This window comes from Chryseobacterium cheonjiense, from assembly GCF_012927265.1.
GTDB lineage: Bacteria > Bacteroidota > Bacteroidia > Flavobacteriales > Weeksellaceae > Chryseobacterium > Chryseobacterium cheonjiense.
Genome location: NZ_JABBGF010000002.1, coordinates 57,672 through 173,014 on the forward strand (window position 1 = coordinate 57,672; position 115,343 = coordinate 173,014).

Annotated in this window: 107 protein-coding genes and 1 riboswitch (2 of these 108 cut by a window edge); of the genes, 39 read left to right on the top strand and 68 right to left on the bottom strand. The window is 36.9% G+C overall.

All coding sequences use genetic code 11. From position 1 onward, the window contains the following. The 8 genes from HHL20_RS10745 to HHL20_RS10780 form a co-directional block, all read right to left on the bottom strand. Nucleotides 1-571, bottom strand: partial view of an enoyl-CoA hydratase/isomerase family protein gene (locus tag HHL20_RS10745; RefSeq protein WP_169231218.1) — the 5' portion only. It extends 230 nt beyond the left edge of the window; only the first 571 of its 801 coding nucleotides appear in the window; the start codon lies at nucleotides 569-571; its stop codon lies off the left edge, out of view. 94 nt (nucleotides 572-665) lie between these two features. Next, nucleotides 666-1,130 (bottom strand): 1,2-phenylacetyl-CoA epoxidase subunit PaaD, encoded by a 465-nt coding sequence (paaD, locus tag HHL20_RS10750; protein ID WP_169231219.1) that lies wholly within the window; start codon nucleotides 1,128-1,130, stop codon nucleotides 666-668. Between the two features lie 81 nt (nucleotides 1,131-1,211). Next, a complete protein-coding gene (gene paaC, locus HHL20_RS10755; protein ID WP_169231220.1) occupies nucleotides 1,212-1,961 on the bottom strand; it encodes a 1,2-phenylacetyl-CoA epoxidase subunit PaaC in 750 nt (249 codons plus the stop codon). A 69-nt stretch (nucleotides 1,962-2,030) separates the two neighbouring features. Then, nucleotides 2,031-2,312, bottom strand: coding sequence for a 1,2-phenylacetyl-CoA epoxidase subunit PaaB (gene paaB / locus HHL20_RS10760; protein WP_169231221.1), 282 nt, complete (start codon nucleotides 2,310-2,312; stop codon nucleotides 2,031-2,033). A gap of 22 nt (nucleotides 2,313-2,334) precedes the next feature. Beyond that, nucleotides 2,335-2,736: a hypothetical protein gene (locus tag HHL20_RS10765; RefSeq protein WP_169231222.1), complete on the bottom strand. Its 402-nt coding sequence runs from the start codon at nucleotides 2,734-2,736 to the stop codon at nucleotides 2,335-2,337. Nucleotides 2,737-2,740: 4 nt separating this feature from the next. Next, nucleotides 2,741-3,679, bottom strand: a complete 939-nt coding sequence (gene paaA, locus HHL20_RS10770) for a 1,2-phenylacetyl-CoA epoxidase subunit PaaA (protein WP_169231957.1) — start codon at nucleotides 3,677-3,679, stop codon at nucleotides 2,741-2,743. Between the two features lie 172 nt (nucleotides 3,680-3,851). Continuing rightward, nucleotides 3,852-4,937: a 2Fe-2S iron-sulfur cluster-binding protein gene (locus HHL20_RS10775; protein WP_169231223.1), complete on the bottom strand. Its 1,086-nt coding sequence runs from the start codon at nucleotides 4,935-4,937 to the stop codon at nucleotides 3,852-3,854. Further along, the gene (locus HHL20_RS10780; protein WP_169231224.1) at nucleotides 4,934-6,253 is read right to left on the bottom strand and encodes a phenylacetate--CoA ligase family protein; all 1,320 of its coding nucleotides are present in this window, start codon (nucleotides 6,251-6,253) and stop codon (nucleotides 4,934-4,936) included. Before HHL20_RS10780 ends, HHL20_RS10775 begins: the two co-directional genes overlap by 4 nt. A gap of 350 nt (nucleotides 6,254-6,603) precedes the next feature. Here HHL20_RS10780 and HHL20_RS10785 point away from each other — a divergent pair, with 350 nt between their 5' ends. After that, nucleotides 6,604-8,466 (top strand): M1 family metallopeptidase, encoded by a 1,863-nt coding sequence (locus tag HHL20_RS10785; RefSeq protein ID WP_169231225.1) that lies wholly within the window; start codon nucleotides 6,604-6,606, stop codon nucleotides 8,464-8,466. Between the two features lie 61 nt (nucleotides 8,467-8,527). Here the strand turns inward: HHL20_RS10785 and HHL20_RS10790 are convergent, their stop codons facing one another. From HHL20_RS10790 to clpB, 6 genes are all read right to left on the bottom strand, one after another. Further along, complete coding sequence (locus tag HHL20_RS10790; RefSeq protein ID WP_169231226.1) at nucleotides 8,528-9,520, bottom strand: zinc metalloprotease; 993 nt, start codon at nucleotides 9,518-9,520, stop codon at nucleotides 8,528-8,530. Between the two features lie 188 nt (nucleotides 9,521-9,708). Beyond that, nucleotides 9,709-10,347, bottom strand: coding sequence for a response regulator transcription factor (locus HHL20_RS10795; RefSeq protein ID WP_169231227.1), 639 nt, complete (start codon nucleotides 10,345-10,347; stop codon nucleotides 9,709-9,711). A 2-nt stretch (nucleotides 10,348-10,349) separates the two neighbouring features. Continuing rightward, on the bottom strand, nucleotides 10,350-11,129 hold the full coding sequence (locus tag HHL20_RS10800) for a sensor histidine kinase (protein WP_169231228.1): 780 nt from the start codon (nucleotides 11,127-11,129) through the stop codon (nucleotides 10,350-10,352). Beyond that, nucleotides 11,108-11,755, bottom strand: coding sequence for a hypothetical protein (locus tag HHL20_RS10805; protein ID WP_169231229.1), 648 nt, complete (start codon nucleotides 11,753-11,755; stop codon nucleotides 11,108-11,110). The genes HHL20_RS10800 and HHL20_RS10805 overlap by 22 nt, the downstream gene beginning before the upstream one ends. A gap of 36 nt (nucleotides 11,756-11,791) precedes the next feature. Beyond that, complete coding sequence (locus HHL20_RS10810; RefSeq protein WP_169231230.1) at nucleotides 11,792-12,331, bottom strand: hypothetical protein; 540 nt, start codon at nucleotides 12,329-12,331, stop codon at nucleotides 11,792-11,794. A 212-nt stretch (nucleotides 12,332-12,543) separates the two neighbouring features. Beyond that, entirely contained in the window at nucleotides 12,544-15,150 is a 2,607-nt protein-coding gene (clpB, locus tag HHL20_RS10815) for an ATP-dependent chaperone ClpB (RefSeq protein WP_169231231.1), read from the bottom strand. A gap of 410 nt (nucleotides 15,151-15,560) precedes the next feature. On the opposite strand from clpB, the gene HHL20_RS10820 reads away from it, so the two are divergent. Continuing rightward, entirely contained in the window at nucleotides 15,561-16,214 is a 654-nt protein-coding gene (locus HHL20_RS10820) for a TetR/AcrR family transcriptional regulator (RefSeq protein WP_228463178.1), read from the top strand. Between the two features lie 41 nt (nucleotides 16,215-16,255). On the opposite strand, the gene HHL20_RS10825 is transcribed toward HHL20_RS10820, so the two are convergent. The 8 genes from HHL20_RS10825 to HHL20_RS10860 form a co-directional block, all read right to left on the bottom strand. Then, the gene (locus tag HHL20_RS10825; protein WP_169231232.1) at nucleotides 16,256-17,083 is read right to left on the bottom strand and encodes an endonuclease/exonuclease/phosphatase family protein; all 828 of its coding nucleotides are present in this window, start codon (nucleotides 17,081-17,083) and stop codon (nucleotides 16,256-16,258) included. A gap of 114 nt (nucleotides 17,084-17,197) precedes the next feature. Next, on the bottom strand, nucleotides 17,198-17,401 hold the full coding sequence (locus HHL20_RS10830; protein WP_169231233.1) for a hypothetical protein: 204 nt from the start codon (nucleotides 17,399-17,401) through the stop codon (nucleotides 17,198-17,200). Between the two features lie 2 nt (nucleotides 17,402-17,403). Beyond that, complete coding sequence (locus HHL20_RS10835) at nucleotides 17,404-18,660, bottom strand: S8 family peptidase (protein WP_169231234.1); 1,257 nt, start codon at nucleotides 18,658-18,660, stop codon at nucleotides 17,404-17,406. A gap of 8 nt (nucleotides 18,661-18,668) precedes the next feature. Beyond that, entirely contained in the window at nucleotides 18,669-19,247 is a 579-nt protein-coding gene (locus HHL20_RS10840; protein WP_169231235.1) for a hypothetical protein, read from the bottom strand. Beyond that, complete coding sequence (locus HHL20_RS10845; protein WP_169231236.1) at nucleotides 19,247-19,966, bottom strand: hypothetical protein; 720 nt, start codon at nucleotides 19,964-19,966, stop codon at nucleotides 19,247-19,249. The genes HHL20_RS10840 and HHL20_RS10845 overlap by 1 nt, the downstream gene beginning before the upstream one ends. Before the next feature lie 14 nt (nucleotides 19,967-19,980). After that, nucleotides 19,981-20,850, bottom strand: a complete 870-nt coding sequence (locus HHL20_RS10850; protein ID WP_169231237.1) for a DUF2589 domain-containing protein — start codon at nucleotides 20,848-20,850, stop codon at nucleotides 19,981-19,983. Nucleotides 20,851-21,175: 325 nt separating this feature from the next. Beyond that, nucleotides 21,176-22,057, bottom strand: a complete 882-nt coding sequence (locus HHL20_RS10855) for an SDR family oxidoreductase (RefSeq protein ID WP_169231238.1) — start codon at nucleotides 22,055-22,057, stop codon at nucleotides 21,176-21,178. 499 nt (nucleotides 22,058-22,556) lie between these two features. Continuing rightward, nucleotides 22,557-22,970, bottom strand: coding sequence for a DUF1573 domain-containing protein (locus HHL20_RS10860; protein ID WP_169231239.1), 414 nt, complete (start codon nucleotides 22,968-22,970; stop codon nucleotides 22,557-22,559). A 157-nt stretch (nucleotides 22,971-23,127) separates the two neighbouring features. On the opposite strand from HHL20_RS10860, the gene HHL20_RS10865 reads away from it, so the two are divergent. The 5 genes from HHL20_RS10865 to HHL20_RS10885 all read left to right on the top strand — a co-directional run bounded on the left by HHL20_RS10865 (nucleotide 23,128) and on the right by HHL20_RS10885 (nucleotide 29,709). Continuing rightward, entirely contained in the window at nucleotides 23,128-24,372 is a 1,245-nt protein-coding gene (locus HHL20_RS10865; protein WP_169231240.1) for a sensor histidine kinase, read from the top strand. 13 nt (nucleotides 24,373-24,385) lie between these two features. Further along, nucleotides 24,386-25,066 carry a response regulator transcription factor gene (locus tag HHL20_RS10870; RefSeq protein ID WP_169231241.1) on the top strand — a complete coding sequence of 227 codons (681 nt, stop codon included), beginning with the start codon at nucleotides 24,386-24,388 and terminating at the stop codon, nucleotides 25,064-25,066. Nucleotides 25,067-25,137: 71 nt separating this feature from the next. Further along, nucleotides 25,138-27,432 (top strand): GH92 family glycosyl hydrolase, encoded by a 2,295-nt coding sequence (locus HHL20_RS10875; protein WP_169231242.1) that lies wholly within the window; start codon nucleotides 25,138-25,140, stop codon nucleotides 27,430-27,432. Nucleotides 27,433-27,567: 135 nt separating this feature from the next. After that, complete coding sequence (locus tag HHL20_RS10880; RefSeq protein WP_169231243.1) at nucleotides 27,568-28,575, top strand: aldo/keto reductase; 1,008 nt, start codon at nucleotides 27,568-27,570, stop codon at nucleotides 28,573-28,575. Nucleotides 28,576-28,812: 237 nt separating this feature from the next. Next, complete coding sequence (locus HHL20_RS10885) at nucleotides 28,813-29,709, top strand: helix-turn-helix domain-containing protein (RefSeq protein WP_169231244.1); 897 nt, start codon at nucleotides 28,813-28,815, stop codon at nucleotides 29,707-29,709. On the opposite strand, the gene HHL20_RS10890 is transcribed toward HHL20_RS10885, so the two are convergent. Further along, the gene (locus HHL20_RS10890; protein WP_169231245.1) at nucleotides 29,706-30,083 is read right to left on the bottom strand and encodes a winged helix-turn-helix transcriptional regulator; all 378 of its coding nucleotides are present in this window, start codon (nucleotides 30,081-30,083) and stop codon (nucleotides 29,706-29,708) included. The genes HHL20_RS10885 and HHL20_RS10890 overlap by 4 nt on opposite strands. A gap of 108 nt (nucleotides 30,084-30,191) precedes the next feature. On the opposite strand from HHL20_RS10890, the gene HHL20_RS10895 reads away from it, so the two are divergent. Continuing rightward, nucleotides 30,192-30,794, top strand: a complete 603-nt coding sequence (locus HHL20_RS10895; protein ID WP_169231246.1) for an FMN-dependent NADH-azoreductase — start codon at nucleotides 30,192-30,194, stop codon at nucleotides 30,792-30,794. 146 nt (nucleotides 30,795-30,940) lie between these two features. Here HHL20_RS10895 and HHL20_RS10900 read toward each other — a convergent pair whose 3' ends face one another. Beyond that, complete coding sequence (locus tag HHL20_RS10900; RefSeq protein WP_169231247.1) at nucleotides 30,941-32,275, bottom strand: dihydroorotase; 1,335 nt, start codon at nucleotides 32,273-32,275, stop codon at nucleotides 30,941-30,943. A 157-nt stretch (nucleotides 32,276-32,432) separates the two neighbouring features. On the opposite strand from HHL20_RS10900, the gene HHL20_RS10905 reads away from it, so the two are divergent. The 8 genes from HHL20_RS10905 to ribA all read left to right on the top strand — a co-directional run bounded on the left by HHL20_RS10905 (nucleotide 32,433) and on the right by ribA (nucleotide 39,452). Then, complete coding sequence (locus tag HHL20_RS10905; protein WP_169231248.1) at nucleotides 32,433-33,851, top strand: lipopolysaccharide biosynthesis protein; 1,419 nt, start codon at nucleotides 32,433-32,435, stop codon at nucleotides 33,849-33,851. 128 nt (nucleotides 33,852-33,979) lie between these two features. Beyond that, nucleotides 33,980-34,996, top strand: coding sequence for a sugar phosphate nucleotidyltransferase (locus tag HHL20_RS10910; protein WP_169231249.1), 1,017 nt, complete (start codon nucleotides 33,980-33,982; stop codon nucleotides 34,994-34,996). Nucleotides 34,997-35,110: 114 nt separating this feature from the next. Next, the gene (locus HHL20_RS10915) at nucleotides 35,111-35,959 is read left to right on the top strand and encodes a DUF4292 domain-containing protein (RefSeq protein ID WP_169231250.1); all 849 of its coding nucleotides are present in this window, start codon (nucleotides 35,111-35,113) and stop codon (nucleotides 35,957-35,959) included. Continuing rightward, complete coding sequence (locus HHL20_RS10920; protein ID WP_169231251.1) at nucleotides 35,956-37,521, top strand: peptidoglycan DD-metalloendopeptidase family protein; 1,566 nt, start codon at nucleotides 35,956-35,958, stop codon at nucleotides 37,519-37,521. The genes HHL20_RS10915 and HHL20_RS10920 overlap by 4 nt, the downstream gene beginning before the upstream one ends. A 30-nt stretch (nucleotides 37,522-37,551) precedes the next feature. Beyond that, nucleotides 37,552-37,758: a twin-arginine translocase TatA/TatE family subunit gene (locus HHL20_RS10925; RefSeq protein ID WP_029297620.1), complete on the top strand. Its 207-nt coding sequence runs from the start codon at nucleotides 37,552-37,554 to the stop codon at nucleotides 37,756-37,758. Between the two features lie 16 nt (nucleotides 37,759-37,774). Further along, nucleotides 37,775-38,389 (top strand): DUF4254 domain-containing protein, encoded by a 615-nt coding sequence (locus HHL20_RS10930; protein ID WP_169231252.1) that lies wholly within the window; start codon nucleotides 37,775-37,777, stop codon nucleotides 38,387-38,389. Beyond that, nucleotides 38,386-38,838 carry a hypothetical protein gene (locus HHL20_RS10935; protein ID WP_169231253.1) on the top strand — a complete coding sequence of 151 codons (453 nt, stop codon included), beginning with the start codon at nucleotides 38,386-38,388 and terminating at the stop codon, nucleotides 38,836-38,838. Before HHL20_RS10930 ends, HHL20_RS10935 begins: the two co-directional genes overlap by 4 nt. A 17-nt stretch (nucleotides 38,839-38,855) precedes the next feature. Next, a complete protein-coding gene (ribA, locus tag HHL20_RS10940; protein WP_169231254.1) occupies nucleotides 38,856-39,452 on the top strand; it encodes a GTP cyclohydrolase II in 597 nt (198 codons plus the stop codon). 66 nt (nucleotides 39,453-39,518) lie between these two features. On the opposite strand, the gene HHL20_RS10945 is transcribed toward ribA, so the two are convergent. Then, nucleotides 39,519-40,046: a hypothetical protein gene (locus HHL20_RS10945; protein ID WP_169231255.1), complete on the bottom strand. Its 528-nt coding sequence runs from the start codon at nucleotides 40,044-40,046 to the stop codon at nucleotides 39,519-39,521. Between the two features lie 118 nt (nucleotides 40,047-40,164). Here HHL20_RS10945 and HHL20_RS10950 point away from each other — a divergent pair, with 118 nt between their 5' ends. From HHL20_RS10950 to HHL20_RS10975, 6 genes are all read left to right on the top strand, one after another. After that, nucleotides 40,165-41,856 (top strand): glycoside hydrolase family 3 protein, encoded by a 1,692-nt coding sequence (locus tag HHL20_RS10950; RefSeq protein ID WP_169231256.1) that lies wholly within the window; start codon nucleotides 40,165-40,167, stop codon nucleotides 41,854-41,856. A gap of 19 nt (nucleotides 41,857-41,875) precedes the next feature. Next, complete coding sequence (locus tag HHL20_RS10955) at nucleotides 41,876-42,520, top strand: hypothetical protein (protein ID WP_169231257.1); 645 nt, start codon at nucleotides 41,876-41,878, stop codon at nucleotides 42,518-42,520. Nucleotides 42,521-42,538: 18 nt separating this feature from the next. After that, a complete protein-coding gene (bshA, locus tag HHL20_RS10960; protein WP_169231258.1) occupies nucleotides 42,539-43,687 on the top strand; it encodes an N-acetyl-alpha-D-glucosaminyl L-malate synthase BshA in 1,149 nt (382 codons plus the stop codon). 418 nt (nucleotides 43,688-44,105) lie between these two features. Further along, nucleotides 44,106-45,371, top strand: coding sequence for a DUF2851 family protein (locus HHL20_RS10965; protein ID WP_169231259.1), 1,266 nt, complete (start codon nucleotides 44,106-44,108; stop codon nucleotides 45,369-45,371). A gap of 1 nt (nucleotide 45,372) precedes the next feature. Next, entirely contained in the window at nucleotides 45,373-45,594 is a 222-nt protein-coding gene (locus HHL20_RS10970; protein ID WP_029297636.1) for a PspC family transcriptional regulator, read from the top strand. Nucleotides 45,595-45,597: 3 nt separating this feature from the next. Further along, on the top strand, nucleotides 45,598-46,110 hold the full coding sequence (locus HHL20_RS10975) for a GNAT family N-acetyltransferase (protein ID WP_169231260.1): 513 nt from the start codon (nucleotides 45,598-45,600) through the stop codon (nucleotides 46,108-46,110). Here HHL20_RS10975 and HHL20_RS10980 read toward each other — a convergent pair. Together HHL20_RS10980 and HHL20_RS10985 are read right to left on the bottom strand one after the other, a co-directional pair. Further along, complete coding sequence (locus HHL20_RS10980) at nucleotides 46,107-46,895, bottom strand: peptidase associated/transthyretin-like domain-containing protein (protein WP_169231261.1); 789 nt, start codon at nucleotides 46,893-46,895, stop codon at nucleotides 46,107-46,109. The two genes, HHL20_RS10975 and HHL20_RS10980, sit on opposite strands and share 4 nt — an antisense overlap. Nucleotides 46,896-46,919: 24 nt before the next feature. Continuing rightward, nucleotides 46,920-47,657 carry a carboxypeptidase-like regulatory domain-containing protein gene (locus HHL20_RS10985; RefSeq protein ID WP_169231262.1) on the bottom strand — a complete coding sequence of 246 codons (738 nt, stop codon included), beginning with the start codon at nucleotides 47,655-47,657 and terminating at the stop codon, nucleotides 46,920-46,922. Nucleotides 47,658-47,838: 181 nt separating this feature from the next. On the opposite strand from HHL20_RS10985, the gene HHL20_RS10990 reads away from it, so the two are divergent. Continuing rightward, the gene (locus HHL20_RS10990; protein WP_169231263.1) at nucleotides 47,839-50,979 is read left to right on the top strand and encodes a UvrD-helicase domain-containing protein; all 3,141 of its coding nucleotides are present in this window, start codon (nucleotides 47,839-47,841) and stop codon (nucleotides 50,977-50,979) included. Nucleotides 50,980-51,061: 82 nt separating this feature from the next. Here HHL20_RS10990 and HHL20_RS10995 read toward each other — a convergent pair whose 3' ends face one another. The 7 genes from HHL20_RS10995 to folE all read right to left on the bottom strand — a co-directional run bounded on the left by HHL20_RS10995 (nucleotide 51,062) and on the right by folE (nucleotide 59,999). Further along, nucleotides 51,062-51,568 carry a ferritin gene (locus HHL20_RS10995; RefSeq protein WP_169231264.1) on the bottom strand — a complete coding sequence of 169 codons (507 nt, stop codon included), beginning with the start codon at nucleotides 51,566-51,568 and terminating at the stop codon, nucleotides 51,062-51,064. Nucleotides 51,569-51,689: 121 nt separating this feature from the next. Further along, a complete protein-coding gene (locus HHL20_RS11000; protein WP_169231265.1) occupies nucleotides 51,690-52,142 on the bottom strand; it encodes a hypothetical protein in 453 nt (150 codons plus the stop codon). 177 nt (nucleotides 52,143-52,319) lie between these two features. After that, complete coding sequence (locus HHL20_RS11005; protein ID WP_169231266.1) at nucleotides 52,320-53,333, bottom strand: hypothetical protein; 1,014 nt, start codon at nucleotides 53,331-53,333, stop codon at nucleotides 52,320-52,322. A 139-nt stretch (nucleotides 53,334-53,472) separates the two neighbouring features. Continuing rightward, on the bottom strand, nucleotides 53,473-56,124 hold the full coding sequence (locus tag HHL20_RS11010) for a 4-alpha-glucanotransferase (protein WP_169231267.1): 2,652 nt from the start codon (nucleotides 56,122-56,124) through the stop codon (nucleotides 53,473-53,475). A gap of 124 nt (nucleotides 56,125-56,248) precedes the next feature. Then, entirely contained in the window at nucleotides 56,249-57,412 is a 1,164-nt protein-coding gene (locus tag HHL20_RS11015; RefSeq protein WP_169231268.1) for a T9SS type A sorting domain-containing protein, read from the bottom strand. A 170-nt stretch (nucleotides 57,413-57,582) separates the two neighbouring features. After that, nucleotides 57,583-59,049 carry a cysteine--tRNA ligase gene (cysS, locus tag HHL20_RS11020; protein ID WP_169231269.1) on the bottom strand — a complete coding sequence of 489 codons (1,467 nt, stop codon included), beginning with the start codon at nucleotides 59,047-59,049 and terminating at the stop codon, nucleotides 57,583-57,585. Between the two features lie 284 nt (nucleotides 59,050-59,333). Next, complete coding sequence (folE, locus tag HHL20_RS11025) at nucleotides 59,334-59,999, bottom strand: GTP cyclohydrolase I FolE (RefSeq protein WP_123852707.1); 666 nt, start codon at nucleotides 59,997-59,999, stop codon at nucleotides 59,334-59,336. Nucleotides 60,000-60,096: 97 nt separating this feature from the next. Here folE and HHL20_RS11030 point away from each other — a divergent pair, with 97 nt between their 5' ends. The 3 genes from HHL20_RS11030 to HHL20_RS11040 all read left to right on the top strand — a co-directional run bounded on the left by HHL20_RS11030 (nucleotide 60,097) and on the right by HHL20_RS11040 (nucleotide 62,701). Then, complete coding sequence (locus HHL20_RS11030) at nucleotides 60,097-61,251, top strand: hypothetical protein (RefSeq protein WP_169231270.1); 1,155 nt, start codon at nucleotides 60,097-60,099, stop codon at nucleotides 61,249-61,251. Nucleotides 61,252-61,266: 15 nt separating this feature from the next. After that, a complete protein-coding gene (locus tag HHL20_RS11035; protein WP_169231271.1) occupies nucleotides 61,267-61,752 on the top strand; it encodes a hypothetical protein in 486 nt (161 codons plus the stop codon). 265 nt (nucleotides 61,753-62,017) lie between these two features. Continuing rightward, a complete protein-coding gene (locus HHL20_RS11040; RefSeq protein WP_169231272.1) occupies nucleotides 62,018-62,701 on the top strand; it encodes a hypothetical protein in 684 nt (227 codons plus the stop codon). Between the two features lie 106 nt (nucleotides 62,702-62,807). Here HHL20_RS11040 and metF read toward each other — a convergent pair whose 3' ends face one another. The 8 genes from metF to HHL20_RS19755 all read right to left on the bottom strand — a co-directional run bounded on the left by metF (nucleotide 62,808) and on the right by HHL20_RS19755 (nucleotide 72,860). After that, entirely contained in the window at nucleotides 62,808-63,767 is a 960-nt protein-coding gene (gene metF, locus HHL20_RS11045) for a methylenetetrahydrofolate reductase [NAD(P)H] (protein ID WP_169231273.1), read from the bottom strand. 5 nt (nucleotides 63,768-63,772) lie between these two features. Beyond that, nucleotides 63,773-64,099, bottom strand: a complete 327-nt coding sequence (locus tag HHL20_RS11050; RefSeq protein WP_169231274.1) for an EF-Tu C-terminal domain-related protein — start codon at nucleotides 64,097-64,099, stop codon at nucleotides 63,773-63,775. 9 nt (nucleotides 64,100-64,108) lie between these two features. Next, nucleotides 64,109-66,775 carry a methionine synthase gene (gene metH / locus HHL20_RS11055; protein ID WP_169231275.1) on the bottom strand — a complete coding sequence of 889 codons (2,667 nt, stop codon included), beginning with the start codon at nucleotides 66,773-66,775 and terminating at the stop codon, nucleotides 64,109-64,111. Nucleotides 66,776-66,779: 4 nt separating this feature from the next. Beyond that, nucleotides 66,780-67,871: a fatty acid desaturase family protein gene (locus tag HHL20_RS11060; RefSeq protein WP_169231276.1), complete on the bottom strand. Its 1,092-nt coding sequence runs from the start codon at nucleotides 67,869-67,871 to the stop codon at nucleotides 66,780-66,782. Nucleotides 67,872-67,953: 82 nt separating this feature from the next. Then, on the bottom strand, nucleotides 67,954-68,964 hold the full coding sequence (locus HHL20_RS11065) for a homocysteine S-methyltransferase family protein (protein WP_169231277.1): 1,011 nt from the start codon (nucleotides 68,962-68,964) through the stop codon (nucleotides 67,954-67,956). 63 nt (nucleotides 68,965-69,027) lie between these two features. Continuing rightward, complete coding sequence (locus HHL20_RS11070) at nucleotides 69,028-70,188, bottom strand: O-succinylhomoserine sulfhydrylase (RefSeq protein ID WP_169231278.1); 1,161 nt, start codon at nucleotides 70,186-70,188, stop codon at nucleotides 69,028-69,030. Nucleotides 70,189-70,376: 188 nt separating this feature from the next. Further along, nucleotides 70,377-71,918 (bottom strand): ACT domain-containing protein, encoded by a 1,542-nt coding sequence (locus tag HHL20_RS19750; RefSeq protein ID WP_228463179.1) that lies wholly within the window; start codon nucleotides 71,916-71,918, stop codon nucleotides 70,377-70,379. A gap of 3 nt (nucleotides 71,919-71,921) precedes the next feature. After that, nucleotides 71,922-72,860, bottom strand: a complete 939-nt coding sequence (locus HHL20_RS19755; protein WP_228463180.1) for an alpha/beta fold hydrolase — start codon at nucleotides 72,858-72,860, stop codon at nucleotides 71,922-71,924. 62 nt (nucleotides 72,861-72,922) lie between these two features. Continuing rightward, a riboswitch (SAM riboswitch) is annotated at nucleotides 72,923-73,030 on the bottom strand. Nucleotides 73,031-73,219: 189 nt separating this feature from the next. On the opposite strand from HHL20_RS19755, the gene HHL20_RS11080 reads away from it, so the two are divergent. Together HHL20_RS11080 and HHL20_RS11085 are read left to right on the top strand one after the other, a co-directional pair. Then, nucleotides 73,220-75,835, top strand: coding sequence for an MGH1-like glycoside hydrolase domain-containing protein (locus HHL20_RS11080; RefSeq protein WP_169231959.1), 2,616 nt, complete (start codon nucleotides 73,220-73,222; stop codon nucleotides 75,833-75,835). 232 nt (nucleotides 75,836-76,067) lie between these two features. After that, nucleotides 76,068-77,744 carry a T9SS type A sorting domain-containing protein gene (locus HHL20_RS11085; protein WP_169231279.1) on the top strand — a complete coding sequence of 559 codons (1,677 nt, stop codon included), beginning with the start codon at nucleotides 76,068-76,070 and terminating at the stop codon, nucleotides 77,742-77,744. 69 nt (nucleotides 77,745-77,813) lie between these two features. Here the strand turns inward: HHL20_RS11085 and HHL20_RS11090 are convergent, their stop codons facing one another. The 7 genes from HHL20_RS11090 to HHL20_RS11120 form a co-directional block, all read right to left on the bottom strand. Then, nucleotides 77,814-78,239, bottom strand: coding sequence for an OsmC family protein (locus HHL20_RS11090; protein ID WP_169231280.1), 426 nt, complete (start codon nucleotides 78,237-78,239; stop codon nucleotides 77,814-77,816). A gap of 235 nt (nucleotides 78,240-78,474) precedes the next feature. Continuing rightward, nucleotides 78,475-79,797, bottom strand: coding sequence for a DUF58 domain-containing protein (locus tag HHL20_RS11095; RefSeq protein ID WP_169231281.1), 1,323 nt, complete (start codon nucleotides 79,795-79,797; stop codon nucleotides 78,475-78,477). 60 nt (nucleotides 79,798-79,857) lie between these two features. Continuing rightward, a complete protein-coding gene (locus HHL20_RS11100) occupies nucleotides 79,858-80,889 on the bottom strand; it encodes an AAA family ATPase (protein WP_169231282.1) in 1,032 nt (343 codons plus the stop codon). Between the two features lie 86 nt (nucleotides 80,890-80,975). Further along, a complete protein-coding gene (locus tag HHL20_RS11105) occupies nucleotides 80,976-82,127 on the bottom strand; it encodes a hypothetical protein (protein WP_169231283.1) in 1,152 nt (383 codons plus the stop codon). A gap of 8 nt (nucleotides 82,128-82,135) precedes the next feature. Then, nucleotides 82,136-82,933, bottom strand: a complete 798-nt coding sequence (locus HHL20_RS11110; protein WP_169231284.1) for a DUF4129 domain-containing protein — start codon at nucleotides 82,931-82,933, stop codon at nucleotides 82,136-82,138. Continuing rightward, nucleotides 82,926-83,888 (bottom strand): DUF4013 domain-containing protein, encoded by a 963-nt coding sequence (locus HHL20_RS11115; RefSeq protein WP_169231285.1) that lies wholly within the window; start codon nucleotides 83,886-83,888, stop codon nucleotides 82,926-82,928. The genes HHL20_RS11110 and HHL20_RS11115 overlap by 8 nt, the downstream gene beginning before the upstream one ends. Beyond that, entirely contained in the window at nucleotides 83,872-84,855 is a 984-nt protein-coding gene (locus tag HHL20_RS11120) for a stage II sporulation protein M (RefSeq protein WP_169231286.1), read from the bottom strand. Before HHL20_RS11120 ends, HHL20_RS11115 begins: the two co-directional genes overlap by 17 nt. A gap of 27 nt (nucleotides 84,856-84,882) precedes the next feature. Between HHL20_RS11120 and HHL20_RS11125 the strand changes: the two genes are divergently transcribed. Both HHL20_RS11125 and HHL20_RS11130 read left to right on the top strand, forming a co-directional pair. Beyond that, entirely contained in the window at nucleotides 84,883-85,632 is a 750-nt protein-coding gene (locus HHL20_RS11125; RefSeq protein ID WP_169231287.1) for an RDD family protein, read from the top strand. A 148-nt stretch (nucleotides 85,633-85,780) separates the two neighbouring features. After that, a complete protein-coding gene (locus HHL20_RS11130; protein WP_169231288.1) occupies nucleotides 85,781-86,071 on the top strand; it encodes a GNAT family N-acetyltransferase in 291 nt (96 codons plus the stop codon). Here the strand turns inward: HHL20_RS11130 and HHL20_RS11135 are convergent. The 5 genes from HHL20_RS11135 to smpB all read right to left on the bottom strand — a co-directional run bounded on the left by HHL20_RS11135 (nucleotide 86,060) and on the right by smpB (nucleotide 90,832). Further along, entirely contained in the window at nucleotides 86,060-87,031 is a 972-nt protein-coding gene (locus HHL20_RS11135) for a glycosyltransferase family protein (protein ID WP_169231289.1), read from the bottom strand. The genes HHL20_RS11130 and HHL20_RS11135 overlap by 12 nt on opposite strands. Further along, nucleotides 87,028-87,855, bottom strand: a complete 828-nt coding sequence (locus HHL20_RS11140; RefSeq protein WP_169231290.1) for a UDP-2,3-diacylglucosamine diphosphatase — start codon at nucleotides 87,853-87,855, stop codon at nucleotides 87,028-87,030. The genes HHL20_RS11135 and HHL20_RS11140 overlap by 4 nt, the downstream gene beginning before the upstream one ends. A 121-nt stretch (nucleotides 87,856-87,976) precedes the next feature. Beyond that, nucleotides 87,977-88,717: a YebC/PmpR family DNA-binding transcriptional regulator gene (locus tag HHL20_RS11145; protein WP_169231291.1), complete on the bottom strand. Its 741-nt coding sequence runs from the start codon at nucleotides 88,715-88,717 to the stop codon at nucleotides 87,977-87,979. Between the two features lie 94 nt (nucleotides 88,718-88,811). Then, nucleotides 88,812-90,296 carry an OmpA family protein gene (locus HHL20_RS11150; RefSeq protein WP_169231292.1) on the bottom strand — a complete coding sequence of 495 codons (1,485 nt, stop codon included), beginning with the start codon at nucleotides 90,294-90,296 and terminating at the stop codon, nucleotides 88,812-88,814. Between the two features lie 77 nt (nucleotides 90,297-90,373). After that, the gene (smpB, locus tag HHL20_RS11155) at nucleotides 90,374-90,832 is read right to left on the bottom strand and encodes an SsrA-binding protein SmpB (protein WP_169231293.1); all 459 of its coding nucleotides are present in this window, start codon (nucleotides 90,830-90,832) and stop codon (nucleotides 90,374-90,376) included. A 189-nt stretch (nucleotides 90,833-91,021) separates the two neighbouring features. On the opposite strand from smpB, the gene HHL20_RS11160 reads away from it, so the two are divergent. From HHL20_RS11160 to HHL20_RS11190, 7 genes are all read left to right on the top strand, one after another. Then, entirely contained in the window at nucleotides 91,022-92,644 is a 1,623-nt protein-coding gene (locus HHL20_RS11160; RefSeq protein WP_169231294.1) for an ABC-F family ATP-binding cassette domain-containing protein, read from the top strand. Nucleotides 92,645-92,724: 80 nt separating this feature from the next. Continuing rightward, on the top strand, nucleotides 92,725-94,098 hold the full coding sequence (locus HHL20_RS11165) for an alpha-amylase family glycosyl hydrolase (RefSeq protein WP_169231295.1): 1,374 nt from the start codon (nucleotides 92,725-92,727) through the stop codon (nucleotides 94,096-94,098). A gap of 80 nt (nucleotides 94,099-94,178) precedes the next feature. Continuing rightward, entirely contained in the window at nucleotides 94,179-95,891 is a 1,713-nt protein-coding gene (gene recJ / locus HHL20_RS11170; RefSeq protein ID WP_169231296.1) for a single-stranded-DNA-specific exonuclease RecJ, read from the top strand. 4 nt (nucleotides 95,892-95,895) lie between these two features. After that, nucleotides 95,896-96,480 (top strand): nicotinate (nicotinamide) nucleotide adenylyltransferase, encoded by a 585-nt coding sequence (gene nadD / locus HHL20_RS11175; protein ID WP_169231297.1) that lies wholly within the window; start codon nucleotides 95,896-95,898, stop codon nucleotides 96,478-96,480. 88 nt (nucleotides 96,481-96,568) lie between these two features. Further along, entirely contained in the window at nucleotides 96,569-96,907 is a 339-nt protein-coding gene (locus HHL20_RS11180; RefSeq protein ID WP_169231298.1) for a DUF3817 domain-containing protein, read from the top strand. Between the two features lie 330 nt (nucleotides 96,908-97,237). After that, entirely contained in the window at nucleotides 97,238-99,535 is a 2,298-nt protein-coding gene (locus HHL20_RS11185; RefSeq protein ID WP_169231299.1) for a TonB-dependent receptor domain-containing protein, read from the top strand. 129 nt (nucleotides 99,536-99,664) lie between these two features. After that, nucleotides 99,665-100,513, top strand: coding sequence for an alpha/beta hydrolase (locus tag HHL20_RS11190; RefSeq protein ID WP_169231300.1), 849 nt, complete (start codon nucleotides 99,665-99,667; stop codon nucleotides 100,511-100,513). A 30-nt stretch (nucleotides 100,514-100,543) separates the two neighbouring features. Here the strand turns inward: HHL20_RS11190 and HHL20_RS11195 are convergent, their stop codons facing one another. From HHL20_RS11195 to HHL20_RS11205, 3 genes are all read right to left on the bottom strand, one after another. Then, the gene (locus HHL20_RS11195) at nucleotides 100,544-102,301 is read right to left on the bottom strand and encodes a discoidin domain-containing protein (RefSeq protein WP_169231301.1); all 1,758 of its coding nucleotides are present in this window, start codon (nucleotides 102,299-102,301) and stop codon (nucleotides 100,544-100,546) included. 205 nt (nucleotides 102,302-102,506) lie between these two features. Beyond that, entirely contained in the window at nucleotides 102,507-103,430 is a 924-nt protein-coding gene (gene ctlX, locus HHL20_RS11200) for a citrulline utilization hydrolase CtlX (protein ID WP_169231302.1), read from the bottom strand. A gap of 600 nt (nucleotides 103,431-104,030) precedes the next feature. Further along, nucleotides 104,031-104,945 carry a dimethylarginine dimethylaminohydrolase family protein gene (locus tag HHL20_RS11205; protein WP_169231303.1) on the bottom strand — a complete coding sequence of 305 codons (915 nt, stop codon included), beginning with the start codon at nucleotides 104,943-104,945 and terminating at the stop codon, nucleotides 104,031-104,033. 530 nt (nucleotides 104,946-105,475) lie between these two features. On the opposite strand from HHL20_RS11205, the gene HHL20_RS11210 reads away from it, so the two are divergent. Continuing rightward, on the top strand, nucleotides 105,476-105,955 hold the full coding sequence (locus tag HHL20_RS11210) for a hypothetical protein (RefSeq protein WP_169231304.1): 480 nt from the start codon (nucleotides 105,476-105,478) through the stop codon (nucleotides 105,953-105,955). Between the two features lie 2 nt (nucleotides 105,956-105,957). Here HHL20_RS11210 and HHL20_RS11215 read toward each other — a convergent pair whose 3' ends face one another. The 9 genes from HHL20_RS11215 to HHL20_RS11255 form a co-directional block, all read right to left on the bottom strand. After that, the gene (locus tag HHL20_RS11215) at nucleotides 105,958-106,386 is read right to left on the bottom strand and encodes a hypothetical protein (RefSeq protein ID WP_169231305.1); all 429 of its coding nucleotides are present in this window, start codon (nucleotides 106,384-106,386) and stop codon (nucleotides 105,958-105,960) included. A 113-nt stretch (nucleotides 106,387-106,499) separates the two neighbouring features. Then, nucleotides 106,500-107,786, bottom strand: coding sequence for a citrate synthase (locus tag HHL20_RS11220; RefSeq protein WP_169231306.1), 1,287 nt, complete (start codon nucleotides 107,784-107,786; stop codon nucleotides 106,500-106,502). Between the two features lie 86 nt (nucleotides 107,787-107,872). Continuing rightward, a complete protein-coding gene (gene eno / locus HHL20_RS11225) occupies nucleotides 107,873-109,165 on the bottom strand; it encodes a phosphopyruvate hydratase (RefSeq protein WP_169231307.1) in 1,293 nt (430 codons plus the stop codon). A 191-nt stretch (nucleotides 109,166-109,356) separates the two neighbouring features. Next, on the bottom strand, nucleotides 109,357-109,914 hold the full coding sequence (locus HHL20_RS11230) for a hypothetical protein (RefSeq protein ID WP_169231308.1): 558 nt from the start codon (nucleotides 109,912-109,914) through the stop codon (nucleotides 109,357-109,359). Continuing rightward, on the bottom strand, nucleotides 109,911-110,111 hold the full coding sequence (locus HHL20_RS11235; RefSeq protein ID WP_169231309.1) for a hypothetical protein: 201 nt from the start codon (nucleotides 110,109-110,111) through the stop codon (nucleotides 109,911-109,913). Before HHL20_RS11235 ends, HHL20_RS11230 begins: the two co-directional genes overlap by 4 nt. A 69-nt stretch (nucleotides 110,112-110,180) precedes the next feature. Next, nucleotides 110,181-110,738, bottom strand: coding sequence for a hypothetical protein (locus HHL20_RS11240; protein ID WP_169231310.1), 558 nt, complete (start codon nucleotides 110,736-110,738; stop codon nucleotides 110,181-110,183). Nucleotides 110,739-110,847: 109 nt separating this feature from the next. Further along, complete coding sequence (locus tag HHL20_RS11245) at nucleotides 110,848-111,633, bottom strand: sensor histidine kinase (protein WP_169231311.1); 786 nt, start codon at nucleotides 111,631-111,633, stop codon at nucleotides 110,848-110,850. A gap of 635 nt (nucleotides 111,634-112,268) precedes the next feature. Continuing rightward, nucleotides 112,269-113,024, bottom strand: a complete 756-nt coding sequence (locus HHL20_RS11250) for a hypothetical protein (protein WP_169231312.1) — start codon at nucleotides 113,022-113,024, stop codon at nucleotides 112,269-112,271. 5 nt (nucleotides 113,025-113,029) lie between these two features. Then, nucleotides 113,030-113,662 (bottom strand): response regulator transcription factor, encoded by a 633-nt coding sequence (locus HHL20_RS11255; protein ID WP_169231313.1) that lies wholly within the window; start codon nucleotides 113,660-113,662, stop codon nucleotides 113,030-113,032. Nucleotides 113,663-113,845: 183 nt separating this feature from the next. Here HHL20_RS11255 and HHL20_RS11260 point away from each other — a divergent pair, with 183 nt between their 5' ends. Further along, on the top strand, nucleotides 113,846-114,265 hold the full coding sequence (locus HHL20_RS11260) for a hypothetical protein (protein WP_169231314.1): 420 nt from the start codon (nucleotides 113,846-113,848) through the stop codon (nucleotides 114,263-114,265). Nucleotides 114,266-114,320: 55 nt separating this feature from the next. Here HHL20_RS11260 and rplQ read toward each other — a convergent pair whose 3' ends face one another. Together rplQ and HHL20_RS11270 are read right to left on the bottom strand one after the other, a co-directional pair. Beyond that, complete coding sequence (rplQ, locus tag HHL20_RS11265; protein WP_169231315.1) at nucleotides 114,321-114,845, bottom strand: 50S ribosomal protein L17; 525 nt, start codon at nucleotides 114,843-114,845, stop codon at nucleotides 114,321-114,323. Between the two features lie 6 nt (nucleotides 114,846-114,851). Continuing rightward, nucleotides 114,852-115,343, bottom strand: partial view of a DNA-directed RNA polymerase subunit alpha gene (locus HHL20_RS11270; RefSeq protein WP_169231316.1) — the 3' end only. The gene runs 504 nt beyond the window's last position; 492 of the gene's 996 nt are visible here — the last part of the coding sequence; the start codon falls outside the window, past its right edge; its stop codon occupies nucleotides 114,852-114,854.

Sequence of the window (115,343 nt, forward strand, 5' to 3'; positions counted from 1 at the left end):
CACTGAAAACTTCTGCTACCAAACCGTATGATTTTGCTTCCTCTGCCGATAATTTTTTTCCTGTAAATGCTAAATAGTTGGCCAGTTGTCTTCCCATTAACTTGGGCAAGAAATAAGTTCCTCCTGTATCAGGAATTAATCCGATATTCGAAAATGCCTGAGCAAAGTATGATTTGTCAGCCGCTAGAACGAAATCAGAAATTAACGCAAGCATCGCTCCTGCTCCTACTGCGGGACCATTAACCAAAGCCACTACAGGCTTTCTGCAACGTGTAATCTCCATAACCAGTGGGTTGTAATAATCGGTTACGATTTTTCTGATAATGTCATTATCATGATGCTCATTTCCCTGTACAAAAGCGTCATCCAGATTCTGACCGGAACAAAAAGCTCTTCCTCTTCCTGAAATGGCTACACATCTTACCGTGCTGTCTTCGCTGCATTCTTTGATGAAATCTCTAAGATCTGCTAAAGAAGGCTTGGTAAGTGCATTCATCGTGTCAGGCTGGTTGAGATAAGCGATTTTAAGCTTTCCTTCAAAATGGGTCTCAATATCGAGTTGTGTATACATAGTTTATAATTTTTTAATTTGAAAGTTAGACAATTTGAAAATTTTAGTTCACCACTAATTTACTCATTTTCAAATTAGCACATTTTCAAATTGTTTAGTGACATTTAAAATAGTCAAAAGGTTCTAAACAGTCTAAACATTGGTAAGAAGCCTTGCATAAAGTTGATCCGAACCTGCTGATCTGTTTTGAGTTCATAGAACCGCAGCGAGGGCATTTTTTTGGTTTGCCAATATGATGCTCATCTGCTCCTTTTTCTGGAGGTGTAATTCCGTAGACGCGAAGTTTTTCTCTTGCTTCATCCGTAAGCCAGTCTGTTGTCCAGATCGGAAACATTTTGGTCGTTACTTTTGCCTCCCAGCCGTTTTCCTTCATGATCTTGATGATGTCTTCCTCAATGGTAAACATGGCGGGACATGCAGAATAGGTCGGCGTAATCGTTACTTCACAGGATTTTTCACCTGTAATTTTCGCTTCTCTTACAATGCCTAATTCCACGATATTGATCACAGGAATTTCCGGATCGGGAACGAATTCTAATATTTCTAAAGGATTTTTCAATTTTAAATCTAATAATTTAACAATGTATCATTGTAACAATATTGTTAAATTGTTAAATTGACACATTGGTATATTAAAATATTACCACGTACAACCCGGATACGCTCTTTGCATATACTGCAATTCACAAAGCATATATCCAAAATATTCTGTATGATAACCTGTTCTTGATTTTGGCTGCATGAAAGGATTTGTTGGATACTCCAACCCGAAATCTGCAAAATCTTTCTGCGTGATTGCCAGAAATTCTTCATAAAGAACATCTGCATTCGGAGCAATATTTAAAGCGATCAGATCTTCTTCCCCTTCTGTTTTTGCAAATAGACCTTTGGTATATTCCCAGATATTGTCAATGGCTTTTACCAAACGGGTTCTGCTTTCTTCCGTTCCCTGAGCAAAAATTTTCATCCAGGATGCAGCATGGGTGTAATGGTATCTTACCTCTTTTAAGGACTTTTGGGCAATGGCTGCCAGTTCTTCGTTTGCAGAATTGGACAATGCTTCATACATCAGTTTCTGGTACACCGCAAAAACGTACACTTTTAGAATTGTTTGGGCATAATCTTCATTGGGAAGTTCTACCCAGTGAGCATTCACATATTCGTGCTCGTATCTTAAAAATGCCAAATCATCTTCACTCTTACCATCATCGATTACTCTGGAAGCATAAACATAAAAGTTATTCGCCTGTCCGAGTTCATCCAATGCGATATTCGTCAATGCAATATCTTCCTCCAGATAAGGACCTTCACCGCACCACGCAGACAAACGCTGTCCCATAATGAAACTATCGTCTGCGAGTTTTAATAAATAATTGTATAATGGGTTCATTATTTTAACTTTTGGCTTTTGGCGTCTAGCTTTTAGCAAATTGCAAGAAGCTAACAGCCAATCGCTGTTTTACATATTTTTTACATCATTCGGAATTTCGTAAAAAGTCGGGTGACGGTATAGTTTGTCATCAGCCGGATCGAAGAATGCTTCTTTATCCACTCCTTCCGAAGTCACAATATATTTACTTGGAACTACCCAAACTGATGTTCCTTCTTTTCTTCTTGTATAAACGTCTCTTGCATTCTGCAAAGCCATTTCCGCAGTCGGGGCCTGTACTATTCCAACGTGTTTGTGAGATAATCCCGGTTTAGTCTGTATAAACACTTCCCACACATCTAAATTTGCCATAGTCAAATTTTAATTTTAAATTTTAATCATTTATAGCATACCAATTATTTTGGAGCTTAAAATCATTTCCACCATTTTTTACATTTTCATCAAGTTGTTTTATTAAACCCTCTTGAGTTGTATAAATTATTGCTGAATAATGATCTATAACTCCTCTATCAGTATAAAAAGTTATTTTCAAATCATTTTTATCTTTTAAATTTCCTTTAATATCAAAAGTTTTATCATAAGAAAAATTTAAATCTTCAGGAATTAAATTTTCTCCCTCTTCAAATTTTTCAGGATTTAAAAGAACTCTATCTACAATATCTTGTAAATTTTCCTTGTTATCTTCCCAAACTTCTGGATTTGATTGAGATCCATTTGGTAGAAAACATGAACTGCATAAAACTGCAAACAAAAATGTTTGAAATATAGCTTTCACAAGTTTATATTACTTCTTTTTGTTGTTTTTCAGCAAACGCTGCCGCAGCTTCTTTTACCCAGGAATTTTCTCGTTGGGCTTTTCTCTTGGTTTCGATTCGTTTTTTATTACACGGTCCGTTCCCTTTCAGGATTTCCATGAATTCATCCCAAGGAAGCTGTCCGAAATCGTAATGTTGTCTTTCTTCGTTCCATTTCAGATCCGGGTCAGGAATTGTTAATCCTAAAAACTCAGCCTGAGCAACCGTAACATCGATGAATCTCTGACGAAGACTATCGTTGCTTTCTCTTTTCACTCTGTAATTCATAGAGATCTTAGAGTTTGGCGAACTGTCATCGTTAGGTCCGAACATCATTAAAGCCGGCCACCAGAAACGGTTTAACGAAGCCTGAGCCATTTCTTTCTGCTGTTTTGTACCACGGCAAAGCGCCATTAAAATCTCATACCCTTGTCTTTGATGGAAAGATTCTTCCTTACAGATTTTCACCATCGCTCTGGAATAAGGGCCGTAAGAATTTCCCATCAGCATTACCTGATTCATAATTGCCGCTCCGTCTACCAGCCAGCCGATGGCACCGATATCTGCCCAACTTAACGTCGGATAATTAAAGATGCTTGAATATTTTGCTTTTCCTGAAAGCATATCTTCATATGTTGCGTCCCTGTCTGCTCTTACGGTTCCGTCACCTAAAGTTTCGGTTGCAGAATAAAGGTACAGACCATGACCAGCCTCATCCTGAACTTTGGCCAAAAGCGCCATTTTTCTTCTCAGTGAAGGTGCTCTGGAAATCCAGTTGGCTTCCGGCAGCATTCCTACAATTTCGGAATGGGCGTGCTGTGAGATCTGACGAACCAATAATTTCCTGTAATCGTCAGGCATTACATCTTTTGGTTCTACTTTATTTTCTTCGTGTACGTACTGTACAAATTTTTCAATATCTATTTCCATTTTGTAATATTTAAAATGAAGGTAAATTTTAACGCAAAGTTCGCTAAGATTTATTTTACCACTAACTGCTTTTAAGTTCGCTAAGGCATTCACTTAGCCAAGTCCAAAAAGTTTTAGAGCTAAATCTTATCATTTACATTGGTAAATTGTTACATTGTTATATTAATTACACATCATAATTCAGCATCACCACATTCGTTGTAGGGTGACATTGGCAGGTAAGAACGTAACCTCTGGCTACTTCTTCTTCGGTAAGCGCGTAGTTTTTCTCCATGAAAACTTCTCCTTCCAAAACTTCGGCTTTACACGTACAGCACACTCCTCCTTTACATGCAAAAGGTACAGGAAGATTGTCTTTCAATGCTTTATCTAAGATACTTTCTTTTTTTGAATTCAGATGGAATGAATATTCATCATCATCAATGATTACCGTCACCATACTTTCGATATTGGCAATGGCTTTGAATTCATCACTCATTTCCTCCGTGTTTTCTTCATCGGGAGCAGTGAAATATTCAAATAAAACCTGTATAGCAGGTACTTTTTTATCTTTCTTTAAATAATCTGCGATGCCTTTAATCATTTCTGAAGGACCGCAAATGAAATACGTTGCTTCTTTTACATTGATATCAGCATATCTTTCAAACAACAGCTCGAGTTTGTCCGGACAGATTCTTCCTTCAAAAAGCGGATCTTCATGTTTCTCGCGGCTTACCAGATACACTACTTTCAGTCTTCCGTTGAATTGTTCTACCAATTTATCAATTTCTGCTCTTTTCATTACATGATTCATACTTCTGTTGCTGTAGAACAGATATGCATTGGAAAGAGGCTCCTGGTAAAGGCTTTCTTTAATATTGGACAACACCGGGGAAATTCCGCTTCCTGCAGCAAGGCCGATATACGTTTTAACGTTTGTAGGATGATAAGAAGTGTTGAAACCACCCATCGGAGGCATCACTTCAAGCACCTCGTCCATGTGAAGATGTTCGTTGAAATAACCTGAGACTTTCCCGCCTTCCAATAATTTCACCAATACTTCCAGCGTATTGCTTTTTTCACTCGGCGCATTGCAGATAGAATAAGAACGTCTCTCTTCGTTTCCGTTGATCATCATCCGGAAATTGAGATACTGCCCCTGCTTGAACCTGAATTTATCTTTTAGTTCTTCAGGAACTTCAACGGCTACATTAACTGCGTCGTTGGTATCTTTCTGAACTTTTACCGTTTTTAGTTTATAAAATGAATTCATTTTGTTTTTAATATTCTATTAATTTTTCCACCTTCACATTTAGGTAAACTGTCCTGGGCATGAATTTTCACTTTTGTGGTAATTCCTACCCGTTTCTTTATTTCGTTTTCTATGTTTTTCCCGAAATTTCCGACAAAAATAGCATAATCATCGGTATTTAAACTTAAATTTTGCGCCCTTACTAATTCATCATCCACTTCCACATCAATATCCAGCGCAACACACATTTGTTCTTTTTCAACCGGTGTCAAATAATAATTCGGGACCACACCTTCTACGTGAGAAAATGCTTCTTCAATCTGGCTGGGATAAACATTTACTCCTCTTACGATCAGCATATCATCTGCTCTTCCGATTATCGGTTTCATTTTCACCATGGTTCTTTTACCATTTTCGTCATAATAAAGACTGGTAATATCATTGGTCCAATATCGTAAAAGCGGCATCGCCTTTTTTGTTAATGTTGTAATGACCAAAACGCCTTCCTCTCCAAACGGCACCGGCTGTTTGGTAACCGGATCTAAAATTTCGGGATAAAAATGATCTTCCCAAATGTAAGATCCACCTTTTTCTTCGAAATCTTCCATTGAGACTCCCGGTCCGATAATTTCGCTCAACCCGTAAATATTGGTTGCATGAACTCCTAATCTTTCTTCAATATGATGTCTTATAATTTCCGTCCAGGGTTCTGAACCTAGCACAGCATATTTTAAGCTTATTTCATCTGCAGCAATTCCTCGGCTGGCCAGTTCATCAGCAATAGTTAAAGCATAGGAAGGTGAACAGCAGATCACTTCCGGCTTAAAATCCATAATTAAATCAACCTGTCTTGCCGTCATGCCTCCGGAAATAGGGAGAACACTCATTCCTAATTTTTCAGCGCCATAATGCAATCCCAATCCACCGGTGAAAATTCCGTAACCATAAGCATTATGCAGCTGCATTCCAGGTTTTGCTCCTGCTGCATTTAAAGATCTCGCCACGACTTCGCTGAATAGATCAATGTCTTCTTTTGTATATCCCACTACCGTCGGTTTACCCGTTGTTCCGCTTGAACAGTGAATTCTCTGCAGTTCATTTTTCGGAACGGTAAACAGGCCGAACGGATAATTATCCCTCAAATCCTGCTTATAGGTAATTGGAAGTTTCGTGATATCTTCAATCGACCGGATATCCTGTACTGATATTCCCTCTTCATTAAACCTCCTTCTATAAAATTCTGAACTTTCTCCAAGATAGCCTACCAGCTTTACCAATCGCTCAGATTGAAGCTGTCTCAACTGATCGAGCTTCAGATATTCAACTGAAAAATCCATACTTAACTAACTAACACTTGTTAGGTGTAAATGTAAAAAGATTTTTTGTTTCTGCCAAATTTTTATGATTTTCATCATAGATACACCTGCAAAAGGTAAAACGAACAATATTAAGTCAAAACTGATCTAAAAAGATAAAAAAACCTTGCATTAATAAATTCAATTTTACATCATACATGCTAAATTGACGTATCTTTGCAAGTTATACTGAAGGATTTATTTATAAGTTAAGGATGATTTAATAATGGTAAGATTTATTTCTGTTAAAAAAACAATTTAACTGAGATATTATTTTTTTACCATTTTTTTGCAATTTTATGTTAAACTAAATTGATTATAAACATACTGTAATGAAAAGATTGGTTTTGGGTCTGTTGTTTTTAGCTTCATGGCAATTTTCCGCTCAGGAATTATATATGCCGAGAAATATTAAAAAAGCATATGCAAACGGTACCCGTGATGTATCCGGTGCACCGGGAAAAAATTACTGGCAAAATAAAGGAGTGTACAATGTAGAAGTAAAAGTGGATGCCAACTCTAAAATTGTTTCCGGTAAAGAAACCATCTTTTACAGCAACAATAGTCCGGATAACCTTAATGAGCTGGCAATTCGTTTTGTTAATAATTTACACAAACCCCAGGCTCCGAGATCCGGAATAGTTTCCAAAGATTTTTTAACTTCAGGGCTGCACATTAAATCATTTGTGGTAAATGGTGAAAAATATGCTGTGAACAGTGAACATTGGGGAACTGTTGAAAAGGTAAAACTTAATTCCGCTTTAAAATCAAAAGCTAAGGCTGAAATAAAGATTGAATGGGAATATCCTTTATCGGTAGAAAGCGGAAGAGAAGGGCAGATTGATCCGGAAACTTTTTACGTTGCGTATTCCTTCCCCAGAATATCTGTATATGATGATTACAACGGATGGGATATGCTTCCGCATTCCGACAGACAGGAGTTTTATAATGATTTTAATGATTACAGTTTTTCCATCACTGCTCCAAAAAATTACGTGGTATGGGCAACGGGAGATTTCCTGAATCCTGAAGCAGTTCTTCAATCAGAATATTTAAAAAGATATCGGGCTTCTTTAAAAAGTGACAAAGTAATTCACGTAGCTACGGAGCATGAAATGAAATCCGGAAAGGTGACAAAACCAAATAAATGGAACACCTGGAAATTTAAAGCCAGCCATATTACAGACTTCTGCTTTGCATTAAGCAATCATTATGCGTGGGATGCTTCCAGTGTTCAGCTGAAAACTAAAAGAGCGAGTGTTCAGGCAGCATATGGACCTGAAGCCAAAGATTTTGAACATTATGTAGAATGGATGCGCTATAACTTGGACTGGTTTTCAAAAAACTGGCCGGGTGTGGAATATCCGTACAATGTAATGACGGCTGTACAGGGGTATGCCGATATGGAGTACCCAATGATGATTAACGACACCAGTATTCCTGATGATTTCCAGGATGCAAGATTAACGGCAGATCATGAGATCGCACATACCTACTTCCCTTTCTACATGGGAATCAACGAAACAAGATATGCCTTTATGGATGAAGGGTGGGCAACAACACTGGAGTATCTTATTGGAATCGATGAAAACGGCGAGGCTAAAGCCAAAGAGTTTTATAAAAATTTCAGGGTAAAACGATGGATTAATGATCCTTCAGCGGAACAGGACCAACCCATTATTACCATGAGCACACAGGTAAGCGGCGCAGGATACGGAAATAATTCCTATGTGAAAGCATCATTATCTTATCTGGCTTTAAAGGATTATCTGGGAGATGAGGTCTTTAAGAAAGCCCTGCATCATTATATGAACAACTGGAACGGAAAACATCCTATTCCGTGGGATTATTTCTATTCTATGAATACCGGTTCGGGAAAAAACCTCAACTGGTTCTTCAACAACTGGTTTTACACCAATAATTATATTGACCTAAAGATAGCCGGGGCGAGCCAGATGAATGATCTTTTAACCGTAAATATTAATAATATAGGTGGCTTTGCGATCCCTTTTGAAGCAGAAATAAGTTATGATGACGGAACGGTTGAAAAGCTTCATTTCTCACCTTCTGTCTGGGAAAAGGACCAACGACAGACCATGCTCACGATTCCTATTACGAAAAAGGTAAAATCAGTGAATCTTGAAGGTGGAATTTTTATGGATTACACTCCTGAAGATAATAAGAAAACGCTATAAAACAAGTCCGGCTGTTTCATTCTGAAACAGCCGGACTTTCGTATTTATGAAAAGTTATTTATTAATATAATCGTAATCCTGATCTTGCTCCTGATGAAGCTACCACAGACTGCATTCTTGTTTTTTGTCCGGCAGAGAACATGAACATGGCTGCATCATCTACATAATCCATATAATTCATGAACATCACTGATCTCTGCACCCCTCCACAGGTATTGTACAGCGGATAGCTTGGCTTCCCGTAGTTAGGTCCTGTTTGTGTAGGCGTATCAGTTACAAGATCATTTCCACAATTAGCATCTCCCCAGATATGTCTCAGGTTAAGGTAATGCCCCACCTCATGCGTAGCAGTTCTTCCCTGATTGAATGGTGCGGACGCGCCTGTTTTCCCGAAATAAGAAGCAGCAATTACAACACCGTCATTCCAAAGTCCTGAAGATTCAGGGAACGTAGCATATCCCAGAATTTGTCCCATATTTCCAACGACCCAGATATTAAGATAATTGGCCGGACTTGTTGCATCAATTCCTCCGCTGGAAGCTCTTTTCATAGCGTCATTTGTACTCCAGCTTGTTTTGGTAGTTGATTTTCTTACGGTGTTTGCCAGCCTGAACCTTACTTTTACATCTCCGGCTTTCAAACTCTGAAAAGCAGTCGGGATTTTTGATACATCACTGTTTGTCCCTCCGTAATCTGCATTCAGAACTGCAATTTGCTCCGCAATACGGGAAGCAGAAATGTTTTCTGTTGATGTTCTGTATAAGACATTTACCACCACGGGAATTTCAACGGTCCCGTCGGATAAAACTTTTCCCAGTTTAAGATCGTTGGCAAATTTTTCTGTACTGGCTTCGAGTTCAGAATATTTCTGTCTTAGTTCGGCACTTTTCTGGAGTGCGGACTTTCTAATTTCTTCAGAAGGACAGCCTCTTTTCAAGGCAGATCCATCTAAATTTTCTGTGTTGGATGACGACTCTTCAGTTTGGTTGGTAATGTTGTCGCTGTTACAGGACAGGAAGCTCAGCATAAGAACTCCGAATAGTAGTTTTTTCATATAAATATATTTTGTTACAAAAATGAAATTATGAAATTCAGAGTTCACATGCAAATATTTCACACGATTGTTACTTAATTTCATTATTCAATCAATAACATTTTTAATATTAACATGAAAATATATCATTAAAATATAGATTTAAATATCTATAATCTATCCTATTATTAAATTTATTACATTGAGTTTTAGACTGCAAATCCATTTTTTATTGCAAAAACAGCTAATCCTACGCGGGTTTTAAGATCGAGCTTTTCACAAAGCTGATCCCTGTAACTTTCTACTGTTCTTGGGCTGCAACACATTTTATCTGCAATTTCTTTATAGCTAAGCTCAGTGACGGTGTATTTTAAAAATTCTTTTTCGCGGTCTGAAATTTTAACACTGTTGCCCGACTCATTATTATTCATATTAGAGAAAATAATTTTCGAAGCCCAGTCCGGGTAGAAAAATCCTTCAGAATTTAATTTTACAAGTGCATTTTCAAGTTCTTTCGGATGTGTATTTTTCAGCAGGTAGCCTTTTGCTCCGTTTTTAATCATTTTAATGACACTTTTATCGTCTCCCTGCATGCTTAATGCCATTACTTTAATACCGGGATAATTTTCCCTGAGCCAGAGTACGGTTTCAAACCCGTCCATGATCGGCATGCTGATATCCAGTAAAATAATGTCGGGAATTCTGCTATTATTTTCAAATTTCTGAATAAGATCTTTCCCGTTCTCCGCAACGTAAATCACTTCAAATTCTTCAAAATTATCGATGATTCCTTCTAATGCTTTTGCGATGAGTGTGTGATCGTCTACAATCACTATTGTCTTTTTCATAATTATTTCTTTAAAATAATATTGAGTGTAGTCCCAAAATTTTCCAGGCTTTCCAGGCAAAAATCAGCTCCTATGATTTCTGCTCTATTTTTCATATTGGTGAGACCAATTCCGTTTGATTTGATTTTAAACTGGTCAAAACCAATACCGTCGTCTTTAATGTTCAGTTCCCAAAGTACTTCCTCAGAGGTATTCAGGGTAATGAAAATATTTTCGCAGTTTGAATGTTTTATACTGTTCTGGATAAATTCCTGAGTAATTCTCAACAGAACATTTTTATGGGCAAATCCTAAATCAAGCTGTTTAAAATTACATTTGAAGGATACTTTGCACTTTTTAAAAGCATTGGTATTGTCTACTTCTTCCTGAATTAAAGTTACAATTTCCTTCTGATTAATTTTATCATCCGTTAATGTTTTTGAAAGGCTTCTGAGATCCTGCAAAGACTGATTAATGATCTGCGATACCTGTTCAATCCTTTCACTGACTTCCGGAACTTTGTTTTCATACAAAAGCTGTTGGGTGTAAAGACTGACAAGGGTAAGCTTCTGTCCGATATTATCATGAAGCTCGCGGCCTATCTGCTGCATGGTAGCCTGCTGAATTTCCAGTTGTGTTGCAAGAAGTTCACGCTTGTGGATTTCATTTTTCACCTCAATTTCGTGCAGGTATTCTTTTTTACGCTGCCTGTATTTCCGGATGTACATGATCACGGCAACTACAAACAACACGAAAAACATGTTGAATAGAAAAATTGTGATCAGGAGCTCTGTTTTCCCCATATCACAGATATTGAAAATAATACATACATAATAATCCCTGAAATTAGAAAATAAGCAAAGTAAATATTGAAAATTTCACGGTATTGCTTGATAAGCTCCAGGAAAGTCCAGAATGGCAATGTCCCGATATAAAACAGTGTCACTCCAAGATTGATATAAAACATCCTGTTCTTGTCGAAATTAATAATATCAGCATCATTAATCTGCTTATAGTATTCCATGACTACAAGGATCATTAAAATAAGACATCCCAATGTATAATTAAGAGAAAACATTACTTTATTTGCAGAATACAAAAATTCACTCGGAATAAATGACAGCAAGTAAACAGATGAGAGTATAAGAAAGAGATTTATATTCTTGAAAGATCGTGCAGCATACAGCCAGTAGAAAAACAGGAACTGAACCGGGATTACAAAATAATTGTAAAAAGCCTGCTTATTATATTCAAAAAAAAGGTTTCCCCACCGGCCAATGCTTTCACCTATAAAAATAAAAATGAGATAGAACACAAAGTATTTCCAGTATTTATCTTTTATTCTATTATAAAAAATAAGAGAGACAGCGGCAGCAATACCTTCTGCCCAATACATAATTTCAAATGCTATTTTTTGGAAATCACTCATTGTGCTTATTGTTAAAATGTCTTGTTGATAAGAATATTAAAATGATTCGGTTTTTACACTATCGGGCGGTATCAGTGCCCCGTGATTCTGGCAAACTACATCAGACTGGATACCTGCATTTTTCGCGGAAGCCATTGCCAGCACTTTCCCATCACTGCTCATAGGATTAAAATCGTAGCTTAGCATCACACCGTTTTCATCTTGCCTCTTTATCGTAGGAACCATTACCAATGTATGTTTTTCCGCATATTGTTTACCGATGGGGATACCATTCATAACGTCCCAGTTTTCAAGTTTCGGATAAGCTGCATAATAAAAACGAATTCCTAAATCTCCAACATTGGTTGACGAATTGTTTGCGGAGGCTAGTGTTTCGATATCAGCAATAAATTTTTTCAACGTTGTAAGGTCAAAATGAATAGAATGCGCATCATCTATTCCCAATTTTTCCTTTACAGATATCAGTTGATTGTTTCTGTAGTTATTTACCAGAGTCTGGATAAGGCTATAAGACATGGTGTTTGCCGGCTGGGCAACATCCAGTATTTCAGCTTCGGAAGTAGTTTGTGTTTTCATAAGTTTGTATTTTAATGTTAATTGACTCTGCAAATTTCGCAAAAATAACATTGCTGCGACATGGTTTTTTTCCTGTTTATTTTCAGGGATTTTACGGATTGCAAGTTTTATTTAAAATTATAAAAGATTTGAATACAATCGATAAAAAATAAGTGCTGCAGAAAAATCTGCAGCACTTATTTACAAAAATAATATATATGAAAAAAAACTACTTATAAGTCTGTTGGCCTGAAGACAAGACCTGTTTCCTCGAAATAATCCAAGGTAATTCGGTCGCCGTCATTCACATTTCCCGCAAGGATCTCACGAGACAATTTGTTGAGAACTTCCTGCTGAATGACTCTTTTTAACGGTCTTGCACCAAATGCAGGATCATACCCTTTGTTCATCAAATAATCTACAGCGTCCTGAGTGGCTGTCATAATGATGTTTCGCTTTGAAAGCATATCATTGAATCCTCTCAGCTGGTAGGTAACAATTTTTCCGATTTCTTTTTTTCTTAACGGCTGAAACAATACCACCTCATCAATTCTGTTCAGGAATTCCGGACGGAGGGTTTGCTTCAAGAGATCAAAAACTTCATCTTTGGCTTCCTCTAAAGTTTCAGGACTGATATTATCATCTTTGTCACGCTGAGCGGAATCGAAGCGTTCCTGAATTAAATGTGATCCTAAATTCGAGGTCATAATGATAATTGAGTTTTTGAAATTCACCACTCTTCCTTTATTGTCCGTCAGACGACCGTCATCCAAAACCTGCAACAATGTATTGAAAACATCAGGATGCGCTTTTTCTATTTCGTCAAGCAGCACTACTGAATAGGGCCTTCTCCTCACCGCTTCAGTGAGCTGACCGCCTTCATCATAGCCTACATATCCCGGAGGCGCTCCGACAAGTCTGGACACGCTGTGTCTTTCCTGATATTCACTCATATCAATTCTTGTCATATTGTTTTCATCATCGAATAAAAATTCTGCCAAGGCTTTTGCCAGCTCGGTTTTCCCGACTCCGGTTGTTCCCAGGAATAAAAATGAACCGATAGGCTTTTTATCATCGCTTAATCCTGCTCTGTTTCTTCTGATCGCATCTGCAACCGCTATGATGGCTTCATCCTGGCCTACAACCCTGTGATGGAGTTCAGTTTCAAGATTCAGCAATTTTTCTCTTTCAGACTGAAGAAGTTTGGTAACCGGAATTCCGGTCCATTTTGCAATCACCTCAGAAATGTTTTCGGAAGTAACTTCTTCCTTGATCAGCTCATTCTGATGATTCTGCATTTCGATTTCAAGCTTTTTAAGATCTTCTTCTTTTTCGCGGAGTTTTCCGTACTGTATTTCCGCTACTTTCGCGTAATCTCCTGCTCTTGAAGCTCTTTCCGCTTCCAGTTTCAGTGACTCAATATCTTTTTTAATCTGTGTTAAATCTTCAGACTTCTGTTTTTCTTTCAGCCATTTTGCATTGATTTCATTTCTCTGCTCAGAAATTTTTGAAATATCTTCTTTTAAATGGTCGATTTTTGTCTGGTTTCCTTCTCTTGAAATGGCGGCAAGCTCAATTTCCAGCTGCATTAATTTTCTGTCTAAAACATCCAATTCTTCGGGCTTTGAATTGATTTCCATCCTCAATTTTGCAGAAGCCTCATCAATAAGGTCAATCGCCTTATCTGGTAAAAAACGGTCGGAAATATATCGTTGTGACATCTCCACAGCAGCAATAATTGCTTCGTCTTTGATTCTTACTTTATGGTGCGCTTCGTATTTATCTTTAATTCCACGAAGAATAGAGATGGCAGATTCCGTATCCGGTTCTTCCACCATTACTTTCTGGAAACGTCTTTCCAGCGCTTTATCTTTTTCAAAATATTTTTGATATTCATTGAGCGTGGTAGCACCAATGGCTCTTAATTCACCTCTTGCCAATGCTGGTTTCAGAATGTTGGCAGCATCCATTGCACCTTCACCGCCTCCGGCTCCAACTAATGTGTGGATTTCGTCAATGAAAAGAATAATCTGTCCGTCTGATTTAATGACTTCATTTACAACGGATTTTAAACGCTCTTCAAACTCACCTTTGTATTTCGCTCCCGCGATCAAAGCTCCCATATCCAATGAATATAAGGTCTTATCTACCAGGTTTTCAGGAACGTCACCACTGATAATCCTGTGGGCAATTCCTTCCGCGATGGCCGTTTTACCGACACCAGGCTCCCCGATCAGGATCGGGTTGTTTTTTGTTCTTCTCGAAAGAATCTGTAAAACTCTCCGGATTTCTTCATCACGTCCGATTACAGGATCCAGTTTACCTTCCGCTGCTAATTCATTAAAGTTTTTCGCATATTTATTTAAAGACTGATAGGTTTCTTCCGAACTTGCAGAAGTAGCCTTGCTTCCTTTTCTCAATTCTTTGATTCCCCCTTCCAGAAGACTTTTGGTAACGCCCATATCTTTCAGCATTTTGGAAACTTCTGAATTTGTTTCTAAAAGAGAAAACCAAAGATGCTCTATGGTTACGTACTCATCTCCCATTTTTTTAGCGATGTTGGGTGCATCCAGCAAAACTTTGTTGGCCGATTGAGAGAGGTAAATATTTCCACCCTGCACTTTCGGAAGCTTTTCTAAATTTTCACGGTTTCGCTCTCTTACCAAAGCAGCATCTGCTTCAGATTTTTTTAATAAGAAAGGCGAAATATTTTCATCTACCTGAAAAATACCTTCAAGAAGATGTTGAGGTTCAATACTCTGGTTGCCGAATTCCATGGCTACCTGTTGAGCAGCCTGGATGGCTTCCTGCGATTTTACGGTATATTGATTTAAGTTCATATTCTGTATATGTTTTGGTTTAATTTAGTTTTCATCGTATTGATTTCAGACATCAGATTTCAGACCATAAGAGTTTAATGCATATTAAATTTTTAAATCCGAGTTTCTAATTTCTGATGCCCTCCATCCTATTTAATCAATTAATTCGAAAGCTATATCACAAAAAGCATTCAATTATTGATTTTTTAAAAAATATAGACAAATTTTCCGAAAAATGTATTTTAAATTTGATTCTGACAGACAAAAATTCCGGTTAGGCTGTTTTCAAATAAAAATTATGGAAGAAAAGTCAGATTTGGAAAAAATATGAAGTTCAAAATTCTTTATCAGGTTTAAAACGAGCATAATAGATTTAGGCTAAAGTAATTAGAAATTTTTTACATTTTAAAATAGACTAAAGTCCGTTCCTATTGAAGGCAAAATCATCCGTTCAAAATCAAAATATTAAAATCAAAATAATTACTTTTGTCTTTTACCAGATGGAGCTTAAAGAAAAACAAAAGAAAATATTGGATGTTGCAGTAGAACTTTTCAAGGAGAAAGGTTATATGGGCAGCTCTGTAAGGGATTTGGCGACCAAACTCAACATCAAGGCCGCTTCACTGTATGCCCACATCCGTTCCAAAGAAGAAATTTTAGAATGGATTTGTTTCGGTATTGCCCAGGAATTCTTTGATGAGCTGCAGGAAGTAAAGAACACGAATATTCCGCCAAGGGAAAAACTCAACCTTTTTATTGAAAAACATTTGTCGGTGGTTCTTAAAAACCGCGATGTCACGCATATTTACTCCAATGAATGGAAGCACCTGGAAGAGCGTCTTCCTGAATTTATTGCGCTGCGGAAAAATTACCAGCAGGAAGTGGAAGAACTGATTTCCAAAATCTATAAGGCTGAAAACTGGGAGCTGAGATCATCTGCTTTTACAACAAGATTCATCCTTCATACGTTGAATAATTCGTATTTCTGGTTCAAAAGAAATACAGAATCCACCACCGAAATCACGGATGAGATCAGGGATAAGATCCTGTATGGTTTGTTGGGGAAAAATGCTTCGACAGAGTAATAATAATTACATATACCGAAATATTCAGTCTTTTATATCAATTAAAACTGTAGATCTGCAAGTACCGGAAAATGGTCCGACGGATAGAGCAGATTTTCTCTCCTGTCATTGATGTGTCTGTGGGACTTAATTTTAAATCCTTTTACAAATATATAATCGATTCTGTCTTTCGGAATTTCATTAACGTTAAATGCTGTAAATGTTCCTTTCGGGCCGTAATGTTTTGTTTCTGAATGATAAAAACTGTCTTTCATGTTCTGTGACATAATTTTTATCGGTTCCGAATCTTCGGTTAAATTAAAATCACCGCTTACGGTTACCGGTAAGTTTTTAGGATTCAGTTCTTTGATTTTCTTTAAAATCAGTTCAGAAGATTTCACTCTTGCCACGTTGCCAATATGATCAAAGTGAAGATTCAGGGCCAGGAATTCTTTTTCCGATTTTTTATCTTTAAAAAGTGCATAGGTACAGATTCTGTTCAGCGCTGCATCCCATCCTTTAGAAGGTTTCTCAGGAGTTTCGGAAAGCCAGAACGTCCCGGATTTGATAACCTGCAATCTGCCCGCATCATAAAATATCGCGGAAAACTCACCTTTTTCCTTTCCATCATCTCTGCCCACGCCTACATAATCATAATTTTTCAATGCGTTTTTAATATCTTTCATCTGTTCCGGCAACGCTTCCTGAACCCCGAAATAATCCGGATGATAATAGGAAAGAAGGTCTGCTACATCTTGTTTCCTGTTCGTCCAGGCGTTTTCTTTATCGGAATCTACATTTAATCTGATATTAAAACTCATCACTTTAAGATCCTGTGAAAAACCTAAAGCAAACATCATCATACATACGATTGAAAATCTGAAACTCATAATCATTTATTTTAGTTAAAACAAAAATAAGGTTTATCCTATAGAAAGCCTATTTAACAGTAACTTTTAATAAATAATTAAAATCATTTGATTCTTGAAAAGAGCCTTTATTGTTTATTCAATCTTAATATTTTTATCTTCTTCTACAGAAATGAAATATTCTTCAAAATCTTTCTGGTAAACCGGCTTTTCACTCTCTAATTTTACTACTCCGATAGATGTATAGTGAGCCGCCGGTTTTATATTCTTTTTTTTAAGTTCTTTTTCAAGATTTTCGATATCAATATCTTTTTTCAGAACTGCGATATAGGTTTTCATTTTTATGCCTGTATTAATCCGCTTCCGATATCCCGGTATTTCAAACCTTCAATCGGTTTTGCTTTGGTTTCAGCAAGTTCCCAGATTTCTTTTGCCGTTTTTTCGGGGAACTGTTCCATGTAGAGAGCCATCATTCCGGAAACGTGCGGTGTAGCCATACTTGTCCCGCTCATCGCGTAGTAGCTACTGCTTTTATTTTTGCTGTTTTTAGGATAAGTGCTGATAATGTCGACTCCAGGAGCACAAATATTGACGCTGCCTCCTGTTGCGGGGTTCAGTCCGGCATTAGAGAACTTTGCAATTTTCATATGCCCATCTATCGCACCTACCGCCATGATGGAAGAGGTATTCGCAGGAGAAGAAACCGGCTTTGGAACTGATGGCCGGCTGCTGTCGTTTCCGGCAGCGGCAATAATGATGCAGTTGCTTTCCAGCGCTCTTGCACCCACGGTTTCGAAAAGTAGCGAGGGGGCATCATTGAGTTTTACGGCAGAAGCCAGTGACAAAGACAAAATCCTGAATTTCTTTGTAATAGCCCAATCTATGGCATCGATTACACTGCTGGTGGTTCCTTTTCCGGAATCGGAAAGCACTTTGGCAATTTTTAAATTGGCATCTTTGGCTATTCCGTACCGCTTTCCGTTGTCCAGTCTGATGTTCCCGGCTGCTATTCCTGCACAGTGTGTCCCGTGTCCATTCGGGTCGCGGTCCCAGCTTTCTCCGCTGATGAAAGATTTTCCTTCAATTTCCCTTCCTGAAAAATCGGGGTGCGACAATTCTATTCCTGTATCCAGAATACAGATATCAATACCTTTTCCGGTGTAGAACGAATTTTCGATATTAAGCGCTTTTAATCCCCATTCCATTTCTATGAGGGATTTTTGCGGCAAAGGTTTATTTGTAATATATTTTTCCAGCTCCGAGATTTTATCGGTAATTTCCGCGGATTGCTTTTTCAGTTCATTGATGATAGATAATTCATCTGCAGAAAAGAATTCTCTTTCTTTTTCAAAATAAACGATGGGATTAGAATCATTTTTAACAGCACTTTTCAGTTGTTCTTCATCCATATTTTCAACTACCAGAACGCCCAAATTTTTATAAAGAACACCGTTATCATTATCAATTACCTCGTAAGAGCGGTTTTCTGATGAAAGAAATTCTGACGAAGTAATGGTAACTTCCAGTTCGTTTTCTACTTTCCTGAGGGAATTTTTTTGCTGATCTTCGAGCACAACAATATATCTTTCTTTTTCCATAGCGTTATTTATATTAGTTTTAAAAGGACTTTTTCAATAACCAAGAATATATCTTCCGAAATCATACTAAGTCTCAGTTTTTTGTTAATTCCTAAAATCTGTGTGTTGTGGTTAACAAGCGAGTTCCAGAATATTTCAATTTTGGGGATTGTATTGAGATCTTTTACTTTATCTTCATCTAAAAATCCGTTCTGGTATAAAGAAACAATAAGTCCTGAAAGGATTTCCTCGGCTTCATCGAGTTTTTTCTGTTCTTTACCGTACATCTCCGTCAGCAATCCGTGGATGCTTTCGATTGCGCTGAATGAAAAACCCCATTGAAGTTCACGCTTTGCAGTCGTAATCTTTTCCATCTGCACAGGATTAAACCCTCTTTTCACCGTAGAAATCATATTCATGACCTTAAGTACTTCAGATTCACAGGTTGTATTGCCTTTGGTTTTTAAATATTCTAAAAATTCGTGAAGAAAAGCTTCAAACTGCCCGTCAAAATCGAAGGATTTCGACAGATAAAGCTCCTGGACCTTATTAAAAAGCTGAAGTAGTTCCTGAATTTTCTGTATCGTATGATGAACGAGTTCCTGCATTATTCAAAAATTATCTGTTCTATTTCTTTACCGTCTTTGTCTTTGTAGGACATGATTCTGATGCCTTCTTCTTCCATCTCCACATGAAGGTTGATGAATAATTTATCTTTATCTTCAGCAGAATTGGTATTCGGGTCAATATAGATGTTGTTTAATTTTGAATTGATTAAACTGTACCTGTTTAGCACTTCCGCATAAATTTGTTGCAGCGCTAAAGATTCTTCTTCCGTTGAAGTTCCGTCAATAGGTCTTTCCACAGGCTTTTGCGGGGTTGCAGCAATAGCTCTGGCCGAAGTTTTTTTAATATCAGCCATTTGTGCTCCTGTTTCCTGTTTTTGTAATCTGACGGAAGCCAGCCCTCCTGTTCTGATTGAATTGACTATTGTCCTGAAATCTTCATTCTGAATATTTTTTGTAGAAATCGGCTGGATATTCAGCTGTTTTTCTTTGTTGACCGTATAAATTCGTTCGTTGACATCGTGAATTAATTTGAGTTCGTTTATCGGAAAGTTCCTGTCGGCATCGGCATCAATATCGGTGATCTTAATAGGAATATCCATTTTCACACTGGGAAGTGAATATCTCGGAACTTTAAAATATTTTAAGTACTCGTGTTGAGCATACTCTTTTGCGATGGCCACTGCATTTTCGTCTGCTTTTTTACGAGCCTGAATTATCTCATTATTGAGATAATCCAGGTAATCTGATAATTTAATCATGACTCGTAAAAGTTTTATTGAGCAAGCAGTCCAAGAACTTTTTCCAATCCTGCAGGCATTTCGTCATTGGTTGCCTTTACTTTTACCCCAAGAGAATATTCCTTTTCTACTTTAATTCCTGTGCTGGAAGTTCTCTTATAAGATACATCAACGTTGAATTTTACCGGACCGAAGCCTCCTGAAGCTCCCGCTTTAATTCCGAATTCGTCACTTACATCTTTGGTGTAGGTTGAATTTAATTTCACGTTGAAATCTACATCACAAGTTTCTATTCTGAAGCTTGGTACATTCAGCAAGGCAATGAAAGGAACGGAAATTTCCACATCCTGCTCGATGGTAGGATCTACATTCGGAGTTTCTTCTTCGTTTTTATATTCAGGATTCGGCACATGCTTTTTGTATTTGAATTCTGCCATACGAAGCTTGTTTTCTTCTCCGTCTTTTTCAAAACCAACCTGCTGGATGAAGCTCACGGTGCTGATTGCTGCGTTGGATTGTGCTTTAACACATGCATCGAGCGGACCGCCAATTATTTTTGCAAAATCAATGCTTCCTAATTCTGCCGCGAAGTCTGCGTTTTCCGCTCCTGATGTTTTAAAAACCTGATCATCGGCGATCATTTTTCCAGCAATCATTTTCATTACTTCCGATGAAACTGCTGCGAAGGATTTTTCCCATTTTTCATCGTAATTCTTCTTAAAATCATCGATGATGTTTAATAATTCTTTGTTTGAAAGAGCGGTAAGTTCAGAAGTTTCGATTCCTGAAACTTTTTCATACACTGCAGGCGTTAATGATTTTTCAAGTCCTGTTAAAAGGTCAATTAATTCGTTTTTTGATTTTTTGGTGTGGTTTGCTTCCAACACCGACTTTAATGTTTCCATGTTTTTGAATTGTTTTTAGTAAAAATTTCTACTGCAAATGTATGTCGCTAAATAGTGACCTATATCAGTGATTCAACTAAACTTCAACCGTAAAATCACCCAAATAAAAAAAGTAGATTCCCGATAGAGAATCTACTTTACTTTTTACTTAAGGCTTTTAATCTTATTTAACCACAAAGAAACAAAAAGCTGTTTTAATATTTTTTTAACAAAGCTTCCAAAAGAATAAAAGCAAAGATTTTAAAACCATAGAACCCTTTTAATCTTATTAATAATACGGTTAAAATTTAAATTAGCTCAAACAGACTTCTGGTAAGACCAAAAATTAATTTGATTTTTTTGCTTTAATCATTGCTTCAAGAGCGTCCCACATTTCCTGCGGAATGTCTTCCAGCATATTAAATTCACCGGCGCCCTGCAGCCATTCTCCTCCATCAATCGTTACAACCTCCCCGTTCATGTAAGCAGAATAATCAGAAACAAGATATGCGGCAAGATTGGCTAATTCCTGATGTTCTCCTACTCTTCGTAGCGGAACTTTTTTTCTCATATCGAATTTTTCCTGCAGATCACCAGGAAGCAATCTATCCCAGGCTCCTTTTGTAGGGAAAGGCCCCGGAGCAATAGCATTGAAACGGATTCCGTATTTTGCCCACTCCACGGCCAGAGATCTTGTCATTGCCAATACTCCTGCTTTAGCACAGGCTGATGGAACAACATATGCAGAACCCGTCCATGAATAGGTGGTTACGATATTGAGAACGGTTCCGGGTGTTTTGGAATCAATCCAATGCTTTCCAACGGAAAGGGTACAGTTTTTTGTTCCTTTTAAAACGATATCCAGAATAGAATCGAAGGCAGAGTGTGTCAGCCTTTCTGTCGGGGAAATAAAATTTCCGGCCGCATTATTCAATAGAATATCGATTTTCCCAAACGCTTTTAAAGCAGCTTCCTTCATAGCTTCTACTTCGTCCCAGTTTCTGACATCACATGATACACAGAGAACGGTTCCGCCGGTTTCGTTTTCCAATTCTTTTGCGGTTGCCTGTAGTTTTTCCAGATTTCTTGAAGTGATTACCACTTTTGCACCCAACTGAAGAAAATATTTTGTCATCGCTTTTCCAAGACCGCTTCCGCCTCCTGTAACGATGGCTACTTTATCTTTTAAGGCGTCTTCCTTTAGCATGGGCTGTGTATATAGGTTCATACTGTTTATTTTTTCTTAAAAATACTAAATATTGAAATGCCGTCCTGTAAAATAGCCTAAGAAATAATGCGCCAAATAATTTATTTTGTTTTTGCCGAAAAAGATGCAAAGGATTATCGTGGAAAAGGTGTCAAAAGATTACAAAAAAAGTCACAGGAAAGCTGGTGATTCATTACTGATTAGAGTAATAATTGTTTTGAATTCCAGATATTGAAATTATGTCTTCGAGCATAGCCCGGATTGCAGCTTTGTCTGAGCTCATTTCGTAGGTTTTGGCGCGGCAGCGAAGCTGCCGCGCCAAAACCTACAAAATAGCGAGTGCGGAAAGCCGGAAATTGCTCCTTAAAGAAATAAAATTACAATTCGACGAAGTCAAAAAGCTTCAAATAAAATACACAACAGGTTTTCATGGGATCAACTGCTCCTAAAAAGACAAAAACAGCCCGAACGATAATGATCAGGCTGTTTTTTATATTGAACAAGATTAAATTAATCCAGATTAAGAAGCAACAACTGTTCCTTTAAAAGAAAGTGTTTTCGGAGTTTTGCTGTCGCTGGTGGTAACGTTTACCGTTTTCATGAACGGACCTGCATTAGCCGCGTTGTAGCTTGCTTCTACAAATCCTTTTTTCCCCGGAAGGATAGGCGTTTTTGTATAATCTGCTGTTGTACAGCCACAAGATGGTGCTACATTTTCAATCACGATCGGTTTTTTTGAGGTATTGGTAAATTCAAATCGAATAACTTTAGGCTTTCCCTGAGGAATATTTCCTACATCAATAGATTCTGATTTCCATTTTACCGCATCTGCCAATACTTTTACAACGGGATGATTTTCAGCAGGGAATATTCCTGCATAAAAAGGAGAAAATGCCAATACAGCCAAAAGAGCGGTTACTTTTAATTTTTTCATGATATACAATTTTTAATAATTAAAGAAATTCTGTTATTTTGATACAACAAATGTAAAGGGCACGATCAGTTCTGCATGTTAACCGGTTTCAAACATTTGTTAATGAGTTGTTAATAATAAAAGATAAATAGATATTTTTGGATATTATTGTCTGTAAATGGAAATAAAGAAGCTCAATATTATCATCTCTCTCGGATTTGTCGCGATCATCGGGATTCTGATAGCCCAGCTGATGTGGACACGCCAGGCTTATAATCTTGAGGATAAAAAATTCAATCAGACTGTAAATGTGGCCCTTCTTGAAGTTGCAGAAAAACTGTCCGGGAAAACTTCCTATACGGAAAGTCCAGTCCAGAATATTTCCAATGATTATTACGTCGTCAATATCAATAATGAATTTCACCCTGAACTGCTGGAGCATTATCTGAAAACGGAGTTTACGCGTTTCCAAATCAATACCAACTATGTATATGCTTTATACAACTGCCATAGTGATCAGATGGTTTATGGTAAGTTTATCTCCAAACATCAGGAAAGCCCGAATGAAAAAATAATCAAATTTCCCAAACATAAAAATCTTGTTTACTATTTCTCCATCCGCTTTCCCGACAAGACCACGTACCTCATCAGCTCATTGCGGTTTTGGTACGTACTTACCTTTGCGCTGATTATTATTCTTCTTGTGTATGTTTATTCTATTTATACTATTATTCAGCAGAAAAAATTCTCGGAACTTCAGAGGGACTTTATCAACAATATGACGCATGAATTCAAAACACCGCTTTCTTCTATATTGCTGGCTTCAGAATCGCTTACAAAACAGGATGCCGTAAAAGAAAACCCGAAACTGCAGACCTATACTTCGATTATTACCGAACAAAGCCATAAACTTAACCGACATATCGAAAAGATCCTGAATATTGCCAAAAATGATGCATCAGGTTTATCTTTGAAGCCACAGAGGATTGTTTTGCTGCCATTCATTCAGGAAATTGTTGACAATATAAAGCAGAAGAATGAAAACCTTTCTGTGGAAATAGCTGTAGACAGCACTATTACAATCATTGCCGATGAGTTTCATTTTGCCAATATTGTTTATAATATTTTAGACAATTCCATCAAATATTGCGATAGGAAACCCGTAATCATCATTTCTGCACTAAAAGATTCAAAAGCATTATATTTAAAGTTTAAAGATAACGGAATAGGGATTCCTGCTAAAAATATGCCTCACATTTTTGATAAATTTTACAGAGTGAATACCAAAAAGAGTGATGAAGTGAATGGTTTTGGGTTAGGTTTATTTTATGTAAAAAAAATTGTCCGACAGCATAACTGGAAAATTTCAGTTGAAAACAATGCAGATAAAGGAATTACCATTACCCTTACTTTGCCACTTTAATAATGTGAAAGCCATGGAAAAATCTAAAATTCTATATGCCGAAGATGACGAGACAATTGCCTTCCTGATTCAGGATAGCCTGGAAAATTATTATGACATTTCATGCTACCGCGACGGAAAATCAGCACTTGACGCATTTAATAAAGAAACTTTTGACATTTGCTTGCTTGACATTATGATGCCCGAGCTCAACGGCTTTGAACTGGCTGAGCAAATTCGTGAAAAAAATACCGAAATCCCAATTATTTTTCTTTCTGCAAAAGCATTGAAAGAAGACCGTATCAAAGGATTAAAGATCGGTGCCGATGATTATCTGGTAAAACCTTTCAGCATTGAAGAACTGATTCTGAAAATTGAAGTTTTTCTAAAACGATCTAAGAAAATCAATACTTCTCCATCAAAATTTAAAGTTGGAAAATATACTTTTGATCCCAAAAACTATACTTTACAGGATTCAGAAAATATCATAACCCTTACCCAAAGAGAATCTGACCTGCTGTTATATTTTATCCGGAATAAAAATACGGTGCTGAAAAGACAGGAAATTCTGAAAGCCATCTGGGGCGATGATGATTATTTTATGGGAAGAAGCCTGGATGTATTTATCTCCAGATTACGGAAGGTATTGGCAGATGAAGAAAATATTGTCATTGAAAATCTTCACGGGATCGGATTTCGCTTTTCTGAAAAATAATTGATTAATCGAAAACCATAAATCATTATCATTCGATTTTATCTAAATTTATGCATCAAAAAAATTCTTGCATGAAAAATCCCGGAACTTTTGTTTTTATTCTTTTGTTTTTCGGCGCATTTACCAACGCCCAGAAATTTGAAAAATTAATACAATATGTCAATCCTTTGATCGGTACAGAAAAAATGGGACATACCTATCCCGGGGCCACTGCGCCCTTCGGAGCCGTTCAGCTAAGTCCGGAAACTGATACTATTGCTTATGAACTCAACGGAAAATATAATGGCGAGGTCTATAAATACTGCGCCGGCTATCGTTACGAAGATAAAACCATTGTAGGATTCAGTTCGACCCATTTCAGCGGAACAGGACATTCTGATCTGGGAGATTTCTTAATAATGCCGACTGTTGGGAAGTTACAGCTGAATCCCGGAACTGCAGATCATCCTGAAAATGGATACAGAAGCAGATTTTCCCATCAGGACGAAAAAGCAGAAGCCGGCTATTACAAAGTAAAACTGGAGGATCATAATATTTTAGCCGAATTAACCTCAACAACAAGAGTTGGTGTCCATCGATACACTTTTCCGAAGTCGGATCAGGCACATATTATTTTCGATCTTATGGCCGGAATTTATAATTATGAAGGAAAAAATATCTGGACCTATGTTCGCATAGAAAACGGAAATACCGTTACCGGCTATCGTCAGACCAACGGCTGGGCAAGAACGAGAACCGTTTATTTTGCGATGAAATTCTCAAAGCCTTTCAAATCTTACGGACAAAAGAACTATGATGGAAAACAGGTGTACAATGGATTCTGGAGAAAATTTGACCAAACGAAGAACTTCCCCGAAATCGCTGGGAAAAACCTGAAAATGTATTTCGATTTTGATACGAATGAAAATGAAGCGATTGAAATTAAATTAGCCATTTCACCGGTAAGCCAGGCCAATGCCTTGGAAAATCTTGAAAAAGAAGCGGGAAACTTATCTTTCGAGCAGATAAAAGCGCAAACGCAGGAAACGTGGAACAAAGAATTAAATAAAATCGTTATTAAAGGCTCTGATGCAGAGAAAACGAATTTTTATACGGCAATGTACCATACTTTTATCAATCCAACCACGTATATGGATGTAAACGGAGAATATAAAGGTTTGGATCAAAATATTCACCATGCAGAAAACTTCACCAATTATACTACTTTTTCACTTTGGGATACCTATCGTGCACTACATCCCTTTTTTAATATTATTCAGCCAAAAAGAAACAGCGATATGGTGAGGTCGATGATGGCACATTACGATCAGTTTTCCATGAAAATGCTGCCGATCTGGTCGCACTATGCCAATGACAACTGGTGCATGAGCGGCTATCACAGCGTAAGTGTTGTCGCAGATGCCATTATTAAAGGAAATTATGATGGTGATGCAAAAGCTGCTTTACAAGCCTGTATTGCTACGGCAAATAAAAGAGACTATGAGGGAATCGGACAATATATCGATCTCGGATATATTCCTGTCGAAAAAAACGGAACTTCTGTCTCCAATACGCTGGAATATGCTTATGACGACTGGGCAATCGCACAGCTGGCGAAACATCTGGGTGAAACAGAAATCTATAATCAGTTCATCAAACGCTCCGAAAACTGGAAAAATAATTTCGATAAAAGTATTGGATTCATGCGTCCCCGTCTTGCAGACGGAAGTTTTAAAAAAGATTTTAGTCCGCTGAGTACGCACGGACAGGGCTTCATTGAAGGAAATTCATGGAATTATACTTTTTTCGTATCGCAAAATCCGGATGAATTAATTCAGCTTATGGGCGGAAAGAAAAAATTTGCTTCCAAGCTGGATGAATTATTCACCATGCATTTGCCTGACGAGTTTTTTGCAGATACAGAGGACATTACAAGAGAAGGCATTATCGGAGGCTATGTTCACGGAAACGAACCGGCACATCATGTTGCATATCTTTATAATTGGGCAGGACAGCCCTGGAAAACGCAGGCACAGATCAGAAGAATTCTTGAAATGCAATATAAAGCAACTCCAGATGGATTAGGTGGAAACGACGATGCGGGACAAATGAGTGCATGGTATATTTTGAGTTCGCTCGGATTTTATCCTGTTGCTCCGGGTTCGGAAGAGTATGCCATTGGAAGTCCGGGAATCGACCATGCGATTTTGAATTTAGAAAACGGAAAAACTTTTGAGATTGAAGCGATTAATCAAAGCCCGAAAAATGTTTATGTTCAAAAAATCCTGTTGAATGGTAAGGAAATTAAAAACTTTACATTAAAACATTCGGATATCATGAATGGCGGAAAAATGAGTTTTTATATGGGTTCGAAGCCAAAGAAATAGCTTTTAAACACTATTTTCAATGATAAAAATGAGATTAAAATTCTGCTCATCTGTAATTTGCATACGACAATCTTCATTTTGCATACATCGGGTTCTTAATTTCTCTTCAATTTTGTATCAATAAAAATCAACATTATGAAATTGAATCAGGTAAAATTAGGAAGCCAAGGACTTATCATCCCGAATATCGGTTTAGGATGTATGGGAATGACAGGATTTGGCGACGCCAACATGTATGGTCCTGCAGACGAAGCAGAAGCTATTGCAACCATTCACCATTCTTTGGAACTGGGCGGAAATTTTCTGGACACGGCAGATCTGTACGGTCCTTTTAAAAACGAGCAGCTTATTGCAAAAGCAATTGAAGGCAATCGTGACCAGTATATCATCGCCACCAAATTCGGCTGGGAAATTGATGACAATGAGCAGATCACCTGGAAAATCAACGGAAGTAAAGATTATGTTAAAAAATCTGTTGAACGCTCACTGAAAAATCTGAAAACCGATTACATCGACCTGTATTATATGCACCGACTGGATAAGAATGTTCCGGTAGAAGAAACGGTTGGCGCCATGAGCGATCTGGTAAAGGAAGGTAAAATCGGTTACATTGGGTTGTCCGAAGTATCTTCTGAAACCGTAAAGAAAGCACACGCCGTTCATCCGATTTCTGCGGTTCAGAGCGAATATTCTTTGTTTGAAAGAACCGTTGAAGAAAAGGGCGTTATCAAAACGCTGAATGAATTTGGAATCGGTTTTGTAGCCTATTCTCCACTGGGAAGAGGATTTTTATCCGGAAACATAAAAACGATTGATGATTTGCCGGAAAATGATTTCCGAAGAGGAATTCCGCGTTTTCAGGAACAGCATTTTCATAAAAATATAGAGCTGGTGGAAGCCATTGAAGCAATGGCAGCAGAAAAAGGAATTACGTCTTCTCAATTGGCTCTTGCCTGGATCATCAGCAAAGGAATTATTCCGATCCCGGGAACGAAACGCAGAAAATATCTTGAACAGAATATTGAAGCGGCAAGCATTCAGCTGAATGAATCTGATATTGAGAAGCTTGAAAGTATTGTGCCGTTGGGAACAGATACGGGAGCGACGTATGATGAATTCGGGATGGGACTCTTAGATTATTAGTATTTCCTTTTCAAAAGTTAAATCTTTAAAGTAAAATTCGTAATAATTCAAACCTAACAGGTTTTTGAAACCTGTTAGGTTTATAAAGTACTTTTATGCGCCCCGGCTTGAACGGAGCTCTTTTTGCGGAACGAAGTGAAGCAAAAAAGCGAGAGTGGAAGACGGAAAAGGCGCCCAAATCTAAGACGCTTTGAAGAATCCAAATAATTGTTACCTTTACTATTATAAACCTTAAGTATGAACACCATACAATCTATTTCCCATTTTCACAGACTTTTGTCGCTTCCGGAACCGAAACATCCGATGGTAAGCGTTATTAACCTTTCAGAAAGTATTTTTATTGAAGACGAAGTATGGAAAGGCTTTGTGAGTCATTATTACTGTGTAGCCCTGAAACGGAACGCTACAGGAAAAATAAAATACGGACAACAGCATTACGATTATGATAAAGGGGTGTTGAGTTTTACAGCGCCCAACCAGGTTCAATATCTGGATCTGCAGACGATGGATTGCAAAAACACAGGTTACCTGTTGATTTTCCACGAAGATTTTCTTCTGAAACATTCCCTGGCAAAAACCATTTCTTCATACGGATTTTTCTCTTACGCTGTAAATGAAGCGCTGCATCTCTCTGAAGACGAAGAAAATGATTTGCTTGAAATCTTATTTAAAATTGATAAAGAATGCCAGCACATCGATCATCATACCCAGGAGATTATTTTGTCTCAAATAGAATTACTGCTGAATTATTCCAAACGGTTTTACGAAAGGCAGTTTATTACCCGAAAAAGCGGCAACCATCATCTTCTGGCAAAATTTGAAGCTTTTCTGAATGATTATTTTAATGATAATTCAGCTGAAAAAGAACTGCTTACTGTTCAGCAAATTGCGGAGGCTATGAATCTTTCCCCAAATTATCTGGGCGATCTTTTGAGGGTTCACACCGGGCAAAATACGCAGCAGCATATTCACGAAAAGCTGATCAGTAAAGCCAAGGAAAAGCTTTCAACAACAGAGCTTTCGATAAGTGAAATTGCCTATGAGCTGGGATTTGAGCATGCGCAGTCATTCAGCACGCTGTTTAAAAAGAAAACGAAGATGTCGCCGCTGGAATTTCGGCAGTCTTTTAATTAAAACACATCTTCTCTAATATTATTTTTATGTTTTCTTCCCCAATCGGAAAGAGCCATGATCACTGGTTTAAGCGTTTTGCTGTAATCGGTTGAAATGTATTCCACGATCACAGGCGTTTGCTCTGCGTGTACTACTCTTTTTACAAAACCGTTCAATTCCAGATCTTTCAGCTCGTTAGAAAGTACTCTTGCCGAAATACCCGAAATATTCCTTTGCAGCTCATTGAACCTGATATTACCGTTTTCCTGTAGAACGATAATGATTTTAAGCTTCCATTTCCCGCCAATTACGAAAATGGCATCTTCTACCGAGGAAAGATGTCCGCTGCATCCTTCAGCCGTCAAAGGTTCGTCAAAAACAACCGTATTTTCCATAATTTCAAATTTAACTAACCGAAAGGTTACTGCTAACCTTTTGTTTACTACTAACTTTTGATAAGCAAATGTAGGTAATTTTGCTGAAGAATTTTAAAATTTAAAAAAATGAAAAACATACTTCACATTATTTCAAGCCCTAGAATGGAAGTTTCAGCCAGCAGAAAACTGGGAAAAGCGGTTGTTGAAAAAATTAAGGAAAAATATCCGGATGCGGTTGTTAAGGAGCGTGATCTTACAAAGAATTCTGTTCCCATTTTGGAAGAGATCCATATCAATACTTTTTTTACACCGGCAGAAAGCCATTCACCGGAACAGGAAGAAATTAATGAATATTCAACGGGTCTGATTTCAGAACTGCAGGAAGCAGATATAATTGTAATTGATTCTCCTATGTACAACTTCTCGGTTCCGGCATCGCTCAGAGCCTATTTCGACTTTACTTCCAGAGCAGGATATACTTTTAAGTATGATGAAAACGGGCCTAAAGGTTTATTGAATAACAAAAAACTGTATATCGCTTTTACATCAGGAAATATTTATTCTGAGGGTCCTTTCCAAATATATGATTCCAATGTTCCTTATATTAAAAATGTTTTTGGATTTTACGGTGTTTCGGATGTCTCCGTTTTCCGGGCAGAAGGTCTATCGATTCCGGGAATTCAGGAAACGTCTATGGAAAAAGCGATTGAAGGAATTACCATTGATTAATTTTTTCAGATATAATTTAAAAAAGGGAGGCTTAAATTTTGTAAGCTTCCCTTTTTTAATAGATTTTTGGCTAAAGCCGATGTGATTATTATAAATGAAAAGCGGGCTAAAGCCCGCTCCTATTGATATTGTGTTATTTATATTTATCATTCAACTTCAAAAAGCAAACGCTCCCCGAATTTCTGTTCATTGATCTTTCCGTTTTCATAAACTAAATTTCCGTTTACAAAAGTATGGGTTACCTTAGAATGGAAACTCATTCCTTCCAACGGACTCCAACCACATTTGTAAAGGATATTTTCTTTTTCTACTGTCCAGTTCTCATTCAGATCTACTAAAACCAAATCAGCTTTATACCCCTCTCTGATGAAACCTCGCTTTTCAATTCTGAATAAAATTGCCGGATTATGAGCCATTTTTTCAACGATTCTCTCTAAAGAAATTTTTCCGTTTTTATAATTTTCCAGCATTACCACCAGAGAATGCTGAACCAAAGGTCCTCCTGAAGGACATTTTGTGTAAACATTCTGTTTTTCTTCACAGGTGTGTGGTGCGTGATCTGTAGCAACTACATCAATTCTGTCATCAAGCAACGCTTCCCAGAGTCCGTCTTTGTCGTGTTGGGTTTTTACAGCGGGATTCCATTTGATGAGCGATCCCCGTGTCTCATAATCCTCATTGGTAAAGGTTAGGTGATGAACACAAACTTCCGCAGTGATTTTTTTATCTTTTAATGGAATGTCGTTACGGAAAAGCTCCAGTTCTTTCGCCGTTGACAAATGGAAAACGTGCAGCCTGGCTCCTGTTTTTTTTGCCAACTCAACAGCTTTTGAAGAAGATTTATAACATGCTTCCTCACTTCTGATTAAATGATGAAATCTCACCGGAATATCTTCTCCGTACTGATCAATGTATTGCTGCGTATTGGCTCTGATGGTCGCTTCATCCTCACAATGAACGGCAATCAGCATTTTGGTATTACTGAAAATATTTTCCAGTGTTTCCGGATTATCCACCAGCATGTTTCCGGTGGAAGAACCTAAGAATAATTTGATTCCCGGAACGTTTCTCGGATTGGTCTTTAAGATTTCTTCCAGATTATCATTTGTCCCTCCCATCATAAAACCGTAGTTGGCATACGACTTTTGCGATGCAATTTCATATTTATTAGCCAGTAACTCCTGTGTTACGGCATTGGGAACTGTATTCGGCTGTTCGATAAAACTGGTAGTTCCTCCGGCAATAGCAGCGCGGGATTCACTTTCAATATCGCCTTTATGGGTAAGGCCAGGCTCTCGGAAATGCACTTGGTCATCAATCACTCCCGGTAAAAGATACTTTCCTGCACCGTCGATAATGCGATCTGCCTCGGCTGAAATAGCTGAATCAATTCTGGAAATGACATCATTTTCAATCAATATATCACCTTCTATGATGTTTCCTTCGTTGACGATTTTTACGTTTTTAATTAGGGTCTTCATTTATACTTTTTTAGAAATTATCCGGAAGTTTAACGGTCAGCTTTATCAAAGTTGAATTTTGACAAAGTTTTTCAAAAATAAGGTTTATGGATGAATTTTTATACCGTCGATAAAAATCAATTTCTAAATATTTACATTTGCATAAAATTTCCAGATTTTGAAGAAACTTCTCAACGAAACGATTATATACGGAATCGGGGCGATTATGCCGAGGATCATTGTTGTACTGCTGAATTACCTTTTTATTAAAAATATTGACAACAGTGCGTTTGCCATTTTCACCAATCTTTATGCGCTGATATCGTTTGTTAATATTGTTTTGTCTTTTGGCTTTGAAACCGCTTACTTCAGGTTTTCATCTGATAAAAATAATGAACAGAAGGTTTTCAATACTTCTTTCTGGTTTTTAACCGGTTTATCAACTGTTTTTCTGGTGTTGGTATTGCTGTTTAATCAGCCTATTGCCAATGTTTTTGGATATTCGGAGACGCCGGAATTTATCCGCTGGTTTGCCTGGATTGCATTTTTTGATAATATTCTTGTAATCCCGCTGGCCTGGTTCAGGTTTCATAACAGACCGCTAAAATATACTGCCGTAAGAGTGATTCAGGCTGTCTTCCAGAGTGCTTTTGCCATTGCATTATTTCTTTATATTCCACAGGAATTCAGTGTAAAATTAGGCTTAAAGGAAAAAGTTTCGTATCCGTTTTACAGTAATCTGGCGGCCAGCTTTTTAGGTGTTATATTGGTTTTACCGGTTATCCTGAAGGTAAAGCTTCAGTTTTCAAAGGAGCTTTTTTTCCAGATGCTAAAATATTCGTGGCCGATTATGATTGCCGGCCTCGCATTTATGGTGAATGAAAATTTTGATAAATTCATCCAGAAATTCATTATTGACGATGGTGATGCAGGAGCATACGGCGGATGCTATAAAATGGCCGTTTTAATGACCCTCTTCGTTACGGCATACCGAATGGGAATTGAGCCGTTTTTCTTCAAACAAATGAACAATGAAAATGCCAAAAAGACCTACGCAAAAGTAACCGAATATTTCTCATTTTTCGCATCGGTAGTAGCTTTAGGAATTATTGCCAATGTTTCATGGCTCAAGCTTTTACTGGTACCCAACAGTTCGTACTGGATTGCCTTAAATATTATTCCTATTATCGTTATTGCCAATCTTTTTTTCGGGATATACTACAATCTTTCCACCTGGTATAAGGTAACCGACAGAACGCGGGTGGGAACCTATATTTCCTGGATTGGCGCCATTATTACAATTATATTAAATCTCGTATTGCTAAGGCAATATGGTTTTATGGTATCTGCATGGATTACACTGGCTGCCTATTTTACTATGATGGTCTTATCCTATTTTTTAGGCCAGAAATACTATCCTATTCCTTACAGAATGAAGAAAATTTCTTTTTTCGTTGTTCTCCTGGCGGTCTTCAGCTATGTTATTGTAGCGTTCTTCGATTACAATCTCTGGATCGGAAACTTATTTTTCCTAGTTTATGCAGGTATTCTTATTTATTCTGAAAAAGATATGCTTCTCTCAAGGATCAAAAAGTAATTTGGTCTTTAATTTGCTGCGTATGGTTTCTGTTTTAAATAATATTAAAACTGCCGAAATACTACCCTTTTATTGCTATCTTTATAAAAAATTAAACAACCATTAAAAAAAACATACTTATATAATTTATGAAAATTATCGTTCCTATGGCTGGACGTGGTTCCAGATTACGTCCACATACTCTTACCGTTCCGAAACCTTTAATTCCGATTGCGGGAAAACCAATCGTACAGAGACTGGTGGAAGATATTGCCAAAGTAGCAGGAGAAGAAATTGAAGAAGTCGCATTCATCATCGGAGATTTTGGTCCCGAGATTGAAAAATCCCTTATTCAGATTGCTGAAAGACTGGGAGCCAAAGGAAGCATTTATTACCAGAACGATCCGCTTGGTACCGCACATGCTATCAAATGTGCAGAGCAGTCAATGAGCGGTAATGTAGTGATCGCTTTTGCCGATACCCTTTTCCGTGCAGATTTTATTTTGGATAAAAATTCGGACGGAGTAATCTGGGTAAAGAGCGTAGAAGATCCTTCCGCTTTCGGGGTCGTAAAATTAGATAACTACGGATTTATTACCGATTTTGTTGAAAAGCCACAAACCTTTGTTTCAGACCTTGCTATTATCGGGATCTACTATTTCAACAGCGCAGAAAAGCTGATGGATGAAATCAATTACCTGATGGATAATAACATCAAGAATGGTGGAGAATACCAACTTACTACCGCTTTGGAAAATCTCCGTGCAAAAGGTGCGAAATTCACATTAGGAAAAGTAAATGACTGGATGGATTGCGGAAACAAAAATGCCACCGTAGAAACCAACAGCAAAATTCTTGCTTACGAACAAGAAGCAATGTCTCAATATCCTGCTTCTGCACAAATCGAAAACTCATTGATCATTCCGCCATGCTTTATCGGTGAAAATGTAAAAATCTCCAACTCAAAAGTGGGTCCAGGAGTTTCATTGGGAAATAATACAGTGATTGTCAATTCTAATATTGAAAATTCCCTAATTCAGGAAAATACAAAAATCAATCATGGAAATCTTTCCAACTCTATGATTGGAAATTCTGCCCAATATTTCGGTGTATCAAGAGAAATTTCCTTAGGAGATTATTCTGTCCTTGATTTTTTATCGAAATAATTTGACCGGAATCAATAATTCAACGCAAATAGCTATCTTCAGACCACACAAAATGTTTTGTGTGGTTTGGCGTTAATATTGCAACGTAATTTTTATAAATTGAAAGGTAAATACATGAAAAACTGGATCATAGTACTATTATTGCTCTTTGCTGTAACATCCTGTAAAACAAGAAATGCTGCTAAAAAATCTCGTAATGCTCTAAAAACCGACAGTACATTTGTACTGGAAAACGATCAGAATCCCAAAGATGTCAATGAGCCTATAAGAAATAAGCTGCCTTTCTTTGAGCATGTTATTCCTCCGGTTCAGTTTGAGCAGATCAAAATCAACAGTAAAGTAAATGTGGAAAGCGGAAGTTTCATTCCTACGTTAGATGCCACTATTTATATTGAGAAAGATAAAAAAGTATGGATGAATCTTCAGGCGTTCATCATCACGGTGGCACGCGGAATAGCAACACCAGAAGGGATAAAGGGACAGGATAAAACCAGCAAAACGTATATTGATTCTGATTTCGATTACCTTAACAATCTCCTGAATGTTAATTTCATTGATTATAAATCCCTGGAAAAAATTCTTTTAGGACGAACCTTCGTAAAAATCAACGACTCACAGTTTACATTAACCCAGAATTCTCAGGGTTTCAAAATGGCATCCAATACCAATCAGAAAATTGAGACCGAAGAACGAACAAGAGAGTATAAAATTGTATTAAACTACGATACCAATTATGATTTGCTGAATGTAAACCTTAAGGATGTACTGTCTCCTGATGAGCTTGACGTATCGTATAGCAATTGGGAAGAAATCAACGGAATCCGTTTGCCCAGAAATGTTAAAATAATTATAAAAGGCTCAAAAAGCAGCCAGATTTTACTGGAAAATACGAAATTTGATTTTTCGAGGATGGATACACCATATTCTGTGCCGTCCAGTTATAAGAAAATCGAAATTAAATGATTAAAAAATTTAGCTTTTTAATAGGTATTTTATTGTTCGGACTGCATCATGGACAAAGCGGTAAAAAAGAACAACTGCAAAAGCAAAATGCTGAACTTAAAAAACAAATTGCTCAGATAAACACAGATTTAGCAAAAACAAGAAATGAATCTAAACTTTCAGTTGCTTACCTTGACAATGTCAACAAAAAGCTGGTACTGAGAGAAAAGGTTTATAACAATACTCAGAAGGAAAAGAGATTTATTGAAGATGAAATTTATCTTCGCCAGCTTGAAATCAACCGACAGAACAGAGAGCTTAAAATCCTCAGGGAAAACTACGCCAAAGTTCTGGTGAATGCGTACAAAAATAAAGGGGTACAAAATAAAGTAACGTTTATTCTTTCTGCCAAAAATCTGGGAGAAGCTATTCGCAGGATGCAATACCTAAAGCAATACTCTGACTATCAGGACAAAAAAGCTGCAGAAATAACCAATGCGGCCACAAAAATCAAGCAATCTATAGCACAGAAACAGAATTCCGTAAAAGAAAAGGCAAATCTTCTTGCCAATCAACAGAAAGATTTAACAACCATTAATGCTGAAAAAGCTCAGAAGGAGCAGCTTGTATCGGAATTTAAGAAAAACGAATCCAAGCTAACTTCAGAACTCAGACAAAAACAGACACAATCTAAAGCACTGGAAGGTCAAATCAGATCTATTATTGCAGAGGAAATCAGAATTGCAAAAGCAGAGGAAGAAGCAAGAAAAAAAGCGGAAGCAGAAAAAATCCGTCTTGCCAAAATTGCTGCTGAAAGAGAAAAAGCTAGAATTGAAGCTGAAAATAAAGCTCGTGCAGAAGCACTGGAAAGAGAACGACTGGCCGCAGAAGCAGAATCCAGAAAAGCATCTGAACTTGCAGCAAAAAGAGCTGAAGAAGAAAGAAAGCGTACGGAAGATGCCGCAAGATCAGAAGCAACAGCCAGAGATGAAGCCAGAAAAGTAGCCGCTAAAAAAGCATCTGATGAAGCAGCAGCAAGAGCAAAAGAAGCCTCTGAAAAAGTTGCAGCAGCAAGAGCCGCAGAAGTAGCGTTAGCTAAAAAGAAGGAAGATGATAAGAAAGCTGCAGAAACAAAAGCAATGACCAATTACGGGGTAACTACCGTTGCAGGAAGCAATTTTGCTGATAACAAAGGAAGATTAGGCTACCCTGCAGATAAAATCGGACAAATTACGCATCGCTTCGGAAGACATCCGCATCCGGTATTTAAAAATATTGACGAAGAAAACAACGGAATAAAAATCTCCGTACCTTCCGGCACAAGAGCAAGGTCAGTATTCCCGGGAACTGTTTCATCTGTATTGGCCAACAGTGACGGAACGAAAACCGTTATCCTTAAGCATGGTAATTATTTTACCATTTATTCTAATCTGGGAAGCGTAAATGTTTCCAAAGGACAGCAGGTTTCGGCAGGAACTCCGGTTGGGGTAATTGGTCAGGATTTTGACGGAACGTATACACTTGATTTCCAGGTATGGAACGGAAGCACACCTGTTGATCCATTAGGTTGGGTTTCTTATTAAAAAAAGATTAACTTTGTAAAAAATTTAGCAATGAATACATTAACAATATTGTCATTATCTTGGCAGCATATCCTGATCGTAGCCATTATTCTTTTGTTACTTTTCGGAGGTAAAAAAATCCCTGAATTAATGAGAGGAGTTGGTTCCGGTATCAAAGAATTCAAAGATGCAGTAAAGGAAGAGGATAAACCGGGTTCTGAAAATAAGACCACCAACAATAATCCTTCAAGCAACTAAAAATTCTTACAATTCGATGAATTTCACAGAGACTGCATGGGCGGTCTTCAATAAGTCTATTGAAGATTATCACATGTCTGATGACGTTAACACTCTAATTAATAACCCGTTCGAAAAAGATACTTTGGAACGGATTTTGTATGCAAAGAACTGGATTGATACCGTTCAATGGCATTTGGAAGATATAATTAGGGATGAAAATATTGATCCGGCTGAAGCGCTCCAGTTAAAAAGAGCAATAGATGCATCAAATCAGAAAAGAACTGATCTGGTGGAATTTATAGACAGCTGGTTTCTTAAAAAATATGAAAGTGTAACTCCTAAACCTGACGCAAAAATCAATACTGAAACTATCGCCTGGGCGGTAGACAGATTATCAATTCTCGCGCTTAAGGTTTATCATATGTCGTTAGAGGCAAACAGAGATTCCGCTTCCGAAGAACACAGAGCCAATTGTCAGGCAAAATTAGATGTTCTTCTTGCTCAGCATGAAGATCTTTCAACTTCTATTAATCAGTTGCTTACTGATATTGAGAACGGTGATGTTAAGATGAAAGTGTACAAACAAATGAAAATGTACAATGATGAAAGTCTTAACCCAGTCCTATATCAAAAGGGGCAACAAAAATGAAACGATTACTTTTCTTTGGGGTATTACTGATTATTACATCTTGCGCAACGGAAAAACAAAATTTTTCTCCGTTGTCTACCGGCTTTTATAGCGAAACCAAAGGATCAGATTCTGATAAGGGAGCAAACAGTATTGATATCAATGTAAAAGGTAATGTAAACGCTTCCGAAATTTCCAATCTGATTGCTACTTTTCCCAAATTCAAAAATACCGCTTTAAACAGTGAAATTATCACGTTAAAATACAGTCTGCAAAACTATCTTTATGCAATAGATGCAGATAATCTGAATGGGAAAAATAAAGCGCTGAAAGACTTTGAAAAATCTTATAAAAAAGTTCAGAAGCTGAGACAAAATCTTAATAAAGATGAAGATGAGATCCTTAACCGTTATCTCGTCAGACTCAAAACAAATGTTTCTGCAATTGAAGATTACATAAAGGGAAATTAAAACTAATTAAGGGGTTCATGATTAAAATTCAGGCGGAGTCCAATGTTCCTACGGAATACGGTACTTTCCGAATGATTGCTTTATCCGAAAACGAGAATGACTGGATGCCACATATGGCTATTGTCGCAGACAAAACAGATTTTTCTAAACCTGTGAACGTACGCTTCCACTCAGAGTGCATTACCGGAGAAGTTTTCCATTCAAAAAAATGCGAATGCGGGCAGCAGCTGGATGCTGCCATGAAATATATCCATGAAAATGGAGGAGTTATTATCTATCTTCGTCAGGAAGGAAGAAATATCGGAATCATTAACAAATTAAAAGCTTATTCTTTACAGGAAAAAGGGTTTGATACGGTAGAAGCCAATCTGAAGTTGGGCTTACCAGCAGATGACAGAAACTTCGGCGTAGCCATAGAAATCCTTAATTTACTGGGAATATTGGATATAAATCTTCTTACCAATAATCCTGAAAAGATAAAATATGTAGAAGAAAGCAATATCCATCTTAATTCTCGGGTTCCTTTACAGATTCCGGCAAACGAAATAAGCCAAGGATATTTACAGACAAAAAAAGATTATTTTGGTCATTTACTGGATGACAACGATAAGTAAAGCAAAAGCTCCGAAATTTCTTTCGGAGCTTTTTTGTAATTATAAAAAACTGAAAAGATATACTTATTATTTCGTAACCACCGTGTTGATTACTTTAGAATCATCAAGATTATAATATTTAATCACACTGTTATAATCTTCGTAATTAACATTTGAGTTTTTCGAACCGCTTGCAGGAACTAAAACAATTCTGAATCTTTGATTATTAAGATATTGATTTGCCTCTGCAGAAGTTAAACCTGTAGCCAGATTAAAGTTTTCATCATCAATTCTGATCTGTACATTTTGAGTATCAAAAACGAAATTGTACTGAAATTCTCTTCCTGTTGGCATTCCCGTCACATTTGGAAGGTACTCCATTTTAGGGATTAACTGCCATGCTGCACCTAAGTTCCTGTATACTAATACAACATCTGTACTGGCTATATTGATTCCCTGCGTGAAAGCGTAACTGTTTGCCGATGTAAAGTTGCCCGTAACATCCCTCATTTGAGAATAAGTATCGCCGTCTCCTACCACATCATCATTATTATCACAGCTGAATATGAATAAGCTTACAAAAGCTAATAGCAAAATTGGAAAAAATTTTTTCATTTTATAAAAGTTTAGTTGTTTTTGTTATTTATAATGCATATTCAAATCATATACCAAAAAACTTAAAAACATTGTTTTGCTCATCTTTTTAATTGTATTTTTGTTATTATTCAAAATTATGAAGAAACTGGTCTCTATATCAATCTTTGTTATATCATTATTAAACCCGAAAATTACGGCCCAATATATCCCTCAAAATCTTTCTAAAGAAGATCTTAAAAAGGCCAACCACTGGGTTGACAAGACGTATAAAAATCTTTCGCAGGATGAAAAGCTCGGACAGCTTTTTATTGTTGCATTATACACCAATAAGGGTGAAAATGAGATTAATACCGTACGAAACATTGTTACAAATGAAAAGATTGGCGGTCTTATTCTGATGCAGGATGACGCAGCAAGAGAAATAAGCTTAGTTAATGAATTCCAGCAAAAATCAAAAGTTCCGTTAATGATCGGAATGGATGCTGAATGGGGATTGTTTCAGAGAATTGCTGCTGCGCACAAATTTCCGTGGGCAATGACTTTGGGAGCTATCCAGGATAAAGACCTGATCCGACAGATGTCTGCCAAAATTGCAGAAGACTGCCACCGAATGGGAATTAACTGGGATTTTGCCCCTGTAGTTGATGTAAATACCAATCCGGATAACCCGATTATCGGTAACAGAAGTTTCGGATCTGAGGTTAGCAATGTTATTAGTTCTGCATCTGCATATGCAAACGGATTACAGGATAATAATATTCTGGCGGCAATCAAACATTTTCCCGGACATGGCGACACCAGTACAGATTCTCATCTGGATCTTCCGGTGGTTTCGCATAGCCTTGACCGACTCAGCAATATTGAACTGGCTCCTTTTAAAGCATTGATGAAAGAAGGAATAGGCGGAGTGATGGTTGCCCATTTGTACGTTCCCAGCCTTGAGTCAGGAAAAGGAATTCCGGCTTCGGTTTCCAAAAATATTATTACAGGCCTCCTGAAAGAAAAATTAGGCTATAAAGGACTTATTATTACCGATGCATTAAATATGGGTGCGGTGGCCAATAAATATAAACCGGGCGAACTGGATGCACTGGCTTTTAAAGCAGGAAATGACATCATGCTTTTCTCCCAGGGTGTGGCAGAAGGAAAGAAACTCATTCAGAAGGCTATTGATAATGGTGAAATTTCTCAGGCAAGAGTTGAGGAAAGTGTAAAGAAAATTCTTCTGACAAAATATTTCTTAGGCTTAGATAAATATAGTCCGAAAAATCCGGAAAACATTAATTCAGATTTAAACAATGATTCTCATAAAATGTTGGTTCAGAATTTATATGCGAGTGCTTTAACCTTATTGAAAGATGAGAAAAAATTGCTTCCTTTAACCGGAAAACAAATCTATTATGTTCCTCTCGAAGAGGCCCCCTTCCAGACATTTGCCCAAGAAATGGGTTCAGGAATCATCATTAAAAAAGCCAATGAGATCAATACAATTCCTGCCAATTCTACAGTAATTATTGGGCTGCATAAAGATAATTCAACCGCTTATAAATCGTATAAAATTTCCGAAGCTTCTAAAAAGGTGTTATCTGATGTGTCAAAAAATCAGAATGTTATCCTGAATGTTTTCGGAAGTGCTTATGCATTGAAAGATATTGATATTTCAAATATTTCTACGGTTCTGGTTTCTTATGAAAACAACGATGACTCAATGACGGCTACAGCCAATGCACTGAAAGGAAAAACAAAAATAGGCGGCAGGCTACCTGTTTTGGTAAATGATAAACTGAAAGCGGGAATGGGAATTGATTTAAATAATTTTCAAAAATAAATTAATAAAAAAACAAATGATGTCAAAAATTATTCAACTTTTCGCTTTTATAGTTATTTCAGTTTCATTCAGTACAAAAGCACAGCAATTTGATGCCACTTTGTACTTTTTGGATGAAAAAAAAAGAACAGGAAAAGCAGATATGGTATCTAACGAAGAGACTAAACTGGCTTTCATAGAAAATGGTTCTAAAAAAAAGGAGAAGATAAAGATAAATTTACTGGATAAAGTAGAATATATCAATCCGAAAAACAATGAGGCAATAACTGCGGAATTAAAAGAATATATTTATTTCTTTTTATCTGATAAACCTAAAACCAATTTTTGCTGGATGAAAAAAATAAATTCAGGAGAAATTTCAACGTATGTTGCTTATGCCTACGATGGTGGGATTAATAACGGATATCATTACTCCGTAACACCTTCTTCTCATGAATATTTCTTCTTTCAGTATAAAAATGAAAAGCCGCAAGTTATTTATATTAACAATAGTATTCCGACTCTTAATAAAAAGCAAATATTAAGAAGACAGATTAGAAATTTCTTCAAAGATAAATGTCCGCAACTTGTAAGTGATTTTGAAGCAGAGAAAATAGTAATTAGAAATAATAATCCGGAAGTATTACGCCAGTATTATGAAAAAAATTGCAGTACAAACAATTAAAAAATACCATCAAAATAAATGAAAATAGGCATACTTTGCTATCCCACCTACGGAGGAAGCGGAATTGTAGCAACAGAACTGGGAATGTCACTTGCCAATAAGGGGTATGAAGTTCATTTTATCAGTAATGCACTTCCGGCGAGATTAGATATTACCAACCCGAATATTTTTTTCCATAGGGTAAATGTTCAGACCTATCCCCTTTTCCAGTACCAGCCTTACGATATTGCACTGAGCTCGATGATTTATCGTGTCGTGAATCTTTATAAGCTGGATCTTCTTCATGCCCATTATGCCATCCCGTATGCGTATGCTGCATTTACCGCAAAACAGATGCTGAAAGAAGACGATAATGATATTCCTTTGGTAACGACCCTTCACGGTACGGATATTACGCTGGTTGGTCAGCATCCAAGCTATAAACATGCCGTAGAATTTTCAATCAATCAATCTGATGCCATTACTTCTGTTTCTGAAAGTCTGAAAAGAGATACCCTGCAGTTCTTCAAAATCAAAAAAGAAATTCAGGTCATTACCAATTTTATTGATAATTCTGAATTTGCCGAACGCAATGAATGCCAGAGAACACAGTTTGCCAATCCTGATGAAAAGATCCTGATCCATGTTTCCAATTTGCGCCCTGTAAAAAGAGTAGATGAAGTTCTTCAGATCTTCAAAAATGTACAGAAAAAGGTAAAATCGAAACTGATTATTATTGGGGAAGGTCCCGATATGGAAAAGGTCAACCAATTCCTCGAGGAAAATCCGGACCTGATTTCTAAAATCCGCCTGCTCGGAAAGGTCAACGACCTGTACCGAATTCTTCAGCTGTCCGATGTATTTTTATTGCCTTCGGAACAGGAAAGTTTCGGTCTGGCTGCACTGGAGGCGATGGCTGCTTACACTCCGGTTATCAGTTCCAATGCGGGAGGAATTCCGGAAGTGAACATCCAGGGAGAAACCGGATTTTTAGCAGAAATCGGAAATGTGGAAGCCATGAGCAATTATACGATTAAACTGTTAAGCAATGAAGAGCTTTTATCTGAAATGAAGAAAAATGCGAAAGAACAGGCCATAAAATTCGATCTGAAAAATATTCTTCCTATCTACGAGGAAATGTACAGAACAACCATTGAAAAATTTAAAAGTGAGCTGACGAAAGCTTAGGCATTTAACTATAAAATATAGGCTGCATTTATTGATAATGCAGCCTTTTTCGTTGTGTAACGTTATGTTTTATTATTTTTTTATAACACTTAAAATTTTATTTTTATTAAACAATAGTTTCAAAACAACCTTTGTAAATCTTATTACCTAAACATAATTATAAAAAAAATAATAATTCCGCTTCTAATTTCTCACTTTACAATCCTGTTTTCTCAGATAACTTACTTAGATGAAAATGATAAAATAATTACTGAGAAAGAATATAATTCCCGACAAATCTCTTATGGAAAGCTTAAAGTATGTAATGATTCATTACAAAAATGTAAGATAATTTCTTCCCGATCAGAAGTAAAAGCTGCCTCAAAATGAAGGCAGCTTATTGTTAGCAGCAATTTCTTAAATTAGCAAAAAAACACTCATGACCGAAAAACTACTCCAATATCTTTGGAACCATAAGATCTTCAAACATTTCGACTTCAGGGATATTGAAGGAAATGCCGTTGAAATCATATACTTCGGGAGATGGAACACCGATTCCGGTCCGGATTTTTTAGAAGCTAAAATAAAAGTCGGCGGCGTTACTTTAGCCGGACATATAGAGCTTCATATAAAGTCTTCCGACTGGATATTCCACAATCATTCCCGGGATCCGAATTATCATAATATTATTCTCCATGCTGTTTATGAGAACGATATGGACATTGATGAGCTCAGAAATAAAAATGTCCCGACCCTCGAACTGAAGAATTACATTAACCGGGATACTCTTTGGAAATATGAAAAGCTGTTAAGCGGAAATCAGTTTATTGCCTGCGAAAACGTATTCGACCCGAAACATATTCCTGTAGGATTTCATGAAGAGAATATTCTTGGCAGGCTTAATGAAAAGTCTGAAGAGCTGGAGAAAAGCCTTAAGAAATTTAAAAATAATTTTGAAGCTGTATTGTTTCACAGCTTTGCATATTCTTTCGGATTAAAAGTGAATGCCGAGATCTTCAGACAGATTGCAGAGAGTATTGATTTTAGCATCATCCTTAGAATACGCCAAAACAAAACGCAGCTGGAAGCATTGCTTTTCGGAATTGCGGGATGGCTGGAAGATCCGAAAGATGAAACGATGAAAATATGGAAACGCGAATTTGATTTTTTAAAGGCTAAATTTAAAATAACCGATGTGAGGTTTCGCCCCAAATTTTTACGGCTCCGGCCGCCTAACTTTCCCACCATCCGACTGGCACAGCTCGCCGACCTGTATTATCAGAATCAAAACTTATTCTCAAAGGTTATCAATGTAACATCCGCTGAAGAATTATTTGAGCTGTTAAAAAACATAAGCGCTTCGGAATATTGGGACAATCGTTTCAATTTCGGGAAAATATCCAGTGTAAACCAGCCAAAAGTTCTGAGCAGAGATTTTATTGAACTCATCATACTGAATACGATTTTACCGCTAAAATACACTTATCATAAATACCATCATGAGGAAATTGCAGACGATCTAATCGCTTTCTATAAAGACTTGGCTGCAGAAAAAAATTCGGTCATTGAAAACTGGAAAAGCTTTAATGTTCCTGTGAGCACCTCTCTTGAAAGCCAGAGCCTGATTTATCATTTCAATCATTTTTGCTTAGAAAAAAAATGCTTACATTGCAGTATTGGATTTAAACTCTTAAAAGAATCTTGAAATGCTAGATAACATCCGCCATAAGATGGAAAGAGAATGGTTCGGCGTTCTTACGAGAACCGGCGCAAAACTGGGTATTCCGGTGTCCAAACTCCGGGTATTCTTTATCTACTCTACTTTTGCAACAGCAGGATTTTTTTTCCTTATTTACCTCGGACTGGCATTCACACTTTGGGTGAAGGATATCTTCATTACCAGAAGGCCTAATGTTTTTGATCTTTAAACTATGGAATTTTTACAGATTACATCCTCTGATGATTACAGAGTGGAAAAAATATACAGCTCCTACTGCACTTCTTTTCCGGAAGACGAAAGAAGAGACTGGGAAAAACTGGCGCCCTTATTTTCTCATCCAAAAGTAAAAATTGTATCGGTATTGCATGAGTCTGAAAACATCGGTTACCTCATCCTCTGGGAACTGAGCAATTATACTTTCGTGGAACATTTTGAGGTTTTTGAAGAATTCCGTAGCAGAAAATTAGGATCGCACATTACAAAATATCTTTTTGAAAACTATCCGAGAATAATCCTGGAAATAGAACCGGAACACCTGAGTGAGAATGCAGCAAGGCGTTATGCCTTTTACCAGAGAAACGGCTTCAGCCTGATTGATGAAATGTATGTACAGCCCAGCTATGGTAAAGGTAAAAAGCCGCTCAATTTGTGGCTGCTGTCCAATTATACTCCTGAAAATTTAAAAGATGTCAAAGACGAAATTTACGACATCGTTTATCATTAACGCGCACTTGTATTTTCAGACGTACTTTCTTTTAATCTTTTAACAAATACCGGAAGAGATTCTTCCATTCTTGATAAGGTGCCTGTCAGGTTTTTAGCTCTTACAAAAGCTCTGGTCTGTGGTTTATCGGAAAAAGAAAATTCAATAAACTCGGAGATTCTTTCTTTAGGAATGCCTTCTTTCATGAAATAATCGTCTTCTACCCTTTCGCGAATCCATGCAATATCTTCCTGCAGATCATCATATTTGTACTGTCTTTTCATTCTTCTCGCATCTCCGCTGACAAGGTCGTAAAGCCCCTGAATATTTAAGTTTCCCAACAAAATAGGAACCAATACCTGCTTTATTTCGGCCGGCGTTTCCCGCATTTTGCCCTTCGGTTGTGGAAGCCCCACCGCATCTTCAACGATCTTTCCTTTATCTACTTTTGCAACCGCACGGGAATCTTTTCTGATATCGCCTGTAAGATTGGCAATTTCAACTTCCTCTATCGGTTCGGCAATTCTTATCAATTTAATATTTGTTTTTTTATCAACCAGGTATTTTGCCTGAATAGAAGATCTTTCATAGCCCGAACGGATAAAGCGCAATTCGTCATCAGGCGCTGCTCCAATGGAAAAACTTCCGTCAGATGAAGTGTACGCTTTTTTCTGCGAAGAGATGTTGATGATCGTCACCGCCGGAAGAGCAACTCCGTCTTCATCAGTAATGGAGCCTTCCACAGTGCTCTGCGAAAATATATGCAGAAAAGGAAATAAAATGAATATTAAAACCTTTATTCTCATTATTTTTTAAATATGATGATCAATTTAAGGAGTTTTGTATGCAGAAATTCTGTTCAGCACAGTGTTTTTAAAGCGGTTCAGATCAGCATCGGTAACATAGCCATATTTGAGAATATTTTTCCTTTCAAAACCGGTTCTCAGAATATACAGAATAAAGTGCTGTATCTGTGCCTTCTCAATCTTCAGATCCTCAAAAAATTCTTCCCCGAGAGAAGTCTGCAAATAATTGAGCAGATCCATGTCATCCCATTTATTTTTAACTTTCCCGATAGAAAATACTCCCTTCGTTACCGGCTGCACAAATTCTCCCGGCCGTGATGCTAAAACAGAAGGTGCCGATTTTCGTTTCATGTAAATAGCAAGATCACTTTTAAGTTTCTCTACTTTCCGCGGAGGATTCAGATTTTTAGAATCAATCTTGATATCTCCGGTGATTTCTTTTTTCACTTCAAGTTCTGCAATAAGAGCAGCAGCTCTTACAAGAGTAATATTGACAGGGGCACTGATGTTTTCACTATTTATTCTTCGGTTTGCACGCTCATAGCCGTTTTTTACAAAGCGAAGCTCATCCCCGCTACGTCCGGAGATCATAAAATGGCCGTCCCGATTTGTTAAGATTCTTTCATCGGTTCTGATATTGATAACCGTAACACCGGAAATTTCAGTATTTTCTTCAGAAGTCACCTTCCCAAAAATATAATCCTGAGCCTGAGCATTAATAAAAAGAAGGGTAAATAAGACAAATAGTAGTTTAATTTTCACGGAAAGTTTTTTATTAGAGCAAAACTATAATTATTTTTAAATATTTCGGGAAGTTTAACCACACTTAACGGGTTTTAGCATTTCTTTTATATTTTTAGCTTTAAAACTGTTAAATCCGAAACTTAAATTGTTAAAATTTCACTTAAAAATTAAGTAACTTGCACATTGAATTCCAATCAAAATGCAAAATTCTTATACAGTTATCAACGCTTCAGCCGGTTCAGGGAAAACCTATGCCCTTGTGCAGCGTCTTTTGATGATCTGTCTCCGGTACCCTAATCAGCAGCAGTCGATCAGGAATATTCTGGCCCTGACTTTTACCAATAAAGCGGCCAATGAAATGAAGGAAAGAATTTTGACATGGCTTGGAAATTTCTCATCAGAAAATTTTGCAGAAAACGGCGATCTGAAAAATATCCAGAAGGCATTTGAGCAGGAAGGCATAAAAATCACGATCGATGAGCTTCATATCCGTGCAAAAAAATTGCTGGATTATGTTCTTCATAATTATTCTACACTTAATATCGGGACTATAGACCGGTTCAATTCCAGGTTGGTGAGAAGTTTTTCTTACGAGCTGGGACTTGCGAAAAATTTTAATCTTGAAATTGAAGCTGAGCCTTACCTCATTGAAGCCGTTGATAAAATGCTTGATCAGATCGGGGAAAATGAAGTCATTTCGGAATCGTTTATGGACTATGTTGATTACAGCCTGGAAAATAACGAACGGATTAATTTAAATAAAAACCTGTATGATTCGGCTAAAGAGTTTGTAAAAGACATTCATTACGAACATCTTAAAAACAATAAGGATTTTGACAGTTCAAATTACGAAAATATTAAAAATACACTTCGTAAAGAGATTGTACTCCATAAAAAACAGGCAGCTGAACTTGCTGCAAAATCTATAGAGCTATTCAGATCCAGAAATATTGAGATTGAAGATTTTGCACAGGGAAAAAACGGAATCGGCGGATTTTTCACAAAGGTTTTAGATTTTTACCAGCAGAAAAGGCCCGGCTTTCCTTTTCCCACGACCGCAGAAGAATCAGTGGTGAATAATTACCGGAAAGGTGCTTCTGCCAAATCGAAAAGCAAAGAGACAGACATTCTGGAAATTCTTGATCAGCTTCTGGAAAACAGGATGCAGCTGATTCTTACCTATATTGAAACACAGAAAAAAGAAAAGATCCTTTCGGCGCTTTTACCGCTGAAAGTGAATAAAGATATTCAGGATGAGCTGAGGAAAATCGAGCAGGAAAATGATCTTGTACTGTTGAGTAAGTTTAATATTCTGATTAATGAAAATCTCAAAAATGAGCCATCAGCATTTATTTATGAAAAAGTAGGCTCTCAGTTTCAGCATTATTTTTTTGATGAATTTCAGGATACTTCAGAACTGCAGTGGCAGAACTTTCTTCCGTTGAGGGATCATTCTATTTCTACTGAAAACACCTCTTTTACGCTTGTAGGTGACCCTAAACAGAGTATCTACCGCTTCCGGGGCGGAGAAAGCAAGCTAATGCTTGATATTATCAATAAAAAAGAAATAACACCTAAGGAAGCTGAACTCCTGGTTTTGAAAGACAACTGGAGAAGTGCCCGAAATATAGTCCGGTTCAATAACGATCTTTATCGGTTTCATTCTGATATTTTAGAAGAAGAGCATAAAAATATTTTCGGGACCGATGCTGAACAGACGCCGAGATCATCAATGGAAGGCCGTGTGAAAGTCAATTTAATTGAAAACCTGACCAATGAAGATTTCTACAATGACACTTCCGAAAGAATGCGGAAAGATATTCAGGAAAGTCTTGATAACGGTTTCAGGTTTTCCGATATTACCATTCTCTGCCGTGGAAATTTTGATATTTTCAGCTATTCCCAAAAATTGGGAAATTTGAAAGTCCATTATAAAGGTGAAGAAACCAATATCAAAACAATTTCTGACAAAGGTCTGACGCTGGAACTATCCAATACATTAAAAGCGGTTATTGAATTCCTTAAATGGGAGGTAAATCCGAAGAATAAACCCAATCTCATCATGATGATGTATTACCTGAATCAGCTGGGAAGAATTCACATGGCCGATTTTACACTGGAAATGAAAGAAATACTCGATCTTACTTCTCATGAAGAAATATTGGAATTTATCCAGAACAGATATGCCCTGAAGCTTAAGCAGGATCATTTCCCAAGATTTAATCTTTACAATTTTGTAGAGTATTACATCAATGAATTTTCTGTTGAAAATAAAGAAACGGATTTCCTCCTGAATTTTCTGGAAATGCTTTTTAATTTTACGCAAAACGCAGGTGCGAGCACGAAAGAATTCCTAAAATACTGGGACGAAGAAGCGTCAACCTATACTATTCAGGCTTCGGAAAATATTGACGCGGTACAGATCATGACGATCCATAAGGCTAAAGGTCTTGAATTCCCTATCGTTTTTATTCCGATGATGAATAAGAACCGTGATGCTGAATTCACCAACTGGTTTGAAACTTCAAAAGACACCCCTTTAAAGTCGGTTAATATTAACCAATTCAGCAAAAATCTTGAAGTTTACGACGAAGAAATTGAAAAATTCAACAAACAAAATTCATATAAAAATTTTGTCGACAGGCTTTGTCTTCAATATGTAGCCACCACACGTCCTGTGGAACAGCTTTTTTTCTATATTCAAAAGGCTAATAAAACTTCGAATAATCTTGAGCTGCTGGAATTTCTCCAGTCCAAAAATCCTGAAAATCTCGACGAGTTTGATTTGTATGAAGTTGATCCTAAAATGCTGAAAAAGTACTCAAAAGAGAAAATTTCATCTTTTAAAACCAAAGATATCCGGGTTCTGAAAAATGTGAGCGAAAGCAATACTTCGATAAAGATTGCCACTCCTTCAAAGAATTATCAGGTACGAAATGAAAAAGTGAGAATCGGTCTTTTTGTACACGAACTTTTGTCGCAGATCAACACGGCAAAAGATATTCCTAAAGTGCTGGAATGCTATATCCTAGAAGGACAGATAACGCTTGAGGAGAGCCTCACGATACAAGCCGAACTCAAAAAAATTATAGAGACCCACGCCGAATTTTTTGACGAGAAATGGGAGGTTATCAACGAAAAAGACATCATGATTTCTGAAAACGGGGAAAGTAAAGTTTACCGTCCAGACCGTATTTTGAAAAATGACGAAGGTTATATTATTGTTGATTTTAAAACAGGAGAAGAATCGGTCAAAAATGAGCGCCAGATTGAGAATTATAAGAATATCCTGGAAAAGCTTGGAAAAAGGGTATTAAAGACACAGTTGATTTATTTGTAGTTAAATAGACTGATAATATTAATACTTATAAATAATTTCGGCGGCACCTTTGGTGCCGCCGAAACTTTATATCAATAAGTTATTATTCTCCTTTAGGATTAAAAACCCTCTGCGCCAGCTCCTGATCGAAAAGGTATAAAGCCGAAGGATTATCAGATACCATTTTAATTTTTGTTACCAGCTGGGAAGCGCTTGCCTCCTCTTCTACCTGCTCGTTAATAAACCACTGCAGGAATGAAGTGGTAGCAAAATCGCCTTCGTCATTCGCGTTCTTTACAATGTTGAAAATACTTTTTGTTACTTTTCTTTCATGCTCCAGTGCTCTTTCAAAAATATCAATAGCCCCCAGAAACTCATGTGGCGGTTTTGGAATCTCACCAATAATAATCTCCCCTCCTACATCATTAAGATAATCAAACATTTTATCGGCATGCATTAATTCTTCTTTGCTCTGCACTCTGAAATAGTTGGCAATTCCGTCAAGATCTTTTCCTGAAAACCATGCAGACATTGACAGATAATATTGAGCAGCATATTGTTCGTGAGCTATTTGTTCGTTCAATAATTTCGCAATTTTCTCGCTAATCATAAGTATAAATTTACAGTCAAAATTAGTGAATAAACTCCTAAAACAAAAGTTTTAATAAAATTAATAGAAAAAAGGACGGTATTTAACCGTCCTCTAACACATTAAAAAATCAAAATTATAACTACTTTGTCACATCCGGAGCTGCCGTATTCATTGGCTTATGCATTTTGGCTCCTCTTTCTTTCATTGCCATTCTTCTCTGCTCCATTTTAGCTTTTCTGTCGGCCTGCCATTTATCGTACTGTTGAGGCGTTAAGATCTGCTTCATATCCGCGTCCATTTGTGCTCTTTTGGCTTTCATCTGCTCTGCTCTGGCCATTCTTTCGCCTTTATTCTTCTCGAATTCAGATTTCATTTCAGCTTTTCTTTGCTCATGAAGAGTTTTAATTTTCTCAACCTGAGCCTGGTTTAAATTTAAATCTTTCTGCATCTGAGCCATATGCTCCTGCTCTTTTTGCTGAAACTTTTGCTGCATCTCAGCTCTTTTTGCCTGTCTGTCTTGTGGAGTAACCTGTTGAGCCATTGCAAAACCTCCGAATCCGATAAATGCTACCGCTAATACTAATTTTTTCATATTACAAATCTTTAATTATTTCTTTTATATCTTTTTGATTATTAGTTAAAACAAAAGTTAAATAATAAATATCATAAATATTGTTAAAATTAAATATGAATATACTAATTTAAAAAAAACAAAAAGAGCAGATTAAAAAACCTGCCCTTCACACCACTTAAATATAATATATGAAAATTAATTCTTTGCAAATCCGTTTCTGAAACCGCCGTTGCTTCTTCTTTCGCCACCATTATTCTGCTGTCTTGGTGCAGCACTTTCACTTCTTCCAGAACCTCCTCCATTTCTGAAGCCTCCGTTATTTTCTCTTCTCGGAGCTTCTTCTCTTTTTATTTCTCCTCCTCGGAAGCCTCCTCCTCTGTTGCCGCTATTCTCGGCTCTTTCAGATCGGAATCCGCTATCATTTCTCACACCACCATTATTATTTCCTCTGAAACCTCCATCATTTCTCGGCGCATTACCGTTATTTCGGAAACCGGAATTATCGTCATTTCTGTTTTCAGTACGATTGCGGAAGCCTCCGTTATTTCCATTGTTACCATCTCTTACAGGACCTCTGAAACCATTGTTTGGCCTGGCGCTGGATCTTACAATATTAAAGGTAGGATTATCCATTCTTCTGAAATGCGATCTGTCTACTCTGTAAATATTGATATTTACATTTCTGTATCTAGGCATCGGTCTGCAGATTGCCGCATAATGGGTTCTTCTGTAATTCTGGAAATACACTACCGGACTGTACCCTCTGTAATAATTATTCTGGAATACTACAAAAACCCTTGGCCCCATAATTCTTTGTAAAGCGTAGAATCTGTCATAATACCATCTGTCCGGATTGTATCTGTAGAATCTGTTCCATGATGAAAAACTTACATAAAGATTATTCAATCTCAGGATCTGATCAACCTGCCATGGACTTAATCTGTTTTGTGTAAAAAATACATTCCAGTTGATGTTAACGATACTGTTCCTGTAATCATTATAATTACTTTGGTAATAATTCTGAGGATAGTAATCCTGTGGATAATTGTAGTAATAATCATCAGGAAAATAATTCTGGTCATCTTCATCGCTGTAATAGCCTCCATCATTCTGATAATATCCGTCATTGTCGTATCCGTAATCCGGATACTGCTGAGCAAAGGAAAAAATTCCGAGACTCAAAGCAAAACCGATCAATATTTTTTTCATTTTTATAGTCGTTAATTGGTTAATAATATAGTAGAATTGTTCATTCTATCTTTTTGATATAAATAGAAAAAAGAAGTTAAATCATACGATAAAACTTCTTTTAATTATATATTAACCAATTGATAATCAAATGTTAAATTTATGATCTTCCACTATCTCTCATCCAATCGGCTATCTTTTTATTAAATCCGGCCTCATGGGTAAGATCCTCAAGTTTAAGATGCATTCGGTATCTCCAGTAATGCGGGAATACAGCCGGATTATTAATTCTTTCATTATCCATTTCAATATTTGCCAGCTGTTTATCGGTTGCCAAAAATTCCTGTATAGGGAAGATCGCAAGCATCGCATCATTGTAAAGATGCTGCTTCATGATAACTTCGGCCAGATGCGGATCCAGATTTTCCGGCGCCTGCCCGTACTGAATCAGCTGAAGATTAAAATACTGTTGGGTGAGCGAAGGATTTTCTTTCCACCACTGTCTCAGCGTTGAGCTGTCGTGAGAAGATGCCGTTACCACATTCAGGTAGCCTGCATTTTTAGGATTATAAAAAGGGATGTTATCTGAAGGCATTCTCTGAACTTTCAAAGCAACTATTGCCAACTCGTCCATTACTACGGGAACACAGTGCGGAACCAATCCCAGATCTTCACCGCAGATGAGCATCTTTGTAGCATTCAAAATAACAGGTAATTTTTCCATCGCTTTTTCGTACCAGAGATGATCCTGTCTTTTGAAGAAATAATCGTGGTACAGATCGTAGATTGCTTTCTTTTCCCAATCCGAAAGATACTTGTATGAATCGGTGCGGTATACATTGAATCGCGGGTGGTAAACAACTTGTCCGTTTCTTTCTTCAATTAAAAACAAAACATTGGCGCATAATGATATGAGCTGATTTTCAATAGGCCCTCGAGGATTTTTTTTGAAGAAATCCGACAGTTTTCTTTGAGTATTAAATTCTTCCTTAAATGAATAGGTCCCGTCGTGATTATTATTAATAAATTCAAGAGCTTTTCCGCTTTCTTCACCGAAATAGTTCCAAAGAATCTGATCGTTGATATACGGTTTACAGTATCTGTCGAAGTTAAAAGGAATGTGCCATTTGCCAAATTCTTCAAGGGTAACCGGAACTGCAGGGTAAAAATATCCCAGAATTCCCTGCGTAGCGGAAACCGGCATCCTCCAGATTCTGAAAAATCCTAAAATATGATCAATCCTCATGGCGTCAAAATACTGTTCAAGTGCTTTGAATCTGTTTTTCCACCATTTGTAGTCGTCGGCTTTCATGGCTTCCCAGTTGTATGTCGGGAATTCCCAATTCTGGCCTAATTCCGTAAACTGATCCGGTGGTGCACCAGCCTGAAAATCCATTCCGAACAGCTCAGGTTCCGTCCATGCTTCTACCGAATATCTGTAAATCCCGATCGGCAGATCTCCTTTTACGGAAACACCTAAGCCATGCGTATAATCAATCGCATCTTTTAATTGTCTGTGCAGCTGATACTGCACCCATGCATGAAGCATAGAAGCATCATAATCTTTGCTTTTTGGACTTAAAAAAGGAGCAATTTTCCCGGGAATATATTTTTTATGCGTCTTCCATTCGTTGAAGTTCGGAGTTTTGTATTTATCTCTCAACACACAGAATGCCGCGTAAGGAATCAGCCAGGATTCATTGTCTTTAATAAATTTTTTGAAATTCCTGTCCTTGTAAATTTTTTCTTTATCAACATCAAAAACCGCCTTCAGATACTTCCATTTCCCTGAGATCATTTTCTCATAATCAATTAAATCGAGGGCATTCAGTTCGGCTTTTTCAGTTTTATATTCAGCGGTAAGGTTTTCTGGAAGCGGGAAATCCAGCTTTTCCAGAGAAATATATTGGGGATGAAGTGCATATACTGAGACTGCAGCATATGGGTAAGAGTCTGTCCAGGTATAATTTGCGGTAGTATCGTTGATCGGAAGAATCTGAATAATTCCCAGATTGGTTTCTTTGGCCCAGTCTGCCAGCTTTTTCAGATCTGAAAATTCACCAACCCCAAAGCCGTCATCCGTTCTCAGCGAAAATATCGGAACGGCAACCCCGGCATCATGATACATCTGGTAAAGTTTGAATTTAAAGTAATGATCTGAAACGATCTGCAGAACATCTTTAGATATATTCGGCAAAGCAAAACGGTTTTCACCTGTTTCTACATCAAATACTTTCCCGGCCGCCTTGTCATAGAGGCAATATTTATATTGTATAAATTCGTTTTCAGGAATTTCAACTGAAGTTTCCCAGACTCCATATTCCGTCTGAGACATATGAATGGCTTTATCATAATCCCAATTTCCGAGGGAAGCGGTACTTCCGAACAGCACAACCGTCCAGTCCGGATTATAAATAGGTGCCTCAATTCTGAATAAGTGGGTATGCTTCTTTAAAACCGATATTTTCTCGGGCCTGAAGGTATTCAGCTTGTTGTAAAGAATTTTATTGTTGAGATAATTCTCAGGAAAATTTTTATTATTCCAGTGATCGAATATGATAAACTCTTTATAGTTGTGAGGAAAACCAAGTCGGTGAGGAACAAATTCTTCCCGCAGGAGATTTCCTCTTTCATCTACAAGCTGATATTGATAGGAAATAGATTTTGAAAAATAATCTACCTCACATTTCCATTGCCCATTTTCCTCATAAAACATAGGATGAATCTGTGATACAGCATCTTCTCCGCTAATAACCAGCTGTAATCTTTCTCCAACTTTTGTACTGTAACCTACATTAAAGTATATCTTCATTTATATTTTTTTATAAAAATACATTATAATATTGTAAAATAAAACTTATTGAATATCAAATATTCATTAAAAAAACCTTCTCAAATTAGTTTGAAAAGGTTTGATTTTTTTGTAAAGATAAAGATTATTCTGTTACCAGAATTTTCTTGCTGAGCAGCACTTTTCCGGATTCATCAGTAATGTTTACAAGATATGCTCCTCCGATAAGGTTTTTAAGATAAACCTGCTGACGTAGTGATCCGTCTTTTACAGATGCATTCTGTTTCAGCACATTTTTGCCGGATAGATCAAATACATTCAGCGTGATATTTCCTTTTACGGTTTTATCATTAACACTGATGTTAATAAGCTTTTCATCTACTTTTGTAGGATAAATATCAATGTTTGCAAAGACATTTCCTGAAGCTGCTTTATCATTTGCAAAATATTTGCTGGCAAGATCATAAATATGGAGGTTCTGTTCTCCCGGAAGCTGTTTTGCCTGTAAGGTACTCAGGTCAACTTCGTACAATGCAGCACCTTTTGCGCTTGCAATAACAATATTTCCTTTGGAATTGACAGCAGATCCGTTCACAGAATAATTATCAGGAATTCCAGAAATTTTGCCGATAAATTTTGCCTTTAATTCTTTTGCAGTTACTTTGAAAACATTTCCCGAAGCAGAAAAAACATAAAAATTACCTTCGGCATCAGCAATCACATCTCCTCCAAACCCTGTTTCCATAATGGTAAAAGAATTTTTTCCGTTGGAGGCATCATCTGTAATGATTCCCAAATCGTTTACCGTGTACTGATTTCCTTTTCTGCTGATCTTCAGGAACTGTGTCCCGGCGTTGTTAATTGCATAAATACTGCCGTCGTATCCTGTCGTCATTCTTGTAAAATGAGAATTAATGTCGCAGGCAGTTACTCTTGCCACATTATTTTCAATGAGGGTAATTTCCCGGGATTTGGCATTTAAAACATAAATATTTGAAGAGAACATCGGCATGTACACCAGATTATTGAAAGAATCATAAGCCAATGTGGCCATGTTTACGGCCTGTGCATTGTTGTAGGTATTCTTGTCTTCGGTGACAGAACCGTTTCTGCTTTGTGAAAAAACTTTTGCAGAAGAATCTGCTGTAAAAATTTTCTCGCCGGAGTTACCATTTATTGGATCAATAGCCCTGAAGTCGTTAAAAATAATACTTGGAGTCTCTTTACCGACAAGCGCAAAAAAATCTTGCTGTGCAGAAGCATTAGCCCCGATTAAAAGCAAGAATAAAGGGAATAAATGTTTTTTCATAGTCTATAAATTTTAATTTTTAATCATTTTATTATGACTAAGTTACATATTTTTTTGAATTGATTTAAAAAAAATTCTCGCAGATTTTACAGATTATACAGATTTTAAAATCATCTGCTTAATCTGCAAACCTGCGAGAAGGTTATATCAAGTTAAAACTTATATCCTGATTAATTCAAAACGTAAGTTGTTCCATCTCGTCCGTCTTTCAGCTCAATACCTTCTGCAAGAAGCCTGTCACGGATCTGGTCTGAAAGTTCAAAATTTTTCGATTTCCTTGCCTGATTTCGTAATTCAATTAACACTTTTAAGGTCTGATCCAACTTCTCATTGTTGTTTTCTTCAATGGACTGAAGCCCTAAAACATCAAATATGAAAGCATGTAAAGTAGATTTTAAATCTTCCAGATCTTTTGTTGAAATGGTTTCTTTCCCATCATTCAGTGCAAAAATATATTTTACTGCTTCAAATAAATGTGCAATAAGAACGGGAGAATTAAAATCGTCCGTCAGAGCATCATATGCTTTATTTTTCCATTCCTCAAGATTGAAACCGGATTGTTTTTCATCGTTCGGATTGATTGAATGTAAAACTTTAACGGCTTCCATTAATCTGATAAATCCTTTTTCACTGGCCAACATCGCATCATTTGAAATATCCAGAACACTTCTGTAGTGCGCCTGCAGAAAGCAGAAACGTACAATCGACGGATGGAAAGGCTTTTCAAAGAAATCATTTTCACCGGTTACGAGCTGCATCGGCAGGATGTAGTTTCCTGTGGATTTGCTCATACGCTGGGAATTCATAGTAAGCATATTGGCATGCATCCAGTAATTTACCGGAGCTGCATCATTGCAAGCCTTTCCCTGTGCTATTTCACATTCGTGGTGCGGAAATTTCAGATCCATTCCTCCGCCGTGGATATCAAATGTTTCTCCCAAATATTTTGTGCTCATTGCTGTACATTCCAGGTGCCATCCCGGGAAACCTTCTCCCCAAGGCGAATTCCATCTCATAATGTGTGCCGGAGAAGCTTTTTTCCAGAGCGCAAAATCCTGCGGATTCTTTTTTTCACCCTGCCCGTCAAGATCACGGGTATTTGCAAAGAGTTCTTCTATATTTCTTTTGGATAGCTCACCGTAATTCAGGCCTCTCTTGTTGTATTCCAACACATCGAAATAGACGGAACCGTTGCTTTCATAGGCAAAACCTCTTTCAATTAATTTTTGAGTAAGCTCGATCTGTTCTACGATATGCCCTGTTGCAGTAGGTTCGATATTGGGAGGCAGTAAATTGAACATTTCCAAAACTTTATGAAAATCTACCGTATATTTCTGTACGATCTCCATTGGCTCCAGTTTTTCCAGACGGGTTTGCTTTACAAATCTGTCGTTGTTCACATCACCGTCATCGGTAAGATGTCCTGCATCGGTAATATTTCTGACGTATCTTACTTTATACCCCAGATGAGTAAGGCTGCGGTAAATGAAATCAAAAGAAAGGAAAGTTCTTACATTTCCCAGATGGACATTGCTGTAAACGGTCGGTCCGCAGACGTACATTCCTACATTTCCATCTAAAATGGGTTTGAATATTTCTTTTTCGCCGGTAAGCGAGTTGTATATTTTTAGTTGCATGATTTTAATTTGATTTAATGATTTTAAATTTAGTCTAAAGTTTATTAATTAAAAGATTTTCATCTTTTAACAGCAGCAGGTACAGCAACAACAAATAATAGTTGTTACAAATATTTTGTCTGAAACTTTTTTAAATTTTATCATTATTTAAATTTATCACATTTGATTTTGCGAGGCAAATATCATCTTTTAAAATGAGAATATTTTTATAAAATTCGATTAAAATTCGATTTCCTCCGAAATCATAAAACAATTTATTATCTGAAATTAACTGCGAAAACAAATTAGTCAAGTTTTGCATGACTTCCTACATAATGCAGGAATTCCTGTCTTGTAATAGGATTGGTTCTGAAAATGCCGCTCAATTCTGCCGTAATGGTAGAGCTTGCAGTATCTTTAATCCCTCTACAATTGACGCAAAGATGTTTTGCATCAATGATACAGGCTACATCTTTTGTGCCTAAAGATTCTTTTAAAGCATCTACGATCTGCATGGTAAGCCTTTCCTGAACCTGCGGACGTTTTGCATAATAATCTACGATTCTATTTATTTTTGAAAGACCAATCACTTCACCATTGGAAATGTAAGCAACGTGTGCTCTCCCGATAATGGGCAAAAAGTGATGTTCGCAGAATGAGTATACGGTAATATCTTTCTCCACCAGCATCTGTCGGTATTTGTATTTATTTGAAAATGTAGAAATTCCAGGTTTATTTTCAGGAAGAAGTCCTCCGAAAATTTCGTTAACATACATTTTGGCAACCCTTCTTGGAGAGTCTTTCAGGGAGTCATCGGTCATATCCAGCCCGAGGGTTTCCATGATTTCTCCAAAAAGTTCGGTAATTTTTTCTATCTTCTCTTCTGGCGATTTATCAAAAGCATCTTTCCTAATAGGCGTATGTTCTTTTCCAGTGAAAATATCATCGTCGTTGTCAGTAAAATCAACCATTTTTATTTAATTTGCACAAAAATACGGATAAAATCTGTTCGTCATATTTAATTTAGCCGAAAAACATTATCTTTCGCCGCCAACATCACTTTACGCTATGATTATTGCTGAAGAAGTACAAAGCAAAGCCCAAGGAAGGGAATTTTTAGAATTTCCGGCAAGACTTTATCAACACGACCCAAACTATGTAAGACCTTTGGATAAAGATATTAATGAAGTCTTTAATCCTGAAAAGAACAGATTCTTCAAGAACGGAGAATGTGCCCGGTTTTTGTTTAAGAACAAAGAAAATGAAACTGTAGGTAAAATAGCTGTTTTTATTAACAATTTTTACGAGCAGCAACAGCCTACCGGCGGAATAGGATTTTTTGACTGTATTAACGATCAGGAAACCGCGAATTTCATTTTTAATTATTGTAAAGAATGGCTGCAAAAGCGTGGAATGGAAGCCATGGACGGATCAATTAATTTCGGGGAGCGTGATAAATTCTGGGGTGTACTTATAGAAGGCTTTGAACAGCCTTTGTACGGAATGAATTACAATTTTTCGTATTATAAAGAACTTTTCGAAAATTATGGGTTCAGGGTATATTTTGAACAGCTCTGTTTTTCAAGGCCTATTTTTGCAGAAGTGTCCCGTGTTTTTACCCTTATGCATGCAAAACACCAACGCAATCCTGATATTTCAGCGAAACCGATGAAAAAAAATAACCTGCACAAGTTTGCTAAGGACTTTACAGAGATCTACAATAAAGCCTGGGCTACACACGGTGAAGGAAAATGCATGCAGGAATCTAAGGTTCTGAAGATGTTTAAAACCATGAAGCCTATCATTAACGAGCATATTTCGTGGTTTGTGTATGAAAAGGAAAAACCTATTGCCATGTGGATGAATATTCCTGATTTGAACCAATGGTTTAAATATCTGAATGGAAAATTCGGCTTTGCTCAAAAGCTTAAGTTTTTATGGGTTAAAAAATTTAAGAAGAATGAGAAAATGATTGGTCTTGTATTTGGAGTAGTTCCTGAATGGCAGAAAAAAGGCATTGAGGGATATATGATCTGGGAGGGCACCCAACATCTGAGAAAACATACCGATTTTAAAGTCACGGAAATGCAGTGGATCGGAGATTTTAATCCTAAAATGATAAAAATTGCTGAAAATCTCGACACTACGGTAACGAGAAAACTTGCTACATACCGGTATTTGTTTGACCGGGATAAGGAATTTGAAAGACATCCGACACTTTAAATCAAAATATAAACTATGGATTCAATAATTATTTTAATAATCTTTTTTCTTCTCATTATATTTTCAATTCCTGCGATTATTTTTCTAATCGCCTATCTTGCTGCGAGAAGCAGAAAGAAAAAACAGAAAGCATTGCTGGAGAAAATAGGTACTCCTGAATATTATGCCTTTGTTCGGTATAATATGGGAAATGCACAGAATGAGTTTTTTAAACTGAAAGCCTTTCAGGGCAGCGGAATTTTATATGTGGAAGGACGCAGTATCTATTTTGAAGATACCCTGCATCAAAATCCACATGTTTTTGCAATGGATGCAAGCAGTATACAATGGCAGGACATCAATATTGTGAATGGATTGCTGAAGTGGTTTTCCATAGCAGATCAGGAAAAAAAGTATTATTTCAATATTGAAAGCGGGATGTTTATTTTTAACCTGGATTCATCCAAACCAACAACTAAAAGTGTATTCGACAGGTTACTGAAATATCAGAATGAGATCTGATAAATTTAGGCGGCGGCTTTGCCGCCGCCTAAATTTATCGTTAATAATACTTGTCTATTAAAACAGTTCTCCCGCTAATTCATTATTTTTAGCGTTCTCTACTTCGTTGATCAATCAAAATTACTGAAAAGCCTTTGTACAACATTAATTGTATTTGATCAATAAGATTTGGACACTTTATTGACTTAATAATCGTTAATTGTTTTTTTAATTAGAGAATAATTGTAATTTTGATCAATTATATTAATCTAATAAACCATTTATAATGAGAATTACAGTAATATTTATAGCATTATTATCATTTATTTCTGCCCCTGCACAAAAGACCATGACCTTGAGTTATGACGGATCACGTTTATTAAATCATACATTTTATCATAATGGAGATACTAAAGGGAAAGGTATTAGTTATGATGATATACAAGGTACACCATACTATAACAAAGCATTTTTACCCGCTAAGTTTATCAGTCCCGGGAATACTGAAACCGCTTTAGCACGCTATAATACTTACTTTGATGAAGTGGAATTTAAAAAAGGTGAAGAAGCATACTCTTTAATTCCTGAGAGTCCTTTTTCAAGAATTGAATTCCAGACTAAAGAAACACTTGTAAGACTAGATAACGGAGCAGATTTAAAAGGATATTATTTTGAACTTGCAGCAGGTAAAAATTCACTGTATAAAAAAGTAAAAACAGAGTTTAAGGATGCTGTGAGCGCTAAAAATTCGTATGATCTGGACAGACCGGCACAGTTTAATGCAACACATCCGGTATATTACATTGTAACAGAATCCGGATTTATTAAAGATCCTAAAAAGCTGAAAGATATTACAGACGCTTTTCCTGCAAGAAAAGCTGATATTGAAAAATTTGCTAAATCAAGTAACATTAAATTAAGTAAAGAAGAAGATCTTATAAAACTGACCAACTTCCTAAATCAGAATTAAATATTTCACCAAGCGAAAGGTATTACTGAATATAACCATAATTTTAAGGCGCAAAATAAGATTAAAATCTTAATTCTGCGCCTTAAAATTATAAGATATATTAATATTAAAACAGTTCTCCCGCTACTTTCTTAATATTGTCACTTTTCCCCATAGAGTAAAAATGCAGCACCGGAACTCCGAAGTCCAGCAGTTCTCTGCATTGATTAACCGCCCATTCAATCCCAATTTGTTTTACGGCTTCATTATTTCTGGCGTTTTCGACTTCGTTGATAAGGTCTTCCGGAAGATCAATTTTAAAAACCTGGGGAAGAAGTTTGAGATGTTTTTTGGTGGCAATTGGCTTTATTCCAGGAATAATCGGAACATGAATATCCATTTCACGGGCTTTTTTTACAAATTCAATGAACTTCTTATTATCAAAAAACATTTGCGTTACAATATAATCTGCTCCGGCATCCACTTTCTGCTTCAGCCATTTTAAATCGTAATTCATGGAGGGCGCTTCAATATGCTTTTCCGGATAACCAGCAACACCAACACAGAATTTATTGTGTTCATCACATTCCTGATCTTCATTGTGAAGATATTTACCTCTTCCGAGATTATTGATCTGATGAACAAGCTCCATCGCACTTCCATGACCTCCGGTAGTAGGTTCAAAATATTGGTGTCCTTTCATCGCATCACCTCTTAAAGCCATAACGTTATCGATTCCAAGATACATACAGTCTACCAGAAGATATTCTGTCTCTTCTTTGGTAAAACCGCCGCAAAGCAGATGCGGAACCGTGTCTACATTGTATTTATGCTGTATTGCGGCGCAAATTCCCAGGGTTCCGGGACGCATTCTTGTAGTACGACGCTCCATTAAGCCGTTTCCTTTATCGATATAAATATATTCTTCCCTGGAAGTAGTCACATCAATGAATGGTGGCTTAAATTCCATTAAAGGATCAATATTTTTATAGAGATCTTCGATTCCGATGCCTTTTTGTGGCGGAACTACTTCAAGAGAAAATAGTGCTTTTCCGTTTGCGTTTTTTATATGGTCGGTGATTTTCATTTAGCTTAAATGTTATTTTTTAAAGTTGCGTTTTTAATTTTTAAAATTTCTCCAACTCCAATAATTTTTGCACCCTCAAGGAATTCAAATTTTACTCCTTCATATAATTTATTTTTAAAAAGGTGTGGAGACATTGGTGTTATTTCAGCTTCGACTTCTTCACCAGGGAAAACCCATTCTTTATTAATAAAAACCTGTCTTCCGGATGATGTTGATTTCTCAAAATCAAATCTTACTTGGGGTCTGTAATTAGATTGAGCAGGAGTCATGCGTCCTCCTTCATCAGTTGTCCGATATTTTAAATACGCAATAGAGTCAAAATCGTCTTTCATAATTTCTTTTTAAATACCATCTGCCAGATTAGGATTTAGCCATTTTCTCGCCTCCTGCAAAGAAAGTCCTTTCCTTTCGGAATAATCTTTCAGCTGGTCTTCTGCAATTTTCCCCAACCCGAAATATTTGGCATGCGGGCTTCCGAAATAATACCCGGAAACTGAAGCAGTCGGGAACATGGCCAGACTTTCCGTTAAATAAACTCCAATGTTTTCTTCCACTTTCAAAACATCCCAAATAGCATGTTTTTCCAAATGATCCGGACAAGCGGGATAACCGGGAGCCGGACGGATTCCTTTATATTTTTCAGCAATCAATTCTTCGTTGGTTAAATTTTCCTGATTGGCGTAGCCCCAATACTCCGTTCTCACTTTTTTATGTAAAAATTCGGCGTAGGCCTCCGCGAAACGATCTGCCAAAGCTTTTACCATAATGGCATTATAATCATCGTTTGCTTTTTCATATTCCTGCGCCAGTTCGTCAGTTCCGAAACCTGTTGTCACACAAAAAGCTCCTATGTAATCTGTTTTACCTGAATTTTGAGGAGCAACAAAATCACTCAGCGCCAGATAATCTTTTCCCCTGGAACGCTGCGCCTGTTGTCTTAACGTAATGAATTTTGCCATTTGATCATTGTTTTTGTTAAACACTAAAATATCATCACTTTCATTAGAATTAGCTTTAAAAATCCCGAAAACTGCTTTTGCCGTTAATAACTTTTCATCTAAAATTCTTTTTAAAATGACCTGAGCATCTTTGAACAGTTCTTTAGCCTGAACTCCAACAACCTCATCTTCCAGAATATTAGGATATTTCCCATGAAGATCCCAGCTTCTGAAAAACGGCGACCAGTCAATAAAAGGCAATAACTCTCTTAAATCCTGATTATCAACAACCGTAATTCCTAATTGATTTGGAGTAAAAATATCTTCGTTTTCCCAGTCAATTTTAAACTTATTTTCTCTGGCTTCTTCAATAGAAACGTAATCTTTTTCTACCTGCCTGTTGAGAAACTTCTCTCTGAACTCAGCATAATCACTTTTAAGGTCATCAACATATTCTTTATTTCGGTCGCCCAATAACGAACTTACCACGTTTACCGCTCTGGAAGCATCATTTACGTGAACCACGGCATTTTTATACTTTAAATCAATTTTTACAGCGGTATGTGCTTTTGAAGTTGTCGCCCCACCGATCAATAAAGGAAAATTCAGATTTTGTCTTTCCAGTTCCTGCGCTATATAGACCATTTCATCCAAGCTCGGTGTGATTAATCCGCTAAGGCCAATGACATCTACTTTTTCTTCAATAGCGGTCTGGATAATTTTTTCAGCAGGAACCATCACTCCGAGATCTACAATTTCGTAATTGTTACAACCCAAAACCACACTCACAATATTTTTACCGATATCATGAACATCTCCTTTCACGGTCGCCATCAGAATTTTCCCGTTGGCAGGTTTTGAACCGTCTTTTTCAGCTTCTATAAAAGGCTGCAAATAGGCCACCGCTTTTTTCATCACCCTTGCCGATTTTACAACTTGTGGAAGGAACATTTTCCCGCTTCCGAACAGATCTCCGACCACACCCATTCCGGTCATCAGATTAATTTCAATCACATGAAGCGGTTTTTCTGCCTGTTGTCTTGCTTCTTCTACATCTTCTTCAATAAAACGGTCGATTCCTTTTACCAAGGCATGCGTAATTCTTTCCTGCAAAGGATGATTTCTCCATTCTAAATCCTCAACTTTTTCTTTTTTTACGGATTTATTCTTTTCGGAATAATCCAGAAGCCTTTCTGTAGCATCTTCCCTTTTATCAAGGATAACGTCTTCCACCAGCTCAAGAAGTTCTTTATTGATTTCATCATACACTTCCAGCATCGCGGGATTCACGATTCCCATATTCATTCCGGCCTGAATGGCGTGATACAGGAAAACCGAGTGCATCGCTTCTCTCACGGTGTCATTTCCTCTGAATGAAAACGATACATTGGAAACGCCTCCACTCACAGATGCATACGGAAGATTTTGGCGCACCCATCGTGTTGCTTCAATGAAGTCGATGGCATTTCTGCGGTGCTCATCCATTCCGGTCGCAACCGGGAAAATATTTAAATCGAAAATGATATCTTCAGCCGGAAAATTTAAACGATTCACCAGAATATCGTACGAACGCTTTGAGATCTCAATTCTGCGTTCATACGTATCGGCCTGTCCTACCTCATCAAAAGCCATTACGATAACAGCAGCACCATATCTTTTAATTGCTTTAGCCTGTTTAATAAACTCTTCTTCCCCGCCTTTCAGGCTGATTGAGTTTACTACACATTTTCCCTGCGCTACCTGCAAACCGGCTTCCAGAATTTCCCATTTTGACGAGTCAATCATCAAGGGAATTCGGGCGATATCCGGCTCGGATGCTATTAAATTTAAAAATCTGATCATGGAAGCCTTACCATCGATCAATCCGTCATCAAAATTGACGTCGAGAATCTGCGCACCTCCCTCAACCTGGTGACGTGCAATATCGAGCGCTTCCCCGAACTTTTCTTCTTTTATTAACCGTAAAAACTTCTTTGAACCGGCAACATTGGTTCTTTCCCCAACGTTGATAAAATTACTTTCCGGTGTTATGATCAAAGGCTCAAGCCCCGATAATCTTAAATATTTCATTAAATTATTCTTCTAAAATAAAATAGGCATTGTTTGCATTCTGCCTGAGCAAATCCACATGTTTGCCCAAAGCGGTGGTAATCGGAAATCTTTTGTATGCTAAACCATGTTCTCTGGCAAACTGCTCAATTTCCTCTGTGATTTCGTTATAATAGGCATAGCTGTAGTTCGGGAAAAGGTGATGGGCAACATGAAAGTTGAAATTTCCCAGCACGTTTCTTACAAACCAGTTATTTTCCTGTAAATCATTGGTTACTTCAAACTGATGATGGAGCCAGCTAAATGGAAGCCCATTTTTTTCATCCAGTTTCGGGAAAGCATTGTCGGGCAGCGGGTGTAATGGAAGCAATACAAAAAGTGCAAATATACTTGCTGCAATCACCTGTAAAAACCATGCTCCAAGAGCCAGCCCAACTGATACTTTAAAAAACAGGGCCGGAATTCCTATCTGATAAAAAAAATAGAACAGCTTATAGGAAATCATTTTTACTTTTTCTTTTACCGGAATTGCTCCCTGCGTTTTCAGGATCACACGGTCGCTATCAAAAAAATCCCTGAAGTCTCGGATAAACATCCAGTTGAATAAATACAGCGGATATACGAGAAAGAAAAACCTGTGCTGATACTTTTGAACGCCTTTTGCTTTAATCCACGGAACAATCAAAAGTACACCACTTTGTTCAATATCAGTATCCCAACCGTCAACGTTAGGATAAGCGTGGTGGCTTGCAATGTGTCTTTTTTTCCAGATATATGAATTAGCCCCCACAAAATCGAAGATCTGCAATACCAAACTGTTGAGTTTTTTGCTTTTAAAAATATTGTTATGCGCTGCTTCGTGAATCAAATTAAGATAGATCAGCACCAAGGATAATCCCATCAAAATAAAACTTAAAATGTACAACCAGGAATTTTCTGCATTGAGCAATGCAAAAACATACAATCCTAAATACAGCATAGGCAATACAATGGCTTTCATCTGAATATAAAAATCCCGGTTTTCAGGAATTGCTTCTACCCTCTGGTTCACTTTCTTTCTTAATTCATTAAATAATTTTGCATCCTCAGAATCTTTTAAGTAAATAGGTTTTTCCATTATATTTAATTTTGTGTGATACTTAAAGATAATATTAAAAACTATTCCTTTATTCTTGATTTAATTAAAAAATTCTATTAAATCAGACAAATTCTTTCAATTTTCTTGGCGGATATTGAGCAACGAGATCAGCAATTGCTTTAATATGCTCAGGTGTTGTTCCGCAGCATCCTCCAATAATGTTGATCAATCCTTTTTCCGCATACTCTTTGATCTGGGCTGCCATATCTTCTGGCGTTTCATCATATTTTCCGAAAGCATTGGGAAGCCCCGCATTCGGATAGGCAGAAACATAGAATTCTGAATTGTGCGCAAGCGTTTCCAGATACGGTGTTAACTGATTCGCTCCTAAAGCACAGTTAAAACCTACACTTAATAAATTCAGATGTGAAACCGAGATTAAAAAAGCTTCCGCGGTTTGCCCGCTCAGTGTTCTTCCTGACGCGTCGGTAATGGTTCCTGAAACCATGATAGGAATTCTGATTTCTCGTTCATCCTGAATCTCATCTATGGCAAAGAGAGCTGCTTTTGCATTCAGGGTATCAAAAATGGTTTCCACTAATAAAATATCTGAACCTCCGTCCAGCAAGGCTTCACATTGCTGTTTGTAAGCCACTCTCAATTCTTCGAATGTAATGGCCCTGTAACCGGGATCGTTCACATCCGGACTAAGGCTTGCCGTTCTGTTCGTTGGGCCGATAGATCCTGCAACGAATCGTGGTTTGTCAGGATTTTTAGTCGTGAATTCGTCACACACTTTCCTGGCTATTTTTGCGGATTCGTAATTTAATTCATAAACCAGATCTTCCATATGATAATCTGCCATCGCAATGGTTGTTCCGGAAAATGTATTGGTTTCAATGATATCTGCGCCTGCTTCAAGGTATTTTCTGTGAACTTCCTCTATTGCGTGGGGCTGCGTTAAAGACAACAAATCATTGTTTCCTTTTACCGGATGTTCCCAGTTTTTGAAACGTTCGCCACGGTAATCTTCTTCTTCAAATTTATATCGCTGAAGCATGGTGCCCATAGCTCCGTCGAGAATTAAAATTCTTTCGGATAATGCTTTGTATAATTGTTCTGAATTTTTCATTTTTTATATTTTTTCCATAGGTCACACCTACGGCTATTATTGTTGAACCCTTCGGGTTTGTTGTTAATCCAATGCCTGTTTCAAGTCAGCAATAATATCATCTACATTTTCCAGACCAACAGAGCACCGCACCAGACCTGCCGTGATGCCGACTTCGTTCCTTTCGTGATCGGACAATTTGGAGTGCGTTGTTGATGCCGGATGCGTAACAATTGTTCTTGTATCGCCTAAATTTGCAGAAAGTGAACACATTTTTATTTTATCTAAGAAGTTTCTTCCCCCTTCAATTCCGCCTTTGATTTCGAAGGCTACGATGTTTCCTCCCAATTTCATCTGTTTTTTTGCAATTTCATAACCCGGATGAGATTTGAGGAAAGGGTACTTCACCAATTCTACATTGGAATGAGTTTCCAGAAATTCGGCGACTTTTAAAGTATTTTCACAGTGTTTTTCAACACGTATCGCTAATGTTTCCAGGCTTTTAGACAACACCCATGCATTGAAAGGCGACATTGCCGGGCCTGTATTCCTTGCAAAGAGGTAAATTTCGCGAATTAGATCTTCTCTTCCGACTGCTACTCCACCCAGAACACGACCCTGTCCGTCAATTAATTTGGTTGCAGAATGTACCACGATATCTGCTCCGTATTTCATTGGCTGCTGTAAATAAGGTGTTGCAAAACAGTTGTCCACAATAAATATTAAGTTATGCTTCTTCGCAATTTTCCCGAAAAATTCTAAATCTAAAACCTCAATTGCCGGATTGGTAGGTGTTTCCAGATATAAAATTTTTGTATTGGGCTGAATGTACTTTTCAACGTTTTCTGCATCTCCTGCTTTGAAATATGTTGTTTCGATATTCCATTTCGGGAAATATTTGGTAAATAATGTGTGCGTAGACCCAAAAACAGACTGACAGCTTACGATATGATCTCCCGCATTAAGTAACGCTGCAAATGTTGAATAAATCGCCGCCATTCCCGTTGCGAAAGCATATCCTGCTTCAGCGCCTTCCATTTTAGCAATTTTTTCTGTAAATTCCGTTACATTCGGGTTTGAAAACCGGCTGTACAAATTCTTTGGCTTTTCTTCCGCAAAGCTCGCCCTCATATCTTCCGCATCCTGAAAAATAAAGCTGGATGTTAAATATAAAGGTGTTGAATGTTCATCAAACTGAGTTCTTTCCGTTTGTGTTCTTATGGCGGAGGTTTCAAAATTTTCCATATTATTTAATTTACCCATGTAAAGTTTAGCAATGTAACAATGAATGCTTCAGCAAGCTCAGCATTACAATTGTAAAAAATATTGGTAAACTGCTACATTATTAAATTGTTATATTAATATTATTATTCGTTCCATAGGTTTTACCTACGACTATTGATATTGAACCCCTTCGGGTTCAAATTATCGTTCTATTTAGTTTCGCTTACTCTTAAAATATCCCCAAAAACACCTCTTGCGGTAACTTTTGCGCCGGCTCCGGCACCCATGATAACGATGGGATTTTCGCCATAACTTTCCGTGTAAATTTCAAAGATGGAATCTGATCCTTTCAGTTGCCCCAAAGCGGAAGTCGCCGGAACGGAAATCAGTTTCACGTCAAGCTCCCCTTTTTCTTTTTGTAAATCACCATGCAGATCTCCAACATATCTTAACACATGATCAGGTTCCTGGCTGTCTTTGAGTTTTTGGTATTCTTCATCCAACTCGTTCAGTCTTGAAAGGAATTCAGGTTTTGAGACAGAAAGCAGGCTTTCGGGAACTAAATTCTGGATATTGATATCTTCAAATTCATTGATAAGATCTAATTCCCTGGCCAGAATCAATAATTTTCTCGCCACATCATTACCGGAGAGATCTTCTCTCGGATCGGGTTCCGTGTAACCTTTTTCCAGTGCTTCATTGATAATCGTTGAAAATGCGTCATCTCTCAAGGAAAAATTATTGAAAACATAACTCAGTGTTCCGGAAAAAACACCTTTGATCCTGGTAATATTTTCTCCTGACAAATGTAAAAGCTTTATGGTGTCAATCAATGGTAAACCGGCTCCTACATTGGTTTCGTAAAGATAACGACGATTGTTCTTGTTCAACGTATATCTTAGCTGACGGTATTCTGAAATAGGAAGGGTATTAAAAATTTTATTGGAAGAAACAAGGTCAAAACCATTTTCTGCCAGCGTATGGTAATTTTTAACAAAATCTTTACTCGCCGTATTATCGACAACAATTAAATTTTCAAGTTGATTTTCTTTTGAAAAGCTGATCAGTTGTTGAACATCAGAGGGACTTTCTGCTGTCAGAACCTCATCATTCCAGTTTCTGTCAAAACCTTTTTTGTTAAAGGCAATTTTTCTGGAATTGGCAACAGCTACTACTTTAAGATCGATTTTTTTTCTTCTTTTAATTTCTTCCGAAGACTCCAGAACCTGTTGTATTAAAGTCTTTCCTACGTTGCCATGGCCTATAATGGCCAGGTGAACGGTTTTTGGCTTTTTAGAAATTTCAGATTCTATGATATTTTTGGCTTTCTCGTCCTGCGAAGAAGTAACTACAATATTCACTCTTTTTTCTGCTGCTATCTGATTCAGAAGCAAGGGAAAAACATTGTTTCTTGCCAATTCTGCCAATACTTTATTGAAATCTTCCGCAACAAAGCCTAAAACCGACACATTGTTGATGCTGTAGATCTGGGAAACTTTTCCTGATTTTCTTTCTGCTTCAAATTCATCAATCAGACAATTCACCGCCTTCTCCGAGTCATTTTCATGAACAAGGATGGAAATTCCATTTTCTATAGCCTGTTGGGAAATAACGCCAACACTGATTCTTGCCAACGTAAGCGCTTTAAATATCCGCCCGTCTATCCCGATTTCTCCTAAAAAATCTTCTCCTTCAAACTTGATGATGGATCTGTTTCTCAAAAATTTTATTTCGTTTGCATTGTTTTTCATCTCCTACAAAATATTTTTAATGATCGTATTTAATTGTTGGTATTCCATTAAGAAGGCATCGTGCCCGTGAATTGATTTGATTTCATAATAGAATACATTGTCTTTATTTTCATTTAATTTTTCAAAACACATTCGGATTTCAGAAGCCGGGAAAAATAAATCCGTATCTACTGCAATAAGATGGATGTTAGCTTTTATCTTTTGCAGTTGAGATTCATCGGACTTAATATTCATCAGCAAATGGTTCATTAACCTGTATGCTTTTAAACTAAATCTCTCGTTCAAAGCGTTTCCGTGGTATACCAGCCAGTCTTCCGATTCCAGCCGGTGCTTCTTCTGATTGTATCTGTTTTGAAATCTTTCATTTAAAGATTGTGGTGTTCGGTAGCACAACATGGCATGAATTCTTGCTTTTTGTAACGGTTCATCATTCTGATTTAACAAAAATTTCTGAACCAGGCATTGTGCATGCAGCCAGTCGTGGGTTTTAAAATCACAGGCAATAGGAATAAAAATTTCTGCAAGCGGTGGATTTTTCGTGAGCATTTCCCAACCAATTCCACCTCCCAGTGAACCTCCGACAATAGCGTGTAAACTTTTAATATTTAGAATTTCAAGACCCTGTAAAAAAATATTGGCAATATCTGATGCTGTAAAATCTTCATTCTCTTCAATAAAAAAATCATCATATCCATTTCCCGGAATATTGAAGCACAAAACGGTATATTGATCCGTATCAATCACCTGATTTTTACCAATCAGTTGTTTCCACCATCCTTTTTCTCCCGCAACATCTGAATTTCCGGTTAAAGCATGATTTACCAAAATAACAGGTGCAGAAAACAAGTCTTTCCCGAAAAGCTGATAGCTTAACGAGATATTGTACTCCTTACCGGAATTGGTGTAATACGAAAAATGAATATTTTTTAGTTCTGTTTTCAATTCTATTTAATTTAAAATACAATTGAAAATGCCACAGGAAAATGGCTGAAAGAACTTCAGGTAAGTTATCTGTCCAAAATAATTCTGGTAGAACGTAGCACCTTCTTTGCTTGCACAAAGGGTTGCTAAGGTTTCATCGGGTCTAATCCCTCAACCTTTCTTGATAACATTTTCAATATTTGAATGAACGAATGGTGCAAAGATAAAACTTTTCTTTTAAAATTTTATAAAAATTTAATTTAATATAATAAATGCCCATCGGCAGGCTGTTTGCAGAAAGATATTAAGTTTAATTCCAAAGAGCTAAGTTGGAATTTTTTATCAAAAAAACTACCTTCGTAATGAAAAGTGACAAAAATATGATTGCTGAAAAACAAAGATTACAAAATACAGACTGGAAAAACTGGGGACCTTACGTCAGTAACAGACAGTGGGGAAATGTAAGGGAAGATTACAGTTCCAACGGCGATGCGTGGAATTTTGCCAATCACAATAATGCAGAAAGCTATGCTTACCGATGGGGAGAAGAAGGTATTGCCGGAATCTCAGATGCTAAGCAGATTTTTTGTTTTGCTCTTTCTTTCTGGAATAAGAAAGATAAAATGGTAAAAGAGCGTTTTTTTGGGTTGAGCAATCCTCAGGGGAATCACGGTGAAGACATTAAGGAGATTTTTTATTATCTGGACAATACGCCTACCCACAGCTATATGAAAATGCTGTATAAATATCCCATTAATGCCTTTCCGTATGATGAAATCCGTGCAGAAAATGCTAGAAGGAGCAAAAAAGAACCTGAATACGAAATCTTTGATACCGGAATTTTTGATAAGGATGAATATTTTGATATATTCATTGAATATGCCAAAGCAGACCATAATGATTTCCTGGTACGGATAACAGTTTTTAACCGAAGCAGTGTTGATGCACCCCTTGTCGTAGCACCTACGATATGGTTCAGAAACAACTGGAAATGGGGATATAATACCTATAAAGGAGAGACGAATGCTTCTCATGAAGGCTGCATCAATGTTTTGCACGACAGTATTGCCATAAAAAAATTCTATTCAAGAGATACCAATGCAGAAAGTGTTTTCTGCGAAAATGAAACCAACACTCCAAAATTATACGGAGCTCCTTATCCCGGAAATACTTATTTTAAGGACGGGATCAATGATTATATTATTTATGGAAGCAACACTATAAATCCTGAAAAACGGGGAACCAAAGCTTCATTTGTTGTGGATGAAGTTATTGAAGCAGGCAGCTCAAAATCTTTTGATTTCAGGCTTTCCCCACAGGATCTTGATGAGCCTTTCGAGAATTTTGATGAAATATTCAGTTCCAGAATTGAAGAAGCGAATGAATTTTACGAGGAAATCCAGAATGATGTAGTTGACGAAGATGAGAGAAATGTACAAAGACAGGCTTTTGCAGGACTTCTATGGAACAAGCAGTTTTATCATTACAACGTAGGTAAGTGGCTTAAAGGCGACCCCAACTATGCCGCTCCAAGAGATTTTAATAATTACGTACGAAATACAGAATGGAATCACCTCCATAATAAAGATATCATCTCAATGCCCGATAAGTGGGAATATCCGTGGTACGCTACCTGGGATCTTGCTTTTCATTGTGTCCCATTTTCCATTATTGATGCAGAGTTTGCAAAGGGACAGCTTCTATTGCTTACAAAGGAATGGTATATGCATCCGAACGGACAGCTTCCTGCCTATGAATGGAATCTGAGTGATGTAAACCCACCGGTACATGCATGGTCCTGTTTCAGGGTTTTTAAAATTGATGAGAAACAAAACGGCAAACCTGATCTTTTATTTTTAGAGAAAGTTTTCCAAAAGCTGCTTCTTAATTTTACCTGGTGGGTAAATCGGAAAGATAAAAACGGAAAAAACATCTTTGGAGGAGGATTTCTGGGTCTTGATAATATCGGTGCTTTTGACCGGAATATGATCCTGAAAGACGGGCAGCATCTGGAGCAGGCTGACGGAACGAGCTGGATGGCTATGTATGCCCTGAATATGATGCGTATTGCCATGGAGCTGGCTCAATATTATCAGGTGTATGAAGATATGGCGATTAAATTTTTCGAACATTATCTTTATATTGCTGAAGCGATGGAAAATCTGGGTGAAGGAACAAAAGGTCTATGGAATGAAGAAGACGGATTTTTCTACGACGTTTTACAGCTTGGAAACGGCGACAGTGTCTCTCTGAAACTAAGAAGTATTGTAGGCCTTATCCCTATGTTTGCCGTAGAAATTATAGATCATCACCTGCTGGACAAAATGCCGAATTTTGTTGAAAGAATGGAATGGGTGCTGAAAAACAAACCTGAGCTTACAAAACTGGTTTCTCACTGGGAAGAGGAAGGCCAGGGAAGAAAACATCTAATGAGTATTCTGAGAAAAACGAGGCTGACAAAAGTTCTGAGCAGAATGCTTGATGAGAAAGAGTTTTTAAGTGATTACGGAATACGGGCCATGTCTAAAGTGTATGAAGAGAATCCTTTTGTGTTTTCGGTACATGGAACGGAAAACATCGTTTATTATACACCCGGAGAAAGTGACAGCCGGATGTTCGGAGGAAACAGCAACTGGAGGGGACCGATTTGGTTTCCGATCAATTTTCTTATTGTGGAAAGCTTACAGAGATTCCATTTTTATTACGGAAACAGTCTGAAAGTAGAACTTCCTACCGGAAGCGGTGACAAGAGAAATCTTGATGAAGTGGCACACAATATAAGCAACAGGCTTTGCTCTATTTTCCTTAAGGATGAGGTAGGTCAGCGTCCTTTTAATGGAGGAAATGCCAAATTCAACTATGATGAAAATTTCAAAGACTACATTACTTTTTTTGAATATTTCCATGGCGACAACGGCAGAGGAATAGGAGCATCTCACCAGACCGGATGGACAGCTACCGTTGCAAAGCTGATGAAACCAAGAATGCCATTTTAAAATTCCTACAAATCATAAGAAGCCTCTTTTTTAGAGGCTTTTTTATTATGCAGAACATTATACATACTTTCAATAAGAGATTAAAGATATATAGTTAAAATCTATTTAATTATTGAAATAAACACATTTCAAATACAAAATCAATATAATATTTATAATATTTTTATGTTTAAAATAATTTTTTAACATTATAATATCTATATTAGCAAATAAATTTAATAAACTATTTCTTATGAAAGGAAAATTACTACCTCTTACAGCTTTGGTACTATCAGCTGTATGCAATTATCAACTCAAAGCCCAGGAATATCAGCCGATGACGGTTCAGAGTGGTTTTAATGCCGATGTTATTGCCAATGGTGTTGGTCCTTCAGCATCTTCCACCAACAATGATGTAGATGGTGTAAGCTATGCTTTTATTTCACGGGATTTTCAACTGACTGCAACAAGCAATCCACTTACGTACGGACTGCCTATTAACGGAATTATCAATTCTGTTGTAGCCTCTACTTCCGGATTATCTTATCAGCTGGCTCCTTACAGCTCAAACAACACTCTAAGACTTCAAAACACCAATGATAACGGGACACTAATCTTCACAACACCTATGCAGGCACTTACTGTGTATATGCTGGCTACAGGCGGAAGTGGAGCTTGTACGGTAGATGTGGATGTAAATTTTACGGATAATACTTCACAGACGTTTTCGGCTGTAAGTATTTCCGACTGGTACGGAGGAAGCAGCTATGCCATCCAGGGAATCGGAAGAATCAATATAACCAATGATAACCTTGAATCAGGCTCGGGAACTAATCCAAGATTATACCAAATTCCTTTGGCTATCAGCGCGGCCAATCAATCAAAAAGCGTAAAAAGTGTAACAGTAACAAAAGTAGGAACAGGAGGTATCCCAAATATTTTTGCCTTTGCAGCAAATGCGTATAATGCGTGCAGCACACCAACCAATATCACGGCTACAACTACCATGTCCGGGGCAACATTAAGCTGGACAGCACCTGCTAGCACTCCTGCTTCAGGATATCAATATTACTACAGCACTTCTCCTACAGCGCCTACAGCAACTACAACCCCTACCGGAAACGTTACTTCAGGCACCTCCGTAACCCTCAACCAGCTTACTACGGGACAAACCTATTATTTCTGGGTGAGATCCAACTGTGGAGGTTCTTCACAAAGTTTCTGGAAAATGAAAGAATTTACTCCGGGGCAGATCAGCACTGTTTATACTGCGGGAGATATCAATACCCAGTACAATAATTCAGGTGTTACCACTACATCGACTACCAACTGCGCAGGAGGATTAAGTGTTAATGTTCCGGCAGGATATAAGATAAAATCTACTGCTGTTTCTTATAAAATGTCTACCGCTTCAAATGGATGGATGAGCGAACAAAGAAGTCTCTTGGCTTGTACAACGAACAATGCTACAGAATCTACAGTAGCATCCGGGTCCGGCTCTTCTTCAGGCACGTATTCTTACAACAGAACGGGGCTTACTCTGGCTAATGATCTTACCGGAACCGTAAACTTCGAGTTGAGAGCATGGAGAACATATGGAGGATCAGATTGTACTGCTGAATATAATAAAGTTGATAATAATACATTTACCGTAACAGTGACGCTTGAGCCTTTAGCTTTGGCAACAAGCGAGGTAACGGTAAAAGAAAAAGAAAGAATTGCACATCCAAATCCTTTCGTGGATACTTTATACATTGAAAAGGCAGAAAATGTAAAAACAGCTTTCATCACAGATCTTTCGGGAGTAGTGGTAAAAACTGTTGAAAATCCTTCTTCCCTATTCTTAGGCGGACTAAAATCCGGAATGTATATTCTGACGTTACAAATGAAAGACGGATCTGTAAAGAGCATGAAAACGATTAAAAGATAATTTACAAATCATATTAAAAAGCCGTGGATAAAATTCTTTATCCACGGCTTTTTAATAGTATCATCTAAACTAGGGCTGAACAATTTCTCCGTTAACGAAAACTTCATAGCCTATTTCTACAGTCGGTTCCAGGGTCTTGGAAACAGAACAGTATTTCTCAAACGACAGCTGGGCCGCTTTCTGCGCTTTTTTAGGATCAATATTTCCTTCCAGTAAAAATTTCACTTTGATGGATTTAAAAGGTTTTGCATCATCAACCGGAATTCGCTCGCCCTCTACTTCAGCTTTAAAGTCTGTAATTTCCTGCCGTTGTTTTTTCAGAATGGAAACCACATCAATTCCGCTGCAGCCTGCAACAGCCATCAGAACACTTTCCATTGGCGAAACTCCTTTTGCGCCCGGTTGTGTCGTATTATCCAGAAGAATTGAATTGCCCTGAGCATTGGTACATTCAAATAAATAATCGTCGTTGATTCTGTTAAGTGTTATTTTCATAATATGTATTCCTGTTACGTACTGTTTATTCTAAATGATTAACTTTATACTTAATGCATTATGTCTAATGACTAATAATTTATACTTTATATTTAAAACTTTATGCCTAATGGCTAAAAAAAATTTCTTAAGACTTAAAACTGTATACCTTATGCTTAAAGCCATATGCTTAAGATCTAAAAATATATACTTAATGCTTTAAAATTCTGTTTATTGCCTGCTGCGTATAGCCATGTTATAGAATACCTCTGGCTTTGATCTCCAGGTATTTATTGATAACGTCAATATTTAAATTCTCAGGCAAGGTATACACTGTATAGATACCATACTTTCTAAGTTCCTGAATGATCAGTTTCTTTTCAAACTCAAACTTTTCGGCGATGATTTCGTCATAAATTTCCTGCATGCTTTCGGGATTCTTATGGATCAGTGTCTGAAGCTCTGAATTTTTAAAGAAAACTACCACCAGCAAATGATTTTTAGCGATTCCGCGGAGATACTTCAGCTGGCGGTTGAGGCCGTCGAGGGTTTCAAAGTTGGTGAACAGCAGTATAAGGCTTCTCTGGTTTAAAGAATATTTCACATCCTGGTACAGCCTGTTAAAATCACTTTCAAAAAAATCGGTTTTGATATTATAAAGTGCTTCTGATATTTTTCTCAGCTGTCCCGATTTATTTTCCGCAGCAATTTTATTTTCCGTTTTTTTAGAGAACGTCATCATCCCGGCGCGGTCACCTTTTTTCAGGATAATATGAGATAGCGCCATGGTTGCGTTGATAGAATAATCCAGAAGGCTTAATCCTTTAAAAGGCATTTTCATTGTTCTTCCGGTATCGATCAGCATAAAGATCCGCTGAGATTTTTCGTCCTGAAACTGGTTTACCATCAGCCGGTTCGTTTTGGAAGTCGCTTTCCAGTTGATCGTTCGGATATCATCTCCGGGAACATATTCTTTGATCTGCTCAAATTCCATGGTATGTCCCAACTTTCTTATCTTTTTGATTCCGCCCAGCATAAATTCGCTCTGGATCGCCATCAGTTCATATTTCCTCAAATGGATGAAGGAAGGGTAAGAAGGCAGATTGGCATCTTTCTGAAAATTAAATCTTTTCGAAACAAAGCCTAAAGGTGATGCAACATATACATTCAGATTTCCGAAGTTATATTCGCCCCGCTCCCTGGGTTCAAGAATGTATTGAAAAAATGTATTTCTTCCGGGTGCAATTTGTTTCTCAATCAGGAAATCGCGTTTCTGAAACTGAAAAGGAATTTCATCGATTACCTTAACGTTGATTTTAAAATCGTAATTATTTTTAATATCGATCTTGACAGGATTTTCATCACCATTTGAAAGTTTTTCAGGCAAAATCCTTTGTGCCGAAATCCCTTTATTTTTGTTAAAAACAAAGAGCGTATCTACCATTACCGCTAAAAAGCAAAGCAGTAAAACAATATGCGCTACCCACATAAGAAACGGGAAGAAGAATGCAAAGACATACAGGATTCCCACTCCGATGAGCACGTAAAAAAAGCGCGTATTGATGTATAAGTTTTTCATTTTTTAAGATGGCGGATAGCAGACTGCGGATAACAATTAATCACTTGTTTTAATGTATGTTTACCTTGGAATCTCTATTCCTTCTAAAATTTGTCTGATAATTTCATCTGCCGTAAGACCTTCCATTTCTCTTTCCGGCGATACGATCACTCTGTGTCTCAAAACGGCGTAGCTTGCTTCTTTGATGTCTTCAGGGGTTACAAAATCCCTGCCTCTTAAGGCAGCAAAAGCTTTTGAAGCTGTTAACAAGGCAAGACTTGCCCTTGGGGAAGCGCCCAGATACAGGAACTGGTTTTCTCTTGTATTCACGATGATCTTGGCAATATATTCCATCAACTGTGCTTCTACAATGATTTCTTTTACAAGCTGCTGGTAATTTTTCAACTGCTGCGCGGTGATAACTCGGTTCACTACATCCGTTTTATCTTCTCTTTTGTTTTCGTGCTGATTCTTTATGATTGCAATTTCCTGCGCCAGATCAGGATATCCAACATTGATTTTAAAAAGGAAACGGTCGAGCTGCGCTTCCGGCAGTCGATAGGTACCTTCATGTTCAATAGGATTCTGCGTGGCCACTACAAGAAACGGTTCTTCCATGGTGTACCGTGTCCCATCCATAGTAATCTGCCGTTCCTCCATCACCTCAAATAATGCTGCCTGTGTTTTCGCAGGGGATCTGTTGATCTCATCAATCAAAATAAAACTTGAAAAGATGGGACCTTTTTTAAATTCAAATTCAGAATTTTTCACATTGAAAACCGAAGTTCCCAAAATATCCGAAGGCATAAGATCCGGTGTAAATTGTATCCTGCTGAAACCCACATCAATGGTTTTCGCCAGCAATTTTGCAGTGATTGTTTTTGCCACTCCGGGAACACCTTCAATAAGAACATGCCCGTTGGATAAAAGTGCCGCTAAAAGATGTTCTACCATACTTTCCTGCCCTACGATTACTTTGGCAATTTCGGATTTTACTTTTTCCAGACTGGTACGAAGTTCAATCATATCTATTCTCGACTGAAACTGATCTTCTTTTTTATCAAGAGATATTGAATTCTGGTCTTCAATATTTGGGTTTTCAATGTTTTCCATATAATATAATTTAACAATTTACCGATGTACCAATTTACCAATCAAGAGAATTGTTACATTGTTATATTTTAAGATTGTTATACTTTTTAAATTATTTCATCAAGCAATGTATTCATTTTTGCAAGATCCTCTTTCATCACCTGAGCGTAAGGATCCTGTGCTTTTTTAATCAGGTGAATCGCTTCTTCAATCATCTCCATAGATTTACCGGTTTTAAGATGGAGTTTCTTCGCAAATTCCGCATCCAGATACTGTGTATCAATCAGCAGATCCATTCTTACCTTATTCAGGAAATACTGTGCTTTTTTGGCCATCATATCATGAAAGTCACCTTCCTGCAGATAGAGGTTTCCGATGCTTTTCACAAAATCGACAGAGGTATTTTTTAATGGCTCTATGATCGGTACAATACGCTGCTTTCTTTTAGCATTAAAGAAAATAAAAAGAACCATCCCTCCCAAAAACACCCACCATGCGTATTTCAGTGCCGGATTGGAAAGGATAAACCTGAGGAAAAACCGCGAAACTTTAGCATCATTTTCTACAAACCATACGGTTTCACGATCATCGAGGCACGAAAAAACATCCTGAGCATATCTTACATTTCCCCTTTTTAAAAGATAATAATTGGTAATAAAAAGCGGCTCACAATGAACATATATGTTTCCTTTTCCAAAGGAAATCTTGATAAAGTTAGCCTGATCGGAATTATTTTTCTCGACTGTTTTCCCCAACACCTCAACCCCCGGTTTAATGAAAGTAAAACCTCTTCCCGAAGGAAATTTATCCAGATGGATAAAATCGTTGCTGAATTTTTTATCTGTAAGCTTCAGCACATTTTCGTCTTCAAAAGAAATCTGAGAATCATAATAACCGATACTGTCTGAGATCTGTTTGGGCATTTCACTGAGAATAAACATCGCATCCGATCCATTTGATACCTGATCCAGAATTTTATTCCAGGACTGGCGGTCAATCTCTTCTTCAATGACGAGAATATTATGAGGCTTTCTATCAGTCTGATAATAATCGTAAGGCGTCTCACCTGTTTTTTTTATTTTATTTTTAAAAAGTGCATTCGCTTCATTATTAAATACAAACAATCCGAAAGGTGATTTCTGGTTGATATTGAAATTCTTTCTCCAGTCCGTACTTTCCGTTTTGTTCGCTTCAAACAATACCAGAATAATCATCACAACGATGAAAATCACAGCATATATTTTGAAAGTCTTGTTCATGATAAAAGTTACGGTTTAAAAGATTGATACTGGGTTTTAAATTTCTGATAATCTTCTTCAGAGATGATGAATTCTCCATACCATACATAATCAAAAATGTATGAAAGCCGGAAAAATTCAGCCGTGAGGTGTGGTGCCTTTAATTCTGCCAGATAATCTTTATTGGTTTTTTCCGGGTTCCAGGTAATCAGTTTTTTATCGCTGAGCTTTTTTAACACAAATAAAAACTGGTACCGTACTGCAGAGCGGAAATCACCCGATTTTTCAAACTTCAGTATACTTTCCGGGAAATTGATCTCGTGGATATTTTCGTGCAGTTCTTCGTCTTTGAGATCAACTTTTTTATTCTTCTTTCCAAAAAGGAAATTCCCATCTTTACCGATGAGGTATTTAATGATAAAGTACAACAGGAAGCCCACGAGTAGAATTACAAACAGGCGTATAAGTATTCCCGCGACATTACCGGAATTTGTAAAAACGGTTTCTCCAAAAATACTGTTTAGGATCTCCACAATTTTTCTCATGAGTTTTTCCCATACCGACATTCTTGGTTTCGTCGTTGTATAATCGAAATCTTTCCCTTTGTATCTTGACGGAACGTTTTCTTTAAATTTCTTAGGATATACCGTATTGTCCGTAATTGGTCTTTTCAGCAATACAGAGTCTGCCCGGTACATATTTTTATAATGTCCCGTACTGAGAGAGTCTATATAGACTTCCGCAGCCGGCGGCGGATCATCCCCGGTCTGTGCATGAATATATCCCGCAGATGTAAAAACCAGTAAAAAGATAAAAAGCTTATTCATTGATGCCAATGGTATCTATTTCTGCAAGCTCCATTTTCTGATGAAGATCTGTGCGGCTGTCGTAATACATTAATCCCGAGTTGATGTACAACACATTCATCAGCAGGGTTGAGATAATGGAGGAAATTCCGTATATCACAAAAAACAAAATCCCGAAGCTCCCTTTAAAAGGATCACTTTCAAACTGAGCATCCGGCGCCGTTGTTGACAGCTTCATAAAAAACAGGATCATCGGAACAGATGAAAAGAATATGCTCACAATATAAAATAATACGGTCATGATAGTAGTTGCTCCCCAGTATTTCCAGTAGGGAGATTTTTCCCTTCCGTTTGGATAAGAAAACTGCGACCGTACAGCATAACTTAGCGATTCAAAAAAGCCTCTTTTCCCATTAAAATAATCGAAGCAGAGAAAGATGATTATATTCAGTAATGTTGGGCCTACAAAAAGCATCAGCACCAAACCGATGATAACAAAAATAAGAATGTAAGAGATCCCAAAAATCACAAATGCAACCGGCAATACTAAGAATGTTAACCCAAAATAGGCGGCGGCTAATTTTTTTCCGTTCGATTTGAAGTCGCTGAGGAGATCGTCTGCTTTAATATCTGTTTTCCCTTCCGCAATTCTTTTCATGTAAAAAACAGGAAAGAGAAAGTTAATGGTCATCAATGCTGTTGAAAGAATGAACAGTAAAACACCGCACAGAATAAGCATTCCCAGATTATCGTTAAGGAACTGCTCAAAGTAATAGCTCTGCCCTCCCATAGTGGAGCCGAAAAATGCCCCCAGGAATTCCTTATATCCGAAAATGATGACTACCACCATCAGGATCAGCAGCAACCCGTTCAGAAGGATGAAATTTTTAAAATAGTTTTTACCGTATAATTTGAAAAAAGTAAAACTATCTGTTATAAACGTCCCAAAATCTCTCTTTTTATAAAACTGCATCATTTATCTGGTTATTAATTTTCCTGTTAACAATGGAAGGATATATGAAATAGTAAAAGCCGATAACGACCAATGATCCGAAGATGATGATCAGGTTTAAGGATAAAGGCATTTCCAGCGCATGTCTTGTGACATATCCTTCGATAATTCCGGCACAAACCGTAAAGGGAACCGTACTCAGAAATATTTTAAACGAATCTTTAAATCCGTTTTTAAATGAGTTAAATCTTGAAAACGTGCGGGGAAATAATATGGACGCTCCGAGAATAAGTCCGCACATGGCTTCTACCACCATGGAAAAGATCTCAAAAACACCATGAAGCCATATTCCTCTGGCACTATCCTGCAATGCGCCGTAATCATAGAAGAAATACTGGAAAGATCCCAGCATTACGCTGTTTGACAAAAGTGCCCACAACGTTCCCACGCCGCCAAAAATTCCGTAAATATAAAGTTTGGCGCCCACACCGATGTTATTGAAGATAATCCCGATGGTGCTGCCCCAGGTAGATCCGCTCTGGTAAACGCCGACTGCGTTTCCGTTTTTGATATTTTCGATAGTCTGGTTCACATAGTCTTCTCCTAAAATAATTTTGGCAAAATCTTTATCGTAGACCGCAGAAAGCGAACCGATCAGGGTAAATAAAGTGAAAAATAAGAAAGCATAGCCTAAGTATCTTCGGTACTGGTACACAAGCAAAGGAACTTCTGTCTTAAAGAAGTACAACAAGCGGTTCTCTTCTACTCTTTTTGTTTTATAAATTTTCTGAAAAATCTGTGAAGACAGATGATTGAGATAAACTGTCGTATTGCTTTTCGGGTAGTAAGTCTGCGCAAAAGAAAGATCGTTGACGAGATTAATGTACAGCGAAGAAAGGTCATCAGGATTTTTTTTAATTTTCCCCTGGATAACCTGTTCGATTCCCAACCATTTTTCTTTATTTTGTTTAATGAAATAAACCTCTCTCATAACTATAAGGCTAAAATAATAAAAATTATGTCTCAAATTGCGATTAATACTTCACAAAATGTAAATATTAATTTCAACATTGCCAGTGTTGGAGACCGGATCATTGCTTTCTTTATTGACTTCGCGATAAAGGTAGCATACGGAATCGCCGTTCTGTATACGTTCTTCACGATTCTTAATCTCGGTTATTTGCTGCAGGGCCTTGATCAATGGTCTATTGGTGCGGTGTATATCATCCTGCTTTTTCCTACACTTGTTTATCCTGTGGTTCTTGAAAGTCTTATGGAGGGGCAGACTCCGGGAAAAAAGGTTATGAAAATACGTGTCGTAAAAATAGACGGCTATCAGGCGGGATTCGGGGATTACCTGATCCGCTGGGTTTTCAGAATTATTGATACTTCTTTTGCAGGCGTTGTAGGACTTGTATCTATGGTTGTCTCTAAAAACAATCAGCGTTTGGGAGATATTGCTTCTGGAACGGCTGTCATTTCTTTAAAGAATAATATTAATATTTCCCACACCATTTTAGAAAATATTAAAGAAGATTATATTCCTACATTTCCTCAGGTTATTGCATTAAGTGATAATGATATGAGGATCATTAAAGATAATTATATAAAAGCATTACGCATTGACGACAGACAGGTTATCAGCAAACTATCTGATAAGATCAAAAGCATTCTGAAGCTGGAAATAGATCCTACAAAAATGACGGAAAGACAGTTTATAGGAGTTATTATCAAAGATTATAATTATTACACGGGGAAAGATAGTTAAAGTGAATGGTGAATTTTGCTTTTGCAAATGAATAGTAAGTTTCATGAAATAAATTGATAATTCATAATCATCAACTATCTTTATTGATGTACATCAAAAGTTTCGCGGTGCAGTTTTTGTATTTTTACTGTATACAAAAACGTAGATTATGAGATTTGAAAATAATAAATCAGGGAACGGCGGTGTTATTACTTTAAATAATGAAATCAAGGAAGTCGGACGGTTAACCTATACTATTTTTCCGGAAGATCATAAACTGATTATTTCTTTCGTTCTGGTACATCCGGAATTTGAAGGCCGCGGAATGGGGAAATACCTGGTAGAAGAGGCCATAAAGTTTGCCAGAGAAAACCAATGGAAGGTATACCCTCACTGTTCGTATGCAAGATCTGTGATGATGAGAATGCGCGATGTTGATGATGTTTTCTTACAGCGTTAAAACTTCTTTTACAAGAATTTCTTCAATATCATCCGGATAATCAACTTTCAGATGATGATCTGAGGCTACCCAGCTCAGAATTTCTTCAGGCTTTAAAACTTTAGAGTTGGGAATTCCCATTCTGTCTAAAGCACAGGCGTTACATTCCTGCTCATATTGATTATGAATCGGGATCACGAACAATTTTTTATCCATAAAAAGTGCCTCTGCGGGAGTCTCAAAACCTGCGTTGCAAAGAATTCCGTCGCAGTTTTCAAAGCTTTTGAGATATTTAATTTCATCAATAGGAAAGATCTCCACATTTTTTTCTTTGTATTGAAGCTTTGAATACTTAGAAAAAACTTTCCATTTAACCGGAATTTGCTGTAACACTTTGATAATATTTTCATCCGAAAAACTTGGAAGATACACCAGATAAAAACCTTTTTTATCGGGATTAAGATTTCTGATCTTTCTTCTGATTACAGGCTTTTTAATTTGAGGATGGTAATTTTCAAAATGGAAGCCTATTTTCCTGTCGCTCGGAACATAATATTTCAAAACCAGATCACCAAAGAAATCTTTCTTTTCAGGTCTTGGCGTTTCTTTAAATAACATAGAAGCCTGATGGCTCAGTTCAATCATCGGGAGGCTTTTCAGTTTACAGGCCCATCCGGTAATCGGCTCATAATCATTAATGATAAGATCATAACCCGAAAGGCTGATTTCTTTAATGGTCTTAAAAGCTTCCAGAAAATGATTATCTGTAAAAGTTTTCCGATACGAGAGACCGCCTGTTTTATTATACAACAATGAAATCCCTTTATGTTGATAATTAACGTCAAAATCAGCCTTTAATTGCGACTGATGACCACTGATCAGTGTTTCGACCGAGGCATATTTTTTCAGAATGGGAACAATCTCCTGCGCCCGGGCGATATGTCCGTTTCCTGTTCCCTGAAATGCATATAAGATTTTCATTTCGTAAAATTGGTTACTATTTTCAAAAGGTCATTGCTGTTAATATCCGGGATTTCATCAGTATTGTCGTCTTTCAGCAGATGCTTATGGTCTTCATAATAAAAGATCTTCCATTCATTATCATGATATTCCAGAGCGGAAAGATTCTCGATCCAGTCTCCGGAATTTAGATAAATGCAGGAACCCTTTTTATTAACCACCTCCCGGATCTGCGGCTGATGAATATGTCCGCATACTACATAATCGTAGTGATTGTCAATAGCCAGCTCGGAAGCGGTCAGTTCAAAATCCCCGATATATTTGACGGCTTTCTTCACGTTATTTTTAATTTTTTTGGAGAATGAATATTTTTCTTTCCCCATCTTTTCTAAAAACCAATTGACGATATTATTGATTACAATTAAGAGGTCATAACCTTTTCCACCGAGTTTGGCAATCCATTTTGAATGCTGAACCGAGGCGTCAAAAACGTCACCATGGAAAATCCATGCTTTTTTATCGTTAATGTTTAAACAGATTTTATTGCAGACTTTAAGCTTACCCAATTCGAAGTCAGTAAACTTCCGGAACATCTCATCGTGATTTCCGGTGATGTAGTATACATCAGTATTCTTTGTAGCAAATGAAAGGATTTTTTTAATTACCTTCAAGTGAGGCTTGGGAAAATAAGATTTTTTGAATTGCCAGATATCGATGATATCTCCGTTCAAAACGAGTATTTTGGGCTGAATAGAATTGAGATACCTCAGCAATTCTTTAGCCTTACATCCATAAGTTCCCAAATGCACATCCGATATTACAACCAATTCAACGTTTCTTTTCATAGTTTTATGCAAAGAAACTACTTGAAAATTAACTGTATATGAATGTTATATTATTTTTGAGTATTAAAAAACCTCACAGGTTTTAAAAGCCTGTGAGGTTTGTATGATATAATTTCAAATATTAAAGAGTATTCATCATCTCTTCAGAAACCTCCATATTATGGTAAACATTCTGTACATCGTCATCATCCTCGAAACGCTCAAGCATCTTCATATTTGCTTTAAACTGCTCCTCGTTTACTTCTTTAGTAGTATTGGGAATTCTCTGAAGTTCGGCACTTTTTGCCTCAATTCCGAGCTCATCCAGTTTATGTGACAAAGACCCGAAATCTTCGAAAGCTGTGGTGATCATTACTTCTTCATCATCTTTTTCAACGTCTTCTGCACCTCCGTCAATCATTTCCATTTCGAAATCATCCCAATCCATTTTAATCTGGGATAAGTCAATAGTGAAAATTCCTTTTCTATCAAAAATGAAAGCTAATTCCCCGTTTTTACCTAGGTTTCCATCAAATTTATTAAAAACAGCTCTTACATTGGCAACAGTTCTTGTCGTATTGTTGGTCGTGCATTCAATAAAAAATGCCACACCTCCCTGACCATATCCTTCGTAAGTGACCTCTTCGTAGTTTTCAGCATCTGCACCACTCGCTTTTTTGATGGCTCTTTCTACATTATCCTTAGGCATATTGGCACCTTTCGCATTCTGGATACACCTTCTTAACGCAGGATTCGATTCCGGGTCAGGACCGCCGGCTTTTACTGCTAATGCAATATCTTTACCTATTTTAGAAAAAGTTTTAGCCATCTTATCCCATCTGGCCATTTTAGAAGCTTTTCTATATTCAAATGCTCTTCCCATTTTATTTTTAAATTTTCAACAAAATTAATTAAAAGTGAACGAAAAAAAAATACCCCCAGATGACTGGAGGTATTTATATTTAGAAAAATTTTAATTATTTTTTCTTTTTAACTACTTTTTTCTTAGTAGTTTTCTTAGCTGGAGCTTTTTTCACTGGAGCATCTTCATAATCTTTCTTCTTCATAGCATTCCATTCGTTCATATCTTCGATAGGAATTACTTTTACGATTCTATCTTTTTGTCTTTCAGCATCAGAAGCCGTAGCAGGTACAGTAGCTTTTGCTTTACCAACACCTACAGATTTAAGAGCATCAGCATCTACACCTCTCGCATCTAAAGCAGCAACTACAGCAGCAGCTCTTTCTCTAGATAATTTTAAGTTGTAAGCTTCAGATCCTTTAGCATCTGTTCTACCTTCAAGTACATAATGACCACCGTCAGTCTTGATGATATTAGCAGCTCTATCTAAAGCAGGTGAAGATTCAGCTTTGATTGTTGCTTTGTTGAAATCGAAGTAAACATTACCGAATTCTCTCTCAACTTCTTCAGCTGTTTTTGTCTTAGGCTTAGGACATCCGTTGTATTCTGGAAGACCTGGAACTGTAGGACAAGCATCATCTTTATCTAAGATACCATCACCATCTGTATCTGGCCAAGGACATCCGTTGTTTTCTGCAGGACCTGCAACTGTAGGACAAGCATCATCTTTGTCGATTACACCGTCACCATCTGTATCTGGCCAAGGGCAACCGTTGTTTTCAACCGGACCAGCTACGTCTGGACATTGATCGTCTTTATCTGGAACTCCATCACCGTCTGTATCAGGACATCCCTGGAATTCTGGTAATCCCGGAGTATCAGGACATAAATCGTCTTTATCTAAGATACCATCTTTATCTCTGTCTCTGTTTCCAAATCTGAAGTTTAATGAAGCAGAAGCTTGCCAGAAGTTAGCATAGTTTGCTTTATCACCAGGAGTAGAAACATAATCACCCTGAACACCTAAACCGAAGTTTTTAGTTAACCAGAAATTAATACCTGCACCAGTAGCAACTGCAAAGTGGTTTGCTTTACCATTTTCGTTACCATTGTCTCCATTACTGATTACAGCTCCGTTAGCATCTGTTCTTGGGAATGTAAGAGAAGTGTAATCGTGTCTAAGGTAGTTAGCACCAACTCTTAAATACGGATCGAACCAAGATTCTTCATCCCATAAAAGACCTGCAGCTTTTGCCTGGAAACCAAGACCTGTCATCAACATGAATTCTTTACCCATGTTAAATCTCTTGTTTTCAACATTACCTACAGTAGTTTGCCAGTCGATAACCAAACCTTTACCTACGTTTCTAGCAACAGTAAGTTTTGATAATGGCGGAGTAATAGAGAAGTTGTTCATATTGAACATTGTCTTCGTCAAATTATTAGCAGAGAACGTATTACTGAAGTTTTCTCTCTGTGCCATATGGTTTTCCGCGTGAGCACCAACCCCGATCATCCACGGATTGTTGGTAGTCTGAGCGAACACAGTAGAAGCGACAGTAAGCGCCAATGCTGAAATTCCTAATTTTAGATTTTTCATAGAATTAAATGATTAAATAATTGATAATGCAAAATAAATATAATTTTTCTTTATATACAAAGTTTTTCCGATGATTTTTAACTTTTCTTTAATATTCTGTCGAGGTTCCGTTTGTTTTCTCTATCTTTAATGCTCTCCCTTTTATCAAAGAGTTTTTTACCCCTTCCCAACGCAATTAAAACCTTTGCTTTTCCCTTATCATTGATATATAACTTTAAAGGTATGATGGTATTTCCTGCATCCTTTAATTTCTTTTCCAGCTTTTGCAGTTCTTTTTTGTGCAACAGCAATTTCCGTTCCCTTTTTGTCTTATGATTATAAAATGTGCCTAATTTATATTCATCAATCATCATATTAATGATGTATAATTCCCCATCAATAAACTGACAGAAAGATTCTGCAATAGAAGCTTTTGAGGAGCGCAACGATTTTATTTCCGTACCTGTAAGTACCATTCCCGCTTCGTATTCTTCAATAATTTCGTATTCGAATCTGGCCCTTCTGTTTAATATATTGACTGTCTTTTCTATTTTCATCTCGAATTCGTCTGATATCTGTATTGAATAGGAATTTACCCTATTATTTATTAAGCTGCCCTTATGGGCTCTATATAATTTAAGTAATGAAATATATAAAAAATACCTTACATTTAAAAACCTGACTATTACATTATTGCGAAATACCCAAATTCTTTTCGTATTTTTGCGCCAAATTTACAAAACTATATGTTAACAGTATCTAACTTATCTTTACAATTCGGGAAAAGAGTTCTTTTTGACGAGGTAAACATTATGTTTACGAAAGGAAACTGCTACGGGATTATCGGAGCAAATGGTGCAGGAAAGTCTACATTCCTTAAAATATTGACCGGAAAACAAGATCCGACAACAGGACACGTATCTTTGGAACCTGGAAAAAGAATGTCTGTTCTTGAGCAGGATCACTTTGCTTACGATCAATATACTGTTCTTGAAGCGGTTTTGAGAGGAAACAAAAAATTATTTGAAATAAAAGAAGAGATGGACGCGCTTTATGCGAAAGAGGACTTCTCTGATGAAGACGGAATCAAGGCAGGAGAATTAGGTGTAATCTATGATGAAATGGGAGGATGGACTGCAGAATCGGATGCACAGACTATGCTTTCTAATGTTGGTATTACAGATGATATGCACTGGCAGATGATGAGCGAGCTTGAAAATAAAGACAAGGTAAAAGTTCTTTTGGCTCAGGCGCTTTTCGGGAATCCGGATGTACTTATTCTGGATGAGCCTACCAATGACCTTGATATCGATACGATTTCATGGCTGGAAGATTTCCTTGCAGATTATGAAAATACGGTAATTGTTGTATCTCACGACCGTCACTTCTTAGACACGGTTTGTACTCATATCGGTGACCTTGATTATGCTAAACTTAACCTTTACACAGGTAACTATTCTTTCTGGTATCAGGCTTCACAATTAGCAACAAGACAAAGAGCGCAGGCCAACAAGAAGGCGGAAGAGAAAAAGAAAGAACTTCAGGACTTCATCGCAAGATTCAGCTCTAACGTTGCAAAAGCGAAACAGGCAACTGCAAGAAAGAAAATGATCGATAAACTGAACATCGACGACATTAAGCCATCTTCAAGAAGATATCCTGCCATTATTTTTGAAATGGAAAGAGAAGCGGGAGATCAGATTCTTGATGTAAAAGGCCTTGAAAAAACGAAGGACGGAGAATTATTATTCTCTAACATCGATTTAAACCTTAAAAAAGGTGATAAAGTTGCCGTTCTTTCTAAAAACTCATTGGCAATCACAGAATTTTTTGAAATTTTAGCGGGAAATGTTCAGGCTGACAAAGGAACTGTAGCCTGGGGAGTAACAACTACTCAATCTCACATGCCTTTAGATAATACAAACTTCTTTCAGGAAGACCTAAGCCTTGTTGACTGGTTAAGACAATTCACTAAAAACGATGAAGAGCGTCATGAAGAATTTGTAAGAGGATTCTTGGGAAGAATGCTTTTCTCGGGTGATGAAGCCTTGAAATCTTGTAAAGTACTTTCGGGAGGTGAAAAAATGAGATGCATGTTCAGCAGAATGATGCTTCAGAAAGCCAACGTCCTTTTGCTTGATGAGCCTACCAACCACTTAGACCTTGAAAGTATCACGACGTTGAACAACTCGTTGTCTAACTTCAAAGGAAACATCTTATTGGCTTCTCATGACCACGAAATGCTTTCCACGGTCTGTAACAGAATCATCGAACTGACTCCAAACGGAATTATCGACAGAGAGATGACTTACGACGAATACCTTGCCGATAAAAGGGTAAAAGAATTAAGAGAGAAAATGTATTCTTAAAATACATTCAGATAAATTACAACAAAGCGTTTCTTTCCGAAACGCTTTTTTATTTGTAGCTTAGAGTAAAATATTAATCTATGAAAAAAATATTTTATCTATTAGTATTACTGTACTTTGTCAATGCCTATTCACAGACACAAGACCCCCGACACCAGCCTAAACCTTATATAGAAATTACGCATCCTGAATGGACAAAAAATGCAACCATTTATGAAGCGAACATCAGACAGTATACCCAGGAAGGAACCTTTAAAGCTTTCGAAAAACATCTGCCCAGACTCAGAAAAATGGGAGTTGATATTATCTGGCTGATGCCTATTCATCCTATTGGTGAGCTTAACAGAAAAGGAAAATTGGGAAGTTATTATTCTGTGAAAGACTTCAAAGGAATTAATCCTGACTTCGGAACCATGCAGGATTTTAAAAATCTTGTAGACAAAATCCATTCTTTAGGAATGCATGTCATTATTGACTGGGTAGGAAACCATTCTGCCTGGGACAATCCTTTAGCAAAGGAGCATCCGGATTGGTACACCAAAACAAAAGACGGAAAATTTCAGCCAACACCGTGGTATGATTGGGATGATGTGATTGACTTTGATTACAACAATCCTGATTTCAGAAAATACATGACTGACGCCCTGAAATTTTGGGTAAAAGAAACGAATATTGACGGGTACAGATGTGATGTTGCAGGTTTCATTCCCGTAGATTTTTGGGAAAATGCAAGAGCAGAACTCGATCAGATAAAACCGGTCTTTATGTTAGCCGAATGGGAATCCCGGGATCTTTACAAAAAATCTTTTGACATGACTTATGCCTGGACGCTTTGGGATAAAATGAAGCTTGCAACCATTGAAGGTAAAGGAGCTCCGGCTCTTTTTGAATATATGGCGCACGATGTTAACAGTTTTCCTTACGATTCTTACCGGATGACGTTTACCGATAACCATGATAAAAATTCCTGGGAGGGAAATCAGTATTCCAATTTCGGAAACGGATTGGAAGCGGCTATGGTTTTTTGCAGCACTGTTAACGGAATGCCATTGGTTTATAGCGGACAGGAAGCCGGTTTAGATAAAAGTCTGGCTTTTTTTGAAAAAGATTCTATTCACTGGAAAGAACACAGGTTTTACAGAATTTATGAAACTTTATTTAATCTTAAACATAAAAATCAGGCATTGTGGAATGGAAAATGGGGCGGAGAAATGGTAAGAGTACACAATGACAATATGAATAATGTGCTGTCATTTTACAGAGAAAAAAATAATGATGCCGTTTTACCGGTCATTAATTTTTCGGATAAAGAATCTGCCGTAAATCTTGACACCAAAGATTTTAAAGCAAAGTATACAGACCTTTTTTCCGGAAAGTCGTTTCATATTGACAATGATAAAACCAATTTTAAAATGAAACCCTGGGAATATATAGTCCTTGTAAAATCAGATTAAAAAGTTTATAAAAACAAGATCATTTGATTGATTAACATTCTTCGTTACTTTTTAAAATATATTTTCCCTATTTTTGTGAAATGAGTCAAAAATGGATTTACAAGCCTGAACCCGATGAGGAAATTGTGGATGGACTAAGTTCGTCTCTTGGTTTTGGAACTTTTGAATCTAAACTCCTCGTACTTAGAGGAATTGACAATTATCAGAAGGCCAGAGAATTTTTTAAACCGAACCTTACCGACATTCACAGCCCGTTTCTGATGGCAGATATGCAAAAAGCCGTAGAGCGCATTGCCACTGCGATTGAAAACGGAGAAAAAATATTGGTGTACGGAGATTATGACGTGGACGGCACTACTGCCGTTGCACTGATGTATCTGTACCTCAGCAAAATTGTTCAGAAAAAGTATTTAGACTATTATATTCCCGACAGGAATTCTGAAGGGTATGGAATTTCCACCGAAGGAATTGATTTTGCTAAAGAAAACGGCTTCTCTCTGATCATTGCTTTAGACTGCGGAATCAAAGCATTAGATATGATCAGTTATGCCAAAAGCCTGGATATTGATTTTATCATTTGCGATCACCATTTACCCGGTGAAGAAATTCCCGACGCTGTTGCCGTTCTGGATCCTAAAAGAAGCGACTGCCGCTATCCTTTCAAGGAACTATCCGGTTGCGGAGTTGGTTTTAAGCTTTGCCAGGGCCTGAATACTATTTATAAACTACCGGAAGCCGACCTGTTTGAGCTTACCGATCTTCTGGCCATTTCCATTGCCGCAGATATTGTTTCTATGACCGGCGAAAACAGAGTTTTTGCTAAAATGGGTCTGAAAATTCTCCGTAAAACGAGGAATTTAGGCTTACGATTACTGATTCCTGATGAAAAACTTTCTCATTTTGAGATCTCCAATATTGTTTTCGAGATTGCTCCGAAGATTAATGCAGCGGGAAGAATTTCACACGGCAAAGCAGCGGTTGAGCTCATGGTTTCTGATAACCTGAAACATGCCCATCAGATTGTCAGCGACATCATGGACCTTAATGATGAAAGACGTGAGCTGGATATGAATTCTACGCTTTCTGCCTTGAATCAGATTATCGAATCTCAGCAGGAAACAAAATATACGACCATCGTCTATCATCCGGAATGGAATAAAGGTGTGATCGGTATCGTAGCATCAAGATTAATAGAAACCTATTATAAACCAACTCTTGTATTTACTGACGGAAACAATGGTGAGATGGTTGCTTCCGCAAGATCCGTATCAGATTTTGATGTTCATGAAGCATTGGATATGTGCTCTGAATATTTCCTGAAATTCGGAGGTCATCATGCCGCGGCGGGACTTTCTATGGAAAAGGAAAAATTTGATGCATTTAAGGAAAAATTCGAAAGGGTGGTTTCCGAAAAAATAAAAGAACATCAGAAGGAACCTTCCATTACGATTGATTCTGAAATTCAGATTGATGATATCAACAGGGAGTTCATTAATTTCCACAGAAAGCTGGCTCCTTTCGGACCTCACAATATGAAGCCAATCCTGGCTTTAACCAATCAAAAGGTTTCCGGATATATTAAAACAATGGGAAAAGATAACAACCACCTGAAATTTTATATAAGACAGGAATCTACCGGAAGAAATATTGAATGCGTTGGCTTTAAACTGGGCCAGTTTGCAGATGACTTCAGAACAAAAAGTTTTGATCTCGCTTTCACACTTGAAGAAAATCACTGGAAAGGAAACGTGACGCATTATCTGAATATTAAAGACGTGAAATTCAGGGATTAGAGATATGAAGAAAATCGGTCTTTTTTTCGGCTCATTTAATCCTATCCATATTGGCCATCTGATTCTGGCGAATTATATTCTGGAGCATTCGGATATGGATGAACTTTGGTTTGTGGTAAGTCCGCAAAATCCTTTTAAAGAGAAAAAATCATTGCTGAAAGATCACAACCGTTTGGATATGGTGCAGCTTGCCGTAAAAAATTATCCTAAAATGCGAGCTTCGAATGTAGAGTTTTCTTTACCGCAACCGAGCTATACCATCGATACGCTGACTTATCTTCATGAAAAATATCCCGATTATTCTTTCAGTTTAATTATGGGTGAAGACAACCTCGAAAATCTCCATAAATGGAAAAACGCGGATACATTGGTTAAGAATCATCACATCATCGTATATCCAAGGGTATATGAAGGCTATAAAAAAGATTCTGATCATTTGCAGCATGAAAATATTTCTTTAATCAAAGCGCCTGTTATTGAGCTTTCTGCAACAGAGATCCGGAATATGATTAAAACCGGGAAAAATGTACGCCCGATGCTTCCTCCTGAAGTTTTTGAATATTTGGACGGTAGCAGTTTTTATCAGTAATTTTGTCTTGTTTATGGCTTAATGAAAGAAGATGGATGCTTGAAGTTTTCTGATTTAGTTCTTGATTTCTAATGATTAATAAACAATTATGAATTTCATCGAAAAATTTTTCTCAAAATATCCACAGGAAAGAGTTATCAAATGGTTTAGAAATATCTGCCTGGCAGAAGCCGTTTCCTGGTTTTTTCTTTTCTCGGCAATGATCTGGATCCGAACCAATCCTGAAGATATTTTCCCCATTGTTTACATCAGTACGATAGGGAGTCTCCACGGCTTATTTTTTACCCTTTATCTCTTTTTTTTGCCTGCTATCAGAAAAATATTTGCGTGGGATGATGAAGACAGTGTTTTCTCACTGATTTCAGCCTTTTTTCCTTTCGCTACCATCTGGATCGATAAAAAACTTGCCCGGTTTGACAGAGAATAAAATTTATAGGATCTTTTTAAGATCCTTTTTTTTTGCAATACACTTCAATAAAGAGATTATATAATCAAATCTTTAGCTGACTTTTCCATTTCTTTTTCTATTTTTTTAATTCATGATGTAACATTTTTTTTGCCTGAATTGTCTTTAAAGTAACAAAGTCAATAGAAATTAAAATTTTAGCTAAAATTTTACACATTGTAAATCAATTAGTTAATATTATTTTAAAAACATTTTAAGTACTTTGTATTGCAAGATACTTAATTTATTATATATCTTTGCAATGTTAAATAATAACAAATACAAGCTATTAAACTCTCAAAACATCACAATATGAAAACGACCATTCTTATTGCAGCTATATTTTTCAGCGGACTGACCTTCGCACAGGAAAAAAAACAAGACAGTGTAAAAACGAAAAGCATCGAAGGGGTAACTTTGACAAAACAGGTTTTTAAAAAACAAAGTGACCGTTTTGTGTATGACGTTGCAGCATCTCCCGTGACGAAAGGAAATAATACTTTTGATCTTCTGAAGCAGACTCCACTATTGTCTACAACCGATGATAAGACATTGAAAATTGCAGGAAAAAACAATGCCCTGATTTTCATTAATGGCAGAAAAACCAATATGGATGCGGAATCTTTAACGCAGTTCTTAAAAAACACTCCGGCAGAAAATATTCAGAAAATTGAAGTGATCACGGTTCCCGGAAGTGAATATCAGGTCGAATCTTCCGACGGGATCATCAACATTGTTCTGAAGAAAAAAATGAGCGACGGCACAAGCGGAAACATGAGAATGTCTAACTCTCAGAATAAATACAATTCCAGCAACGCAAGCTTCTCGGTAAATTACAGAAAAGATAAGCTGGGAATTAATGCGAACCTTAGCGGCGGAGAAAATATTAACCCACAGTCGTACGTATTGAAAAATGGTACCGATAAGATGCAGAATGAATCTGTGGGGAATATAGATGATCCCAATAAAAACCTTGGAGGTTACTTAAATATTGATTACCAACTCAATGATAAAAGCAATCTGGCTTTATCATGGAATTCGTGGGCCAATAAAAGCTACAATTCGACAATCGATTTGTATAATACACTCACACAGCAAAATGATAAAGGAGTAATAACCACTACTCACAGCTGGACTAAAAATAAAGAAGACGCGAGAAATTACAATAATTCAGTCAATCTAAACTATGAAATAAAGCTAGATTCTTTGGGCAGTAAATTCAATGCAAATGCCGCTTATCTCAACTATAAGAGATTTCAGTTTTCTAATAACAATACTTTGGTGTATGATAAAGACCAACAAATTGTAGTAGGAAAAACCATTACTCAGAATATTCCGCAGATCATCAATAATTTCTCAGGAACTGTCGATTATATTCAAAAGTTTAAAAATGATTTTACATTTTCTGTAGGAGGAAATTTTAATAAGACAAAAACCGACAATGATACTCAGAACAACACCTACCTCTTTGTAGATGCTAACGGGAATCATATTCCGAATGTGCAGGCAGCCCCGGATTTTAATCATTTTATTTACGATGAAAATATTTATGGTGCTTACATGACTTTTGAAAAGAAGTTCTCTGATAAGTTTTCCGGGAAAGTGGGAGCGAGATATGAAATTACAAACAGTCTTGGTACTGCAGATAGTCCTACAAATAAAATAGAGAGCCAGAGGCATCAGAGAATTGAAAGAAACTATAATAATTTTCTTCCCTATGTAAGCTTTAATTACGCAATTAACGATAAAAATAATATTTCATATTCCTTTTCAAGCAGAATGCGTAGACCAAGTTTTTGGGAACTTAATCCTGTGAGAAACTATATTACAGATTTTAATTACACTCAGAATAACCCTTTTGTAAAAGCTTCCTCAACGTACAACCAAGAGCTTACTTACATGTATAAAAATTCTTACTTTCTAATCCTGAATCATACGTACGTAAAAGATCAGATCACCCAGGTTCCATTGCAGGGATATGTTAAATCAATAGATGGCCAGATCGGTTCCCAAAATGCACTCCGATATATCAGAACAAACTTTGGCGACAAGCAGGAAATGTCTGCCATGCTGGGAATTCAAAAGTCATTATTTAAACAGTATCTAACACTTAACTTCAATGCCGGAGTACAGCACAACGTTAATAACGGAACATTAGCCGAAGATCCTACGACGGGAGATACTTTTGTAGATAAAGACGGAAATCCATTAGTGTACAGAAATAATATAAAGTCAACAAGCATTGTCATCACCAGTAACAACACCATCCGATTAGACAAAAAGAAAACTTGGTTTCTAGGTGTTAATTACTTCTATGTTGACAAACAACAAATCGAACTTGGAATGCTGAAGAGACTGATGAGCCTTGACCTCAGCATCAAGAAAAACTGGAACGACTGGACTTTTGCGGTAAACCTGAATGATGTTCTTAGAACCAATATTGTGGAAATTGAAGATTATCAGGCTAACGGAAATTATAATTATATAAAAAACGACATGTACCGAAGAAGTGTTACCGTAAGCCTTACTTATAATTTCGGAAATCAGAAAGTGAAAAAGGTAAGAGATATCGAAAGCGCTTCCGATGCAATTAAAAACAGAACAAGATAACAATCATTTCTTCATATATATTATTTTTTGTGGTAACTCACCGTTTTTCGGTGGGTTTTTCTTTTAATTTATATAAAAAAGCATGATAATTGCAGCTGACTGGAATGATACATACAATTAAATAATCAAATGAAGAAATACTTAATCATCGCGGAAATTCTGCTTCTGCTATTTCTTACAAGCTGCCAAAAGACTATTGATCTTGGGAAAAATGCTTCTTTTAAGATTGAAAAAAATGTATCGTACGGAAAAGACCCGGAACAGAAAATGGATATCTATCTTCCGGAAAGCGGGACAAAAAATAAAGAGGTGTTTATCATCATTCATGGCGGCGGCTGGCGTGGCGGAAGAAGATCCGAGCTCACCAGTTTCACTTTTGATCTCATGAAAAAATTTCCCGGAAATATTTTTATCAATCTCGATTACCGATTGGCTTCGTCAAACCGTTTTGCAATTCCTGATCAGACAGCCGACATTAAAAATGCCATAAATTATTTAGAGAAAACTTTAAAAATTAAACCGCGATATATTCTTCTCGGAAACAGTGCCGGTGGACATCTGTCTATGCTGTATGCTTATAAATTCGACTCTGATAAAAGGGTGAAAGCAGTGATTAATATTGTCGGTCCTGCAGATCTCAATGACCCCGGGTTTAAAAATTACGACGATTATCGCTTCCTCGAAAAACATCTTATTGATCCTAAAATCGCTGACCGTAAAACGACCTTGATGGATTTTGGCAGCCCTATATATTGGATTAGCAATGCTTCTGCGCCTACTATTTCTTTCTACGGCAATAATGATTATGTAGTCCCAATTTCGCAAATGAAAATTCTAGATTCGGTTTTAACAGATCATAACGTATATCATGAGTCCTACGAATTTAACGGTAATCACACCGGTTGGGAAAAAGATAACAATGCCACATTTCTGATCCAGAAAATAGATGGTTTTTTGAAAAATGTGGGTAAAAAATAAGCGCCGTGAAATCTCAAAGCGCTTTATCATTTATTCAGACTTAAAAACTTCAGATCTTTCCGAAACGCCGTTCGCATTGAATGCTTCGATCTGGAAATAATACGCATCCGCTCTGTCGGCTCCGGTAAAGAAATATTCATTTTTTCCGTACACCATAATGCTTCCGTATAATTTCTCAGGAGATTTCCCCCAATAGATTACATATCCGTCTGCATCGGAATTCTGTTGCCATTTCATCCAGATGCTTCTTCTTTCACCATACTTTTTAGGATCAGAACGTAAAGGCACAAAATTTTGGACTTTCCCCGGAACCGTTCCCGCTCCTTTTCCAAACACCCGGAATCCGCTTAATGCAAATTTCCCTGTCGGCATTTTTAAGTTTTCCATTTTAAGGAATCTTGCTTTCGCAGGTTTTTCAAGTTCTACATAATCGTGCGGAACATCTTTCGTGTTTTTGCTTTTATCAACAATAACATTCCACTTTTTACCGTCGTTGGAACCGTAAATTTTATACTGATGCATTTTACCTAAAGTTTTGCCCATAAACTCAACATCCTGATCGGCATAATTAATCTGAATGGCATTAATGGTAGAAACTTCCCCTAAATCCGTCTGAAACCACTCTCCGGAATTGCCTGTTTTGGCGCTCCAGTAGGTTTTAATATCTTCATCCACCGCGTAATTGGAATGATATCCTCCCAACGTTGATGAAACCTGAACAGGCTTATTATAATTCAACAGCATCCAGCCTGCAAAAAGTCCTTTTGAAAAATCTTTTCCTTGTGCATACTGCGGAAGATACGTTGGATAATCTCCATACGCTGTGTTGCAATACATCACATCATCTTTATCAAATCCGGCGGGCCAGATTCCCAGACGTCTTTCAAAATTGTTTTTGGTGGAAATAAAAATGGTAGAGATATGCCACCAGTTTTTGTAATTATCTTCAAAGGTAGCACCGTGTCCTGCTCCTCTTGCAAAACCTCCCGGCTTGTAAGAAAATGGATTATGCTGTTGGTATTCGAAACCTTCCAGTGGTTTGCTGCTCACATACACTCCATCGGAATATCCGCTGAATTCAGTTGCCGGAGCTCCGTACTGCATATAATATTTCCCGTTGTGCTTCGTCATCCACGCTCCTTCCACAAAAGGCTGCAGGAAAACATTATCGTTGTATTCCCCGAATCTTTCCCAGCCATGGTCTTCCGGTTTTAACCTTACAATCGGTTTTACAAAACCTTCCGACTGAAGCGTGTTTACTTTCACCTCCGTTCCCAATAAAGGCCATTCATTACTGGAACCCCAATACAGGTACAGCTTGTTTTTATCTTCGTCGTAGTGAAAGGCAGGGTCCCAGGCTCCAACTTTTAAAGTATCAACGGCAATTTTCCAGTCGTCTTTTGTAGGATTGGTACTTTTCCAGATCGGGAAATCCTGTTCCCATGTGGACCCAAAAACATACAGGGTATCTTTCATAGCCCAAACTGCCGGAGCGTTCAGATCATGGATATATTTATTGTCTCTCAGGAATTTTCTTTTTACGAATTTCCAATCGAGCATATCATCACTGTACCAGTATCCTTCCTGATTGGTTGAAAACAGGAAGAGTTTATTTTTAAAGTTAACAATTACCGGGTCTGCCGTAGCACGGTGTTTACCCTGTTTTGAAAAAACTTCAAACGGAGTATAACCGTAGTCGATATTGATCGGGTTACAAAATGTCTTCTGCTGGGCTTTCAAACCAAATATTCCCAACAAAAGCATTAATGACAAGAGATACTTCTTCATTTTCATACTTTTTAACGTTGGAAACAAAAATAGGCAAGTTTTTTCGGTTCGATAAATCAAATGTCTAAAAGTTTTGCCATTTACAAGGCTTTTGACTCATAGCTTAATTTTTTCAACACAATTATATTTTTAAATAGAAAAAATCTGACTTTATTTCTAAAATCAGATTCTTTGTATTGTTGATTTCTAAATGAAACAGAAATTATTATTTTTTCGGCAAGAAAACCTCAGCAAGCATGCAACGTGCACTTCCGCCGCCGTTTACCTCAATGGTATTTAAATCTGAGTAAATAATTTCACAGTATTTTTCTATGGCAGAAATCTGATCTTCATGTAGAGATTTATAAGCGGTTTCGCTCATTACCAAAAACTTTTGCCCTTCTTTATTATTTACCTGAAGCATATTTCCGGCAAACTGCTGCATCTGTTCTTCAGAAATTTCAATAATTTCTTTTCCTGAGTTTTTAATGGTTTCAATAACCTTGCTTCTTTCCAGCTCGTCATCAATGCAATCCAGGCAAATGACAACAAATTTATCGGCCACACACATCATCACGTTGGTATGGTAAATCGGAAGTCTTTCTTCCTCTACCGTCTGGAATGAATGGAAAACAACCGGCGTAAAACCATATTTTTCACAAAATTCTCTGAATAGATTTTCATCAAGTCTTAAAGAAACCGAACCGTAAGCAATTTTGTTGTCGTGATCAAAGATCATGCTTCCTGTTCCTTCAAGATAATGCCCCTGCATTTCCGGGAAAGACCAGTCGTCGATCTCCGAAACCTCATATCCTTGGTCTTTTATGGTTTCGATGATATCTTCTCTTCTTTCCACTCTTCTGTTGGATGCGAACATCGGGTATAAAACCACTTTTCCGTCTTTATGAAAGCTTACCCAGTTATTCGGGAAAATTGAATCCGGAGTGTGGGGATCCAATGTATCTTTTATCGTGATAACGTTGATTCCTTTGCTTCTCAGTTTTTCAACAAAAGCTTTAAATTCTGACAACGCTTTAAACTGCGTATCAAATCCTTTCTGCTCTATTTGAAAATAGTTATTTTTTGCCGTCTCTGCATTAAATCCGAATGCAATCGGCTCTATCATTAATACGGTATCTGTTGTCTGCATAGTTTGTGTTGGAGGGTGTTTTGGGTTTGAGAGTCTGAGTGATTTAATATTTAGTGTTTAGTGTTTAGTGTTTAGTGTTTAGTGTTTAGTGTTTAGTGTAAAATTACTTTTCTTCTTTATTTATTGATGAAAATGTACACCAAGTTTGTGACTGACTCATCATATTCACTACCATCCCGATTATTTGGTTGTATTGATTGTTTAAAATTTTAAATTGTTCTTCATTAATATACTCACAACTTCTTGCAAATTAAAGCCAGGTCTGAGTTTTTCTTGCCTCGCCTTCGGAGTCTGTAAGTTTTGAAATAAAAGATTTCTCATATTTCCTTTTGCCCATGCTTCACTTATATTGGCTGAAACAGAGCGGGAAGATCTTCGTATCTAACCTGTAAGAGAATAACGTTCTTCTGTAGGGAAAATTTTTGAAAGCAGTTAGATTTCCATTGCTGTATCAAAAGATTTCTGATAAACCCGCAAATCCTGATGAAATTTTATAGTGGGTATAATCATTTGTATTTAAGTTTAAAAATATAAATTTTTTAAATAAAAACAATATACACATACTCTAAAAACCTCAAATCCCCTCACTCTTAAACGCTACTAATCTCTTACAAGCGGCATTGTAGAGCATCTCAGCAATCCTCCCATTTTTGAAATTTCGCGATAAGGAATTTCTTCAACGGTCATCCCCCATTCGTTTCTCAGATGGTTGTTCATCCTGGTAAAAGTTTTGTCTGAAACTACTACTTCCGGAGAGATCGAGAATATATTCGGGAACATTTCAAACATTTCTTCTGCCTTCACATGGAAACAGTTTTCTTCCCCGAAAATATCAATAATCAGGCGGTAATCACTTTCGTCTACAAAACCGTCTTTGTAAATGATACATTTGTCTTTACCGATCGGGTTGAAAGTACAGTCCAGATGCAGAATGCCTTCGTATGGAATTTTGTCGTTTTTTTTCAGTTCCAGATCGATAATTCTTTTTTTAGGAAAATATTCCTTCAGAATTTCTATGGCATATTCATTAGTTCTGGCTGTCTTATAGCTTCTGTAGTCTTCGCTGAAGCAGGTTCCGATAAACAGGAAATCGTCCCATACAATGACATCACCTCCTTCAATATGTGCCGTTTCGGGAAGATTGATGATTTTTCTCCACTCTACCTTTTCAAAAATATTCCTGTAGGCTCCCTGTTCATCTGCTCTGTCAGCAATTACGTTGGAAATAATCATTTTGTCATCAATTACAAAAGCGACATCTCTTGCAAAGACCTGATTGTAATCTTCGATAATATTTGGACGCAGGACTTCCACATCATATTTCTTCAATACAGCTTCAAAAGCATTCATTTCATTGATGATAAACTCTTCTTTCGGATAAATGTTGTTTTGTATGGAGTAATAGGATTTGGCATCATAGCTTTCTTCAAGTGCAGGGATGCCGCCCATGGAGTTCGGCTGTCCCAGAACCACTGATTTCAGCCTTCCTGTTTCGTTTTTTATATTTAGTTTCATAAAAATTATGCAATGCTACAAATATAAGTAAAGGTCTGAATCTGGGAAACTTTTGTGGCCTTTTTAGAGCAGTATGACAATATAAATCTATTAAATAATAGTATGGCAGTTTTTTACTTGGGTAATCTGATAGACTAAAACAATTGTTTGCTTAATGAGAGTATTTTTCCAGATAATTTTTTAAGTGAAATTTTTAATATTTTTTTTACAGTATCGTATTAAAATTCATATATTAGTGATATAATAATTAAGCTAAGTTATTAAAAACCAATCAACAAATTATTACATTATGAAAACTAAAAATTCTGTGCTGAAGAATGCACAAAAACTCGACAGAGAAAGACAAAAAACATTTATTGGCGGTGTCTCCGCAGCAAGACGCTGCTGCGAATGGGACTTTGAAACAGGGGCATGTACACTATGGACTTGCGACAGATGCCAGTGTCCATAAGTGAAAATCGGAATTGAGAACCTGCCTTAAAAGCAGGTTTGTTTTTTTATATTGTATTTTCGTAAAATACAAAAACAAAATGGAGAAATCTGACCAATCAGTTCACAGCATCTGCATCGCAAAAATTAAAAGAAGCACAATGAAATCTTATGATTTCAAGTGGACTCAATTTTACGAAAATGATTCTAAAAATTTATTTAAGCACTACCCTTTCGAATTGGACAATGAAGAATTAATTATATCCTCTACTATTATTGATTCAGAAAATTTCAGCATCTTAACTACGAGAAAACTAATTACTCTTGAAAACGGAATATTATTTTATGGATATTTGAAGAACGCAAAAGATCAATTCTATGGAGATTTTAAAAGTGAAAAAAAAGAGTTTACTTTTGGTTCTGTAAAACTTGAAAATGGTATAATTTTGAGATACTTCATTGAAACAGGAAAAGCTTCCATGGTAATGATCCACAGTGTATGGACAGTAATAACTATTCAAAATAGCAGCGAGGAGAGTATAATAAAAGCCACCCGAATATCTAATAAAAAATTGCAGTAACTCTATTTCTTCTCTGTTCTTAAAGCTTTAACTGAATACCAAACTGTGATGAAACTTACAATCAACTGCCCCGGAACCAAAGTCCTTCTGAAAAGCATGCTAAAATCATTAGCTCTTTTATAAATAAAGGGAACCCACCTTTCTTCGGTTTCGTAAAAGTACAGATAATAAACAGTTCCGATTCTGAAAATTAAAAGTGCAAGACTAATGAAAAAGAGTAATTTTAAAGATTGCCTTGTAGAGACCAGAATAATCAAAGTAAACGCACATAGAAAGCAGATAAACATTTCCATCTGATAGAAGATCACGTTTACCAAGCTGTATGTCGGTGAATAATCTGCCGGTTTGGTATGCAGCATTTCTAGAAAATCGAACGTTTCCAGCATGAGGAAAAGTCCGTACACAATGTACAGGACAATATTAATCCTCATTATCTTTTTTAATGAATTTAATTTCTCATTTTCCATACTTTAAGTTAAAAAAATTCTACGAAATAAAAAATCCCAAAGCAAGCTTTGGGACTATTTATCATCATAAGAAAATATTATCTGTTTACCATATCAATGTAATCTCTTTTCTGAGCACCTTGATATACCTGTCTTGGTCTTCCGATAGGATCTCCTTTTATTCTCATTTCTTTCCATTGAGAAATCCATCCAGGAAGTCTTCCCAATGCAAACATTACTGTGAACATTTCTGTAGGGATTCCTAGTGCTCTGTAAATAATACCTGAATAGAAATCTACATTCGGATATAGTTTTCTTTCCACGAAGTATTCGTCTTCCAAAGCCACTTTTTCCAACTGCATTGCAATATCCAATGCTTTATCGTGAATACCCAATGCGTTAAGAATATCGTCTGCAGCCTTTTTAATGATTTTCGCTCTTGGATCAAAGTTTTTGTACACTCTGTGTCCGAAGCCCATTAAACGGAAGCTGTCATTTTTATCTTTAGCTTTTGCTACCCATTTGTTTACATCGCCACCATCTTTTTCGATAAGCTCAAGCATTTCGATTACCGCTTGGTTTGCTCCACCGTGAAGTGGTCCCCAAAGCGCAGAAACTCCTGCAGAAACAGATGCAAAAAGACCTGTGTGAGCAGAACCTACCATTCTTACGGTAGAAGTAGAACAGTTTTGTTCGTGATCTGCGTGAAGGATTAATAATTTATCTAAAGCACCCACAACAACAGGATCAATCTCAAACTCCTGATTTGGCATTCTGAAAGCCATTTTGTAGAAGTTTTCTACGTAATTCAGGCTGTTGTCTCCGTGGTTAAGCGGTAATCCCTGGGTTTTTCTGTACGTCCATGCACAAAGGTGAGAGAATTTTGCAATAAGCAATTCTGCAGCATGATCCATTTCTTCTTTAGAGTTAACATTAACCGCTTTTGGATTAAACGCCGTTAAAGCAGAAGTTAATGAAGAAAGAACTCCCATAGGGTGAGCAGAACGAGGGAAAGCATCGATGATTTTTTTCATCTCCTCTGCTACGAAGTTATATTTTTTAATGTTTGATTCGAAAGAACTGTACTGATCCTGAGTAGGCAAATCACCGTGTAATAAAAGGTACATTACTTCTGTGAAGTTTGATTTATCGGCAATCTGCTCGATCGGATATCCTCTGTAGAATAATTCTCCTTTATCTCCATCCAAGTAAGTGATGTCACTAAGTGTAGCCCCGGTATTCTTATACCCTAAATCAAGTGTGATCAGACCTGTCTGGTCTCTTAATTTTGAAATATCGATTCCTCTGTCTCCGATAGTACTATCCACAATTGGATATTCATACGAATTACCGTCGTAATTCAATATTACTTTGTTGTCTGACATTATTTATTTTTTTTCTAAATATACTACTTATTACAAAACACGGCAAACTAAAAATTTCGCTTGCCGTTATTTATAATTTCGATTAATTATCTTTTGATTTTAAAAGCATCCAGTCCCGGGAACACTGCAGTATCACCAAGAGCTTCTTCAATTCTCAACAGCTGGTTGTATTTTGCCATTCTGTCTGATCTTGAAGCAGATCCTGTTTTGATCTGTCCGCAGTTCATTGCCACCGCTAAATCAGCGATTGTAGAATCTTCTGTTTCCCCTGATCTGTGAGACATTACGGAAGTAAATCTGTTGTTCTGTGCCATTTGTACAGCAGCCATAGTTTCAGAAAGAGAACCGATCTGGTTTACTTTTACTAAAATTGAATTGGCGATTCCTTCTTTAACTCCTCTTGATAGTCTTTCAACATTGGTTACGAATAAATCGTCACCTACTAACTGTACTCTGTCACCGATTTTATCTGTTAACATTTTCCATCCTTCCCAGTCGTTTTCCTGCATACCGTCTTCAATGGAGATGATCGGATATTTTGCAGCCAGCTCAGCCAGGTAAGAAACCTGCTCACTGCTTGAGAACTGGGCAGCATCCGGAGTCTGGAATTTTCTGTAATCGTAGATCCCGTCTTTGTAGAATTCGGAAGCAGCGCAGTCAAGTGCCAGCATAATATCATCACCAGGCTTGTAACCTGCTTTTTCGATGGCCTGAAGCAAAGTATCCAACGCATCTTCAGTTCCGGAGAACGTTGGCGCAAAACCACCTTCATCACCTACTGCAGTTGAAAGTCCTCTTGAATGAAGTATTGATTTAAGGTTATGGAAGATTTCAGTTCCCTTTCTTAATGCGTGGGAAAAAGAATCTGCTTTCACCGGCATGATCATAAATTCCTGAAATGCGATGGGCGCATCTGAGTGAGAACCACCATTGATAACGTTCATCATCGGAACAGGAAGAGTATTGGCATTTACACCGCCAACATATTTGTATAAAGGCATTTTCAGTTCGGCAGCCGCCGCTTTTGCAGCAGCCAGAGATACTCCCAAAATTGCATTGGCTCCAAGATTACCTTTATTGTTTGTTCCGTCAAGATCAATCATAATCTGATCGATAAGGTTTTGGTCGTATACCGGAAGACCTACCAATTCTGGTGCAATTACCTCTCTTACATTCTCAACAGCTTTAAGAACACCTTTCCCCATATATTCTGAACCGCCGTCACGCAATTCTACTGCTTCATGCTCTCCTGTAGATGCTCCGGAAGGTACTGCAGCACGACCCATTGCCCCGCTTTCTGTAAATACATCTACTTCTACTGTAGGATTTCCTCTTGAATCTAAAATTTGTCTCGCTTCTATGTAAGAAATGTAACTCATTGTTCGTTTTTTTATAGTTCAGACAAATTTAATCAATTTTTAACTTTTTAAAGCAGATGAGTAGCAATTTATACGTTTATTCAGAGTTAAATTTTAGTTAATATTCCAATTAAAATTAATTAAAATCGCAAATTCCGGCCATAATTATTCAGCAACAGTAATTAATATTGTTAATTTTAGAGCATTCCTTTTTACTGATCTAAATTATATTTTTTCCGCTCTTCAGGTGTAAGGACTCTCAATGTCTTAGCCTGTTCCGCTTTAGCTTCATTAGCGGCTGTTTCAGAGATTTTTTCCTGTAATGAGACTATTAAATTTACAACTTTATCAAAGCTGTTAAAGTAATTATCGCTGTTACATTGCTCAGGGAAATTCACACAGTGTTCTTCAAGCCTGTATAATGCATCTCTGAGCATGTTTACCGGAGCTGTTCTTTCTCCCAGTTTGGATAATGTTTCGGCTATTTTTGTTATTTGTTCAGCAGATACACTATCTCCTGTTTTCAATTTACCCGTGAGTTTACTGGTAATATCCGTTGTTGTTGCTATTGCAGCATCGGGCTGAACTTCTGATAAAATCTTACTGATCTTACCATTGGCATCAAGACTTATAACAGCTCCTCTGCGTGTGGCATCATATGACATCTGATAATTTGATCCTTTGTTTTGAAGCTCTTTCAAAGTGGCTTTATGTCTTATATTACAGGACAAAAATGACAATATTACGAGCAGATAAAAAATTTTTTTCATGGCATTACATTATAAATTGAGTTTTCTGTTTCATCAAATCTTGCATTTCCTTTTTGAAGCACTATTGCTAATGCTGAAAATTCCTGAAAGTCCAAATCATCTATAATTTCGGGATTTGAATCTTTTAGCTTCAATATAACTTTCCCTTTTTTTGAAGTTATATTCCATTCTAATAAGTAATCAACAATTAGTTTCATGGTAATTTTTTTATGTTAATTAGTATTTATTTTTAATTGTATTTGTATTAGCAATCATTTAAAGTGTTATCAAGAAACATTGTTTTTCTGTTTTTCATTTGTTTTAATAAGTAAATAGCCTGCGCTACTTGTTCCCATTAAAGCTAAGGCATAATTATCAAAAACCGGAAACTCTGTGGTATTGGTAATGAATTGGCAGACAAATACTAAGCCGAAAATAATATTAAACAATAAAGCCTGATAACGGTGTACACTTATTCCACCGGCATCTGATAGTATATCTCTTATAAACCCATTGCTATCAGTATTTATTTTAGGATTGGGTACTTCATTATCAATATATGTTGCTACACTTGCTGTTCCCACACTAATTCCCAGTAAAAGTAAAATTGATGGTTCTTTCAGTTTCAAAAGCAAATCAAAGTTACCATTGTTTCCCATACCGGCGCACAAACATATTATTACAATCATTGTCCAGTAAAACAATTGACTTCTTGAAAAGCTAAATGTTTTTTCTGGTCCAGTATTGCCAGTCTGCGTATCTTTTAATAAATCTGTTTTTACAGCGAGCCACATTCCGAATATAAAAATGGCTACAGGAAGAATGAATTCGAATAAAATTTTCATGGTTATTAATTTTTAATTTATACTTCAAAGTTATTTAAAAAATGTACGTCTATCGGTTAATCAAAAAGATAATTCTATATAAAGTGACATTCCGGTTAAAAAAATTGTCTTACAAACTTATACTGAAAAACAGATGGGTTCCGTTTTCAGCAGTAATTTCACAATGACCGTTCTGTTCCTGCATTCTTCTTTTCATATTGCGAAGTCCGTTTCCTTCAGGATTATTATTGTTAATGCCAATTCCGTTGTCGGAAATCTTCATAATAAATTCTTCCTCTTTTTGGATGAATGATAATTTAATCTCATTGGACTGACTGTGTTTATATGCGTTATTCAAAGCTTCTTTTAAGCATAAGAACAAATTTCTCCTTTGCTCAGTTGAAATGGTTGTTTCTTCAATTATCTTTTCGCTTTCTGTAATGATTACAATTGTTGTTTTCTTAAGAAAATTTTGGGCATATATTTTAGCATAATCGATAAAGCTTCCGAGTGTGTCATTCCCTGCATTGAGACTCCAGAGCATCTCTCTCATGGAAAGGTTCATTTCCTCTGAGGTTTTCAGAAGTTCTTCGATATCGTTTTTAAGCTCTTCATTTTCAGCCCGTTGTTTTAAAAATTCTGCCTGCAGCTTCAAAGCAGAAATTCCTGCTCCGAGATCATCATGCATATCGTGTGAAATTCTTTCTCTTTCTTTTTCGATAAGCTTTTGTTTTTCAAGTTCTTTCTGAAGCAGTTGGTTTTGGTATTCGGATTCTTTGAGCTGCTGTTCACGCAAGTGAAGCAGTTGTCTTTTATTATACATTAAAACAACAACAATGATGAAGATTACGAAAATCATCATTATGGAAATAGCTATGATATAAGCAAGCTTTATATCGTCTTCAATATGATTCATGGCTGATTTTTTTATATTTTATCAGAGAAATGTAAAACATTACATACATCCCCATATTGATAAAGTTCTGTCCAAGTTTCAGAAAATTTAAAAACTCTCTGTCTTCTTTCGCAAAATAAAACATTGGCGTTACCCTAAAAAGAAAAAAGCAGCTCCACATCAGCAAGGCTGTAGAAATCCAGAATGTAGGATCATCGGTAATTTTACGTTCGTTAAAAAAAGATATTTTATAATAAAACCATAGCAGTGAGATTACAATATAAAAAAGGGTAATTGTGATGCCTATTTTATGATCAAAGTCTTCGCCTGAAAAATTAGTTTGTATTAAAATATATCCCAATGACGAAATTGCAGTTACCAGTAATATTCTCTTTGCAGTCCCAGAAAATAGTTGTAGGAAGTAAAAAGAAAAAAACAATATACAAAATATGAAATAGAGATTGTACTGTAAACCGACTTTGACATTCGGATTTATAATATTTCTTATGAAAGATACGCACTCATTGATGAAGGTAATTAATAAGTAGATAAAAAGATAATTCTGGGCAGAAAAAGAATATTTTCTACCCAAAATGAATGATTTCAAAATCGTAATAAGTAATACAATTTTATATACAATTCCGATGACCATGGTCTTATGGTTTTAGATCACCTGCATCATACCCTTCATCCATTGATCCATCACTGTATACGGCATGAACAGCAAAAGAAATACGGTCATATTTATTAGCATATCTATTGTATTCACTGCCATTATCATCTTTAGCTTGGCAAAAGTAGATCATAGCTAAATCAAGCCGAGAAATATTACTTTTATCTTTTATTATAAAATAATCATTAATTTCTTTTATTTTGTATAGAATACATTCGGTTGCGGGCTTACCGTTAAATCCTGTTTGTGTTGCTAATGAAGATTGATAAGACTTAATTTTTTTCTGCAGATTCACATCACTTTGAAATGTATTATTAATCAAAACAAACTTATCATCGGAACTAATATCTTTATAGTTATCATTATTTGAAAAAGCTACACCCAAATTCAGTTTAGAATTATTCGAATCTTGGATAAAATAAAACTTTGCATACATGTAGTTTGTATGTTTTTCAATTAATTCTTTAAAATTTGGGTAATCTAAAGTAAATTTATCAATCAGATTTGGATGTTTTAATGCTACTTGAGCAAACTTTGTAGTATATTGGCTTTCAATATGAGCCGGAATCATTTCAATAAAAACCGCAGCACTGTCCGTACTCTTAGTAACCGTATCAGCCGACGCAGAGTTCGTACTATCGATATTACTATTACTTGTCTCAGTTTTTTCTTCTTTTTTACAGCTCAACAATGCAAAACAAAATAGTATTGCAATGAATAAAGATTTTAAGATTCTCATAATTCTTAGTTTTTAAAATGATTAAATTTATTAATAGCCTCCACTTTATTATTGACATGGAGTTTTCTGTAAATATTTCCTACATGTTTTTTTACGGTATCAATACTGATGAATTTCTTTCCTGCAATTTCTTTGTACAGTAAGCCTTGAGACAGCAGTTCCAGAATTTCCTTTTCTCTTTCCGTTAATTCATCAAATCCTTTAATTTCGGGAAGTTTTCTTTCGAAATGACTTAATACCTTTCTTGCGATGGAAAAGCTCATAGGTGCACCTCCATTGTAGACGTCACGGATTGAGGAGAGTATCTTATCCATACTTTCACCCTTTACAAGATATCCCATAGCGCCGGCCTTCAGGGAATTGAAAACTTTTTCGTCATCTTCAAAGCTGGTACACATGATAAACTGTGTGTCCGGAAGTTCTTTCTTAAGCTTTTCAATGACTTCAATACCCATCATATCCTGCAGCTGAATGTCCATCATTACGACATCCGGCGAAACGTCCGGAAGATTTTGTAATGCGTCTCTTCCATCAAAATACTGGGCAACTACTTTCATATCATCCTGATAATTGATGATCTTCTTCAGTGCATTGTTATAATTCTTTTCGTCTTCAACGATAGCTATGGAAATACTCATGTTCAGGATTGTTTAGGTACAAATTTCAACAGAAAATAAACGGAAGTCAATTACTCTTTCGGGTAATTTTAAAAGATTTAAGTTTCATTTGTTGGTTTAGTTTTTTGTTTTTATTAAATTTAATAAAAAATATTTTATTTGTAAAAATATTTAACAATCAACACATTAAAAAAAAATAACATCATGAAAAAGGGACTTTTCGCAGTATTCGCAGTCATTGCACTATCATTTACAAGCTGCAAAAAAAGTGAAAGCGGGAATAAGAGTGTGCTAAAATCAGACAGATCAGGAGTAGTAATGGCAGATAATGGTAAGGCAGACTCAACCGTTCAGTACGAAACCGATGTCAACGGGAAAAAGTATATAAAAACAGATTATGTTTATAAGGCAACCGACGGAAGCCTGGCGAAAGTAGTTTTTAATTACGAAGAGAAGACAATGAGCGTAAGAAGCAACAATAAAACATTTATTCTTAATAAGGTAGAATCGAAAGGCAATGAAACGATCTATGAAAAGATGGATATGAAAGCTACGGTAAAAGGAGACAGCCTGATTCTTGATCAGGGCAACAATGTGATCGAGCTTGTAAAAACGAAAATCTAAAGCATAAAAAAACCGTTCAGAATCTGAACGGTTTTTTTTGTATCTGAAATGAATATTATTCTTCAGTTTTTTCCTCTGTAGAATCAGCAGCTTCAGCAGTTGGCTCAGCAGCTTTTTCTTCTACTACAGGAGCTTCAGCTACTACAGCTTCTTTCTTAGCTGTTGCAGATCTTCTGCTTCTTCTTGTTGTTTTCTTCTCTTCAGCATTAGGGTTGTAAAGCTCATTGAAGTCTACCAATTCGATAAGAGCAGTATCGGCAGCATCACCAGGTCTGAAACCAGTTTTGATGATTCTTGTATACCCACCGTTTCTCTCAGCGATTTTAGGTGCTACAGTTCTGAACAATTCAGCAACCGCTTCTTTATTTTGAAGATATGAAAAAACAATTCTTCTATTGTGTGTAGTATCTTCTTTTGCTTTTGTTAATAGAGGCTCAACATATACTCTTAAAGCTTTTGCTTTAGCAACAGTAGTGTTGATTCTTTTATGCTCAATTAGAGAACAAGCCATATTAGAAAGTAAAGCACTTCTGTGAGAAGCTGTTCTTCCTAAGTGATTGAATTTTTTACCGTGTCTCATTATTAATTATTTATCAGCGTCTAACTTATATTTTGCAACGTCGAAACCGAAGTTAAGACCTTTTGAATGCACTAATTCTTCTAGTTCTGTCAAAGATTTTTTACCAAAATTTCTGAATTTCATCAAATCAGACTTACTGTAAGAAACCAATTCTCCAAGAGTTTCTACTTCAGCTGCTTTCAGACAGTTAAGGGCTCTTACGGAAAGATCCATATCTGCTAATTTAGACTTAAGGAGTTGTCTTGTATGAAGAGTTTCTTCATCATATTGAATAGATGCTTTTACAGCTTCAGTTTCCAGCGTGATTCTCTCATCAGAGAACAGCATGAAGTGATAAATTAATATCTTAGAAGCTTCTGTTAAAGCATTCTGAGGACTGATAGATCCGTCAGTTTCTATATCTAATACAAGTTTTTCGTAGTCTGTTTTTTGCTCTACACGATAATTTTCAATGCTATATTGTACTTTCTTGATTGGCGTGAAAATAGAGTCGATGGC

Coding starts and splice junctions, on each gene's coding strand:
- paaC (WP_169231220.1), bottom strand. CDS start 1,961: ATGAACCCATTATACAATTATTTATTAAAACTCGCAGACGATAGTTTC.
- paaB (WP_169231221.1), bottom strand. CDS start 2,312: ATGGCAAATTTAGATGTGTGGGAAGTGTTTATACAGACTAAACCGGGA.
- HHL20_RS10775 (WP_169231223.1), bottom strand. CDS start 4,937: ATGAATTCATTTTATAAACTAAAAACGGTAAAAGTTCAGAAAGATACC.
- HHL20_RS10780 (WP_169231224.1), bottom strand. CDS start 6,253: ATGGATTTTTCAGTTGAATATCTGAAGCTCGATCAGTTGAGACAGCTT.
- HHL20_RS10785 (WP_169231225.1), top strand. CDS start 6,604: ATGAAAAGATTGGTTTTGGGTCTGTTGTTTTTAGCTTCATGGCAATTT.
- HHL20_RS10790 (WP_169231226.1), bottom strand. CDS start 9,520: ATGAAAAAACTACTATTCGGAGTTCTTATGCTGAGCTTCCTGTCCTGT.
- HHL20_RS10795 (WP_169231227.1), bottom strand. CDS start 10,347: ATGAAAAAGACAATAGTGATTGTAGACGATCACACACTCATCGCAAAA.
- HHL20_RS10800 (WP_169231228.1), bottom strand. CDS start 11,129: ATGGGGAAAACAGAGCTCCTGATCACAATTTTTCTATTCAACATGTTT.
- HHL20_RS10805 (WP_169231229.1), bottom strand. CDS start 11,755: ATGAGTGATTTCCAAAAAATAGCATTTGAAATTATGTATTGGGCAGAA.
- HHL20_RS10810 (WP_169231230.1), bottom strand. CDS start 12,331: ATGAAAACACAAACTACTTCCGAAGCTGAAATACTGGATGTTGCCCAG.
- clpB (WP_169231231.1), bottom strand. CDS start 15,150: ATGAACTTAAATCAATATACCGTAAAATCGCAGGAAGCCATCCAGGCT.
- HHL20_RS10825 (WP_169231232.1), bottom strand. CDS start 17,083: ATGAGTTTCAGATTTTCAATCGTATGTATGATGATGTTTGCTTTAGGT.
- HHL20_RS10830 (WP_169231233.1), bottom strand. CDS start 17,401: ATGAAAACCTATATCGCAGTTCTGAAAAAAGATATTGATATCGAAAAT.
- HHL20_RS10835 (WP_169231234.1), bottom strand. CDS start 18,660: ATGGAAAAAGAAAGATATATTGTTGTGCTCGAAGATCAGCAAAAAAAT.
- HHL20_RS10840 (WP_169231235.1), bottom strand. CDS start 19,247: ATGCAGGAACTCGTTCATCATACGATACAGAAAATTCAGGAACTACTT.
- HHL20_RS10845 (WP_169231236.1), bottom strand. CDS start 19,966: ATGATTAAATTATCAGATTACCTGGATTATCTCAATAATGAGATAATT.
- HHL20_RS10850 (WP_169231237.1), bottom strand. CDS start 20,850: ATGGAAACATTAAAGTCGGTGTTGGAAGCAAACCACACCAAAAAATCA.
- HHL20_RS10855 (WP_169231238.1), bottom strand. CDS start 22,057: ATGAACCTATATACACAGCCCATGCTAAAGGAAGACGCCTTAAAAGAT.
- HHL20_RS10860 (WP_169231239.1), bottom strand. CDS start 22,970: ATGAAAAAATTAAAAGTAACCGCTCTTTTGGCTGTATTGGCATTTTCT.
- HHL20_RS10865 (WP_169231240.1), top strand. CDS start 23,128: ATGGAAATAAAGAAGCTCAATATTATCATCTCTCTCGGATTTGTCGCG.
- HHL20_RS10870 (WP_169231241.1), top strand. CDS start 24,386: ATGGAAAAATCTAAAATTCTATATGCCGAAGATGACGAGACAATTGCC.
- HHL20_RS10875 (WP_169231242.1), top strand. CDS start 25,138: ATGAAAAATCCCGGAACTTTTGTTTTTATTCTTTTGTTTTTCGGCGCA.
- HHL20_RS10880 (WP_169231243.1), top strand. CDS start 27,568: ATGAAATTGAATCAGGTAAAATTAGGAAGCCAAGGACTTATCATCCCG.
- HHL20_RS10885 (WP_169231244.1), top strand. CDS start 28,813: ATGAACACCATACAATCTATTTCCCATTTTCACAGACTTTTGTCGCTT.
- HHL20_RS10890 (WP_169231245.1), bottom strand. CDS start 30,083: ATGGAAAATACGGTTGTTTTTGACGAACCTTTGACGGCTGAAGGATGC.
- HHL20_RS10895 (WP_169231246.1), top strand. CDS start 30,192: ATGAAAAACATACTTCACATTATTTCAAGCCCTAGAATGGAAGTTTCA.
- HHL20_RS10900 (WP_169231247.1), bottom strand. CDS start 32,275: ATGAAGACCCTAATTAAAAACGTAAAAATCGTCAACGAAGGAAACATC.
- HHL20_RS10910 (WP_169231249.1), top strand. CDS start 33,980: ATGAAAATTATCGTTCCTATGGCTGGACGTGGTTCCAGATTACGTCCA.
- HHL20_RS10915 (WP_169231250.1), top strand. CDS start 35,111: ATGAAAAACTGGATCATAGTACTATTATTGCTCTTTGCTGTAACATCC.
- HHL20_RS10920 (WP_169231251.1), top strand. CDS start 35,956: ATGATTAAAAAATTTAGCTTTTTAATAGGTATTTTATTGTTCGGACTG.
- HHL20_RS10925 (WP_029297620.1), top strand. CDS start 37,552: ATGAATACATTAACAATATTGTCATTATCTTGGCAGCATATCCTGATC.
- HHL20_RS10930 (WP_169231252.1), top strand. CDS start 37,775: ATGAATTTCACAGAGACTGCATGGGCGGTCTTCAATAAGTCTATTGAA.
- HHL20_RS10935 (WP_169231253.1), top strand. CDS start 38,386: ATGAAACGATTACTTTTCTTTGGGGTATTACTGATTATTACATCTTGC.
- ribA (WP_169231254.1), top strand. CDS start 38,856: ATGATTAAAATTCAGGCGGAGTCCAATGTTCCTACGGAATACGGTACT.
- HHL20_RS10945 (WP_169231255.1), bottom strand. CDS start 40,046: ATGAAAAAATTTTTTCCAATTTTGCTATTAGCTTTTGTAAGCTTATTC.
- HHL20_RS10950 (WP_169231256.1), top strand. CDS start 40,165: ATGAAGAAACTGGTCTCTATATCAATCTTTGTTATATCATTATTAAAC.
- HHL20_RS10955 (WP_169231257.1), top strand. CDS start 41,876: ATGTCAAAAATTATTCAACTTTTCGCTTTTATAGTTATTTCAGTTTCA.
- bshA (WP_169231258.1), top strand. CDS start 42,539: ATGAAAATAGGCATACTTTGCTATCCCACCTACGGAGGAAGCGGAATT.
- HHL20_RS10965 (WP_169231259.1), top strand. CDS start 44,106: ATGACCGAAAAACTACTCCAATATCTTTGGAACCATAAGATCTTCAAA.
- HHL20_RS10970 (WP_029297636.1), top strand. CDS start 45,373: ATGCTAGATAACATCCGCCATAAGATGGAAAGAGAATGGTTCGGCGTT.
- HHL20_RS10975 (WP_169231260.1), top strand. CDS start 45,598: ATGGAATTTTTACAGATTACATCCTCTGATGATTACAGAGTGGAAAAA.
- HHL20_RS10980 (WP_169231261.1), bottom strand. CDS start 46,895: ATGAGAATAAAGGTTTTAATATTCATTTTATTTCCTTTTCTGCATATA.
- HHL20_RS10990 (WP_169231263.1), top strand. CDS start 47,839: ATGCAAAATTCTTATACAGTTATCAACGCTTCAGCCGGTTCAGGGAAA.
- HHL20_RS10995 (WP_169231264.1), bottom strand. CDS start 51,568: ATGATTAGCGAGAAAATTGCGAAATTATTGAACGAACAAATAGCTCAC.
- HHL20_RS11000 (WP_169231265.1), bottom strand. CDS start 52,142: ATGAAAAAATTAGTATTAGCGGTAGCATTTATCGGATTCGGAGGTTTT.
- HHL20_RS11005 (WP_169231266.1), bottom strand. CDS start 53,333: ATGAAAAAAATATTGATCGGTTTTGCTTTGAGTCTCGGAATTTTTTCC.
- HHL20_RS11010 (WP_169231267.1), bottom strand. CDS start 56,124: ATGAAGATATACTTTAATGTAGGTTACAGTACAAAAGTTGGAGAAAGA.
- HHL20_RS11015 (WP_169231268.1), bottom strand. CDS start 57,412: ATGAAAAAACATTTATTCCCTTTATTCTTGCTTTTAATCGGGGCTAAT.
- cysS (WP_169231269.1), bottom strand. CDS start 59,049: ATGCAACTAAAAATATACAACTCGCTTACCGGCGAAAAAGAAATATTC.
- folE (WP_123852707.1), bottom strand. CDS start 59,999: ATGGTTGATTTTACTGACAACGACGATGATATTTTCACTGGAAAAGAA.
- HHL20_RS11030 (WP_169231270.1), top strand. CDS start 60,097: ATGATTATTGCTGAAGAAGTACAAAGCAAAGCCCAAGGAAGGGAATTT.
- HHL20_RS11035 (WP_169231271.1), top strand. CDS start 61,267: ATGGATTCAATAATTATTTTAATAATCTTTTTTCTTCTCATTATATTT.
- HHL20_RS11040 (WP_169231272.1), top strand. CDS start 62,018: ATGAGAATTACAGTAATATTTATAGCATTATTATCATTTATTTCTGCC.
- metF (WP_169231273.1), bottom strand. CDS start 63,767: ATGAAAATCACCGACCATATAAAAAACGCAAACGGAAAAGCACTATTT.
- HHL20_RS11050 (WP_169231274.1), bottom strand. CDS start 64,099: ATGAAAGACGATTTTGACTCTATTGCGTATTTAAAATATCGGACAACT.
- metH (WP_169231275.1), bottom strand. CDS start 66,775: ATGAAATATTTAAGATTATCGGGGCTTGAGCCTTTGATCATAACACCG.
- HHL20_RS11060 (WP_169231276.1), bottom strand. CDS start 67,871: ATGGAAAAACCTATTTACTTAAAAGATTCTGAGGATGCAAAATTATTT.
- HHL20_RS11065 (WP_169231277.1), bottom strand. CDS start 68,964: ATGAAAAATTCAGAACAATTATACAAAGCATTATCCGAAAGAATTTTA.
- HHL20_RS11070 (WP_169231278.1), bottom strand. CDS start 70,188: ATGGAAAATTTTGAAACCTCCGCCATAAGAACACAAACGGAAAGAACT.
- HHL20_RS19750 (WP_228463179.1), bottom strand. CDS start 71,918: ATGAAAAACAATGCAAACGAAATAAAATTTTTGAGAAACAGATCCATC.
- HHL20_RS11080 (WP_169231959.1), top strand. CDS start 73,220: ATGATTGCTGAAAAACAAAGATTACAAAATACAGACTGGAAAAACTGG.
- HHL20_RS11085 (WP_169231279.1), top strand. CDS start 76,068: ATGAAAGGAAAATTACTACCTCTTACAGCTTTGGTACTATCAGCTGTA.
- HHL20_RS11090 (WP_169231280.1), bottom strand. CDS start 78,239: ATGAAAATAACACTTAACAGAATCAACGACGATTATTTATTTGAATGT.
- HHL20_RS11095 (WP_169231281.1), bottom strand. CDS start 79,797: ATGAAAAACTTATACATCAATACGCGCTTTTTTTACGTGCTCATCGGA.
- HHL20_RS11100 (WP_169231282.1), bottom strand. CDS start 80,889: ATGGAAAACATTGAAAACCCAAATATTGAAGACCAGAATTCAATATCT.
- HHL20_RS11105 (WP_169231283.1), bottom strand. CDS start 82,127: ATGAACAAGACTTTCAAAATATATGCTGTGATTTTCATCGTTGTGATG.
- HHL20_RS11110 (WP_169231284.1), bottom strand. CDS start 82,933: ATGAATAAGCTTTTTATCTTTTTACTGGTTTTTACATCTGCGGGATAT.
- HHL20_RS11115 (WP_169231285.1), bottom strand. CDS start 83,888: ATGATGCAGTTTTATAAAAAGAGAGATTTTGGGACGTTTATAACAGAT.
- HHL20_RS11120 (WP_169231286.1), bottom strand. CDS start 84,855: ATGAGAGAGGTTTATTTCATTAAACAAAATAAAGAAAAATGGTTGGGA.
- HHL20_RS11125 (WP_169231287.1), top strand. CDS start 84,883: ATGTCTCAAATTGCGATTAATACTTCACAAAATGTAAATATTAATTTC.
- HHL20_RS11130 (WP_169231288.1), top strand. CDS start 85,781: ATGAGATTTGAAAATAATAAATCAGGGAACGGCGGTGTTATTACTTTA.
- HHL20_RS11135 (WP_169231289.1), bottom strand. CDS start 87,031: ATGAAAATCTTATATGCATTTCAGGGAACAGGAAACGGACATATCGCC.
- HHL20_RS11140 (WP_169231290.1), bottom strand. CDS start 87,855: ATGAAAAGAAACGTTGAATTGGTTGTAATATCGGATGTGCATTTGGGA.
- HHL20_RS11145 (WP_169231291.1), bottom strand. CDS start 88,717: ATGGGAAGAGCATTTGAATATAGAAAAGCTTCTAAAATGGCCAGATGG.
- HHL20_RS11150 (WP_169231292.1), bottom strand. CDS start 90,296: ATGAAAAATCTAAAATTAGGAATTTCAGCATTGGCGCTTACTGTCGCT.
- smpB (WP_169231293.1), bottom strand. CDS start 90,832: ATGAAAATAGAAAAGACAGTCAATATATTAAACAGAAGGGCCAGATTC.
- HHL20_RS11160 (WP_169231294.1), top strand. CDS start 91,022: ATGTTAACAGTATCTAACTTATCTTTACAATTCGGGAAAAGAGTTCTT.
- HHL20_RS11165 (WP_169231295.1), top strand. CDS start 92,725: ATGAAAAAAATATTTTATCTATTAGTATTACTGTACTTTGTCAATGCC.
- recJ (WP_169231296.1), top strand. CDS start 94,179: ATGAGTCAAAAATGGATTTACAAGCCTGAACCCGATGAGGAAATTGTG.
- nadD (WP_169231297.1), top strand. CDS start 95,896: ATGAAGAAAATCGGTCTTTTTTTCGGCTCATTTAATCCTATCCATATT.
- HHL20_RS11180 (WP_169231298.1), top strand. CDS start 96,569: ATGAATTTCATCGAAAAATTTTTCTCAAAATATCCACAGGAAAGAGTT.
- HHL20_RS11185 (WP_169231299.1), top strand. CDS start 97,238: ATGAAAACGACCATTCTTATTGCAGCTATATTTTTCAGCGGACTGACC.
- HHL20_RS11190 (WP_169231300.1), top strand. CDS start 99,665: ATGAAGAAATACTTAATCATCGCGGAAATTCTGCTTCTGCTATTTCTT.
- HHL20_RS11195 (WP_169231301.1), bottom strand. CDS start 102,301: ATGAAGAAGTATCTCTTGTCATTAATGCTTTTGTTGGGAATATTTGGT.
- ctlX (WP_169231302.1), bottom strand. CDS start 103,430: ATGCAGACAACAGATACCGTATTAATGATAGAGCCGATTGCATTCGGA.
- HHL20_RS11205 (WP_169231303.1), bottom strand. CDS start 104,945: ATGAAACTAAATATAAAAAACGAAACAGGAAGGCTGAAATCAGTGGTT.
- HHL20_RS11210 (WP_169231304.1), top strand. CDS start 105,476: ATGGAGAAATCTGACCAATCAGTTCACAGCATCTGCATCGCAAAAATT.
- HHL20_RS11215 (WP_169231305.1), bottom strand. CDS start 106,386: ATGAGGATTAATATTGTCCTGTACATTGTGTACGGACTTTTCCTCATG.
- HHL20_RS11220 (WP_169231306.1), bottom strand. CDS start 107,786: ATGTCAGACAACAAAGTAATATTGAATTACGACGGTAATTCGTATGAA.
- eno (WP_169231307.1), bottom strand. CDS start 109,165: ATGAGTTACATTTCTTACATAGAAGCGAGACAAATTTTAGATTCAAGA.
- HHL20_RS11230 (WP_169231308.1), bottom strand. CDS start 109,914: ATGAAAAAAATTTTTTATCTGCTCGTAATATTGTCATTTTTGTCCTGT.
- HHL20_RS11235 (WP_169231309.1), bottom strand. CDS start 110,111: ATGAAACTAATTGTTGATTACTTATTAGAATGGAATATAACTTCAAAA.
- HHL20_RS11240 (WP_169231310.1), bottom strand. CDS start 110,738: ATGAAAATTTTATTCGAATTCATTCTTCCTGTAGCCATTTTTATATTC.
- HHL20_RS11245 (WP_169231311.1), bottom strand. CDS start 111,633: ATGAATCATATTGAAGACGATATAAAGCTTGCTTATATCATAGCTATT.
- HHL20_RS11250 (WP_169231312.1), bottom strand. CDS start 113,024: ATGAGAATCTTAAAATCTTTATTCATTGCAATACTATTTTGTTTTGCA.
- HHL20_RS11255 (WP_169231313.1), bottom strand. CDS start 113,662: ATGAGTATTTCCATAGCTATCGTTGAAGACGAAAAGAATTATAACAAT.
- HHL20_RS11260 (WP_169231314.1), top strand. CDS start 113,846: ATGAAAAAGGGACTTTTCGCAGTATTCGCAGTCATTGCACTATCATTT.
- rplQ (WP_169231315.1), bottom strand. CDS start 114,845: ATGAGACACGGTAAAAAATTCAATCACTTAGGAAGAACAGCTTCTCAC.